A 115343-nucleotide genomic window follows, 5' to 3' on the forward strand; every position below is an offset into this window, starting at 1 on the left:
GCCGAAGGCGACAAGGTGCTGTACCTCTTCGATGGCGGGGCTCTCCCCGCGCAGCTTCAGGAACAGATCCGGTTGCAGCGTTCCGAGATCAAGGCGTATGCCTTCCACAGCATCGACGACGTCGATTCCCTGACCATTCCGCGCCTCGCGCGACGGGTCCGGGCAGCCGTGATCGCTCGCAGCGAGGGTCGGGTGGCCTACCTGGAGCACGGCCAGTATCCGGGGCAGTAGCGAGGGCCGAAGGTAGCTCCTGGATGCCCACCGGGCTACTCCATTACCTCGAGCTCATGGGGTGCCCGCATCCGAAACGCTCTGCGCGAGATCGGTCACTGTGTCCAGGATTCCCTGACCGAAGTCAGTCGGAGCCACGAGTACCCCGAAAACCACCGCCACGGTCAGGGTCATCGTCTGGTCGACCCGGCTCCTGGCGTGCACGTCTCGACGTACCAATACGACGAGAACGACAGCGAACAGAACTGCCAAGTTGATCGTCAGTCTCACCGGATCGGCCCTTCCCCCCAGGCAGGAACGTCCCAACTTTCCTGTGTAGCCAGGCCCCGGTGACGCCGCGACTCAGTCACGGATGGTTGGCTGGTAAGACGCTCATCTGGGGCCGGATCGGCTCGTCGATGGCGGGCGTGCTCCTCCAACGTCGTTCAGGAGGCCGCCGCACTGGGCCCTCCCTATGAGTTCCGGTCGCGTCGATGAGGACGTGCGGGGCCGTCTGTGGGCCGTCCGAGGGCGGCCCAGGACGACCGACAACGACCAACAACGGCAAGAGGGGCGCGACCGAAGTCGCGCCCCTCAGCCTTGTTCGCCCAGCTAGACCCAGGTATCGAGCCACATTCTGGAACGCCAGGAATCGATCGGGATCGCCTGGCCGGTATAGATCGGCCAGAAATAAATGAAATTCCAGAAGATCAGCAGGACCAGGACACCCGAGGCCGCGGCACCCACCACCCGGCGCCGCTCCGAGGACCCCGGCGGCCCCAGAATGGCCCCGATCAGCATCGCGAGCGCCAGACAGAGGAACGGCACGAAGACCACGGCGTAGAAGTAGAAGATCGTCCGTTCCTGGTACATGAACCACGGCAGATAGCCCGCCGCGACCCCGCACACGATCGCGCCCGCCCGCCAGTCCCTGCGGAAGAACCAGCGCCACAGGACATAGAGCAGCGCGAACGCCGCCGCCCACCAGAGCAGCGGCGTGCCGAGCGCGAGCACCTCGCGCGCGCACTTCTCCTTGGTGTCGGCGGGACAGCCGTCCTTGCCGGGCGCCGGGGACTCGTAGAAGTACGAGACGGGGCGGCCGTCGACGATCCAGCTCCACGGGTTGGACTGGTAGGTGTGCGGCGAGGACAGGCCGACGTGGAAGTCGTAGACCTTGTTCTCGTAGTGCCACAGGCTGCGCAGCCAGTCCGGCAGCCAGGTCCAGCCGCCGCCCTTGCCCGCGGTCGCCGCCCAGTCGCGGTAGTAGCCGCCGGTGCCGTCGCTCGGCGACAGGATCCAGCCCAGCCAGGACAGCAGGTACGTGCCCACCGCGACCGGCACCGTCGTCACGAACGCCGGCAGGACGTCCCGCCTGAACACCGCCGCGTACGGCCGCTGCGCCCCCGCCACGCGCCGCGCGCCCACGTCCCACAACACGGTCATCAGGCAGAAGAACACCATGATGTAGAGGCCGTTCCACTTCGTGGCGAAGGCCAGGCCGAGGCAGAGCCCGGCCGCCCAGCGCCACGGCCGCCACCCGATGCGCAGCGTCTCCGCCACGTACGCGTCGGGGCGCGCGATGCCGTCGGCGTCCACCGGCAGCGCCGCCGCGAGTCTCGCGCGCGCCTTGTCCCGGTCGACGAGGAAGCAGCCGAACGCCGCGAGCACGAAGAACATCAGGACCTGGTCGAGCAGCGCCGTGCGGCTCATCACGAAGTGCAGGCCGTCCACGGCGAGCAGCGCGCCCGCCAGGCAGCCGAGGAACGTCGAGCGGAAGAGCCGCCGCCCGATCCGGCACAGCATCAGCACCGACAGCGTGCCGAGCACCGCCGTCATGAACCGCCAGCCGAACGGATCGAGGCCGAACAGCCACTCCCCGACACCGATCACGTACTTGCCGACCGGCGGATGGACGACGTACGCCGGATCCGTGGGCAGCGCGACCCCGCTGCCCTGCTCGATGACCGCGTCGTTGACCTTGTCCGGCCAACTCAGTTCATAGCCCTTGTGGATGAGGGCCCAGGCGTCCTTGGCGTAGTACGTCTCGTCGAATATCACGGCCTTCGGGCTGCCGAGATTCCAGAACCGCAGCAGCCCCGCCACCAGCGCGACACCCAGCGGCCCGAGCCAGCCCGACCACCGCACCAGCGGCTCGGACAGCTGCCGGGGGACGCCGAGCGCCGCCCAGATCCGGTCACCGGGCCGGGCGTACGGCGGGTCGAGCCGCGTCCGCACATCGCCTCTGCGCTGCGCCGCGTGGCCGAAGCGGCGCAGCCTGTGCTGCCACGACGACGGCTGCTGCTCCTCGGCTGGCCGGCCCTGGCGGGTCTCCGGGGAAGACGCGGTACTGGTCACCGCGCCATCGTAGGGAACCAGACTGTGTCAGTCCCGCGCCCGGCCCCTGCGAGGATGGATCCGTGACAGGAAGCGCAGATTCACCCCTGAGTCCCGCCGCGGGCCCCGGCACCCTCGTCCTCGCGGGCACGCCCATCGGCGACGTCGCGGACGCCCCGCCCCGGCTCGCCGCCGAACTGGCCGGCGCCGACGTCGTGGCCGCCGAGGACACCCGCAGGCTGCGCCGGCTCACGCAGGCGCTCGGCGTGCAGGTGCGCGGCCGGGTCGTGTCGTACTTCGAGGGCAACGAGGCGGCGCGCACGCCGGAGCTGGTCGAGGCGCTCGCGGGCGGGGCGCGGGTGCTCCTGGTGACGGACGCGGGCATGCCGTCGGTGTCCGACCCCGGCTACCGCCTGGTGGCCGCCGCCGTCGAGCGCGACATCCGCGTCACGGCGGTGCCCGGGCCGTCCGCCGTCCTGACCGCCCTCGCGCTCTCCGGCCTGCCCGTGGACCGCTTCTGCTTCGAGGGCTTCCTGCCGCGCAAGGCGGGCGAGCGGCTCTCGCGGCTGCGCGAGGCGGCCGAGGAGCGGCGCACGCTCGTGTACTTCGAGTCGCCGCGCCGCCTGGACGACACCCTCGCCGCGATGGCCGAGGCCTTCGGCGACGAGCGCAGGGCGGCGGTGTGCCGGGAGCTGACGAAGACGTACGAAGAGGTCCGCCGCGGTTCGCTGAAGGAGCTCGCGGAGTGGGCGGCGCCCGGCGACGTGCGCGGCGAGATCACGGTCGTGGTCGCGGGCGCCCCGGACAAGGACCCCGGCGAGCTCGGGCCCGACGAACTGGTGCGCCGGGTGCGGGTGCGCGAGGAGGCGGGGGAGCGGCGCAAGGAGGCCATCGCGGCGGTCGCGGCCGAGGTGGGGCTGCCCAAGCGGGAGGTGTTCGACGCGGTGGTGGCCGCGAAGAACGCGGCGGGCGGGGCGTAGCCCGGAGCGTGCCGGCAGCGCCCGCGCATCTGCCCCGCGCGAAGAGGCGTGAAAGAGCCCATCCGCAGGCAAAGGACTATCGTGAAAAGCAAAGCGTGGGTCGCGCACCAGGCTGTTTTTCCATGGGACTGCCAAATCGGGTCCAACACTCGACAGGTCTGATGCGCTCGCTCCGGGAAAGGCGTCCACTGGGTGAAGGGACGCACCCGTCCCACGCTGCCGGACCGGGTCCGGAAAGATCCCGGACGGCGGTGCTTGTCCAGCGGACAAGAGGAGCTGGCATGAGTGAGATCGCAGACACCGGTCACCGCCCCACGGCCGCCAAGGTCGTCGAGGAGTCCTACGCCTTCGCCTGCATGCGCTGCGGGCACGGCTGGGAGCAGACGTACGAGATAGAGCACCACATCGACGCCAAGGGCCAGGAATTCGTGATGTACCTGGCGGACGGCCGCCACGTGCCGTCCCCGCTGACCCGGCCCACCTGCCTGAACTGCGGCGGGCACGTGGTGCGGATCATGCGGGCGGGCCAGGTGTCATCCGTGCGGTCGGCTCTGGAGTCCCTGTACCAACAGCAGCGCGCGCCGGGCCCGACCCAGTCCATCGCGGGGCCGCCGGTGGGGCCGAAGGGGCCGGACACCGCGGAAGGCGCCGAAGGCGCGGCGAGCGCGGACGCCGCGGGCGGCACGGACACCGCGGACGCCGCGGCTGACGCCGCCAAGCACACGCCCGCCCACCACTGGCACTGGCGCCTCTCGGACCTGCTGCACCCGTTCCACCGCAAGGCGGGCTGAGCCCTCGCGGGGTGCGCCCCAGTCCCGCCCCTTCCCGTAACCAGGGGGCTCCGCCCCCTGGACCCCCGTATCGCCGCTTCGCGGCTCGTCCTCAATCGCCGGACGGGCTGGATATGTGCCGGTGATTTCAGCCCCTCCGGCGTTTGAGGAGCGGGGGTCCGGGGGCGGAGCCCCCGGTTACGGGAAGGGGCGGGATTGGGGAGCCCCCGGCAGGGCTTCGTACGATCGACGTATGCCTGCCGACAAGAACGCCGCCCCACCGCTCCCCGCCCCCCTGCGGGTGCACGTCGCCGACTCCCACACCCACCTCGACATGCAGTCCGGCACAGTCGAGGAGGCGCTGGCGCAGGCCGCCGCGGTGGGCGTGACGACCGTCGTCCAGGTCGGCTGCGACGTAGCGGGCTCCCACTGGGCGGCCGACACCGCGGCCACCCACGCCCCCGTACACGCGACAGTGGCCCTGCACCCCAACGAGGCACCACGCATCGTGCACGGCGACCCCGACGGCTGGTCCCGCCAGGGCGCGCGCCCCGCCGGAGGCGAGAGCGCCCTCGACGAGGCGCTCGCCGAGATCGACGCCCTCGCCGCGCTGCCGCACGTCAAGGGCGTCGGCGAGACCGGCCTCGACTACTTCCGCACCGGCCCGGAGGGCAAGGCGGCCCAGGAGCGCTCGTTCCGCGCGCACATCGAGATCGCCAAGCGGCACGGCAAGGCCCTGGTGATCCACGATCGGGAGGCCCACGAAGATGTGCTACGCGTCCTGAAGGAGGAGGGCGCGCCCGAGCGCACCGTCTTCCACTGCTACTCCGGCGACGCCGAGATGGCCCAACTCTGCGCGGAACACGGCTACTTCATGTCCTTCGCGGGCAACGTCACCTTCAAGAACGCCCAGCCGCTGCGCGACGCGCTGGCCGTCGCGCCCCTCGAACTCGTCCTCGTCGAGACCGACGCGCCCTTCCTGACACCCGCCCCGTACCGCGGACGGCCCAACGCCCCCTATCTCATTCCGGTCACGTTGCGCGCCATGGCCGAGGTGCGCGGCATCGACGAGGACGCCATGGCCGCGGCGATCTCGTCGAACACGGCCCGCGCCTTTGATTACTGATCGATAACGACCGAAGCCTTCCCCGGCCTGACAGCTTGGGTCAGTGCAGCGACACAGAGTAGTCACGCTGCTTTGGAGAGTGACGGCGCCTCCGCTAGGTTCTGCAAGCCGATCGGCACGTGCGGATCTCCGCACGTGCCGATCGGCGCCTGGCTTGTCAGTGGTCACTTGTCGCTGGAGCGTCGTCGTGAGCAAACCGCAGTACGAGACGTATGAGCAGCAGCCGCAGTACGCGCCGCCGCGCGAGCCGCACGGTTCGTACGACGCGTACGAGCCCTACGACGCGCACGGCCCCGCGTACGGGTACGAGTACGGCGGCGACGGCGGGAGCACCGGAGGCCCCGGGGGCGGCCCCGCCACGCAGGTCTTCCCGTCCGGTGAATTCGGGGCGGCCGACGAGTTCGACGAGTACGGCCGGACCGAGGGCTTCGCCGGGAACAGTGTGCCGACGCAGGCGTACGGCGTGGGCGGGCCCGCCGCGGACGAGCTCCCGACGCGGGTGTTCACGCCCGACGCGTTCGGCGGGGGCGGGTTCGCGGAGGCCGAGGCCGAGTGGGGCGCGGAGCCGGAGAGGGAGCGGGAGCGGCTGCCGGAGTGGGAGCCGGGGGCGGGGTCCGGGGGTGCGGCGTCGCTGCCCCGGCAGGGGCGCGGGGCGGGTGCCGACGGGCGGGCCGACGGACGTGCCGATGGGCGGCGGGCCGATGGGCGGACCGAAGCGGGCGCTGACGGACGCACCGAAGCGGGCGCAGCCGGACGCACCGACGGGCGGGCCGGGGCGCGCCGCGCCGCGCGGCGCCGTCGGACCACCGGGCGGCGGCCCGACGGCCTGCGCCGACTCCTGCCGCAGGCCCTCGTCGTCGCCTTCCTCGCCGGCGGCACCTCCGCCTTCGTCGCCAACGACAAGGCCGTCCAGCTGAGCGTCGACGGCAGGTCCCGCACGCTGCACACCTTCGCCGACGACGTGGGTGAACTCCTCGCCGACGAGGGCGTGGACGTCGGCGCGCACGACCTCGTGGCGCCCACCGCCACCACCGCCCTCGCCAGCGGCGACGAGATCGCCGTCCGCTACGGGCGGCCCGTCCGCCTCACCCTCGACGGGCAGCCCCGCAAGGTGTGGACGACGGCCCGCACGGTGGACGGCGCGCTGCGCCAGCTCGGGGTGCGCGCCGAGGGTGCCTACCTCTCCACCTCGCGCGGCAGCCGCATCGCCCGCGAAGGGCTCGACCTCGACGTCCGCACCGAGCGCACCGTGACGATCATGGCCGACGGGCGGGCCCGCACCATCCGTACGAACGCGGCGACCGTCGGCGAGGCAGTCGAGGAGTCCGGGGTCACCCTGCGCGGCTCCGACACGACGTCCGTGCCGCCCGGCAGCTTCCCGCGCGACGGGCAGACCGTCACCGTCATGCGGATCTCCGGCCGCCAGGAGGTGCGGGAGGAGCCGATTCCGTACGAGGTGCGCAGGACCGAGGACGCCTCGCTGCCGCGCGGCACGGAGGTGGTGGCGCAGGCAGGGCGCGCGGGCGCGCGGCGGATCACGTACTCGGTGCGCACCGTCAACGGCGTGCGGCAGAAGCCGAAGCGGTTGCGGAGCGAGGTGGTGCGGGAGCCGCAGGCGCGGATCGTGAAGGTCGGTACGAAGGTGCAGCCGACGGCCGTCGCCGGGGCCGAGGGGCTCAACTGGGGGGCGCTTGCCGCCTGCGAGTCGGGGGGGCGGGCCAACGCCGTGGATCCCTCCGGTACGTACGGCGGGCTCTACCAGTTCGACACCCGGACCTGGCAGGCCCTCGGCGGTCGGGGGCGCCCCCAGGACGCCCCCGCCAACGAACAGACCCTCCGCGCCAAGAAGCTGTACGTCCAGCGCGGGGCTTCGCCGTGGCCCCACTGCGGCGGCCGCCTCTGACCTCCGGCCCGGTGGGGGGCCTTCCTGTCCCGCCGCTCCGCGGCGGACATCTCCCACCCGCCCGCCCGTTTCCACCACACATGCGGCGTCGGGCCGGCACCGGGGTCGCGGCGTGCGGGGGCTACGGGCGGGCCAGGCTTCCGGTGCCGGGGAGGGTTGTTCGGCGTCGACGGGGTGAGTGGGGGCCCGGTCGACGCCGGAGCCAATGGCTCCGGTCCGTTGCCTGCCCCGGGGCGCCCTGAGGTCGAGGCTCCGGTCCGTTGCCCGCCCCGGGGCGTCCTGAGGCCGACGGGCGGAGTATCAGCCCGTCCGGCGTTTGAGGACGAGGCCCGGAGGGCCGAAAAGGGGGAGAGGGGCGAAGCCCCATAAGGGGGGAAGCAGCTCCAAGGCGCCCACGCCAGCAAAGTGCGGCGCACCCAGGGCTACCCTGGGGCGGTGACCACCGAGCAAGGCGCCCTCCTGGGCCCCGCCGACATCCGCGACCTCGCCGCGACCCTCGGCGTACGCCCGACCAAGCAGCGCGGCCAGAACTTCGTCATCGACGCGAACACCGTCCGCCGCATCGTCCGCACCGCGGAGGTCGGCCCGGACGACGTCGTCGTGGAGGTCGGCCCGGGCCTCGGCTCGCTGACCCTGGCCCTCCTGGAGACCGCGTCCCACGTCACCGCCGTGGAGATCGACGACGTGCTCGCCGCGGCGCTCCCGTCGACGGTCGAGGCCCGCCTCCCCGCGAAGGCGGCCTCCTTCGACCTGGTCCACAGCGACGCCATGCTCGTCCGCGAACTCCCGGGCCCCGCCCCGACCGCCCTGGTCGCGAACCTCCCGTACAACGTCGCCGTACCGGTCCTGCTGCACATGCTGGACACCTTCCCCACCATCGAGCGCACGCTGGTGATGGTGCAGGCCGAGGTCGCCGACCGGCTCGCCGCCGACCCGGGCTCGAAGGTGTACGGCGTCCCGTCGGTGAAGGCGAACTGGTACGCCGAGGTCAAGCGCGCGGGCGCCATCGGCCGCAACGTCTTCTGGCCCGCCCCGAACGTCGACTCGGGCCTGGTGTCGCTGGTGCGCCGCGCCGAGCCCGTGAAGACCACCGCGTCCAAGCGGGAGGTGTTCGCGGTCGTCGACGCCGCGTTCGCCCAGCGCAGGAAGACGCTGCGCGCGGCCCTCGCGGGCTGGGCGGGCTCCGCCGCCGCGGCCGAGGCGGCCCTGGTCGCGGCGGGCGTCTCACCGCAGGCACGCGGCGAGTCCCTGACGGTGGAGGAGTTCGCGCGGATCGCGGAGAACAAGCTCACCGCCACCGACACCACCGCCGAAACCGAGGAACCCGGTAAGTGACCCCGCCCCCCGCCATCACCGTCCGCGTCCCCGCCAAGGTCAACGCCCAGCTCGCCGTCGGCGCCGCCCGCCCCGACGGCTTCCACGACCTCGCGAACGTCTTCCTGGCCGTCGGCCTGTACGACGAGGTCACCGTGACCCCCGCGGACGAGCTGCGCGTGACCTGCGAGGGGCCGGGCGCCGACCAGGTCCCCCTGGACCGCACGAACCTGGCGGCGCGCGCGGCCGAGGCGCTGGCCGCGCGGTACGGCCGCCGGGCCGACGTACACATCCACATCACCAAGGACATCCCCGTGGCGGGCGGCATGGCGGGCGGCAGCGCGGACGGTGCGGGCGCCCTGGTGGCGTGCGACGCGCTGTGGGGCACCGGCGCCTCCCGTGCCGAACTCCTCGACATCTGCGCCGAGTTGGGCAGCGACGTGCCGTTCAGCCTGGTCGGCGGCGCGGCGCTCGGCACCGGGCGGGGCGAGCAGCTGACCGGCCTGACCGTCGGCGGCACCTTCCACTGGGTGTTCGCCGTCGCCGACGGCGGCCTCTCCACCCCGGCCGTGTACGGGGAGTTCGACCGCCTCACCCCGGAGGCCCCCGCCCCCGAGGCGTCCGCAGCCCTGCTGGACGCCCTCCGCACCGGCGACGCCACCGCCCTCGCGGCCGCCCTCGCCAACGACCTCCAGCCCGCCGCGCTCTCCCTCTTCCCGGCGCTCGCCGACACCCTGAAGACGGGCACCGCGGCCGGCGCCCTGGCCGCCATCGTCTCCGGCTCCGGCCCCACCACCGCCTTCCTGGCGAAGGACCCGGAGTCCGCCCGGCACGTGGCCGAGGCCCTCCGCACCTCCGGCACCTGCCGCACCGCCCGCGTCGCCGCCTCCCCCGCCCCGGGCGCGACGGTGATCGATCCGCGCCCCTAGCGTCGGCGGCGTACCGCGCCCGCAGCGTCGGCGGCGTACCGCGCCCCCGGCACCGGCGGCGTACCCCCGCGCGACAGGCTCCCACCGCCGAAGGCTCCGGAGCCCGACTAGGCTGGACGATCGATCGCATTCCGTCGTCAGGAGAGAAATGGCCGTCAACCTGGTCAATGTCGAGGCAGTCAGCAAGGTGTACGGCACCCGCGCGCTGCTCGACGGTGTCTCACTCGGTGTGTCCGAGGGGGACAGGATCGGCGTGGTCGGGCGCAACGGTGACGGGAAGACGACCCTCATCCGCATGCTCGCCAAGCTGGAGGAGGCCGATTCGGGGCGCGTCACGCACAGCGGCGGCCTGCGGATCGGGGTGCTCACGCAGCACGACTCGCTGGACCCCGAGGCCACCGTGCGGCACGAGGTCATCGGTGACATGGCCGACCACGAGTGGGCGGGCAGCGCCAAGATCCGGGACGTACTCACGGGCCTGTTCGGCGGGCTCGCCCTGCCCGGCTTCGAGCACGGCCTCGACACCGTCATCGGGCCGCTCTCGGGCGGTGAGCGGCGGCGCATCGCGCTCGCGAAGCTGCTGATCGACGAGCAGGACCTCATCGTGCTCGACGAGCCCACCAACCACCTCGACGTGGAAGGGATTTCGTGGCTCGCGCGGCATCTGCGCGAGCGCCGCTCGGCCCTGGTCTGCGTCACCCACGACCGGTGGTTCCTGGACCAGGTGTGCACGCGGATGTGGGACGTACAGAAGGGCACGGTCTACGAGTACGAGGGCGGGTACTCCGACTACGTCTTCGCGCGCGCCGAGCGCGAGCGGATCGCCGCCACCGAGGAGACCAAGCGGCAGAACCTGGTCCGCAAGGAGCTCGCGTGGCTGCGCCGCGGCGCCCCGGCCCGCACCTCCAAGCCCCGCTTCCGCGTCGAGGCCGCCAACGCGCTGATCCAGGACGTGCCGCCGCCGCGGGACAGCAGCGAGCTGATGAAGTTCGCCACCACCCGGCTCGGCAAGACCGTCTTCGACCTGGAGGACGTGAGCGTCCAGGCCGGACCCAAGCTGCTGCTCAAGCACCTGACCTGGCAGCTCGGCCCCGGCGACCGCATCGGCCTGGTCGGTGTGAACGGCGCCGGCAAGACCTCCCTGCTGCGCGCCATGGCGGATGCCGCCCGCACGGACGGCGACAAGCAGCCCGCCGCCGGCCGCGTCGTCGTCGGCAAGACCGTCAAGCTGGCCTACCTCTCGCAGGAGGTCGCCGAGCTGGACCCGGCGCTCCGGGTCCTGGAGGCCGTGCAGCAGGTGCGCGAGCGGGTCGACCTCGGCAAGGGCCGGGAGATGACCGCGGGGCAGCTCTGCGAGACGTTCGGGTTCAGCAAGGAGAAGCAGTGGACGCCCGTCGGCGACCTGTCCGGCGGTGAGCGGCGGCGGCTGCAGCTGCTGCGCCTCCTCATGGACGAGCCGAACGTCCTCTTCCTCGACGAGCCCACCAACGACCTCGACATCGAGACGCTGACGCAGCTGGAGGACGTGCTCGACGGGTGGCCCGGCTCGATGGTGGTCATCTCGCACGACCGGTTCTTCGTCGAGCGCACCACCGACCGCGTGTTCGCGCTCCTGGGCGACGCGACGATGCGGATGCTGCCGCGCGGCATCGACGAGTATCTGGAGCGCAGGCAGCGCATGACCGAGGCCGCCGCCCCGGCCGCCCCCGCGCCCACTGCCGCCGCCCCGGCCGGGACGAAGAGCGTGTCCGCGGCCGACGCGCGTGCGGCGAAGAAGGAACTCCAGAAGATCGAGCGGCAGCTGGACAAGGTTTCCGAGAAGGAGACCAAGCTGCACGCACAGATCGCCGATAACGCCACAGACTTTGAAAAGGTGGCGAAACTGGACGCGGAGCTCCGGGAACTCGTCGGCGAGCGCGAGGAGTTGGAGATGCGCTGGCTGGAACTCGCGGAGGACGCGTGAGCATCCCGTAACAGACGCATCACAGGCCGGTCCTCCCTTGGGTACAGGGGCGGGACCGGCCCCTGTCATGGCTTGAATGGGGTGATAGAAAGGTCGGCCTGAGCACCACTTGGCGTGCCGAAAATCAGTGAAGGGGGAAGCGCTGATGACTCAGCCGCCCAACCAGCCGCCGCACGGCGGCTTCGGAGCTCCACAGGATCCACAGCAGCCCGGCCAGCCGCCGACTCCGCAGCCGGGGCAACCGCAGGCCCCGCAGCCCGGCTACGGCTACCCGCAGCAGCCGCCCGGCCAGCCTCAGCAGCCCGGCCCCTACGGCTACCCGCAGCAGCCGGGCCCGTACGGCCAGCCCGCGCAGCCGGGCCAGCCGGGTCCCTACGGCCAGCCCGCGCAGCCCGGCCAGCCAGGCCCCTACGGTCAGCCGCAGCAGCCGGGTCCGTACGGCCAGCCCACGCAGCCCGGCCAGGCGGGCCCCTACGGCCAGCAGCCGGGGTACGGCTATCCGCAGCAGGGTCAGCCCGGTGGTCCCGGCACCCCGCCCGGCGGCGGTGGCGGCGGCAAGAGCCCCTTCAAGGGCAAGCCCGCGGTGATCATCGGCGCGGCCGTGGCGGCCCTGCTCGTCGCGGGCGGCGCCGTCTTCGCGGTCACCAGCGGCGGTGACGACGACAAGAAGAAGTCCGACGCGAAGAACAAGGACCCCAAGTCCTCCGCCTCCGCCCCGGTCAACCCGGGCGACGGCAGCGGCGACGGCCACGAAGGCAAGGAGGACCTCAACGCGGGCCGCCAGCCGGACGAGGCCAAGGTGCTCTGGTACAAGGAGGCCCCCAAGGTCCCCGGCAAGGGCGCCGACGCCCCCGGCATGTGGGTCGAGGACGGCGTCGCGGCCAAGGCGGCGTACAAGGAAGTCCTCGGCTACAAGGTCGCGGACGGCAAGCCCGCCTGGCCCGCCATCGAGGTGCAGTACGACATCTGCGCCGCGTCCAAGCAGGTCAGCGAGGACGGCAAGATCGCCATCGCGTACAAGAGCGGCACGAAGAGCTCCGCCAAGTGCGACCAGCTCCAGGTCGTGGACCTGAAGACGGGCAAGAAGGGCTGGAAGAAGACGATCAAGGAGGAAGGTCTCTTCGACTCCACGCTCAGCCTCGAACTGAACATCACCGGCGACACGTTGATGGTCGGCCGCTCCCAGTCCGGCACCGCCTTCAGCATGAGCGACGGCGACCAGATGTTCGTGACCCGCAAGAAGGACGAGGGCACCTGCTTCCCGGCCGGGTTCACCGGCGGCGACCGCCTCCTGATGGCGATGTCGTGCGGCGCGAGCACGCCCACCGAGCACGACGAGATCGCCGAACTCGACCCCGAGACCGGCAAGATCAAGTGGACGAAGAAGTTCCCCAAGGGCTGGCGCCTCGAGCACGTCTACTCCACCAGCCCCACGGTCCTCTACGCCACCAACGAGGACAAGAAGCAGTGGAACATCACCACGCTGAAGTCCGGCAGCTCCGCCACCCGTTCCGAGGTCCAGGTCGACGAGGACTTCGCGCCGGAGTGCGGCTGGGGCGGCCTCGGGCGTGACCTGCAGGCCTGCGCCGGCGTCGCGGCCGACGAGAAGTACCTCTACCTGCCGACCAAGAAGACCACCGGCGCCAACGAGATCGTCGCGATCAGCCTCGCCACCGGCAAGGAGGCCTGGCGGGCGAAGTCCCCGCAGGACACCTCGATGCTGCCGCTGAAGACGCAGAACGGCGACCTGGTGGCGTACGTCGAGCCTTCGTACGACGGCGGCGGCCGGGTCGTGTCCATCGGGACCAGCGGCACGCACACGCCGAAGACCCTGCTGAAGCACCCGGAAGGGACGTCGCGGATCGAGAACGGCTTCTTCTCGAAGGCGATCGACTACGTGGACGGGCGCTTCTACATCTCCCAGACCAGGCTCTCCGGCACCGCTCAGGGGCGCGAGAAGCTGATGCTGGCCTACGGCAAGTAGCGCTCCCCACCCGCTTGATCACCCTCTTTCGTCCCCAAGGAAAGTTGTCATGACACAGCCGCCCCAGCCGCCCAACCAGCCCCCGCAGGGCGGTTTCGGCGCCCCTCAGGACCCCCCGCCCGGCGGGTTCGGCGCGCCTCAGGACCCCTCGCAGCAGGGCTACGGCTACCCGCAGGCGCCGCCGCCCGCCGCTCCCGCGGCCCCGCCCGCGGCCCCCCAGACGCCCCCGCCGCCCCCGCAGGGCCAGCCGAACTACGGCTACCCGCAGGCGCCGGGAGCCCCGGGGACCCCGCCGCCCGCGGCGCCCGGCACCCCGCCGCCCGCGTACGGCCAGCCGACGCAGCCGGCCTTCCCGGCCGCGGGCCAGCAGCAGCCCGGCTACGGCTACCCGGGGCAGCCCGGCCAGCAGCCGGGGTACGGCTACCCGGGCCAGCCGACCATGCCCATGCAGCCCCAGCCGGGCGGCGGCGGTGGCGGCAAGAAGCCCAACAAGCAGATGACGATCATCGTGGCGGCCGTCGCGGCCATCGCCCTGATCGTCGGCGGCGGTGTCTGGTACGCCTCGACGCAGAAGGACGACGACAAGAACAACAGCGCCAAGGGCGGCGACGGCAAGGGCGGCAAGGGCAAGGGCGGCGACAAGGACGGCCCGCCGGCCCCCGGCGGCCCCGCCAAGGAGAAGGTCCCGGGGAACACCAGCGCCAAGGTGGGCTTCCAGATCCCGGCGCCCGCGGTGCCCAAGGACGACATCTGGAGCGTCGCGGGCTCCTGGCTGACCGACGACACGTACGTGAAGAGCGGCTTCGTCGGCAAGGACAAGGACCACGCCCTCATCGCCTACGACCCGGCGTCCGGCAAGCAGAAGTGGACGATCCCGCTGGCCGGTGAGACCTGCGCGGTCTCCAAGGAGGTCACGAAGGAGGGCATCGCCGCGGTCGTCTACAAGGACGCCAAGTCCACCAAGGCGAACAAGTACCCCGACTGCAGCGAGGTCGCCGCGGTCGACCTGAAGTCCGGCAAGAAGCTGTGGTCGGAGAACGTCTCCACCAGCGGCTCGAAGGTGGAGTTCGAGGAGATCGCCATCTCCGGTGACACCATCGCCGCGGGCGCAGGCACCGGCGGCACGGGCGCCGCCTGGAACATGTCCGGCAAGCTCCTGTGGAAGCCGTCGGTCGGCGACACGTGCAAGGACGCCGGTTACGCGGGCGGCGACCAGCTCGTCGCGGTCCGCAAGTGCGGCGACTACGACGACGCGAAGCTCAAGATCCAGCTCCTCGACCCGAAGACGGGCAAGGAGAAGTGGTCCTACCCGCTGGCTCCCGGCATCGACAACGCCAAGATCATCTCGACCAACCCGGTCGTCTTCGGCCAGGACACCGAGGAGATCACGGCGAGCGGCGCCACCGACGTGTTCTCGCTGAGCAACAACGGCAAGCTGCGCGCCCGCATCAAGCTCGAGGACGGCAAGTACTCCCACGACTGCGAGGTCAACAAGTGGGCGAGCTGCAACGCCATCGTCGTCGGCAACGACAAGCTGTACGTGCCCACGCGCCAGCACGACGCGGGCGGTTCGGACTACGGCTTCACCAACGAGATCATCGCGTTCTCGCTGGCCACCGGCAAGACGACCGGTGACCGCGCCGACGCCGGCAAGGACGGCGAGATGTTCCCGCTGCGCATGGACGGCGGCAACGTCCTCGCGTACAAGGGCGGCGGCTACAACAAGGGCGCCAAGGTCGTCTCGCTCGACGGCGGGTCGATGAAGGAGACCACGCTCCTGGAGACGCCCGCGACCGAATCGGTCAGCAGCGCCATCAGCGGCATGGTCCCGAAGTCCAATGAACTGCTGTACACGAACGGCAACTTGTTCATGGGCAAGAAGCTGATCAGCAAGCCGTACTCCAAGGACGACAAGGAGTACATCGCGCTGGGCTTCACCACGCAGTGACCGGCCGCGCCGCGCAGGGTAAGCGCGGCGCGCCCACAGCGGTACCGGACGGCCCCGCACTCGCCCGATCGAGTGCGGGGCCGTTTCCGTCGTGTGAGGTTCACGCTCCGTACTCGCGTACACCCCATCGCTCTGAAAGGCAGTGATTGAGGCATTCCGGGCCGCTTCTGGACGGTAGGGGCAGCGCAACGTCGAACAAGCGTGTAGCTTCCGGGAGATGGAGGGCCGGGGCCCCCGATTCCGTGGGGGGATCATTGGGGAGTTCCGTGGGGGAATTCCGTGGGGGACTTTGGGGGGTTGCGCTGTGGGTGTGCGGCTCATGGTGGTCGACGACCACCGCTTGCTCGCCGAGGCACTCGCCTCGGCGCTGAAACTGCGCGGGCACCGGGTGCTCGCCGCGGCCGCGCCCGCCGCCGGTGCGGCGGAGCTGGTCATCAGCAGGGCGCCGGAGGTCTGCCTCCTCGGCACGGCCACGCCGGCGGAGCCGGGCATGTTCGACCCGGTGGTGCGGATCAAGCGGGAGCGGCCACAGGTGGCCGTGGTGGTGCTGGGGCCCGTCCCGTCGCCTCGTGGGATCGCGGCCGCGTTCGCCTCCGGCGCCTCCGGATATGTACGTCATGACGAGCGCATCGAAGGAGTCGAGCGCGCCATCATGAAGGCGCGCGCCGGTGAGGCCGCCGTCGCGCCCCAATTGCTTCAAGGCGCCTTCAGCGAGCTCCTCAACCCCGCCGCGCAGCCCGACGACGAGGGGCAGCGCCTCCTCCAGATGCTCACGCCGCGTGAGGTCGAGGTGCTGGTCCGGGTCGCCGACGGCGAGGACACCCGGCTGATCGCCGCCGGCATGGGCATCGCGCCCAGCACCGCGCGCACCCACGTCCAGCGCGTCCTCATGAAACTCGGTGTCGGCTCCCGCCTGGAGGCCGCCGCCCTCGCCGCCCGCACCGGCCTCCTCGACCGCGCGGAACGCCCGGCCCGGGGGCCGGACCACCACGTCAACAACTCGGACCCATCACCGGACGCGTAGCCCTCGTGGGACGCCCCAGGCCCGCCCCTTCCCGAAACTGGGGCTCCGCCCCAGACCCCGCTCCTCAAACGCCGGAGGGGCTAGAACTTACCGGCACGTTGTCAGCCCGTCCGGCGTTTGAGGACGAGGCCGTTCAGGCCGATACGGGGGTCCGGGGGCGGAGCCCCCGGCAGGGCTACAACCTCCGCGCCCCCGCCGAAGCCACCGCCGGAAACACCCGGGGAGCCGCGAACCCGGCGCCCGCGAAGGCCTCGTGGACGGTCTTTGTGAGGGCGTCCGCGTCCGCCGCCTCGGCGAGGACGATCGCGGAGCCTCCGAAACCGCCCCCGGTCATCCGGGCCCCGAGGGCCCCCGCGGCGCACGTGGCCTCCACCACGAGGTCCAACTCCGCGCAGGAGATGCGCAGATCGTCCCGCAGGGAGATGTGCCCCTCGGTGAGGACGGGCCCGATGCCGCGCACGTCCCCGGCGTCGAGGAGGGAGATGACCCGCTCGACGCGGTGGTCGTCGGACACGACGTGGCGGACGTAGCGGCGTACGCGGTCGTCGTCGGCGTCGGGCAACCGGTCCAGGGCGGAGGGCAGTTCGGCGAAGGGGACGTCGCGGAGGTGGGAGACGCCGAGGGCCCGCGCCCCGGCCTCGCACCCGGCCCGCCGCTCCGCGTACGCCCCGTCCCCCAGCGCGTGCTTGACCCGCGTGTCGACGACGAGCAGCACAAGCCCTTCCCCGGCGAGATCGAAGGGCACCTGCCGCACCGACAGATCACGGCAGTCGAGGTGCAGCACGTGCCCGGCCTCGCAGGCGGCGGACGCCATCTGGTCCATGACGCCGCACGGCACGCCCACGAAGGCGTTCTCGGCGCGCTGGGCGAGCAGCGCCAACTCGCGCCGGGTGAGCCCGAGTTCGTACAGCTCATCAAGAGCAATCGCGGTGACGACCTCCAGGGCCGCCGAAGACGAGAGGCCCGCCCCCGTCGGGACCGTCGACGCGAGGTGCACGTCCGCGCCGCCGACCGCGTGCCCCGCGTCCCGCAGCGCCCACGCCACGCCCGCCGGATACGCGGCCCAGCCCCCGTCGGACAGCGGCGTCAGGCCGTCCACGGGGAGCTCGACGACGGGGCCCTCCACGTCGGCGGAGTGCACGCGCAGGATGCCGTCGTCGCGCCGGGCGACGGCCGCGACCGCGGTGTGCGGCAGGGCGAGCGGCATCACGAAGCCTTCGTTGAAGTCCGTGTACTCGCCGATGAGGTTGACGCGGCCCGGCGCCGCCCAGACCCCGGCGGGCGCGTACCCGTACAGCGCGGTGAACGCGTCGGACACCTCGGCGGCGGACACGGTGAACTCCTCGGCGGCGGACATGAGTCGGGTTACCCCCTTTGCCGGGCGAACGCCCAGGCGTCGGCGACGATGCCCGCGAGATCCGCGCGGGACGGGTTCCAGCCGAGCCGCTCGCGGGCGGTGGCGGCGGAGGCCACGAGGACCGCCGGGTCGCCGCCGCGGCGCGCGGCCACGACCTCCGGGACGGGGTGACCGGTCACCTGGCGGACGGTCTCGATGACCTCGCGCACGGAGAAGCCGTTGCCGTTGCCCAGGTTGCAGATCAGGTGCTCGCCGGGGGCGGCGGCGTCGAGGGCGAGCAGGTGGGCCTCGGCGAGGTCGGCGACGTGGATGTAGTCGCGGACACAGGTGCCGTCGGGCGTCGGGTAGTCGTCGCCGAAGACGGAGATCGCCTCGCGCCTGCCCTGCGCGACCTGGAGGACGAGCGGGATCAGGTGCGACTCGGGGTCGTGCCGCTCCCCGCAACTGCCGTACGCGCCCGCCACGTTGAAGTAGCGAAGGGACACCGCACCCAGTCCGTGCGCGGCCGCCTCGCCGCCGATCATGTGGTCGACGGCGAGCTTGGACGCGCCGTAGGGGGAGGTGGGGGCCGTGGGGTCGGTCTCCGTGATGGGGGTGTTCACCGGTTCGCCGTACGTCGCCGCGGTGGAGGAGAACACCAGCTTGCGCACGCCCGCGTCGCGCATCGCGGCGAGCAGCGCCATCGTGCCGCCGACGTTGTTGTCCCAGTACTTCTCGGGCTTCACGACGGACTCGCCGACCTGCGAGAAGGCCGCGAAGTGCAGCACCGCGTCGTAGGAGGCGTCCAGCCATTTGGCGGCGTCGCGGATGTCGCCCTCGATGAACGCGGCGCCCGCGGGCACGCCCTCGCGGAAGCCCGTGGAGAGGTTGTCGAGGACCGTCACCTCGTGCCCGGCCTCGATCAGGTGCTGGGCGACGACGCTGCCGACATAGCCGGCGCCACCCGTGACCAGGTACTTCCCACTCATCAACTCGCTACCTCTCGCAGTCGCTGGGCCGCGGCCTCCGGCGGCACATCGTTGATGAACACACTCATGCCGGATTCGGAACCCGCGAGGAACTTCAGCTTGCCCGAAGTGCGGCGAATGGTGAAAAGCTCGAGGTGGAGCGCGAAGTCGTCGCGGTTGACACCCTCGTACTCGTCCAGCGCCGTGAACGGGGCCTGGTGCCAGGCCGCGATGTACGGCGTCGGCGGCTCACCGCCGCTCTCGCGTTCACTGTCGCCGAAGATCCGGTCGAAGCGCTGCAACAGTTCCAGGTAGACCTTGGGGAATTCTGTGCGGGCCGCTTCGTCCAGGCCCAGCAGGTCGGGGACCCGGCGCTTGGGGTAGAGGTGCACCTCGTAGGGCCAGTGCGCGGCGTACGGCACGAAGGCCACCCAGTGCTCGGCGTCCAGGACGACGCGCTCACCGGCGCGCTCCTCGGCGAGGACGTCGTCGAAGAGGTTGCGGCCGGTGGCGGCGCGGTGGCCGGCCAGGGAGTGCAGCATCAGGGCCGTGCGCGGGGTGACGAAGGGGTAGGCGTAGATCTGCCCGTGCGGGTGGCCGAGGGTCACGCCGATCTCCGCGCCGCGGTTCTCGAAGCAGAAGACCTGCGCCACGGACGGCAGGTGCGACAGCTCGGCGGTGCGGTCGGTCCAGGCCTCCAGGACGAGCCCGGCCTGCGCGTCGGTGAGGTCGGCGAAGGACGCCGTGTGGTCGGAGGTGAAGCAGACGACCTCGCACCGGCCCGCGTCGCCCGCCAGCGAGGGGAAGCGGTTCTCGAAGACCACGACGTCGTACGAGGAGTCGGGGATCTCGGTGCGGCGGCCGCCGGCGGAGGGGCACAGGGGGCACTCGTCGGCCGGGGGGTGGTAGGTGCGGCCCTGGCGGTGGGAGGCGATCGCCACGCTGTCGCCGAGGAGGGGGTCCCGGCGGACCTCGGAGGTGGTGGCGACGGGGTCGAGGGGTCTGCTGTCGGCCGCCGTGCGCACGGTGTCGTCGCGCACGTCGTAGTAGATGAGCTCACGACCGTCGGCGAGACGAGTCGAGGTCTTCTTCACGGATGGGGCTCCTCACACTGCCCGCCAACAGAACCGCACATAACAAACCACAAGCCAACAGCCTCGTCAATGCTCCGCACGTCGGCCGGGATACCGAACCACCATCCGGTCCCCGGGCCCACCTGGGCGGACCGCGGGATACCCATGGACTCGATCACAATCAAACAAAGAACATCAACAGAACTGTTCACTTACTGAAGCGTGAGGCGTAGGTTCCGGTCTGATCAGTTCGCGCGACGAAGCGAGTTCTCATGCAGTCCCCTCCTTCCCCGTCCTCGCAGACGCACATCACCCTCGCCGAGGGGCTCCGGCTGCCCACCAACGGGCTCGACTACGCGATCCTGGCGATCTACTTCGTGGTCGTCCTCGGCATCGGATTCGCCGCCCGGCGCTCCGTGAAGACCAGCCTCGACTTCTTCCTGTCCGGGCGTTCGCTGCCCGCCTGGGTCACCGGCCTCGCCTTCGTCGCCGCGAACCTCGGCGCCACCGAGATCCTCGGCATGGCGGCGACCGGCGCGCAGTACGGCGTCGCGGTCGTCCACTGGTACTGGATCGGCGCCATCCCGGCCATGGTCTTCCTCGGCCTGGTGATGATGCCCTTCTACTACCGCAGCAAGGTCCGCTCGGTCCCCGAGTTCCTGCTCCAGCGCTTCGACAAATCCGCCCACCTGCTCAGCTCGGCGCTGTTCGCCTTCGCCGCGGTGCTGATCGCGGGCGTGAACCTCTACGCCCTCGCGATCGTCGTGGAGGCGCTGCTCGGCTGGCCGCAGTGGGTGGCGATCGTCGTCGCCGGGTTCTTCGTGCTCGCGTACATCACCATCGGCGGCCTGTCATCGGCGATCTACAACGAGGTCCTGCAGTTCTTCGTGATCCTCGCCGCGCTCATACCGATCTGCGTCATCGGCATGAAGAAGGTCGGCGGCTGGGACGGGCTCAGCGGCTCGATCGAGAAGCAGCACGGCGACAACTTCATGACCGCCTGGGGCGGCACCGGCATCGGCGACCCCAACCCGCTCGGCGCCAACTGGCTCACCATCATCCTGGGCCTCGGCTTCGTGCTCTCCTTCGGCTACTGGACGACGAACTTCGCCGAGGTGCAGCGCGCCCTGTCCGCGAAGAACCTCTCCGCCGCGAAGCGCACGCCCCTCATCGCCGCCTTCCCCAAGATGCTCATCGTGTTCCTGGTGATGATCCCGGGCCTGGTCGCCGCCGTCCTGGTCCCGAAGATCGGCACCGCGGGATCGGACCTGACGTACAACGACGCCATCCCCTACCTGATGCAGGAACTGCTGCCCAACGGCGTCCTCGGCATCGCGGTGACCGGCCTGCTCGCGGCCTTCATGGCGGGCATGGCGGCGAACGTGTCGTCCTTCAACACCGTGTTCACGTACGACATCTGGGCCAAGTACGTCGTCAAGGACCGTGAGGACGGCTACTACTTGAAGTTCGGGCGGCTCATCACCGCGATCGGTGTGCTCGCCTCGATCGGCACGGCCTTCATCGCCTCGTCGTTCGAGAACATCATGAGCTACCTCCAGACGCTCTTCTCCTTCTTCAACGTCCCCATGTTCGTCGTCTTCATCATCGGCATGTTCTGGAAGCGGGCGTCGATGAAGTCCGGCATGTGGGGGCTGATCGCGGGCACCACCGCCGCGATGGTCAACTACTTCTGGATCTACAAGCAGGGCGTCATCGACATCCCCAGCGACCAGGGCGCCAACTTCGTCTCCGCGATCGTCGGCTTCGTCGCCGGTGCGGTGGTCATGGTGGCGGTCACCCTCTTCACCGCGCCCAAGCCGGCGGCCGAGCTGGCCGGTCTGGTGTACGGGACGGTGTCTCCCGGCACGGAGGAGGACGACGGGGCCGAGGCGGGCGACGACGCCTGGTACCGCCGGCCGGCGTTGCTCGGCTGGGGCGCGATCGTGCTGGCCGCCGCCTGCTACGTCCCGTACTCGTTCTGAGCCCTTATCGATCCGGCCCCCCTACGCGAAGCCTGAGGAATCATGTCCGACCTGCAGAAGGAAGTCTCCGAGCTGGAGCGGAAGTCCGCGACGGCCGCGCGGCTCTTCGACATCCGGCGCATCATCGGCGGCCTGTTCGTCGTCTACGGCGTCATCGTCACCATCGCCGGCCTCACCGCGTCCGACGCGGACCTGAAGAAGGCCGAGGACATCAACATCAACCTGTGGACCGGCCTGGGCATGCTGGCCCTGGGCTTGTTCTTCCTGGCGTGGCTGTGGCTGCGGCCGGCGGTGGCGCCGGAGCCTGAGCCCGAGGAGGAGTGAGGAGTAGGGCAGGGGAGCCCCCGGCAAGGCCCCGCCTCAGCGCAAGCGCTTTGTCAGCGTGAACTCCTTGACCCCCTCCGGGTAGTCGGGGATCACGCAGACGACGTCGTAGCCCTGCTGGCGGTAGAAGCCGGGGGCCTGGAAGTCCCAGGTCTCCAGGCGGGAGTTGCGGCAGCCACGCTCGACGCGGGCGACCCGCTCGCCCTCGGCGAGCAACCGTCCCCCGAGCCCCGCCCCCCGGCACTCCTCGGCGACCCACAGCCAACTCACGTGCAGCCACCGCGCCCAGGTGTACCCGCCGAGCCCGCCGACCAGTTCACCCCCGGCCCCCAACGCCCATACGCCGAGCGGCTCTTCCTGCTCCTCGGGCGTGCCGCGCAGCGCCCGCAGCACCGGTGAGGCGGCCGTGTTGGCGTCCACCAGCCGCTCCCGAAGCAGACGAAGCCGTTCTTTGTCGACTCCTGTCTCAATACGAAACATACGGCTCACCATAAACGCGCCGGTCAATCAGTTCTGCAAATCCACTTCCGCTCGCAGCCCCCGTCCGTACTCTGAAGGACAGCGCCGGTGGGGGCCGGCGCCGTTCAGGGGGCGAGACAGTCGGGTACGACGCCCGGCGTGGGGGTGGCAGTCACGGCACGGCGGCGGCCGTGCGGGCTGCGGTGGCCCCCAGCCGGGCGCCGTACCTGCCTCGGTCGCACTCCGACCTGTGGGGGTTTCTGTGGTTCGAATCCGAGTCCTGGTCGTCGACGACCACCGCATCTTCGCCGAGTCGCTCGCAGCGGCGCTCGCGGCCGAGCCCGACGTGGACGTGTCCGCCGCGGGCAGCGGCCCCGCGGCCCTGCGCTGCCTCGACCGCGCGGCAGCGGAAGGCCGCAGATACGACGTGCTGCTGGTCGACGCCGACCTGGGCGGTTCCGCGTCGGCCCTGCAGGGCGCCCGTCCCGCCGTGCCGGTGCACGACGGGCAGGCGGACGGGCTCGTGGACGGCATCTCCCTGGTCGCGGGCGTGCGTTCGGGCCAGCCCACGGTGCGCACGGTCGTGCTCGCGGAGAAGGACGACCCGCGCCGCGCGGCCCTCGCGCTGCAGGCAGGCGCGTCCGGCTGGGTGGCGAAGGACTGCTCGCTGTCGCGGCTGCTCACGGTCATCCGGGGCGTGCTTCGCGACGAGACGCATCTGCCGCCCGCCCTGCTCACCGGTGTTCTGCGCGAGCTGACCGCGGCACGCAAGCATCGTACGGAGAGTGAGCGGCTCGTGGAGTCCCTCACGCCGCGCGAGCGGGAAGTGCTGCGGTGCATGGTGGCCGGGCTCGGGCGCAAGGCGGTCGCCGAGCGGCTGTTCCTGTCCCCGCACACCGTCCGCACCCATATGCAGAACGTCCTCGGCAAACTCGGCGTGCACTCCACGCTCGCCGCCGTCGCGCTCGCCCGCAGAGCCGGCGTCGGCCCCGTCGACCTAGCCGGGGATGTTGTCGAACGGGGCGGTCAACTGGCGTAGCAGCGCCGCCAGTTCACTGCGCTGCGCGCGCGACAGCTCGCCGAGGATCGCCCGCTCCTGGTCAAGCAGTCCGGCGAGCGCCTGGTCGGCGCGGTCTCGGCCCTCGTCGGTGAGGCGGACCAGCACGCCCCGCCGGTCGCTGGGATCCGGCAACCGCTCGACCAGGCCCTTCTTCGCCAGGCGGTCGATGCGGTTGGTCATCGTGCCGGACGTGACCAGGGTCTGGGTGAGGAGCTGGCCCGGCGAGAGCTGATACGGCGCGCCCGCGCGCCGCAGCGACGTCAGCACGTCGAACTCCCAGGGCTCCAGCTCGTGCTCGGAGAACGCCAGCCGACGCGCGCGGTCGAGATGCCGCGCCAGCCTGCTCACGCGGCTCAGCACCTCGAGCGGTTCCACGTCGAGGTCAGGGCGCTCCCGACGCCATGCAGCGACCAGCCGGTCGACCTCGTCCTCCATGACGATCAGTGTAGGGGGTCTGTCGACATGAAGTCTCTTGACGTCGAGATACTTCGGGTTGAAGATGAACGGGACCCCTTCGGTACGCATCGGTACGCAGAGGAGCATCCATGCCGCCCACCGCGTCGCCCACCTGGGACCCGGACCAGTATCTGCGCCACTCCGGCCACCGCGCCCGCCCCTTCCGGGACCTGCTCGCCCAGGTGCCCGCGCTGCCCGCCGCCCCCGACGGCGGCCCGCCCCGCATCGCCGACCTGGGCTGCGGCCCCGGCAACGTCACCGTGCTGCTCGCCGAGCGCTGGCCCGGCGCGCACATCACCGGCTTCGACAACTCCCCGGAGATGCTGCGCGAGGCCGCGGCCGTCGCGGGGCCCACCGGGGGCGGCGGCCGCCTGGAGTTCGCGCACGCGGACGCCGGTACGTGGGCGCCCGCCCCGGAGACGTACGACCTGATCGTCTCCAACGCCACGCTCCAGTGGGTGCCCGGGCACGCCGACCGCATCCCCGGCTGGGTGGCGGCCCTGCGCCCCGGCGGGGTGCTCGCCGTCCAGATGCCCGCGAACTTCGGTGCGCCCAGCCACACCCTGATGCGGGAGCTGTGCGCGAGCGAGCGCTGGCGAGACCGGCTCGGCACGGTCCTTCGGCACGCCGACGCCGTGCTGCCGCCCACCGCCTACCTGGAACAGCTCACCGGCCTCGGCTGCGCGGCCGACGTCTGGGAGACCACGTACCAGCATCTGCTCACCGGCGCCGACCCGGTCCTCGACTGGGTCAAGGGAACCGGCCTGCGCCCCGTCCTCACGGCCCTCGCCGACGACCCCGCGGCGCGGGAGGAGTTCCTGGACGAGTACCGCGAGCTGCTGCGCGCGGCCTACCCGCCGGGGAAGCACGGCACGGTGTTCCCCTTCCGGCGACTGTTCGCGGTGGCCCGCAAGGGTGGTGGCGTCGCATGACGCTCGCGGCCGTCGACCATGTGCAGCTCGCCGCCCCGCCCGGCAGCGAGGACGCGCTGCGGGCGTACTACGTGGGCGTGCTCGGGATGACCGAGGTGCCGAAACCACCTGCGCTCGCGGCGCGCGGAGGCTGCTGGTTCGAGGCCGGTGACGTACGCCTCCATCTGGGCGTCGAGGCCGGCTTCCGAGCGGCCCGCAAGGCCCATCCCGGGCTGCGGGTCACCGGCATCGAGGCCTACGCGGCCCGGCTGGCGGCCCGGGGCGCCGAGGTCGTCTGGGACGCCGATCTCCCGGGCCACCGCCGCTTCTACTCCGAGGATCCGGTGGGCAACCGCCTGGAGTTCCTGGAGCCCGTGGGCGACACCTGACGATGTGCCGTAGCGGCGGGCGCGCCCGCCCGGCGCCGTCAGGACTTGCGGTGCCCTATCAGGCGCGGCTTCGGTTCCAGGCCGTCCAGGCCGTGCCAGGCCAGGTTGACCAGGTGGGCCGCCACCTCCGCCTTCTTCGGCTTGCGGACGTCCAGCCACCACTGGCCGGTCAGCGCGACGCTGCCCACCAGGGCCTGGGCGTAGAGGGGGGCCAGCTTCGGGTCGAAGCCGCGGGTCTTGAACTCCTGGCCGAGGATGTCCTCGACCTGGGTGGCGATGTCGGAGATGAGGGACGCGAAGGAGCCCGTGGACTGGGGGATGGGGGAGTCGCGGACCAGGATGCGGAAGCCGTCCGTGTACTCCTCGATGTAGTCGAGGAGGGCGAAGGCGGCCTGTTCGCAGAGCTCGCGGGGGTGGCCTGCAGTGAGGGAGCCGGTCACCATGCCGAGGAGCTGGCGCATCTCGCGGTCCACCACCACCGCGTACAGACCCTCCTTGCCGCCGAAGTGCTCGTACACCACCGGCTTGGAGACGCCGGCCTTCGCCGCGATCTCCTCGACCGAGGTGCCTTCGAAGCCCTTGGCGGCAAACAGGGTGCGGCCGATGTCCAGCAGCTGCTCGCGGCGCTCGGCGCCCGTCATCCGGGTCCGGCGGGCCCGCCGGGGCTTGTCGGTGTTCGAACTCGCGGGGCCCTGGGAGGCCCGCGCGGAGCGCGTCGTGCTCGGTGTGCTGGAGTCGGTCGCCACGGGTTCCATCATGCCGCGTCTGCGGCCTGGCGCTTGCCCGGGGCGCCCATCGATTCGTCGGCATCCGCCTCGTCGGCCGGCTTGCGGCGGGCGTCGATGCGGGTCTTCGAGGGCCACCGCACGTCATACGCCCAGCCGAGCTGTTCGAACCAGCGGATGATCCGCGCGGACGAGTCGAGCTGGCCGCGCATCACGCCGTGCCGCGCCGACGTCGGGTCGGCGTGGTGCAGGTTGTGCCAGGACTCGCCGCAGGACAGGACCGCCAGCCACCACACGTTCCCGGAGCGGTCGCGGGACTTGAAGGGGCGCTTGCCCACCGCGTGGCAGATCGAGTTGATGGACCACGTCACATGGTGCAGCAGCGCCACCCGGACGAGTGAGCCCCAGAAGAAGGCCGTGAACGCGCCCCACCACGACATCGTGACCAGGCCGCCCACCAGCGGCGGCAGCGCGAGGGACACCACCGTCCACAGGATGAACTGACGCGAGACGCGACGGATCGCCGGGTCCTTGATCAGGTCGGGGGCGTACTTGTCCTGCGGCGTCTGCTCCTCGTCGAACATCCAGCCGATGTGCGCCCACCACAGGCCCTTCATCAGGGCCGGGACCGTCTCGCCGAAGCGCCACGGCGAGTGCGGGTCGCCCTCGGCGTCGGAGAACTTGTGGTGCTTGCGGTGGTCGGCGACCCACCGCACCAGCGGGCCCTCCACGGCCAGCGACCCGGCGATCGCGAGGGCGATGCGCAGCGGCCGCTTCGCCTTGAAGGAGCCGTGCGTGAAGTAGCGGTGGAAGCCGATGGTGATGCCGTGGCAGCCCAGGTAGTACATGAAGACAAGGAGTCCGAGGTCCAGCCAGCTCACGCCCCAGCCCCAGGCCAGCGGCACCGCCGCCACCAGGGCAAGGAACGGGACGGTGATGAACAGCAGCAGCGTGATCTGCTCCAGCGAGCGCTTCTGCTCGCCGCCCAGGGTCGCGGACGGGACCGGGGTGTCCGCGGGCGACCCTTTGGGTTCGTCGATGACGTCGGGGCTTGTGGTCATAGAGGCTTCCCCTGAGGGCTCGAGGGTGACTGCGTGGGATTCGGAGGTGTCGGCGCGTGCCGGGCGGGAAGGCGCCGGACGGGCGAGTGCCCATGGAGGGGCCCGTGCATGCGCGTGGCTACGGGACCGTAGGTTACGGCCTCGTAAGTATCGCAGGGCGCTGTGTCGCGGCAAGAGGCCGCGAGTCGGCACGGACGCATCGACACCTATCCTTGGATCGGTCGGACAGCGCGGTCCGCTCTGTATCTCCCCCGGTACCACCGCCGGGACCCCTCCCAGACGTGCCCACCCGTCTTCCGCCCTCCCCGAAACGGCGGAATTCACTGCAAGGAGCCGCACCTGTGAGCAGTGCCGACGACCAGACCGCCAGCCCGGCCCCCGCGAGCACCAGGCCCGCGTCGGCCGGCACGAACAGCGAGCTGCGCGCCGACATCCGTCGCCTCGGCGACCTCCTCGGCGAGACCCTCGTACGCCAGGAGGGCCCCGAGCTCCTCGACCTGGTGGAGAAGGTGCGCCGCCTGACCCGCGAGGACGGCGAGGCCGCCGCCCGCCTCCTCGGCGGCACTGAACTGGAGACGGCCGCCAAGCTCGTGCGCGCCTTCTCCACGTACTTCCACCTCGCGAACGTCACCGAGCAGGTGCACCGCGGCCATGAGCTGCGCGCCAAGCGCGCCGCCGAGGGCGGCCTGCTCGCCCGGACGGCGGACCGGCTCAAGGACGCCGACCCCGAGCACCTGCGCCAGACCGTGCAGCACCTGAACGTGCGCCCCGTCTTCACGGCGCACCCCACGGAGGCCGCCCGCCGCTCCGTGCTCAACAAGCTGCGCCGCGTCGCCGAGCTCCTGGAGACCCCGGTCATCGAGGCCGACCGGCGCCGCCACGACACCCGACTGGCCGAGAACATCGACCTCGTCTGGCAGACGGACGAGCTCCGGGTGGTCCGCCCCGAGCCCGCCGACGAGGCCCGCAACGCCATCTACTACCTGGACGAGCTGCACGCCGGCGCCGTCGGCGACGTCCTGGAGGACCTCATCGCGGAGCTGGAGCGCGTCGGCGTCGAGCTGCCGCGGGAGGTCCGCCCGCTGACCTTCGGCACCTGGATCGGCGGCGACCGCGACGGCAACCCGAACGTGACGCCCGACGTCACCTGGGAAGTCCTGATCCTCCAGCACGAGCACGGCATCAACGACGCCCTGGAGATGATCGACGAGCTCCGCGGCTTCCTGTCCAACTCCATCCGCTACACCGGCGCCACCGAGGAGCTCCTCACCTCGCTCCAGTGCGACCTGGAGCGGCTGCCCGAGATCAGCCCCCGCTATAAGCGCCTCAACGCCGAGGAGCCCTACCGCCTCAAGGCCACCTGCATCCGGCAGAAGCTGGAGAACACCAAGCAGCGCCTGGCCAGGGGCACCGCGCACGAGCCGGGCCGCGACTATCTGGGCACGACCGAGCTGATCCACGACCTCACGCTCATCCAGACCTCGCTGCGCGCGCACAAGGGCGGCCTGTTCGCCGACGGCCGCATGAACCGCACGATCCGTACGCTCTCCGCGTTCGGCCTGCAGCTCGCCACCATGGACGTGCGCGAGCACGCCGACGCCCACCACCACGCGCTCGGCCAGCTCTTCGACCGGCTCGGCGAGGAGTCCTGGCGGTACGCGGACATGCCGCGCGAGTACCGGCAGAAGCTGCTCGCCAAGGAGCTGCGCTCGCGCCGCCCGCTGGCGCCCTCGCCCGCCCCGCTCGACGCGGCCGGCGAGAAGACGCTCGGCGTGTTCGGGACGGTGAAGAAGGCCCTCGACGTGTTCGGGCCCGAGGTCATCGAGTCGTACATCATCTCGATGTGCCAGGGCGCGGACGACGTGTTCGCCGCGGCCGTGCTCGCGCGCGAGGCCGGCCTGGTCGACCTGCACGCGGGCTGGGCGAAGATCGGCATCGTGCCGCTCCTGGAGACCACGGACGAGCTGCGCGCCGCCGACGTCATCCTGGACGAGATGCTGGCCGACCCGTCCTACCGGCGCCTGGTCGCGCTGCGCGGCGACGTCCAGGAGGTCATGCTCGGCTACTCCGACTCCTCCAAGTTCGGCGGCATCACCACCTCGCAGTGGGAGATCCACCGGGCGCAGCGCCGGCTGCGCGACGTCGCGCACCGGTACGGCGTACGCCTGCGGCTCTTCCACGGCCGCGGCGGCACCGTCGGCCGGGGCGGCGGCCCGTCCCACGACGCGATCCTCGCCCAGCCCTGGGGAACCCTGGAGGGCGAGATCAAGGTGACCGAGCAGGGCGAGGTCATCTCCGACAAGTACCTGGTGCCGTCCCTGGCCCGGGAGAACCTGGAACTGACGGTCGCCGCGACCCTCCAGGCCTCCGCCCTGCACACGGCGCCCCGCCAGTCCGACGAGGCGCTGTCCCGCTGGGACGCCGCGATGGACGTCGTCTCGGACGCCGCGCACTCCGCGTACCGCAGCCTTGTCGAGGACCCGGACCTGCCGACCTACTTCCTCGCCTCCACGCCGGTCGACCAGCTCGCCGAGCTGCACCTGGGCTCCCGGCCCTCCCGTCGCCCCGGCTCGGGCGTCTCGCTCGACGGCCTGCGCGCCATCCCATGGGTGTTCGGCTGGACGCAGTCGCGGCAGATCGTGCCCGGCTGGTTCGGCGTCGGCTCCGGCCTGAAGGCGCTGCGCGAGTCCGGTCTCGACACCGTCCTCGACGAGATGTACGAGCACTGGCACTTCTTCCGGAACTTCCTCTCCAACGTGGAGATGACGCTGGCCAAGACCGACCTGCGCATCGCCCGGCACTACGTGGACACGCTGGTGCCGGACGACCTGAAGCACGTCTTCGCCACCATCGAGGCCGAGCACGCGCTGACGGTCACCGAGGTCCTTCGCATCACCGGCGGCGAGCGGCTGCTCGACTCCAACCCGGTGCTCCAGCAGACCTTCTCGATCCGCGACGCCTACCTGGACCCGATCTCCTACCTCCAGGTCGCGCTGCTCAAGCGGCAGCGGGACGCGGCGGCCGCGGGCGAGGAGTCCGACCCGCTGCTCGCGCGGGCGCTGCTGCTCACGGTCAACGGTGTCGCGGCGGGGCTGCGCAACACCGGCTGACCGCCGCCCGGTTCACGCCCGAGGGCCCCGCACCTTTCGCAGGTGCGGGGCCCTCGGGCATGCATACGTACGTCAGAGCGTCAACGCCGCGAAGGACGCCGTCAGTTGGGCCCCGCCCGCGAGCGCGAGTCCGCCCGCGAAGCGGTTCAGGCGCAGGCCCCCGGCCACCACCACCGCGGCGAGCAGCAGCGCGCCGCCCAGCGGCAGCCACGCGTGCAGGAAGCCCGGGCCGCCGCTGCGGACCGCCTCGTGTGAGCCGGGCTTGACCACGACCGGGATGCGCTCGCCCTTGCGGGCCGCGACCGAGCGGTCGATGACGACGCGGTCGCGCGGCTTGCCGCCGGACGCGGGCGCGTACGGGCCGGTGCACTCCTCGCCGCCGCAGCGCGCGACGGACAGCATGCCCCGCTCCCGCCCGTCGTCGGGCACCATCACATACCGCGCCGTCCCCCACGACGCCCAGACGCCGGCGGTCAGGATCAGGGCCGCGACGAGTCCCGCCGCGGCCCGCAGTAGGTAGGCAGGCATGGCGGCGATCCTTGGGCAGGCCACCACGCTCCGTCAACAGCCGACGGGTCGAACGTCCCCGTACGCCAGAGTTGTCGTCCCGTACGCCACAAGCGTCCCGTACGTCAGGAGTTGTACGCGCTCTGCGCCCGCTCCAGGCCCTCGGTCACGAGGCACTCCACGGAGTCCGCGGCGCGGTCCACGAAGTAGTCGAGCTCCTTGCGCTCGGCGCCGGAGAAGTCCTTCAGGACGAAGTCGGCGACCTGCATGCGGCCCGGCGGGCGGCCGATGCCGAAGCGGATCCGGTGGTAGTCGGGGCCCATCGCCTTGGTCATCGACTTCAGGCCGTTGTGGCCGTTGTCGCCGCCGCCCAGCTTCAGGCGCAGCACGCCGTAGTCGATGTCCAGCTCGTCGTGGACGGCGACGATGTTCGCCGTCGGCACCTTGTAGAAGTCGCGCAGCGCGGTGACCGGGCCGCCCGACAGGTTCATGTACGACAGGGGCTTGGCGAGGACGACGCGGCGGCTGCCGGGGCCCATCGGGCCGACGCGGCCCTCGAGGACCTGGGCCTGCGTTTTGGCGGCCCGCTTGAAGCTGCCGCCGATCCGGTCGGCGAGCAGGTCGGCGACCATGAAGCCCACGTTGTGCCGGTTCATGGCGTAGCCGGGGCCGGGGTTGCCGAGACCCACGATCAGCCAGGGGGCGCTGGGGTCCGTCGTCATCTGCGTGTCTCCTTCATGGCGCGCATGGCTCCTTTTTCATGGCGCGCACGGCTCATTCATAGCCCAACCGCCGCCCGGCGCCTGGGCGCTGAGCGGCGGTCGGTGCTGCGAGCTGTGGGGATCAGGCCTCGGCGGCCTCTTCGCCCTCGCCCTCGGCGGCGGCTTCCTCGGCCTGCGCGGCCAGGACCTGCAGGACGACGGTGTCGTCCTCGACGGCCAGCTTGGTGCCGGCCGGCAGCGGGACGTCCTTGGCGAGGACGGAGTCGCCGGCGGTCAGGCCCTCGATGGAGACCGTGACGGACTCGGGGATGTGGGTGGCCTCGGCCTCGACCGGAAGCGCGTTGAGGACGTGCTCCAGGAGGTTGGCGCCCGGGGCGAGCTCGCCCTCGGTGTGGACGTAGATGTCCACGTTGACCTTCTCGCCGCGCTTCACGAGGAGCAGGTCGACGTGGGTCAGGATGCCCTGGCGCAGGACGTCGCGCTGCACGGCCTTCGGGATGGCGAGCTGGGTCGTGCCGTCGATGTCCAGGGAGATGAGGACGTTCGGCGTGCGCAGGGCCATGAGCAGGTCGTGGCCGGGAAGGGCGATGTGGACCGGGTCGGTGCCGTGGCCGTACAGGACGCCGGGGACCTTGTCCTCGCGGCGGATGCGGCGGGCGGCGCCCTTGCCGAACTCGGTGCGGGTCTCGGCGGTGAGCTTGACCTCAGACATGGTGCACTCCTCGTAGATAGGTGAACAGGTGCGTCACCCGGCCACGACTGGCCTGCTACGAAGAGCGCGTCGATAACGGACCGCCGCACACTGCGTTCGTACAAACGCGAGTGCGGCCTCCCTCGCCGAGCAACTTCGACAGTCTACTCGGAGCGGAGGCCGCACCCAAAAGGATCTTGCAGGTGCCCGGGAAGGGCCCGGGCGCCGCGGCTACGCGGGGCCGCCCTGCTCCTCGAACAGGCTGGTCACGGAGCCGTCCTCGAAGATCTCCCGGACCGCGTTGGCGATCGTCGGGGCGATCGAGAGGACCGTGATCTTGTCGAGCTCCAGCTCGTTCGGCGTGGGCAGCGTGTTGGTGAAGACGAACTCGCTGACCTTGGAGTTCTTCAGGCGGTCGGCGGCCGGGCCGGAGAGCACGCCGTGCGTGGCCGTCACGATGACGTCCTCGGCGCCGTGCGCGAAGAGCGCGTCGGCGGCGGCGCAGATGGTGCCACCGGTGTCGATCATGTCGTCGACGAGGACGCAGACGCGGCCCTCGACGTTGCCGACGACCTCGTGCACCGTGACCTGGTTGGCGACGTCCTTGTCGCGGCGCTTGTGCACGATCGCCAGCGGGGCGCCCAGGCGGTCGCACCAGCGGTCGGCGACGCGCACGCGGCCCGCGTCCGGCGAGACGACCGTGAGCTTGTCCTTGTCGACCTTCGTGCCCACGTAGTCCGCGAGGATCGGCAGCGCGAAGAGGTGGTCGACCGGGCCGTCGAAGAAGCCGACGATCTGGTCGGTGTGCAGGTCGACCGAGACGATGCGGTCGGCGCCCGCGGCCCCCAGGAGGTCCGCGATCAGGCGGGCCGAGATGGGCTCGCGGCCGCGGTGCTTCTTGTCCTGGCGGGCGTAGCCGTAGAAGGGCACGATCACGGTGATGCTCCGCGCGGAGGCCCGCTTCAGAGCGTCGATCATGATCAGCTGCTCCATGATCCACTTATTGATGGGAGCCGTGTGGCTCTGGATCAGGAAGCAGTCGGCGCCGCGCGCGGACTCCTGATAGCGCACATAGATCTCGCCGTTGGCGAAGTCGAAGGCCTTCGTCGGTACGACACCGATGCCCAGCTGATGTGCGACCTCCTCGGCCAGCTCGGGGTGGGCGCGGCCGGAGAAGAACATCATCTTCTTCTCGCCGGTCGTCTTGATCCCGCTCACAGCACAGTCTCCTCAGACGTGTTCCCTGGCCGCGAGGTCGCGCGAACCAGCCGGAAATTTCGTGCACCTATCAGGTTTCGTGCACCTATCACGGTACGCGGTGTCGGGCGCACCTGTTTCCGGTCAGCTTTCGCCGGCCGGAGTCTCGGGTGCGCGGGAGGCGGCCTCCGCGGCCTTCGCGGCGGCGCTTCCCGGGCGCTTGCGGGCCACCCAGCCCTCGATATTCCGCTGCTGGCCCCGGGCGACGGCCAGTGAACCGGCCGGCACGTCCTTGGTGATCACGGAGCCGGCGGCGGTGTAGGCGCCGTCGCCGATCGTGACAGGAGCCACAAACATGTTGTCCGAACCGGTCTTGCAGTGCGAGCCCACCGTGGTGTGGTGCTTGGCCTCGCCGTCGTAGTTCACGAAGACGCTCGCGGCGCCGATGTTCGTCTGCTCGCCGATGGTCGCGTCGCCCACGTAACTCAGGTGCGGGACCTTGGTGCCCGCGCCGATCGTCGCGTTCTTCATCTCCACGTACGTACCGGCCTTGGCCTTCACGCCGAGCCGGGTGCCCGGCCGCAGATACGCGTACGGGCCGACGTTCGCCTGCTCTCCCACCTCGGCGCCGTCCCCGACGGTGTTGTCGACGCGTGCGCCCGCGCCCACCGTGGTGTCCTTCAGGCGCGTGTTCGGGCCGACTTCGCAGCCCTCGCCCAGGTGCGTGCCGCCCTGGAGCTGGGTGCCCGGGTGCACCACGGCGTCGCGCTCCACGGTGACCGTGGCGTCGATCCAGGTGGAGGCGGGGTCGACGACGGTGACGCCGGCGAGCATCGCCTCGGTGAGCAGCCGGTCGTTCAGGACCCGGCGGGCGTCGGCGAGTTGGACGCGGTTGTTGATGCCGGCGATCTCGCGGTGGTCGTCGGCGACACAGGCGCCGACGCGGTGCCCGGCCTCGCGCAGGATGCCGAGGACGTCCGTCAGATACTCCTCGCCCTGGCTGTTGTCCGTGCGGACCTTGCCGAGCGCCTCGCTGAGGAGCTGCCCGTCGAAGGCGAACACTCCGGAGTTGATCTCGCGGATGGCGCGCTGCGCCTCGGTGGCGTCCTTGTGCTCGACGATCGCGGTCACGGCGCCGGACGCGCCGTCGCGCACGATGCGGCCGTACCCCGTCGCGTCGGGCACCTCGGCGGTCAGGACGGTCACGGCGTTGCCGTCGGCGGAGTGCGTGCCGGCGAGCCGGGCCAGCGTCGCGCCGGTCAGCAGCGGGGTGTCGCCGCAGACCACGACGACCGTGCCGTCGACGGCGCCGCCCAGCTCCTCCAGGCCGATGCGGACGGCGTGGCCGGTGCCGTTCTGCTCGGCCTGGTAGGCGGTGCGGACCTCGGGGTCGATCGCGGCGAGGTGCTCGCTGACGCGCTCGCTCTCGTGCCCGACGACGGCGACGAGCCGCTGCGGCGACAGCTCGCGGGCGGCGGCGAGGACGTGCCCGACGAGGGAACGGCCGCAGATCTCGTGCAGGACCTTCGGCAGGGCCGACTTCATACGGGTGCCCTCACCCGCTGCGAGGACGACGACGGCTGCCGGGCAATTGGCGCTCACGGGGATGCCCTTCGGCTTCGGATGCTTGGGGTGTGGACATCCGCAGGATACCGGGGCGTAGTGGGACGGACGCATGGCCTGTGGACAACCCCGGAACCGGCCTGTGGACAACCCCGGAACGCGGAGCGGGCCCCGACCGCGGAGGTCAGGGCCCGTTACGGCTCCCGGGGAAGGAATCGAACCCTCATTCAATGGACCAAAACCATTTGTCCTGCCATTAGACGACCCGGGAAGGGCCGCGCACCGGGCCCGGTGGATCACCGGCTCGGCGTGCGGCTAACACTATGCCGTACGGCCCGCCTCCGACGCGACGGTACCGAGGGGCACGGCGGCCCCGCCCTGCCCGACATCTTCGAGCCGGAAACTCACCGGATACGGGAGCGCCGGCGCCCGTACGCTGGAAGGCATGACCACGACGGGGGACAGCGACACGGCGGCCAGGACCGGGCCGTGGTGGTGGGAGCGGCGGCGCAGCGCCGTCCTGGACGTCGGCCTCGCGCTGGCGTCGGCGGCCGAGTGCGGCGCGGAGGGCGTCGAGTTCGCCGACGACGCCGGGATTCCGGCCGCCGTCGGCGTCGCCTTCGGGGTGCTCGCCGGGTCCACCCTCGTGCTGCGGCGCCGCTGGCCGATCGCGGTCGTGCTGGTCTCCGTCGCGATCACGCCCGCGCGCATGGGCGTCCTGATGGCCATCGTCGGCCTCTACACCCTCGCCGCCTCCGAGCTGCCGCGCCGCATCATCGGCGCCCTCGCGGGCATGTCCACGGCGGGCACGCTGATCGTCACGCTGGTCCGCGCCAACCAGGACATGGCCAACGGCGACCTGGCCATAGGCGAGGGGTACATACCGTTCGTCGCCATCACCACCTCGCTGGGCGTCACCGCCCCACCGGTCCTCCTCGGTCTGTACGTGGGCCAGCGGCGCCGCCTGATGGAGTCCCTGCGCGAGCGCGCCGACAGCCTGGAGCGCGAGCTCCAACTGCTCGCCGAGCGCGCCGAGGAGCGGGCGGAGTGGGCCCGCGGCGAGGAGCGCACCCGCATCGCCCGCGACATGCACGACGTGGTGGCGCACCGCGTGAGCCTGATGGTCGTGCACGCGGCGGCGCTGCAGGCCGTGGCCCGCAAGGACCCGGAGAAGGCCGTGAAGAACGCCGCCCTGGTCGGCGACATGGGCCGCCAGGCCCTGACCGAGCTGCGCCAGATGCTGGGCGTGCTGCGGGCCGACGAGGGCTCGTCGAAGCCCGCCCCCGCCGCCGCCCCGCTGGCCGCCGTCGGCGAGGCCGCCGCCCAGGCCGCCCGGGTCGCCTCGCCCGCCGAGCCCGCCGCCGAATCCGACCTCGCGGACGGCCCCTGCCTGGACGAGCTGGACGAGCTGGTGGACCAGTCGCGGGCCGCGGGCATGGCCGTGGACGTGTCCGTGGAGGGCGAGAAGCGGGCGTACGCGGCCGACGTGGAGGAGACCGCGTACCGCGTCGTGCAGGAGGCCCTCACCAACGTCCACAAGCACGCCGCGGGCGCGAAGACCTACGTCCGGCTCGCGCACCGCGCCGCCGAGATCGCCATGCAGGTCGAGAACGGCCCGCCCCCGGAGGCGGGCGGCGCCGACGCGGGCCTGCCCAGCGGGGGCAACGGCCTGGTCGGCATGAAGGAGCGGGTGACCGCCCTGGGCGGCGTGTTCGTGTCGGGGCCGACGGACGCGGGCGGCTTCAGGGTGTCGGCGGTGCTCCCGGCGGCCGCCGGTCAGTGACCTTCCTCATAGGGGAGATGGCCGAGCTCGTACGGGTACGTGGCTGATCGCGTACGGGCAGGCGGCTGACCTCGTACGGATACGTGGACGGGCCCGTGTACGCGTACGGACCCGTGGCCGGTCTCAGACCGCCGTCAGCCGCACCGGCTGTGTCCCCGCGACCAGCGTGGTGAGGGCCTGGTCGATGTGCTGGCCCAGATACCAGTCGCCGCTGTGGTCGAGGCTGTAGACGCGGCCCTCCACGTCCATGGCGAGCAGTGCCTGCGTCTCCGTCTCCTCGCCGAGCGGACTGACCTCGGTGCCGAGCGCGCGCCCCAGGTCGCCGAGGGTGCGGGCCATGTGGAGGCCGTACATCGGATCCAGGTGCAGGGTCGCCGGGGCGATCTGGCGGCCGGGACCCTGCGGCGTGATGTGCAGCCCGCCGAACTCCGCCCAGGCCTCCACGGCGGCCGGGAACACGGCGTGCTGGTGGCCCGCGGGCGAGGTGTGGCGGCGCAGGACGTCGGCCCAGATCTCGGCCTGCTTGATGTCCCAGCGGCCCGGCAGCCAGCCGGCGGTGCGCAGGGCGGCGTCGACGGGCACGGGGAAGCGGGTGGAGTTCTCGGTGTGCATGGCTCGGCCCTCGTGGTGCGGGTGCGGGTGCGGATGGCGGCGGCCGGCGCGCGGGGCGCCGGGGGTCGTCAGGCGGGCGGCCCGCGTCACGCGTCGGGCGCGGTCGGATCGACGACGCGGACGCCGAAGTGCGCGGTGAGGGCGGTGCACGAACGGCACGGGCGGGCGAAGGCGCCGTGCAGGGGGTCGCCGTCCTCGCGGATGCGGCGGGTGGTGAGCTTGGCGTGCTTGAGGGCCTTGCGGGCCTCGCCGTTGGTCATGGGTTTTCGTGCGGCCCGTTTCGACCGGTTCGCGTCGGCGGCGGCGAGGTGCCGGGAGATGAGGACGGCCTCCGCGCAGCGTCCCGTGAAGCGCTCGCGCTGGCCGCTGGTGAGGGTGTCGAGGAAGTCCTGTACGAGCGGGTGCAGATCCGGGGGATCCTCGCCGCGCCTCGGCGTGCTCGTCAGGGTGGTGCCGCGCACCGAGAGCGCGGCCGCCACGGTGGGCAGGATGCCGTCGCGCCGGTGGCGCAGGACGGGGGCGCCGGCGGGCGTGCTGCTCCAGCCGACCCGGGGGTCGCCCGGCTCGGCGGTGGCGGTGCGGCCGGCCCGCGCAGCGGCGGTCGGACCGGCTGTCGCGTGCGTGGTTCCCGCCGTCGCGCGCGTCGTTCCGTGGCCGGTCGCGGGTGTGCCGGCCGGGCCGGCCATGCCGGTTGGTGCCGTGTGCATGTGGTGTTTCCCTCCCCGTGCCCGCGGTGTCAGCCGCCGGTGCCACGCCCCCGCGTTGCGGGAACAGACTGCCAAATGGGGCGCGCGGTGCGGAAGCTGGGGCTCTGCGACACGCCTGGGTTTCGCCTCTGGGTGACGGGCCCGTGGCGGGTGGTCACGGAACCGGAGGCCCGGTGACCGGTGTCGTCCTTACGCATAGGCTGTCGCTGTCCGTGAACCTCACAGTGCCGCAGGGGGCAACCGCCATGACGACAGGTCGGCTCGGGGAGCAAGCCGCCCCACCGAACGCGGCCTATGCCGGGCAGGTCGTGCACTTCCCGGATCCGGTCCGCGCCGCCCGCCACCCCAGAGGCGTGCGGGTGGACGGCGACGGCTACCCGGACTTCTCGCCGTACGCCCGCGCCGCCGCCGAGATCGCCGAGCCGCCCGAGGGCTTCGGCGTGGACGAGCTGCGCCTCACGGACTACGTCTCGGCGAACGCGGCCCTCGCGGCCTCCGGCCACGAACTGTGGGACACCGTCCCCGCAGTCGCGACCCCGCACGGCTGGACCTGGCACCACGTACCGAACAGCCGCCGCCTCGACCTGGTCCCCGTCGAGGTCAAGGCGCTGCTCCGGCACCACGGCGGCATCGCCACCGCGCCCGTCGACCAGAACAAGCGCGGCACCCGCCCGCTGCAGGAGACGCGCCCCGCGCACCTGGCCCTGCCGAAGACGGCGGTGGCCGTCACCGAGGGGCAGATCGCGGGCGTCGAGGAGGACCTCGGCTACCGGCTGCCCGGCGCCTACCGCTCCTTCCTCAAGGCCGCGGGCGGCTGCGCCCCCGTCGGCACGGCCCTCGACGCGGAGCTCGGTCTCCTCATCGACCAGCCGTTCTTCACGGTCCGCGACGAGGCGGCCGTCAACGACCTCGTGTACGTCAACAAGTGCCTGCGCGACCACCTCACCAAGGACTACCTGGCGGTGGGCTTCGTGCAGGGCGGTCTGCTGGCCGTGAAGGTCAAGGGCGACCGGATCGGCTCGGTGTGGTTCTGCGCGTACGACGACGCGCGGGACGTGGACGCCTCCTGGGCGCCCGCCGAGCGGGTGCAGCGGCTGCTGCTGCCGTGCGGCGACGACTTCGACGCCTTCCTCTCCCGGCTCGCGGGCAATCCGCCCGAGCTGGAGACCGTGGCGAACCTGATGGTGGACGGCGGCTTCGCGCGCGCCGTCCCGGTGGGGGAGTGATCGACCGATGGTGACCTTCGCGCAGGCGCAGGAGCGCGCCGAGGAATGGATCAACGGTGACGTGCCCGGACCCGGGCACCGCGAGGTGCGGGTGCGGGAGTTCGAGCTCGGCTTCGTCGTATGGGCGGAGGACCGCGAGGGCGGTCCCCGCTCGGACGGCGGCCACCAGCGGCTCGTCATCGCCCGGGACAGCGGCGAGGCGACGCTGTGGCCCGCCCTGCCGGTCGGTGAGGTGATCCGGCGGTACGAGGAGGAGTACGGGGTGCCCGACGCGGCCCCCGAACCGGCTCCCGCCGCCGCGCCCCAGCGCATGGACCTGAACCAGACGTCGTTCCTGCTGAGCCCGCCGGAGTGGCTGCAGGAGGCGGCGGACAAGCTGGGCATCCCGGATCGTTCGGGCCGCTCGGCCCAGGGCGGGGAGGGCGCCGGTGCTGGGTCCGGTGCTGGCGCGGGCGCGGGTTCTGGCGTGGGCGCCGGGGCTGGGGCTGGTTCTGGTGCTGATGCCGGGGCTGACTTGGGCTTTGGTGCGGGTGCAGGTGCTGCTTCGGGTGGTGCCGGTGTCGGGGCCGACTGGGCTTCGGGGGGCGGGAGTTCGGCCCCGGCGGGGGCCGGCGCGGCGCCCGGGCCCGCCGGGGTGCCGGCGTCCGGGCCGTCCGCGGCTCCGGGGGGCCCTGCGGCGCCGGCCGCGCAGGGGACGCCCGCCGCGCCCGGTGGCGGTACGCCGTGGCCCGCGGCCGGCGCGTCCGGCGACGAGCAGGCCTCCGGTGCCGACGGGGCCGGGGCGGGTGCGCCCGCGGCCGCGACGCCGTGGGCCGGTACGGACACGAACACGGGCGCCGACGACGAGGACGTCGCGGTGCCGCTGCCCGCGACGGTGTTCTCGCCGCCGCTGGTCGCCCCCGGCCGGGAAGGTGACGACGAGGGGCCGCCCTCGGTGTCGCCGGAAGCCAAGACCGCGCTGATGTCGGGCGGCAGCCAGCTCCCGAAGACGGCCCTCGCGCCCGCCATCGACGACCCGCAGGCGGGGGCGCCGGGCGCGGGCCCGAACCCGCCTCCGCCGCCTGCGGGTTCGGCGGTGGGTGGTCCTGGTTTGCCGCCTCCGCCTGCTGGTTCGGGCGCCAGTGGCCCCGGCCTGCCGCCGCCTTCGGGTGCTCCGGTCGGCGGTTCCAACGTGCCTCCGCCGCCTGCGGGTTCGGGTGCCGGTGACCCCAATATGCCTCCGCCGCCCGCTGGTTCCGGCGTTGGTGGTCCTGGGTTGCCGCCGCCTTCGGGTGCTCCGGTGGGTGGTCCCCACATGCCTCCGCCGCCTGCGGGATCGGCGGCCGGTGGCCCCAATGTTCCTCCGCCGCCCGCCGGGTCGGGTGTTGGTGGCGCCAACGTGCCGCAGCCGCCCGCTGGTTCGGGAGCCGGTGGCCCCGGGCTGCCCCCGCTGCCCGACGGGTACGCGGCGGGTGGCACCGACCTGCCCCAGACTTCGGGTGGGCCGGGCACGCCTCCGCCCGCCGGTTCGTCCGGCGGCTCCTACGCGTCCCCGCCGCCCGCCGGTGCGGGCGCCCCCTCCGCGTACGGGTACCCGCAAGGTCCTGACGGCGCCGGTGCGCCCGGCGCCGCGGACATCGCGGACGCCGCGACCAGCAAGGCGCAGGGCCCGCCGCCCGGCGCCCCGGCGCCGCCCGGCGCCCCGGGTACGCCCGGTGCTCCCGCGGGCGGGTACGTGCCGACGCAGCTGATGTCGCCGCTCGGTCCTGAGGGTCAGGCTCCCGGCGCGGGCGACACGCCTCCGCCGGCCGGTGCGGCTGCCGATGCCGGTGCCGGTGCGCCTGGCGCGCCTGCGGCTCCCGGTACGCCCGGTGCCCCGGGTGCTCCTGGGGCGCCGCAGCCTCCGGGTGCCCCCGGTACCCCGGGCACGCCCCCCGGCGGTGTGCACCACGCGGCGACGATGCTGGCCGACCCGAGCCTGGGCGGCGGCGTGAAGCCCCCGGCCGCCCCGGGTGCACCGGGTGCCCCCGGCGCTCCCCAGCCTCCCGGCCCGCCCGGAGCCCCCGGAGCTCCTGGGGCGCCGCAGCCTCCGGGTGCCCCCGGTACCCCGGGCACGCCCCCGGGCGGTGTGCACCACGCGGCGACGATGCTGGCCGACCCGAGCCTGGGCGGCGGCGTGAAGCCCCCGGCCGCCCCGGGTGCACCGGGTGCCCCCGGTGCTCCCCAGCCTCCCGGCCCGCCCGGAGCCCCCGGCACCCCCGGAGCCCCACAGCCCCCCGGCGCACCTGGCGCACCCGGGGCTCCCGGCGCCCCGGGCGACGGCGTCCACCACGCCGCCACCATGCTCGCGGGCCCGGCCGTCGGCGGCCCCGGCGCACCCATGCCTCCGGGCGCGCCCGGAGCGCCCGGCGCACCCGGCGCTCCTGGTGCCCCCATGCCCCCCGGCGCCCCCGGAACCCCGGGCGCCCCCGGCATGCCCCCGCCCGCCCCGGGCATGGGCCCCGGCCCGGGCATGGCCCCCGCCCCAGGCCAGCCGTACGGCTACCCGCACCCCCCGGCCGGGCAGCCCACCGTCGGCCCCGGCTACCAGGCCGTGCTGCGCTACCGCGCGCCCGACGGCTCCGAGCAGCAGGTCATCCGGCGCTCGGCGCCGGGCACGCCGCACCCGGAGTGGCAGATCTTCCACGAGCTGCGCGGCATGAACATCCCGCCGGACCAGGTCCTGGAGCTGCACACCGAGCTGGAGTCCTGCGACCTGCCCGGCGCGTACTGCGCGCGCATGATCCGGGAGACCTGGCCGCAGGCGCGCATCACCTCGATCGCGTCGTACGGCAAGGACCACGCCTCGCGCCAGCAGGGCATGCAGCAACTGCTCGCGCACCAGGGCGAGCTGCACCAGGTCGCGGACGGCCCCGCGCGCCTCGCGCCGGTGCGCGCGCCGCTGCAGCAGGTGCCGCCCGCGCCCCCGCTGCCGCCGGAGGGCGTGGCCCAGGAGCTCGCGGGGGCGTTCGGCCCCGGCGTGTTCCGGTTCGACCAGCGGGCGGTGTCCCGCCAGGGCGTGCCGGAGGTCGTGGCGCACACGCTCGTCGTGGCGGGTCTGCCCGTCGACTTCGGCCCGTTCTTCTGGGCGCAGGCCCAGCCGGGACGGCCGGTGCCGACGCTCGCCGAGATGGCCCAGGAGCGGGGCGTGCAGCCCGCGTCGGACGCCGGTTCGTACCTGGTCATGGGCAGCGACTTCGGGCGCGCGATCTGCGTCCAGTACGGCACGGCGAACATCGTCGCCGTCCCCGTCGAGGCCGGCCCCGGCGGGGCCCCCGTGCCGCCGCAGTTCGTGAACACGGGCCTGCCCGAGTTCGCGCGCTGCCTGGGCCTGCTCGGCCGCATGTGGCGGCTGCGCTACGGCCTCAACCAGGAGCAGGCGGGCCGCTGGACCGTCGACTTCCAGACGCAGCTCGCCGCGCTCGACCCGGCCGCGCTCGCGTCGCCGGAGAGCTGGTGGTCGGTGCTGCTCGAGCAGATGTGGGACGGACTGCTGTAACGCGGAACATCCGGACGGAGGCGCCCGACCTGGGCTGACAGGTCGGGCGCCTCCGTCGTGCGCGCTCGCGTACGCGGCCCGCCGGATGCGTACGCGGTCGGCCCCGCGGGGCCCGATCAGGCCTTCGACGTACGCCGGAACGACAACCCGATTCCGACTTCTGCCGCCAATTGACGCATCCTTGACCGGATGGAGTGGGCGGAGTGTCGCGTTATGACCACTTCCGCTTGATCCATCAAGATGTGCGCCAATCGCGTTGTACGCGGTCGGCGTGACGGCGAGAGTCTGTGTGGGCGAAAGAGGGGATCAAGGATGAGCGGCAGCGGTGTGTCGGTGTCACCTCATGGCTTCGTCGCCGTGCGCGGGCGCGGTTACCGTCCCGGGCAGGTGGACGCGTACGCCGACGCGCTCTCCAGAGACCGCGACGCGGCGTGGGAACGGGCGGCCCGCCTCACCGTCCTCGCGAAGGAGATGGGCGCCGAGGCCGAGCGGATGCGCGAGGTCGTCGCGCAGCTGGCTCCGCAGACGTACGAGGAACTGGGGCAACGCGCGCAGTATCTGCTGGCGTTGACCGAGGAGGAGGCCGCGGCCCTGCGGGAGGAGGCCGCGGCCGCCGCGCGTGCGGCCGAGGAGTCCGCCGAGGCCGAGGCGGCGGCGCTGCGGGAGGCCGCGCGGGCGTACGCCGAGACGGTGTGCGGCGAGGCGGAGGAGCGGGCGCGGCAGCGGCTGCTCGCGGACCGCGCCACCGCCGACGAGGCGCGCGTCGCCGCCCGGACGGACGCGAAGGAGTGGCGCGGCGAGGCGCTGGCCGCGCTGCGCGAGATGCGGCAGCGGACCAGTGGGCTCCTCGCCGAGCTGGAGAAGGACCACACCGAGCGGTGGGAAGCCGCCGAGCGGGAGATCGCCGAGCGCGAGGCCGCGGCCGAGGCGCACGAGGCGTCCCTGGTCGAGGCCGCCGAGACCCGGCTCGCCGAGGCCGAGCGCGCCCATGCCCAGGCCCAGGAGGCCGCGCGGCACGGACAGGAGGACGCCTCGGCACGCGCCGCGGACATTCTCGCGCGGGCGCGGATGCGGGAGGAGCGCGTCGGGCGCGAGACGGAACGGATTCTGCGGGAGCACGGGGAGCGGTGGGACGAGGTGCGGGCGCACATGGATCATGTGCGGAGCAGTCTCGCTGCGCTGACTGGACGAGGGCACGAGGACGGGCCCGGTACCGTGCCTGGCCCCGCGGTCGGCGGCGAGTCCTGACGGTCTCGTCGCGGGCCGCGGGCCGGCGATCTCAGTCCCGCCGCTTCGCGGCGGATGTCTCCCACCCGCCCACCCGTTACTGGAACCGTGGGGTGGCCGTCAGGTCGGCCTTCTTGGACGGCACCATGACGGACAGGGTCACGAGTAAAGGGCGGGCGGGTGGGAAACCGCCCCGGAGCGGCGGAGAAGACGGCGCGGAAGGCTGGGGGCACTGTGGGACGCCGGGTGCCCACCCCCCCCCGGGCGGGGGCGCCGCGGGGTGCCGGGTACCCCGGTGTGGTCAAGCCGGGGCGGGCGGGTGGGAGACCCGCCCCGGAGCGGCGGAGAAGACGGCGCCGAAGGCTGGGGCACCCGCCGGGCGCCGCCCCCCCGGGCGAGGGCGCCGCGGGGCGCAGGGTGCTCCCACCCACCCCCCCCCCGGGCGGGGACACCGTGGGGCGCCGGGTGCCCCCACCCACCCCCCGGCCGGGGGTACCGCGGGGTGCTGGGCACCCCGGTGCGGTACAGCCGGGGCGGGTGGGTGGGAGACCACCCGAGCGGCGAGGCCCACGGCCACGAAGCTCACCGCACACGCGCCCCGCGAGCCCCCGCCAGGATGAACGGCTCCACAGCCTCGTACCGCCCCCGCTGCTCCCGCTGCACCGCCCGGCGCGAGCCGACCGTGCCGAGCCAGCCGAGGAGGAAGCCGAGCGGGATGGAGGCGAGGCCGGTCGTGGTGAAGGGGAACCAGTTGAAGTCGTGGTCGGGGAACGCGGCGCCGGGCGAGCCGGAGACCAGGTTCGTCCCCGTCATGAGCACGGCGCAGCCGACCGTGCCGCCGATGAGAGTCCACAGCAGCCCCGCCCGGGTGAACCGGCGCCAGAACAACGTATAGATGAGCGCGGGCGCGAGCACGGACGCGCCGAGGCAGAACGACAGCGTCACCAGCGGCTGCAGATTGCGGTCCTGGATGAGGACGGCGAGGGTGATGGCGAGGGCGCCCACGGCGAGCGCCGAGCCGCGCGCGAGCGTCATCTCCTTGCGGGGCGCGAGGTCACGGCGGCAGGCCGCGAACACGTCGTGGGCCAGGGAGTTGGCGCAGGCGAGGATCATCCCGGCCACGGACGCGAGCAGCGTCAGGAAGATGGCAGTGGCGACGGTCGTGAACAGCAGGGTCTCGGCCGTGGAGGCGTCGGCCCCGAACACCGCCCGGGCGCCCAGGAGATAGGCCGTGTTGCCCTGCGGATCGTGCCCGGCGACCGCGGCCCGCCCGAGCATCGCCGTCGTACCGAACCCGATGACGGTGATGATGACGACGAAGAGCGCGACGGAGGACACCGCCCAGGACAGGGAGCGCCTTATCTCCGGCGCGCTGCGCGCGGTGTACATGCGCATCGTGATGTGCGGCAGACACGCCCCGCCGAGGACCACGGTGAGCTCGGAGCTGATCATGTCGAGCCGGGGCGCGGCGCCCCCGTCGAACTGGAGCCCCGACTGGAGGTAGGCGGGCCCGAGTTCGCTGCGGTGCCGCGCGGCGAGCAGCAGCGCGCCCGGGTCCCAGTCGAAGCGGCTGAGGATGAGCGCGGCGACGACCGTGCCGGAGCCGAGCAGGATCACCATCTTGAGGATCTGGATGAGGGCCGTGCCCTTCATCCCGCCGATCGCCGCGTAGCTGATCATCAGCGCGCCGAGCGCGATCACGCAGCCGGTCTTCAGGCCGGGGCTGGAGAAGCCCAGTATGAAGGCCAGCAGATCGCCCGCGCCCGCCAGTTGGACGAGCATCAGCGGAAGCAGTGCGGCGAGCGTGGCCGCGCACGCGGTGATGCGGACCGCCCGCCCCGGCATCCGGCGGGCCAGCACGTCGCCCATCGTGAACTTCCCCGCGTTGCGCAGCGGTTCGGCCAGCAGGAACATCAGCAGCATCAGCGAGAGCGACGTACTCAGGGCAAGCACCACGCCGTCGTACCCGAGCAGCGCGATGACGCCCGTGGTGCCGAGGACGGACGCGGCGGAGATGTAGTCGCCCGCGATGGCCAGGCCGTTGCGCATCGGCGTGAGCCCGCCGTACCCGGTGTAGAACTCGCCGAGCCCGTCGCGGTCCGGGCCGGTCATCACGCACAGCAGCAGCGTCAGCGTGACCACGGCCGTGAAGGCGACCAGGGACATGCTCTGGGCGGCGTCATCCACGGCCCGCCTCCAGTTCCGCCAACTTGCGCAGCCGCGCCGCCAGTTGGTCCAGGCGTCGGCGCGCCGTGAACTCGTACAGCGCTATGGCGACGCACATCACCGGCAGTTGTACGAGACCGAGCAGCAGCCCCGTCGTCAGGCCGCCGGAGACCGTGCCGTTCATGAACGACGGCGCGCAGGCGGACAGCATCAGGAAGAGCGTGAAGTAGCCGAGCGCGGTGAGCGTGGCGACCCGGCGCTGCCGGCGGTAGGCGGTGCGCAGGACGCGGAGGTCGCGATGATGGCCGAGAGCGGGGTGGCGGGGCGCGGTGCGGGGCGGGGGAGGGGGTGTCGGGGGCGGAGCGACGGGCTGCCAGGGGTAGGTGACGTACGACGGGGACGAGTCGTGCGGAGGGTGGGTCATCCCGGTTCTCCTCTCCAAGCGCGGCTTCGGTCCGGTGCGGACCGCGAGGGAGCGAGGGCCGAGAACGCTACTGGCAGGTAGGGGGGCTGCGCGGGGTTTTCGCCATACTGGTCAGTCGGTATGGGGCTCCTCGGCCGGGGAATGCGTCAACTGCGGCTTTTGGGGCTGCTGTTGCTGCCGTGTTTCCTCGTTATTCGGCTCAGTGTTCGCCTGCTGAGGTTCCTCGTTCTCCTGCTGAGGCCCTTCCTGCTCCTGGATCACGGGAAAGCGCCGCGGCGCCACGAAGAGCAGCACCAGCAGGCACACCACGGCCGCGCACGCCGCCCCGACGTACACGGAGTCGACGGCCGCGTCCACCGCGCGCCGCAGCCGGTCCGCGTCCGCCACCGAGTCCGGGTCGTCCAGGGCCTTCGCCACCGAGTCCAGCGAGCCCGCCCCGCCCAGCTTCGCGCTCAGCACCCCGTTGGCCACCGCCCCGAACAGCGCGGCGCCGACGGTCTGCCCGATCTGGCGGCAGAACAGGACCGAGGCGGTCGTCGTGCCGCGCTCCGACCAGCCCACGGTCGACTGGACGCCCACGATCAGCGGCAGTTGGAAGAGCCCGAGCGCCGCGCCGAGCAGCAGCATCAGCAGAGCGGGCTGCCAGGCCGAGCCCGGGTAGGGCAGGAGGGGGAAGGCGAACAGGACGCAGGCCGCGGCGCCGATGCCGAGCATCGCCGTGTGACGGAAGCCGATGCGCCGGTAGACGTGCTGGCTGAGCGCCGCCGACACCGGCCAGCTCAGGGTCATCACGGAGAGCACGAAACCGGCGGCCATGGGCGCGAGTTGGAGCACCGACTGGGCGTACGTGGGCAGGAAGACCGTGGGCGCCACCATCACCAGGCCGAGCGAGCCGAGCGCCAGGTTCACGGCGGCGATGGGGCGCCGCCGCCACACCCAGCCGGGGATGATCGGGTCGGCCGCGCGCCGCTCGATGACCACGACCGCCGCGACGCACAGCAGTCCGCCCGCGAACAGCGCGAGTGACGGCGCGGACAGCCAGCCCCAGGCGACGCCGCCCTGCACGAGTGCGGTGAGCAGCACGCCTCCGGCGGCGAACACGGCGAGGGCGCCGGGCCAGTCGATACGTTTCCACGCGTCTGTACGTTCCCACGCCTCTGTGCGGGGTCCGGGCGCCGTCGTCGTGCGGCCGGGCTCGTGCAGGTGGCGCACGATCAGCCAGAGGGCGAGCGCGCCGATCGGCAGGTTGATCAGGAAGATCCAGCGCCAGTCCGTGTACGCGGTGATGAGGCCGCCGACCGCGGGGCCCGCGACCGCCGAAGTGGCCCACACCGTGGACAGCTTGGCCTGTATCTTCGGGCGCTCCTTGAGCGGGTACAGGTCGGCGGCGAGGGTCTGGACGGTGCCCTGCAGCGCGCCGCCGCCCAGGCCCTGGACGACGCGGAAGGCGATCAGCGCGCCCATGTTCCAGGCGAGCGCGCACAGCGCCGAGCCGAGCAGGAACAGGATGCTGCCGGCGATCAGGACGGGCTTGCGGCCGAAGGTGTCGGAGAGCTTGCCGTACACCGGCAGCGTGACCGTCGCGGCGAGCAGATAGCCGGAGAACAGCCAGGAGAAGACGGAGAAGCCGCCGAGCGTGCCGACGATCTGCGGCACGGCGGTGGACACGATGGTGGCGTCGAGGGCGGCGAGCGCCATGACGAGCATGAGCGCGGCGACGACGGCACCGCGCTTGTCCGTACGCGGCGCCGTACCCATGGCCGTACTCGGGCCGCTGCCCGGCTCCGTACTCGGCATCCCAAGGTTCCTTCCCCCTGCACCTGTTGCCTCGGGTCACCTTCTCACCGGGTGGGCCTCGTGGGGGAGGTGGAGGAACTCTCGGCTGGTGGGGCGGGGGGAGCGCGGGCGGGGTGGGGGGGGGGGGGGGGGGGGGGGGGGGGGGGGGGGGGGGGGGGGGGGGGGGGGGGGGGGGGGGGGGGGGGGGGGGGGGGGGGGGGGGGGGGGGGGGGGGGGGGGGGGGGGGGGGGGGTGGTAGGACGGGAGGAGGGTGGGGGTACGGGGGGGGAGAGGGGGGGGGGAGAGCGGGGTGGTACGAGTGGGTCCATGTAGAGTGTGGTATTACAAGGTTTAGCATACACAGGAAGGGGTTTAAAGGGGACGAAGTAGTAGTAAGTGGTGGGGTAGGATTATGTAGAAGGTAAGGAAGGTTGGGAGGGTAGAAAGAAAGTAGAAAGGTGTATTAGATGAAGGGTGACAATGTTTGTGTGGGAAAGATAATGGAAAGTGTAAAAATTAATTTAGTGTGATGGGAGTAGGGATGGGGGTAAAAGTATGAGATGATAAGTATGTGGTTAGGTAAGGGTATTAGGAGGGTAATAGAAATGATAGGGTAGTGAGTAGGAAGGAGAGAGAGGATAGAAATGGAAATTGAAGTTGGATAAGGAGGTGTAAAGAGGAGGAAGAGAGTAAATATGAGTAGGGTATGAGAAAGAGGATGGGATAGAGTGATGAAAAAGGAAGAAAGATTGGAATAAGGTGGATAGAAGAGAGGAAGTGTATAGGAAGAGGAATTGAGTGAGGGTATTAAGGTTGATAAAAGGTTGGTATTGTTGAGATAAATGAGAAAAGGTAAGATGAAGGATGAGGAATGAGGATTAGGAGGAGTAGAGATTAGAATGAGTGTTATGATAGAGAAGTGTATGTAAGGAAGATTGAAATAAGAGGAGGGAGGTAATGGAGGGTATAAGGAGGAAGAGATGTAGAGATTGATAAGAAGTAGTAGTGAGGGAAGAGGAATGATATGAGGGGAGGAGAAGGGGAAGAGGAGAAAGGGGAATGAAAGAAAAGTGTGATGAGGAAGTATAAGTTTTTATTTATTTTTGGTAACATTTACGTAAGTTTCATGGTACACAGCCACAAGGCGAAGTGGGATAGGAGAAGGAATGGAGAAGGTGACCGAGCTGGGCCAGACCATCGTGATGGTCACGCACGACCCGGTCGCCGCGTCGTATGCGGACCGGGTGCTGTATCTGGCCGACGGCCGCATCGTCGACGAGATGTACAACCCCACCGCGGACCAGGTCCTGGACCGCATGAAGCACTTCGACGCCCGGGGGCGCACGTCATGACCGTCCTGAAGACCTCGATGCGCAATTTCTTCGCGCACAAGGGACGCATGGCGCTCTCCGCCGTCGCCGTGGTCCTCTCGGTGGCGTTCGTCTGCGGCACGCTCGTGTTCTCCGACACGATGAACACCACCTTCGACAAGCTCTTCGCCGCGACGTCGTCCGACGTCACGCTCTCCCCGAAGAACGCGCCGGACCCGGGCGAGGACGGCCCGAAGACCGGCAAGCCCGAGTCCCTCCCCGCCTCCGCGATAGCCCAGGTGAAGAAGGCCGACGGCGTGAAGTCCGCCGAGGGCGCCGTCAGCAGCGACAGCGTCACGGTCGTCAACTCCAAGAACGACGACATCGGCGCGTCCAGCGGCGCCCCGACCATCGCGGGCAACTGGACGAAGAACGACCTGCGCGCCATGGAGATCACCTCCGGGCACGCCCCGCGCGGCCCCACCGAGGTGATGGTCGACGCCGACACCGCCGACAAGAAGAACCTGAAGATCGGTGACGAGCTCCGCACCATCGCCGCCACCGGTGACCTCACCGCCAAGATCTCCGGCATCGCCACCTTCAACGTGACCAACCCCGGCGCCACGATCGTCTACTTCGACACTCCGACCGCCCAGCGCGAACTGCTCGGCACCACCGGCCGGTTCACGCAGATCAACGTCACCGCGGCGAGCGGCGTCAGCGACACCCAGCTCAAGCAGAACGTGGCGACGACGCTCGGCGCGGGCGCCGCCGACTACAAGATCAGGACGCAGAAGGAGAGCGCGGACGACAACCGCAAGTCCGTCGGCAGCTTCCTGGACGTCATGAAGTACGCGATGCTCGGCTTCGCCGGGATCGCCTTCCTCGTCGGCATTTTCCTGATCATCAACACCTTCTCGATGCTGGTCGCCCAGCGCACGCGCGAGATCGGCCTGATGCGCGCCATCGGCTCCAGCCGCAAGCAGATCAACCGCTCGGTGCTCGTCGAGGCGCTGCTGCTCGGCGTCGTCGGCTCCGTCCTCGGCGTCGGCGCGGGCATCGGCCTCGCCGTCGGCCTGATGAAGCTGATGTCCGGCATGGGCATGGAGCTGTCCACCAAGGACCTGACCGTCGCCTGGACCACCCCCGCGGTGGGCCTGCTGCTCGGCATCCTCGTCACCGTCCTCGCCGCGTACCTGCCGGCGCGGCGTGCGGGCAAGGTCTCCCCGATGGCCGCCCTGCGCGAGACGGGCACTCCGACCGACGCCAAGTCGGGCGCCGTGCGCGCCGTCATCGGCCTGGCCCTCACCGGCGCCGGAGTCTTCGCGCTCTACACCGCCGGGCAGGCCGACAAGGCCAAGGACGGCTCCCTCTTCCTCGGCCTCGGCGTCGTCGCGACCCTCATCGGCTTCGTGGTCATCGGCCCGGTCCTCGCGTCCTTCGTGGTCCGCGTGATCAGCGCGGTGCTCCTGCGGATGTTCGGCCCCATCGGCCGCATGGCCGAGCGGAACGCCCTGCGCAACCCGCGCCGCACGGGCGCCACCGGCGCCGCCCTGATGATCGGCCTCGCCCTGGTCGCCTGCCTCTCCGTCGTCGGCTCCTCGATGGTCGCCTCGGCCACGGACGAGCTGGACAAGTCGGTGGGCGCGGACTTCATCGTGCAGGGCAAGCGCCCGGTCACCCACCAGGTCGAGGACCTCATGCGGAAGACCGAGAACGTCGACCACATCACGCGCTACAAGTTCCCGGACGCCGACATCACCACCCCGGACGGCAAGGTCACCAAGAACAAGGGCGTCAGCGCCGCCGACCCGACGTACGTCAAGGACATGCACCGCGAGACCCTCTCGGGGAAGCTGAGTGCCGCGTTCGGCAAGGACGCCATGTCGGTGGGCGAGGAGTTCGCCAAGAAGCACCGCCTGAAGCTCGACGACGAGCTGAAGGTCGACTTCGACGACGGCAGGACCGCCACGCTGAGGATCGCCGCGATCACCTCGGACGACACCGCCCTCGACAAGGGCGCGATGTTCACGAACATCACGACCGTCGAGCGCTATGTGCCCGCCGACAGGATGCCCCTCAGCACCATGGTGTTCGCCCAGGCGGCCTCCGGTAAGACGGACGCGGCGTACAAGGCCCTCAAGGCCGGCCTCGACGCCGACCCGACGTACAAGGTCCAGAACCAGGCCGACTTCAAGGAGGACCTGAAGAACCAGGTCGGCCAGATGCTGAACATGGTCTACGGCCTGCTCGGCCTCGCGATCATCGTGGCCATCCTGGGCGTGGTGAACACGCTGGCCCTCTCGGTGGTCGAGCGGACCCGTGAGATCGGCCTGATGCGGGCGATCGGCCTCTCCCGCCGCCAGCTGCGCCGCATGATCCGCATGGAGTCGGTGGTCATCGCCCTCTTCGGCGCCCTCCTCGGCCTCGGCCTCGGCATGGGCTGGGGCGCGACGGCCCAGAAACTCCTCGCCCTGGAGGGCCTGAAGGTCCTGGAGATCCCCTGGCCGACGATCATCGCGGTCTTCGTGGGCTCGGCGTTCGTGGGCCTGTTCGCGGCGCTGGTCCCGGCGTTCCGGGCGGGGCGGATGAACGTGCTGAACGCGATTGCTACTGAGTAGCCACTGCGCGCGGGGGAGGGCCGGGCCCGGGGGAACGTTCCCCCGGGCCCGGCCCTCGTCATAGGGGGCTGCGCCCCTCGCCCCGCCTCATCGGCCCTTCGGGCCTCGTCCTCAAACGCCGGACGGGCTGAAACCCAGCCGCACCGGCACACATTCAGCCCCTCCGGCGTTTGAGGAGCGGGAGTCTGGGGGCGGAGCCCCCAGTTTCGGGAAGGGGCGGGCTTGGGGAGCCCCCGGCAGGGCCCCACCCCGAGCCGACCACTGGGAAAGGTGGCCGACGCCCGGCCGACGTACCCTGGAGGCCCCCGGCCCGTGCGACGTGCCGGGCTGTTCGCGTTGTCCGCATCGTTCTCTGCCCCGGACTGGATGCCCCTTCATGAGCCTGCACGGACTGCTGGACGCCGTCGTCAAGGACGCGGCCCTCACCGAAGCGGTGAAGGCCGCGGCCGACGGCAACCGGCACCACATCGACCTGGTCGGCCCCCCGGCCGCCCGCCCCTTCGCCGTGGCGGCCCTCGCCCGCGAGGCGCGCCGCACCGTCCTCGCGGTGACGGCCACCGGCCGCGAGGCCGAGGACCTGGCAGCCGCGCTGCGGACGGTGCTGCCGCCCGAGGGGGTCGTGGAGTATCCGTCGTGGGAGACGCTGCCGCACGAGCGGCTGTCCCCGCGCTCGGACACCGTCGGCCGCCGCCTCGCGGTGCTTCGCCGCCTCGCGCACCCGCGCGCCGACGACCCCGAGACGGGCCCGGTCTCGGTGGTCGTGGCGCCGGTGCGCTCCGTGCTGCAGCCGCAGGTCAAGGGGCTCGGCGACCTGGAGCCCGTGGCCCTGCGCACGGGCGAGTCGGCCGACCTGGGCGAGACGGTCGAGGCCCTGGCCGCGGCGGCGTACGCGCGCGTGGAGCTGGTGGAGAAGCGCGGCGAGTTCGCCGTGCGCGGCGGCATCCTGGACGTCTTCCCGCCCACCGAGGAGCACCCCCTGCGGGTGGAGTTCTGGGGCGACGATGTCGAGGAGATCCGTTACTTCAAGGTCGCCGACCAGCGGTCCCTGGAGATCGCCGAGCACGGCCTGTGGGCGCCGCCGTGCCGCGAGCTGCTCCTCACCGCGGAGGTGCGCGGCCGGGCAGCGGCCCTCGCCGAGCAACACCCGGAGCTGGGCGAGCTGCTCGGCAAGATCGCCGAGGGCATCGCGGTCGAGGGCATGGAGTCCCTGGCCCCGGTCCTGGTGGACGACATGGAGCTGCTGCTGGATGTCCTCCCGGCCGGGGCCATGGCGTTGGTCTGCGACCCCGAGCGGGTGCGCACGCGCGCCGCGGACCTGGTGGCGACGAGCCAGGAGTTCCTCCAGGCCAGCTGGGCCGCGACGGCGATGTCCAGCGCGGTCGAAGACCGCTCCGGCAAGGGTGGTGGTGGGCGACGGGCGGGAGGGGAGGCGCCGATCGACGTGGGCGCGGCCTCGCTGTGGGGCATCGCGGACGTCCGCGACCGGGCCCGCGAGCTCGGCATGATGTGGTGGTCGGTCAGCCCGTTCGCCGCCGACGAGACCGTCGACGACGGCGACACGGACACCCTCAAGCTCGGCATGCACGCCCCGGAGACGTATCGGGGAGACACCGCGAAGGCCCTCGCCGACACCAAGGGCTGGCTCGCCGACGGCTGGCGCACGGTGTACGTCACGGAGGGCCACGGCCCGGCCGCCCGCACCGCCGAGGTGCTCGGCGGCGAAGGCATCGCGGCCCGCCTCGACGCCGACCTCACCGCCCTCACCCCGTCCGTGGTGCACGTGGCCTGCGGCTCGATCGACTACGGCTTCGTCGACGAGGCCCTGAAGCTCGCCGTCCTGACGGAGACCGACCTCACGGGCCAGAAGGCGGCGGGCAAGGACGGGCAGCGCATGCCCGCCCGGCGCCGCAAGACCATCGACCCGCTGACCCTCGAAGCCGGCGACTACATCGTGCACGAGCAGCACGGCGTCGGCCGCTACATCGAGATGGTGCAGCGCACGGTCCAGGGCGCGACCCGCGAGTATCTGGTCGTGGAGTACGCCCCCGCCAAGCGCGGCCAGCCCGGCGACCGGCTCTACATCCCCACCGACCAGCTGGAGCAGATCACCAAGTACGTGGGCGGCGAGGCCCCCACGCTGCACCGCCTCGGCGGCGCCGACTGGACGAAGACCAAGGCGCGGGCGAAGAAGGCGGTCAAGGAGATCGCCGCGGACCTGATCAAGCTGTACTCGGCCCGGATGGCGGCCCCCGGCCACACCTTCGGCCCCGACACCCCCTGGCAGCGCGAGCTGGAGGACGCCTTCCCGTATGTGGAGACCCCCGACCAGCTCACCACCATCGCCGAGGTCAAGGAGGACATGGAGAAGTCGGTCCCGATGGACCGCCTGATCTGCGGCGACGTGGGCTACGGCAAGACGGAGATCGCGGTCCGCGCGGCCTTCAAGGCGGTGCAGGACGGCAAGCAGGTCGCCGTCCTCGTCCCCACGACACTCCTCGTCCAGCAGCACTTCGGCACGTTCTCCGAGCGCTACTCGCAATTCCCGGTGAACGTCCGGGCGTTGAGCCGCTTCCAGTCGGACACCGAGGCGAAGGCGACCCTGGAGGGCCTCAAGGACGGCGCCGTCGACATCGTCATCGGCACCCACCGCCTGTTCTCGTCCGAGACCAAGTTCAAGGACCTGGGCCTGGTCATCGTCGACGAGGAGCAGCGGTTCGGCGTCGAGCACAAGGAGCAGCTGAAGAAGCTGCGCGCCAACGTCGACGTCCTCACCATGTCCGCGACGCCCATCCCCCGTACGCTCGAAATGGCCGTGACCGGCATCCGCGAGATGTCCACGATCACCACGCCCCCCGAGGAGCGGCACCCGGTCCTGACCTTCGTCGGGCCGTACGAGGAGAAGCAGATCGGCGCGGCCATCCGCCGCGAGCTGCTGCGCGAGGGCCAGGTCTTCTACATCCACAACCGCGTCGAGTCCATCGACCGGGCGGCTGCCCGGCTGCGCGACATCGTGCCCGAGGCGCGCATCGCGACCGCCCACGGCCAGATGTCCGAACAGGCCCTGGAGCAGGTGGTCGTGGACTTCTGGGAGAAGAAGTTCGACGTCCTCGTCTCCACGACGATCGTCGAGTCCGGCATCGACATCTCCAACGCCAACACGCTCATCGTGGAGCGCGGCGACAACTTCGGCCTGAGCCAGCTGCACCAGCTGCGCGGCCGCGTGGGCCGTGGGCGCGAGCGCGGTTACGCGTACTTCCTGTATCCGCCGGAGAAGCCGCTGACCGAGACCGCGCACGAGCGGCTCGCGACCATCGCCCAGCACACGGAGATGGGCGCGGGCATGTACGTGGCGATGAAGGACCTGGAGATCCGCGGGGCAGGCAACCTGCTCGGCGGCGAGCAGTCCGGCCACATCGCGGGCGTCGGCTTCGACCTCTACGTACGCATGGTGGGCGAGGCCGTCGCCGACTACCGCGCGTCCCTGGAAGGCGGCGTGGAGGAGGAGCCGCCGCTGGAGGTCAAGATCGAACTCCCGGTGGACGCGCACGTCCCGCACGACTACGCCCCCGGCGAGCGCCTGCGCCTGCAGGCCTACCGCTCGATCGCCTCCGCCACCACGGAGGACGACGTCAAGGCGGTGCGCGAGGAACTCACCGACCGCTACGGCAAGCTGCCCGAGCCGGTCGAGAACCTCCTGCTCGTCGCGGGCCTGCGCATGCTGTCGCGGGCGTGCGGCGTCGGCGAGATCGTGCTCCAGGGCAACAACATCCGCTTCGCTCCGGTGGACCTGCGCGAATCGCAGGAGCTGCGGCTCAAGCGGCTCTATCCCGGCACGGTCATCAAGGCGGCCGCGCACCAGGTTCTCGTACCGCGCCCGAAGACGGCGAAGGTCGGCGGCAAGCCGCTGGTCGGGCGGGAACTTCTGGGCTGGGTCGGGGAGTTCCTGGCTTCGGTGCTGGGGTCGTAGGCCCCGGCGCTCGGGCGCGGCCCCGGGTGGGCCGCTTCCTGGGCTCGGCTCCGGGTGGTGCCGCGTCCTGGGCGCGGCCCGCGTGGGGTCGCGCTGTCGAGTGACGGAGGTGTGGGGCGATGACGGGGACGGACGGGAACGAGGCGTCGGCGGGGGCCGTGTCGGGGGAGGCCGAGCCGGGCCGGGTGCGGCAGATGTGGCACCTGCTCGAGCCTCTGCACGCCGTGGTCTATTACGCGCCCGAGGCCCTCGACGAGGCCGCCGGGCTCGGCTTCGCGACGGGTGAGCGCTGGCCGAGCTACTTCGCCTGGCGGGCGGCGCCGCTCGGTGCCGCGGGGCGCGAGCGTGTGACGTCCGCGTTCTACAGCTTCAGCCCGCGAATGGTGGGGGAGTACGTCCCGGCGGCATGGAGCGTCGCGGCGCCCGCCGACGTGCTGGCCGCCCGGCTGCGCGGGATCGACCGCGCCTGGCGCGCGCTCTTCGGTGAGTCGGTTGACGGGCCGGACGTGGCGGAGGCGGCCCGGCTGGCGCGGCGCGCGGCGGAGGCGGTGAACAACGAAGGGCGCCCGCTCGCCGCCGCCAACGCCGAGCTGCCCTGGCCCGCGGAGCCGCATCTCGCGCTGTGGCAGGCGGCGACGGTCCTGCGGGAGCACCGGGGTGACGGCCACCTCGTGGCGCTCCTGGCGGCCGGGCTCGACCCCGTCGAGGCGCTGGTGTCCTTCGCGGCGATCGGCGCGGCACCGGAGGAGACGTTCGCGAGCCGCGGATGGACCGCCGAGGAGTGGGACGCGGCCCGGCAACGGCTCGTGGGGCGGGGGCTGTTGGACGCGGGCGGCACCGCCACGGAGGCGGGGCGTGCGCTGCGCGCCGAAGTCGAGCTCCGCACCGACGAGTTGGCGACGGCGCCGTGGCGGGCACTGGGCGCGGACGCGACGGCGCGCCTTGCGGACCTGCTGGGCCCGCTGTGGGTGACGGTCCTCGGGTCGGGACTGCTGCCGACGGAGGGGAACACGTTGGGGATCGGGAAGGTGTGAGGGGCGGGGGCCCGTCAGCGTGAGGGCTGCTCCCCGGGTGCCCGTCAGCGCGGTCGGCGCTCCGGCTTCCGGTCGTCGCGGTCCGGGGCGTCGTGGCCCTGGTCCCGGGTCTTCTGGACGCGGGCGGCGGACGTGTCGCCGGTCTTCTCGCCGACCTCCTGCTCCATGGCGTCGGCGACGTTCTCGGCCTTGGACCGGTCCTTGGCGCGGCCCTTCGACCTGTCCTTGGACCGGCCTTGGTTCCGGTTCTTGGGGTTGCCCTCGGCCTTGTCGTAGATGCCCATGGGGAGCTCCTGGGGGGGATCAGGGGTGGGGCGGGTCACGGCCGACGATACGTCGGGTTTGTGCTGCTTGCTCGCTGAAGGGCGGTATGGTCTGGACCACTTGGCCGCTACCGTGGGGCCGGTCCAGGGGAGGGAACGACTGTGAGGCTCGGGTCCATCGTGACGTGCGGCGGGACGAGGCGGCGGGCGGGCGCGGGCGCGGTGGTGGCGCTGCTCGTGCTCGGGGGCGGGCTCTCCGCCTGCAAGGGTGACGCCGACAGCGGCAAGGGCGACAAGGGCGGAGCCGTGGGCTCCGGTGCGCGGGGCGGGCCCGCGCTCGCCGCCGTGGACTCCCTCACCGTCAAGGGGCGCGCGCCCAAGACCGGTTACGACCGGGCGCGGTTCGGCAGCCCCTGGGCCGACACCGACTCGAACGGTTGCGGGACCCGCGACGACATACTCAAGCGGGACCTGGACGGCGTGAAGTTCCGGGACGGCGACTGCACGGTCGTGTCGGGCAGCCTCGCCCCCGATCCGTACACCGGCAAGGACGTGACGTTCACGCGCGGGCGCAGCCGCGTCGACATAGACCACGTCGTCGCGCTCTCCGACGCCTGGCAGAAGGGCGCCGGGAAGTGGCGCCCGAGCAAGCGCATCGCGCTGGCCAACGACCCGTTGAACCTCCTCGCCGTCGACGCGGGCCCCAACCGCGGCAAGGGCGACGGCGATACGGCGACGTGGCTGCCCGCGAACAAGTCCTACCGGTGCGCGTATGTGGCGCGGCAGGTCGCCGTGAAGAAGAAGTACGGGCTGTGGGTGACGGGCGCCGAACGGGACGCCATGCGGCGGGTGCTCTCGCGCTGCCCGCAGGAGAAGCTGCCGACGGGCGGCGCCCCGACCGAGGCGCCGGGGCGGTTCCGGGCGCGGTAGACCGGTTCCCGTGCCGCCCCCCGGCGGCTAGCGTGCGAGGCGTGGACCTGAAGATCACCACCCTCGCCGAACGGACCGGACTCGCCGACTCCATGTCGGCCATGGCCGACACCTGGGCCGAGTTCGTGCAGTACGACCCCGTCTCCTGGTCGCTGATGGGGCGGATCCCCGTGGAGTGGCCGGAGCACGTGCTCATCGCCACGGACGCCCGAGAGCGGGTGGTGGCGCGGGCGTTCAGCGTGCCGTTCGCGCTGCGGGCCGAAGGGCGCGGGGAGTTGCCCGACGGCGGCTGGGACCAGGTCATGCTGTGGGCGTTCTCGGACCTGAGGCGGGGCCGGGAGCCGGACACCGTCAGCGCCGTCGAGATCACGGTCGCCCCGGACGCGCAGGGCCACGGCGTGTCCGGCCGGATGCTCGCGGCCCTGCGCGAGAACGCGCGCGGGCGCGGCTTCGGCGAGCTCGTCGCGCCGGTGCGGCCGAACGCCAAGCACCTGGAACCGGCCACACCCATCGAGGAGTACGCGCGGCGCGTCCGGGACGACGGGCTGCCGTACGACCCGTGGCTGCGGGTCCACGTCCGCGCGGGCGGTGTCGTCGAGAAGGTGGCGCCGGTGTCGATGACGGTGTCGGCCACGCCGGCGCGGTGGCGGGAGTGGACCGGGCTGCCCTTCGACGAGGAGGGTCCCGTCGAGGTGCCCGGGGCGCTGGTGCCGGTGCACTGCGAGCCCGCGCGCGGGTACGCGGTGTATGTGGAGCCGAACGTGTGGGTGCGGCACGCGCTGTGACGCGCGCCGCACCGCCCGCGTGGGCGACTCAGCCCTCCAACTCGTCGAGGTCCAGCACGTCGCCGGTGGGCGGAGCCGTCTTCACCGGCTTGTCGTAGTCGGTGAACGTCAGCGTCTCGGACGGCTTGGTCTTGTTGACGATCTTCCGCAGGTACGGCTTGCCCTGGGTCGCGACGTAGATCGTGTACTGGTCCTTGCCGTCGCGCTCGTGCAGGGCGAGGGCCGGGGCGCCGTCGAGGGGCGTCACCTTGCCGCGTCGCGCGGCCGAGTCGACGTCCTTGAACTCCGCCAGGATGGTGTCGAGGTCGCAGAAGGCGGCCATGTCCTTCGCGTCGGACGACTTCGCGCTCGTCTTCGACCAGCGGTTCGCCATCGCCTGCACCGCCGCGCTGGTCTCGGCCTCCGGCTGCCCCTTGGTCTCGCTGCGGATGAACTCCGCGTCGGGCCGCATGTACACGGTCGTGCGGTTGACGATCAGGTCGAGCGAGCCCTCCCCGGCCACGCTCATCGAACCCGCGCACTCGCCGCGGGTGTTGAGCGCGATGTCCATGGTGACGACACCGCCCTCGCCGTCCGGGGCACTGCCCTTGATGGTGAGCGACTTGGCGGCGGTCGTCGCCGACACGGACTTGTCGACGATGTCCGGGCCGGACATGCCGGGGAACGGACCCTTCGGCTTGTCGTCGCGCTGCTCGCCGTTCTTCGCGGAGTTCCCGGGGGCGGAGTCCCCCTTGTCGGAGTCCCCCTTGTCACCGCCGCAGGCCGTCAGGGTGACGGCCGCCGTCGCGGTGAGACAGAGCGCGGCCAGGGTGCCGCGGCGCAGGCGTGGGCGCGAACGCTGATGCATGAGAGGTCCCCCCCCAAGGGATTTGTTCGGAGTACTCATCAGAGCAGGTTGCTGTGAACCGAGTCAACACGGCTAACGGTGACAGAATGGTTAACGGATGTGAAAGGGGTTCGTTGCGTATGTCTGGGTAAGCTCGGTGTCGCATGCCGTCGGGGGAAGGCGGCGTACGGGGAACGAGCGACACCGGACGACGAGGGGCGGGCCAGTGACGACCGACGGGCCTACGCAGCACACGACCGACGGGCCTACGCAGCACACGACGACCAACGGGCCTACGCGACAGGGGAACCGCACGCCGCACGCGCGGCGCACGACGGAGGGAAGCGGTGAGAAGCCGGACACCACCGAGGTCACCGCCGCCGGCATCGCCCGCCTCGCCGGCGTCGGCCGCGCCGCCGTCAGCAACTGGCGCCGCCGCCACGCCGACTTCCCCCGGCCCGTGGGCGGCACCGACACCAGCCCCTCCTTCGCGCTCGCCGAGGTCGAGCAGTGGCTGCGCGGCCAGGGCAAGCTCTCCGAAGTACCGCTGCGCGAACGCGTCTGGCAGCAGCTCGCCGGACACCCGGCGGGCCCCACCACCGCCCTGCTGCACGCCGGCTGCGCCCTGCTCCTCGTACACGACCGGCATCCGGACTGGCTGCGGGTGAGTGCCGTGTCGGACGAGCGGATGGCGCGGCTGCTCCCGGACGTGATCGAGGACGTGCTGACCCCGCGCTTCGGCCCGCCCTCCGGCACCCGCGCCGTCCGCGCCCTCGCCGCCCCCGAACTCCTGCCGTCCGCCCCCCTGTTGCGCGCCGCCGCCGAACTCGCCGCCGAACTGGGTGCGCACACCGCGTACGAGTTCCTGCTCGGCCGGCACCTGGACGCCAACCCCCGCCAGTACACCCTCACCCCGCAGGGCCCCGCCGACCTGATGGCCGCCCTCGCGGGCCCCCCGCACCCCGGCCGCGTCGTCCTCGACCCGGCCTGCGGCACCGGCGCCCTGCTCCGCGCCGCCGCGCCAGGCCCCGGCCGGGACACCGCCGACTGCCGCCTGTACGGCCAGGACAGCGCCCCCGACCTCGCCGCCCTCACCGCCCTGCGCCTGGCCCTCGGCTCCGACGCGACCGTGCGCACCGCCGCCGCCGACACCCTGCGCGCCGACGCGCACGCCGACTGCGCCGCCGACGCCGTCCTGTGCCACCCGCCGTTCAACGACCGCAACTGGGGCCACGACGAGCTGGCCTACGACCCGCGCTGGGAGTACGGCTTCCCGGCCCGCACCGAGTCCGAACTGGCCTGGGTGCAGCACGCGTTGGCGCGGCTGCGCGACGGCGGCACCGCCGTCCTGCTGATGCCGCCCGCCGCCGCGTCCCGCCGCTCCGGCCGCCGCGTCCGCGCCGACCTGCTGCGCCGCGGCGCCCTGCGCGCCGTGATCGCGCTGCCCGCCGGCGCCGCGCCCCCGTACCACCTGCCGCTGCACGTCTGGGTCCTGCGCAGGCCGGGACCCGATGCCCCGGCCGCCCCCGAAGCGCTGCTCGTCGAGGCGGTGCAGGCGGCCGACGGCAGGCACACCGACGGGCGGGACCGGCAGACCTGGCCGCCCGTGCAGGACGCCGTGCTCGACGTGTTCCGCCGGTTCGAGCGCGACGGCACCCTGGCGGAGGAGCCGGGCTTCGCGCTGTCCGTGCCGGTGCTCGAACTCCTCGACGACGAGGTCGACCTGGCGCCCGCGCGCCGCCTGCCGCCCCGGGTCGCGGGCGGCGGCGCCGAGGAACTGCGCGACGTACGCGCCCTGCTCGGCGACACCCTGCGCCTGGCCGCCGACCTCACCCCGCCGGAGGCCGCGCCCGGCCCGCCGGACGCCGCCCGCCGTCCGCTCACCACCGTCGGCGAACTCGCCCGCGCGGGCGCCCTGTCGATCCACACCGGCCACACCACGGGGGCCGCAGGGGTGCCCGTCCTCACCGAGCACGACGTCCTCGCCGGAACAGCCCCCTCCGCCACCGCTGCGCCCCACCAGGACCAGCCCCCCGAGGCGGGCGACGCCCCCGCTCCCGACGCCCCCGTCCTCACCGAGCCGGGCGACGTCGTCGTGCCCGTGCTCGGCGGCGGCATCGCCGCCCGCGTCGTCGACGGGACCACCGCGGGCGCCGCGCCCGGCCGTGGCCTGGTGCTGCTCCGCCCCGACCCGGCCGCCCTCGACTCCTGGTTCCTCGCCGGCTTCCTGCGCGGCACCGCCAACCACCGCCAGGCCAGCAGCTACGCCTCCACCTCCGCCCGGCTCGACGTACGCCGCCTCCAACTGCCGCGCCTGACGCCAGAACAACAGCGCCGGTACGGCGAGCGGTTCCGGGACCTCGCCGCCTTCGAGGACGCGCTGCGCCTCGCGGGCCGCCTCGGCGAACAGCTCGTGCGCGGCATGTACGACGGCCTGGCCGACGGGAGCGTGGCCCCCGAGTGAGCGGAGCAGCCGCCGGGGGAGAAGCGGCCGGAGGAGGAGCCGGAGAAGCGGCCGGAGGAGGAGCCGGAGAAGAAGCCGGAGGAGGAGCTGTCCCGTCCGCGTGACCAGTACGGCAACGGTTCGGTACAACCCGGGACCGGTTGCCGGAGTCGGCCTATACGCTCGATTCTGCATTCGTTCGTTCGTCGGCCGTACGTTTCCCCCGACGGCCCCGCGGGGCCCCGGGCACGTACGGCCGCGTCAGGTATCAGGAGCAGCCATGCACGGCCACGGCTACGCGCCGCCGCACCCACCGTCGCCTTCGGAGGGCTCGCAGGTGACGATGCGCGTGCTGTTCGTGGTGCTCGCCGTCCTCACCTGCGGCTTCCTCGCCTGGGCCGCGATGCTGCGGCTCGCGCTCGTGACCCGCAAGGCGCGCGACTGGGCGCTCTTCGCGGTCGTCGTCGCCCTGGACGCCACGGCCGTCGTCCTCATCGGGATCGACCCGGGGGACGACGAGTTCTCCGGGCCCGGCAACGCGGGCATGACGATCCTGGTCTCCACGGTCGTCCCCGTGATCGCGTACTACCTGACCATGGACATCCGCCACTTCGGGCGGCTCGCCCGGGCCCACGCCCCGTACCAGCAGGCGCAGTTCCCCGGCTACGTACAGCCGCAGCAGCACCCGCAGCCCCAGCCGCAGCAGCCGTCGTACGGCTACCCCTCCCAGGCACCGGCGCCCCACGTCACCCACACCCCGACCCCGGCCCCGCCCCCACACCTGCCCACCGCGCCCACGCACACCGGCCACACCCCGCCCCCGCCGTCCCGTCCCGCGCCCGCCCGCATCGACCAGGTCCGTGCCGAGCTCGACGAGCTCAGCGACTACCTGCGCAAGCAGGAAGGCGGCAACTGACGGTGGCGAGCGCGGCAGGGGGAACGGACCACCGTGTGATCGCCGGGCGCTATGAGCTGTCCACGCTCATCGGCCAGGGCGGCATGGGCCAGGTCTGGACGGCGTACGACCAGCGCTTGGACCGGCGCGTCGCGGTCAAGCTGCTCCGCCCCGACAAGGTCGCGGGCGCCGAGGCCGACGAGCTGCGCCGCCGCTTCCTGCGCGAGTGCCGGGTCACCGCGCAGGTCGACCACCCCGGCCTGGTCACGGTGCACGACGCGGGGAGCGACGGCGAGGACCTGTACCTCGTCATGCAGTACGTCGACGGGGCGGACCTCGGCGACCACCTCGCCGAGCACGACCCGTACCCCTGGCCGTGGGCGGTCGCCGTCGCCGCGCAGCTCTGCGCCGTGCTGTCCGCCGTGCACGCGGTGCCGATCGTGCACCGCGACCTCAAGCCGCGGAACATGATGGTCCGCCAGGACGGCACCGTCACCATCCTCGACCTCGGCATCGCCTCGGTCATGGACACCGACACCACCCGCCTCACCCACACCGGCTCCCCGATCGGCAGCCCCTCGTACATGGCGCCCGAGCAGGCCATGGGCGGCGCGGTCGGCCCGTACACGGACCTGTACGCGCTCGGCGTGCTGCTGCACGAACTCCTCAGCGGCGACGTGCCGTTCTCCGGCTCGACCGCGCTCGGCGTGCTGCACCGCCATCTGTACGAGCCGCCGCTGCCGGTGCGCAGGCTGCGCCCAGAGGTCCCCGAAGCCCTCGAATCCCTCGTCCTGCGCCTCCTCGCCAAGGACCCGCAGCACCGCCCCGCCAGCGCCCAGGACGTGTACGAGGAACTGGCACCGCTGCTTCCCGGCCGCTCCGTGCCGTCCGGCCGCCCCCTTGACCCGACCCGCCCCTTCCTGCGCCCGCACGCCCCCTGGCCCGACCGCGCCGCGACCCCGGCACCGGCCCCGCGGCCCGGGCCGCCGCGGTCCGCCCACGGCCAGGACGTCGCCGCCGCCGTCGACGAGGTCAAGCGGCTCCTCGGCGAGGGCCGCATCACGCAGGCCGTGGACATCCTCGGCGCGATCCTGCCGGCCGCCGCCGCCCAGCACGGCGAGCACTCACCCGTCGTCCGCACCCTGCGCAAGCAGTACGCGGCCACGCTCATGGACGACGGCCAGTACCGCCGAGCCCTGCCCGAGCTGCGCCGCCTCGCCGACCAGCGCGCTGCCGAGTCCGGCCACGCCGACCCCCAGTCCCTGCAGTTCCGCTACGAGGCCGCGCAGTGCCTGGAGCAGCTCGGCGAACCGGCGGCGGCCCTCGCCGAGTACCGCACGCTGCTCCCCTATTACGAGAACCAGTACGCGACCGCCGACATCCGCCAGCCCTTGGAGATCCGCCGCCGCATCGGCCAGCTCCTGCTCGCGCTCGGCGACCGCCCGGCCGCGCACGAGACGCTGGGGCGGCTCGTGCTGGACGCCGAGCGGGTGCACGGCGTCGGACACCCGTTCCCGGCGGAGATCCGGCGGACGCTGCAGTGGCTGGGGCAGGTGCGGGGCTAGACCGAGGCCGGCCCCGGCCGGGGAAAAGGCCGACAAGGCGGAATCCGCCCCCGCGCGGTGCCCCAACTCTTGCCGAATCGTTGGTCGAATGGGTGGCCGAGCCGACCACCACTGCCTACCATCGATCACCGCAAGACTTTGTGCAGCGAAGCACAATCTCTCCACCGGGAGGCCCACTTGCACCGCCGCAGCAGCCGCCGTCGCTCCGCGCTCGTCCTCACCGCCGCCGCCCTCGTCGCGGCCCCCCTCCTGACCGCCTGCGGCAACGAGGCGCATCCGGGCGCCGCAGCCGTCGTCGGCAAGCAGCGCATCACGGTCGCGCAACTGGAGAACAGGGTGAACGAGGTGCGCTCCGCGCAGCGGGCCGCCCTCCCGGACGACCGGCAGTACGAGCAGGTGGTCGCCAAGACCGGCGGCCTGACCCGCAGCACGCTGCACACGATGGTGCTCGACAAGGTCCTGCACCGGGCCGCGCGGGACGCCGGGGTGAGCGTCACGCGCAAGGAGATCCAGACCATGCGCGGCGGCCTGGAGGAACAGGCGAGCGGCAGGAAGGCGCTCGAGGCGCAGTGGCTGCAGCAGTACAGCGTCGCGCCCAAGCGCCTCGACGACAGCATCCGTACGGAGATCGAGGCGCAGAAGCTCGCGCGCAAGCTCGGCGCGGACATGAACGCGCGAGAGGGCCAGGACATCTTCTGGGGCGCCCTGTCCAAGGCCTCCAAGAAGCTCGACATCGACCTGAACCCGCGCTACGGCGCCTGGGACGTCAAGGCGAGCAAGCGCACGGACGTGAAGACGCCGTGGGTGCGCGAGGTGTCCGGCGGCGGGTCGGCGGGGGCGCAGGTCTAGGGGCCGTCGGCGGGAGGGACGGCCGTCGGCCGGGCGGTGTCAGTGGTGTGGGCTACGTTCGAGGTGTGAACGAGATCGAGACGTCCGAGACCGCCGAGACCGCCAAGGCTCCCGGAGCCCATGAGGGAGCCCGCGAGGGAGCCCACGAGGCCGCCGGGACCTCCGGGGACGGCGTCGGCCGCGTCATCCTGCTCACCACCAGCCACCGCGTCGCGCCCGGCCTGCTGTCCTGGGCGGCGTGGCAGGCGCTTGCCACCGCGGACGAGGTCGTGTGCGCCGACGCCACGCACCCGCAGCTCCCGTATCTGCGCGAGGCGGGCATCGCCGTCAAGCAGGCCTCGCCGAGCGCCGAGGAGCTGGTGCGCGCGTGCGCCGGCGGCCGCACGGTCCTGGTCGTCGCCACCGCCGAGGGCGACCGCCCCCTCACCGACGGCCTGGCCCGGCTCGCAGGATCGGGCCGCCTGCCGATGCCGGACCTGGAGCTGCTCCCGGGGTCGTACGACCTGCCGGGCGCCCGCCTCCTCGACCTCGTCCAGGTCATGGACCGCATCCGCGCCGAATGCCCCTGGTCCTCGCAGCAGACCCACAAGGGCCTCGCGAAGTACGCCATCGAGGAGGCGTACGAACTGGTCGAGGCCATCGAGGACGGCGACGCGGACGAGCTGCGCGAGGAGCTGGGCGACGTGCTGCTCCAGGTCGTCTTCCACGCGCGGATCGCGCAGGAGGCGGCCGAGGACGACGAGCGGTTCTCCGTCGACGACGTGGCCGCGGGCATCGTCGAGAAGCTCATCCACCGCCACCCGCACGTCTTCGGCGAGGACACGGCGGCCACCCCGGAAGAGGTCAAGGAGCACTGGCTGCGCACCAAGGCCGTGGAGAAGCAGCGCGCCTCCGTCACCGAAGGCATCCCCCTCGGCCAGCCCGCCCTCGCCCTCGCCACCAAGCTGGCCTCCCGCGTCCGCACGGCGGGCCTGGACGTCCCCCTGCCCGCGGGGCAGGGCGTCGGGTACGACCTCCTCGCCATGGCCATCCGCGCGGAGGCCGAGGGCGCGGACCCGGAGGCGGCGCTGCGGGCTGCTGCGCGGGCCTATCGGGACGCGGTGCGCGCGGCCGAGGCGCCCGACGCTTAGTACGGTTGCCTCCCGGGGTGTTCGGGGCTCGCTCGCGTCGCTGAACTCGACCCGGCCGAGCGGGAGTTACTGCCCGAGGAGGCGACGTTGTACTGCCCGAAGTGCCCGGCCCGACTGGCTGACGACGTCCGCTTCTGCACGGAGTGCGGGTACGACATCGGCGAGCCGGTGTGCACTCCGCCGCCACCCGCCGCGCCGACGCCCGTCGTACCGCCACAGACCCCGGCGCGGAACAGTGTCGTCGGCGGCTCCACGGGACCGGTGATCCAGGCAGGCACCATCGCGGGCGGCGTCACCATCCACACCACCCCCGCCCCCGGCCCGGCCCCGGCAGACAGCTGGCCCCGCATCGGCAAGCTGCGCCGCCTCTGGTTCGGCGTGCGCCCCACGAGCCGCTTCGGGGACGAGCCGAGCCTGCCGCCGTACGTGCGGCGGGACTGCGACGAAGAGCTGCACGCCCTCGTCGCCCGGGGCCTGCGCGAGGGCGGCCTGGTCGTCGTCACCGGCGGGCCGCTGTCCGGCAAGACGATGACGGCGGCCTGGGCGGCACTGTCCGCCGGGACCGAGGCCGACGCCGAGCCCCGGGTACACGCCCCGCACCCCGGCACGGACCTGCGGGACATCGCGGCCCAACTGGGCGCCCGCACCGACTCCTACATCCTCTGGCTCGACGACTTGGAGGGCCACCTCGGCCCCCAGGGCCTCACCGCGGCGCTCCTGTCCAGGCTCACCCAGGAGCGCGTCCTCGTCCTCGCCACGATGCGCGACAAGGCGTACGACGAGCACCGCTTCGGCGGCGGCCCGGCGGCGCGCGTCCTGAGCGGCGCCCACACCGTCGAGCTGAGCCGCCGCTGGAGCGACGCCGAACTGGCGCGGCTCGCGCAGGCCGACGACCCGCGCCTCACGGACGCCGCGCAATGGCGCGGCAGCCGCGGGGTGACCGAATACCTCGCCCTGGGGCCGGAGTTGTGGGACGAGTGGCGCAGGGCTCGGCGCCCCCAGGCACACCCGTGCGGCCACGTCCTGGTGCGCGCGGCCATCGACCTCGCTCGCTGCGGGCTGGAGCAGGACATTCCGCTGGACCTGCTGCGCGGGATCAGTGTGGCCCACGACTGGCACGAGGCTTCCGGTCCTTACGAGCACGGGGACGAGTCGTTCGAGGACGCCCTCGCCTGGGCCACCCGCCTGCGGTACGAGGCGACCGGGCTGCTCGTCCCCGGAGCCGAGGCGGACACATACCGGGCCTACGGCTCCCTCGTCGCGGACGCCATGCGGTCCGGTGAGCTCGGGGCCGTACCGGACTGGCTCTGGTTCGACGTGGCCGACTTGGCGAGTGAGTACGGGCTCCACCTCGCGCCCGTGCTCATCGAGTGCCGCGCCGCCGTCAAGCCCCGGATCGCCGCGGGCGACATCGACGCGTACGTCCTGCTCGGCTTCGTCACGGAGCGCGCGGGCAACGTGTCGGAGGCCGAGGCCTTGTACCGCAAGGCCGCCGACCGGGGCCACGCCCGGGCCTGCAATCAGCTCGGCCACATCCTCGCGGGCCGTGGCGCCACCGTGGAGGCGATCAAGTATCTGGAGACGGCCGCGGAGGAGGGCCGGGAGGACGCGTACGTCACCCTCGGCAAACTCCACCGCGACCGCGCCCGCCACTGGCTCACCAAGGGCGCCGAGGCCGACGACCCGCAGGCGGCCTTCCACCTGGCCGAGCTGGTGCTGCGGCCGGGCCGCGTGGACCGGGCCGTCCGCTGGTACCGCGCGGCTGCCAAGGCCGGACACCGCGACGCGAAGTTCGCCCTGAACGTCCTGCGGGTCGGGCTCACCGCCCGCCCCGAGTCCGAGGAGCCCCCCGAGCCCCCAGGGATGCGCTAGTCGGGCCGGGGGCCGGATACCGTCGACGGCATGCACGACCAGCCCGCCGCCTCCGCCTCCCCGGACCTCTTCACGTGGGAGTTCGCCACCAACCCCTACCCCGCCTACGCGTGGCTCCGCGAGCACGCCCCCGTACACCGGACCACCCTCCCCAGCGGGGTGGAGGCCTGGCTGGTCACCCGCTACACCGACGCCCGGCAGGCGCTCGCCGACCAGCGGCTCAGCAAGAACCCGGCGCACCACGACGAGCCCGCGCACGCCAAGGGCAAGACCGGCATCCCGGGCGAGCGCAAGGCCGAGCTGATGACGCATCTGCTCAACATCGACCCGCCGGACCACACCCGCCTGCGCCGCCTGGTGTCGAAGGCGTTCACGCCGCGCCGCGTGGCCGAGTTCGCGCCGCGCGTGCAGGAGCTGACGGACCAGCTCATCGACACGATTCTCGACAAGCCCAGTGTGGAGAAGGGCGAGGCCGACCTCATCCACGAGTTCGCCTTCCCGCTCCCCATCTACGCGATCTGCGACCTGCTCGGCGTCCCCCGAGAGGACCAGGACGACTTCCGGGACTGGGCGGGCATGATGATCCGGCACGGGGGAGGGCCCCGGGGCGGGGTGGCGCGGTCCGTGAAGAAGATGCGCGGCTACCTCGCCGAACTCATCCACCGCAAGCGGGCCGAGCCGGGCGACGACCTCATCTCCGGGCTCATCCGCGCCTCCGACCACGGCGAGCACCTCACCGAGAACGAGGCCGCCGCGATGGCCTTCATCCTCCTCTTCGCCGGTTTCGAGACGACGGTCAACCTCATCGGGAACGGTACGTACGCGCTGCTCACGCACCCCGAGCAGCGGGAGGAGCTGCAGCGGTCCCTGAGCGAGGGGCACACTGGGCTCCTGGAGACCGGCATCGAGGAACTGCTCCGCTTCGACGGCCCCGTCGAACTCGCCACCTGGCGCTTCGCCACCGAGCCGCTGCGTATCGGCGGCCAGGACATCGCCACCGGCGACCCCGTCCTCGTCGTCCTCGCCGCCGCCGACCGCGACCCCGACCGCTTCGAGCGGCCCGACCTCCTCGACCTCTCCCGGCGCGACAACCAGCACCTCGGATACGGCCACGGCATCCACTACTGCCTCGGCGCCCCGCTGGCCCGCCTGGAGGGCCAGACCGCCCTCGCGACCCTGCTGCGCAGGCTGCCCGACCTGCAACTCGCCGCCGCTCCGGAGGAGTTGCGGTGGCGCGGCGGGCTCATCATGCGCGGCCTGCGCACGCTGCCGGTGACGTTCACGCCGCCCGGCCGCTGACGGTGGGTCCGGTACGTGACTGACGTACCGTCACGGCTGTGACTTTCACGTGATCTGCGCTGCATCGACTTGTGACTGACGTTCGACTGCGGCTACGTTCACGACGGCTCGGCACCTCAGAGCACCACGTGCCGCAGCTGTTCTTGTCGTCGCTCGAAAGGCACGTGCATGCTCTCCGGCCAAGGCCGTCACCGCCGCCCCCGCCAAGCCCCGGCGATCGTCGTCGCGGCGGGCGTCACCGGTTCCGCCATCGCCATCCCGCTGCTCGGCGCCACGAGCGCGAGCGCCGCGGACGCCACCACGTGGGACAAGGTCGCGGAGTGCGAGAGCGGTGGCGCGTGGAGCGCCGACGAGGGCAACGGGTACTACGGCGGGCTGCAGTTCTCGCAGGAGACCTGGGAGGACTACGGCGGCCTCGGGTACGCGCCGAGCGCCGACCAGGCCAGCCGCTCCCAGCAGATAGCCGTCGCCGAGAAGGTCCTCGACGACCAGGGCCCGGACGCCTGGCCGAGCTGCGCGCCGGTCGCGGGCCTCACCCAGGACGGCGCGGCCGCGGACGTCGACCCGGGCCTGCCGCCCGCGCCGACGAAGCCCGCGGAGCCGTCGGACGAGACGAGCGAGAAGCCCACCGATTCCACCGGCTCCACCGACTCGGGTGACTCCGCCGACAGTGACAAGGGCGGCAAGGACGGCAAGAGCGGCGACGCGGACACCGACCGGGAGACCGGCAAGCACCGCAAGCCCGACAGCGGCGACAGCACCGGCACCGGCGGAAGCGCCGAAGACAGCAAGGACGGCAAGGCGGAGACGGAGAAGGGGAAGGAGGGGAAGGGCGAGCAGGGAGAGAAGGGGAACGCGTCCGAGGACGAGGACGGCAAGTCCGAGGGCCGTGACAGCACTTCGCCCGACTCCGAGTCCCCCGGCGCCTCCGACGGCTCCTCGGACCCGTCGGACGCGTCTGAGCGCCCCTCAGGCCGCCACCGCGGCTCCAGCGCGGACGAGGCGACGGAGGGCGACTCCGACTCGGGCTCCGCGGGACGGCACGCCTCTCGCGGTGCGGACCGCGACACGCGTGACGGCGAGCGCACCACGGACACCTACACGGTCCGCTCCGGTGACAACCTCTCCCGGATCGCCGACCGGCACGACCTTGACGGCGGCTGGTCCTCGCTCTACGCGGACAACAAGAAGACCGTCGGCTCCGACCCGGACCTCATCCTTCCCGGTCAGCGACTCGAGCTGAGCGAGAAGCAGGCCGCGGAGGCGGACCGGAAGTAGGCACGGCGGAGCGGAAGTTGACTGGCAGTTCGCGGTTAATGTCCGGTTTAAAGACGGTGAGAGGCAAGTGAGAGATGGGTCTCAGAAGCCCTGATCGTCTTTGTAATTCGGGTGATTGCGTGTCTACGGTCGTGACCGCTCGCCACAGCGGGCCCCGCCGGTCGGTACGCCGAATCCTGCCAACGGCCGGACGGGAACAGTCGTCGCTTCGAGCGCCGAAGGCAGGAGCGGGGGACCCAAGGTAAGCGCCGGGCCCGTCCGCCCCGCAGTGAGCAAGTGAGCCGCTGCGAGACGGACAGGAACGGCTAGGGGTTAAGTCGCACGCAAGCCGTGCGGCCGGGCACTCACCCGCCCGAACCCGACAGCTCACCTCGCAGGCGTCGGTGAGGGGATCACTCCATGCTGTTTTCCGGCAAGGGCAAGCACCGCCGTCCGTCCAAGGCCACCCGTGCCGCCACTGTCGTGGGCGTCACCGGCGTCGCCGTCGCCGCCCCGCTGATGGCGGCCGGCTCCGCGAGCGCCGCCACCGGCGCCGAGTGGGACGCCGTCGCCCAGTGCGAGTCCGGCGGCAACTGGTCCATCAACACCGGCAACGGCTACTACGGCGGCGTGCAGTTCTCCGCCTCCACCTGGGCCGCTTACGGCGGTACGAAGTACGCGCCCACCGCCGACAAGGCCTCCAAGGCCCAGCAGATCGAGATCGCCGAGAAGGTCCTCGCGGGCCAGGGCAAGGGTGCCTGGCCGAGCTGCGGCGTGGGCCTGTCGGGTGCCGCGTACAACGGCGGCGGCGCCGAGCAGCCGCAGCAGCAGAAGCCGCAGCAGCAGCCCCAGCAGCAGGCCAAGCCCCAGCAGCAGCCCCAGCAGCAGGCACAGCCGCAGGCCAAGCCGCAGCAGCAGCCGCAGCGGACCGCCCCGCAGACCGAGTCGAAGAAGACCGTCGAGACCCCGACCGGCAAGGTCGTGAAGAAGGGCGACGGCGAATACAAGGTCAAGTCCGGCGACACCCTCTCCAAGATCGCCGAGACGCACGACGTCAAGGGCGGCTGGCAGAAGGTCTACAAGCTGAACGGCGACATCATCGACGACGCCGACTTCATCTACCCGGGCCAGCAGCTGCACCTCAGCTGAAGCTGAGCCCCGGCCCCGCCTCGACAGGCAGGGCATCCCCGTCCCCACGGGTCCCCTCGCCCCGGTGCGCGTATCCCCCGTACGCACCGGGGCGAGGTGCTGTCCGCCTCCGGACCGCGCACCAAGACCGCCCTCGCGTCGCCCGGTCTGTACGCCATGGGCGAAGCTACCGGTCGGTAGAACCTGGGCTTCCGTCCTGATTCCCAGGGAATTGGCCCGCCCGTCGTCCCACGGGGCGGGCGGTCGGCTGGCCGAAGCTCCCGGGCCCGTTAGGCTCAGGAGACGCAGGGCCGATGAAGACCATGCAAGCCATGCGCAAGCCGCGCCCCCAGTGGCGCACGCCATGCGCCCCTAGCGTCACATCCCAGAAGGAGATGCTCGTGCCGTCCATCGACGTCGTCGTAGCCCGGGAAATCCTGGACTCCCGAGGCAACCCCACGGTCGAGGTCGAGGTCGGCCTCGACGACGGGTCCACCGGCCGCGCCGCGGTCCCGTCCGGCGCCTCCACCGGCGCCTTCGAGGCCATCGAACTGCGTGACGGAGACGCCAACCGCTACGGCGGCAAGGGCGTCGAGAAGGCCGTCCTCGCCGTCATCGAGCAGATCGGCCCGGAGCTCGTCGGCTACGACGCCACCGAGCAGCGCCTGATCGACCAGGCGATGTTCGACCTCGACGCCACCGACAACAAGGGCTCGCTCGGTGCCAACGCCATCCTCGGCGTCTCGCTGGCCGTCGCGCACGCCGCGTCCGAGGCCTCCGACCTGCCGCTGTTCCGCTACCTCGGCGGTCCGAACGCGCACCTGCTGCCGGTGCCGATGATGAACATCCTGAACGGCGGGTCCCACGCGGACTCCAACGTCGACATCCAGGAGTTCATGATCGCCCCGATCGGCGCGGAGTCCTTCTCCGAGGCGCTGCGCTGGGGTGCCGAGGTCTACCACACGCTGAAGAAGGTCCTGAAGACCAAGGGCCTGTCGACCGGTCTCGGCGACGAGGGCGGCTTCGCGCCGAACCTGGAGTCGAACCGCGCCGCCCTCGACCTCATCGTCGAGGCCATCAAGCAGGCCGGCTACGTCCCCGGCGAGCAGATCGCGCTCGCGCTCGACGTCGCCGCGTCCGAGTTCTACAAGGACGGCGCCTACGAGTTCGAGGGCAAGTCCCGCTCGGCCGCCGAGATGACCGAGTACTACGCCGAGCTCGTCGAGGCGTACCCGCTCGTCTCCATCGAGGACCCGCTGTTCGAGGACGACTGGGACGGCTGGAAGGTCATCACCGACAAGCTGGGCGACAAGGTCCAGATCGTCGGCGACGACCTGTTCGTCACCAACCCCGAGCGCCTGGCCCGCGGCATCGAGGAGGGCTCGGCCAACGCGCTCCTGGTGAAGGTCAATCAGATCGGCTCGCTGACCGAGACCCTGGACGCCGTCGAGCTGGCCCAGCGCAACGGCTTCAAGTGCATGATGTCGCACCGCTCCGGCGAGACCGAGGACGTCACCATCGCCGACCTCGCCGTCGCCGTGAACTGCGGCCAGATCAAGACCGGCGCCCCGGCCCGCTCGGACCGCGTCGCCAAGTACAACCAGCTGCTCCGCATCGAGGAGATCCTCGACGACGCGGCGGTGTACGCGGGGCGCTCCGCGTTTCCGCGGTTTCGCTCTGCGAACCAGTAAGCGCAGCGCTCTGCGAACCAGTAAGCACAGCAAGGGCTGAGCTGCTTGAAGGGCTGAGCTGCTTCCAGGGCTAAGCCCTAGCCAGTCGTACGTACGTCCCCGTACTCGGTCCCGTACCGTGTGCGGGGACGTACGCGCGTACTGGGGAGGCGAGACACATGGCCGGGAAAGTCCGGGACAAGGACCGGTTCTCCACGGCGACCCGGCTGCGGCTGCTCGGCGAGCAGACCGCCGAGCGCGTCTACCGCTCGCAGACCAAGCGCCAGGCGCGCCGCTCCCGGCTCACCGGCCGGGCCGCGCTCCTCGTGCTCGTCGTCTGCTCGCTGGTCGTGGCGCTCGCCTATCCGATGCGGCAGTACGTGTCGCAGCGCGCCGAGATCGCCGAGCAGCGGCAGAAGCAGGCCGAGCACCGCGAGAACGTGGAGCGGCTGCGCGACGAGAAGGCCCGCTGGCAGGACGACGCGTACGCCGAGCAGCGCATCCGGGACCGGCTGCACTATGTGATGCCGGGCGAGACCGGGTTCACCGTCGTCGACCCCGCGGCCGCCGACGACCACCGCAGGGACGAGGGCGCGGCCGACCGGCCCTGGTACGCGAACGTCTGGGACGGCGTCGACAAGGCGGACCGTCCCCGCCCCAACTGACCCACCCCCCCCGCACTGACCGAAAGACAGGCATGGAAACGCCCCCGCCCCAGACCGAGTCCACCGCGCCCACGGACGCCGACATCGCCGCGTTCCAGGAGCAGCTCGGGCGCCCGCCGCGCGGTCTGCGCGCCATCGCGCACCGCTGCCCCTGCGGCAACCCGGACGTGGTCGAGACGGCGCCCCGGCTGCCCGACGGCACGCCGTTCCCGACGACGTACTACCTGACGTGCCCGCGGGCCGCGTCCGCGATCGGGACGCTGGAGGCCAACGGCGTCATGAAGGAGATGACGGAGCGGCTGGCGACCGACCCCGAGCTGGCCGCCGCGTACCGGGCCGCGCACGAGGACTACATCGCGCGGCGCGACTCCATCGAGGTGCTCGAAGGGTTTCCCTCGGCGGGGGGCATGCCGGACCGCGTGAAGTGCCTGCACGTACTCGTGGCCCACTCGCTGGCCGCGGGGCCCGGGGTGAACCCGCTCGGGGACGAGGCCATCGCGATGCTCCCGGAGTGGTGGCTGAAGGGGCCTTGCGTGGGCGCAGAACGGGCCTGACATGCCCTGACCCGGCACCGGGGCTGACCTGGCCCGCCGCTCCGCGACGGGCATTCCCCACCCACCCGCCCTTACTACCTGCCCCACACATCTCCGTACCGTGTGAGCACCGGGGGGCGTTGGCCCCCGCCCCCCACCCCCGCTCCACCGTGTGGGCACCTGGGCCGCCCAGGGGGCGGCACGGGTGGGCACACCCCGTCCCACGGCGCGATGACGACAAGGAGAACCCCGATGACCCGCGTAGCAGCCATCGACTGCGGCACGAACTCGATCCGCCTGCTCGTGGCGGACGCCGACCCGCAGACCGGTGAGCTGGTCGAGCTGGACCGCCGGATGGAAATCGTCCGGCTCGGCCAAGGCGTCGACAAGACGGGAAGGCTCGCCCCCGAGGCCCTGGACCGCACCTTCGCGGCCTGCCGCGCCTACGCCGAGGTCATCAAGGAACTCGGCGCGGAGCGCACCCGCTTCGTCGCCACCTCCGCCTCCCGCGACGCGGAGAACCGCGACGACTTCGTACGCGGCGTCCTCGACATCCTCGGCGTCGAACCGGAGGTGATCAGCGGCGACCAGGAGGCCGAGTTCTCCTTCACGGGCGCGACGCAGGAACTCAAGGGCCGCGACGACATGCCCACGCCCTACCTCGTGGTCGACATCGGCGGCGGCTCCACGGAGTTCGTCGTCGGCGACGGCCAGGTGCGCGCCGCACGCTCCGTGGACGTCGGCTGCGTACGCATGACGGAGCGTCACCTCGTGCGCGACGGCGTCGTCACCGACCCGCCCACCGAGGCCCAGGTCGCCGCGATCCGCGCGGACATCGAGGCGGCGCTCGACCTCGCGGAGGAGACCGTCCCGCTGCGCGAGGCCCGCACCCTGGTGGGCCTCGCGGGCTCGGTCACCACGGTGGCCGGCATCGCGCTCGGCCTCGGCGCCTACGAATCGGCGGCGATCCACCACTCCCGCATCCCGTACGAGCGCGTGGCGGAGATCGTCGAGCGGCTCGTGCACTCCACGCACGCCGAGCGCGCCGCGATCCCGGTGATGCACCCGGGCCGCGTCGACGTCATCGCCGCGGGCGCCCTCGTACTGCTGGCCATCATGGAGCGCACCGGGGCCCACGAGGTCGTCGTCAGCGAGCACGACATCCTCGACGGCATCGGCTGGTCCATCGCCTGACCACTGCTGGGCTGTTGATCGCTTGAGCGTGCCGTGCGACGCTTGAGCGGCCGGAAGGGGCCTCTGAAGGCCCCCCGGCGACACCCCGTCGGGAAACTTCGTGAAGTTCTTCACAAGGAAAACGGCCCTGTTGAGCGAGGTTTTGAGGAGTTCGGGCCGCGGACGGGTGGCCGGGACCTCGCGGGGCGGGCGCCCTGATCGCTTCCGGGGTGTTGCCGGTGCGTGAATGGGCGTGTGGTCCACTCGCCTCCGGAGCCAGGAGCGGCAGCTCAAGAGGGGTTGACAACGACTCGCGGTACACAGTGGTTCCCCTGGGGCGCCATGACCTGTGTCACGCGGGCGGCGAAGTGTAGCAGAGGGCCTACCCATGCTTGTGAAGGGGCGCACGAGCGACCCCTCCGAAGGGGGTGGATACTCGATGGCATGAGCACCACGGAGCGTCCCAGGATCCTCGTAGTAGGCGGTGGGTACGTAGGCCTGTACGCAGCTCGACGCATTCTGAAGAAGATGCGCTACGGAGAGGCGACCGTCACGGTCGTCGACCCGCGCTCGTACATGACGTACCAGCCCTTCCTCCCCGAAGCCGCGGCCGGCAGCATTTCGCCTCGGCACGTCGTCGTCCCGCTGCGACGCGTGCTGCCCAAGGCGGAAGTCCTCACCGGCCGGGTCACGACCATCGACCAGGACCGCAAGGTCGCCACGATCGCGCCGCTCGTCGGCGAGGCGTACGAGCTGCCTTTCGACTACCTGGTCATCGCGATGGGCGCGGTCTCCCGCACCTTCCCGATCCCCGGCCTCGCCGAGCAGGGCATCGGCATGAAGGGCATCGAGGAGGCCATCGGCCTGCGCAACCACGTGCTCGAGCAGCTCGACAAGGCCGACTCCACGACGGACGAGGACGTCCGCCGCAAGGCGCTCACCTTCGTCTTCGTCGGCGGCGGCTTCGCCGGTGCCGAGACCATCGGTGAGGTCGAGGACATGGCCCGGGACGCGGCCAAGTACTACAAGAGCGTGAAGCGCGAGGACATGCGCTTCCTGCTCGTCGACGTCGCCGACAAGATCCTCCCCGAGGTCGGCCCGAAGCTCGGCGCCTACGGCAAGGAGCACCTGGAAGGCCGCGGCGTCGAGGTCTACCTGAAGACCGGCATGGACTCCTGCGTGGACGGCCACGTGGTGCTGAACAACGGCCTCGAGGTCGACTCCAACACGATCGTGTGGACCGCCGGCGTCAAGCCGAACCCGGCCCTCGCGCGCTTCGGCCTGCCGCTCGGCCCGCGCGGCCACGTGGACACCCAGACGACGCTCCAGGTGCAGGGCACCGACTACATCTGGGCCGCGGGCGACAACGCCCAGGTGCCGGACGTCGTCGGCCGCAAGGCCGGCAACGAGAACGCCTGGTGCCCGCCGAACGCCCAGCACGCGCTGCGGCAGGCGAAGGTCCTCGGCGACAACGTGATCTCCGGCATGCGGGGCTTCCCGCAGAAGGAGTACAGCCACGCCAACAAGGGTGCGGTCGCCGGTCTCGGCCTGCACAAGGGCGTCGCGATGATCGTCATGGGCAAGATGAAGATCAAGCTCAAGGGCCGTCTCGCCTGGTACATGCACCGCGCGTACCACGGCATGGCGATGCCGACGTTCAACCGCAAGATCCGCGTCTTCGCGGACTGGACGCTCGGCATGTTCCTCAAGCGCGAGGTCGTCTCGCTCGGCGCCATGGAGAGCCCCCGCGAGGAGTTCTACGAGGCCGCCAAGCCCGCGCCCAAGCCCGCCGCGGCGAAGGCGGAGCCGACCGCCGCTCCCGCCGAGAAGGCCAAGGCCTCCTGACGCCGTAAGGCGCGAACAGCGCGCGTACGCGGCGTACGCGAGCACGAGCAACGCCCGAAGGGGCCTCCCGCCATCCGTGGTGCGGGAGGCCCCTTTCGGGCGTTTCACGCGTTTCACGCGGCCTTCTCCGCGTTTCGCGCCCGAGCTAGATGCTGGCTACATGTATTTTGCATATTCGTAACGAGGCAACGGGACTGCGCGGGCCCGCCGTTGGTGTTTACGTGGTGTTGGACCGTTCCGTTCCGGGATCGCCTTGACGGAGGTGCGTCATGCAGGACGCCGCACTGCGGCTGAAGAACCTTGCCGAGCAGTTGGTGGGAACCGAACTGCCGGTTCGAATCCGTGCCTGGGACGGATCGGAAGCGGGGCCCCCGGGCGCCCCCACCCTCGTCGTCCGCCACCGCCGTGCCCTGCGCCGGCTGCTGTGGAAACCGGGGGAGCTGGGCCTCGCGCGGGCCTGGGTGTCGGGGGACATCGACGTCGACGGGGATCTGTACGAAGCCCTGGACCGCCTGGCCGAGTTCATCTGGGAGCGCGGCGAGGACGCCCGGAGCCTCACCGACAACCTGCGCGACCCGCAGGTCCGGGCCGCCGCCCGCGCCCTGTTCGCGCTCGCCGCCCCGTTCCTGCCGCCGCCCGTCCCGCGCGAGGAGATGCGCAGGCCGGGCCGGCTGCACCGGCACACCAGAGGCAGCGACAAGAAGGCCATCAGCCACCACTACGACGTCGGCAACGACTTCTACGAGCTGGTGCTCGGCCCGTCGATGGTCTACTCGTGCGCCTACTGGGAGTCCCCCGACTCCACCCTGGAGGACGCCCAGCGCGACAAGCTCGAACTCATCGCCCGCAAGCTCGACTTGAAGCCCGGCATGCGGCTCCTCGACGTCGGCTGCGGCTGGGGCTCCATGGCCGTCCACGCCGCCCGCGAGCACGGCGTGAGCGTCGTCGGCGTCACCCTCTCGCAGGAGCAGGCCGCGTACGCCAGGAAGCGCATCGCCCAGGAAGGCCTGACCGACCGCATAGAGATCCGCGTCCAGGACTACCGGGACGTGCGCGACGGCCCCTACGACGCGATCTCCTCCATCGGCATGGCCGAGCACGTCGGCGCCGAACGGTATCTGGAGTACGCCGCCGACCTGCACGCCCTCCTGAAGCCCGGCGGGCGCCTCCTCAACCACCAGATCGCCCGCCGCCCGCAGGCCGACGAGTCCGCGTACTCCGTGGACGAGTTCATCGACGCGTACGTCTTCCCTGACGGCGAGCTGGCCCCCCTGGGCACCACGGTGGGCCTCCTGGAACGCGCCGGCTTCGAGGTCCGCGACGTCGAGTCCATCCGCGAGCACTACGCCCTCACCCTGCGCCACTGGGTAGCCAACCTGGAGGCGAACTGGCCCCAAGGCGTCCACCTCACCAGCCCCGGCCGAGCCCGCATCTGGCGCCTCTACATGGCCGCCTCGGCCCTGGCCTTCGAACACAACCGCATAGGGGTCAACCAGGTCCTGGCGGTACGCACACCGGAGGACGGAAAGTCAGGCATGCCGCTGCGCGCGAGACAGTGGGGCGAGCCGGGGAAATAAGCCCGTCCGGCGTTTGAGGACGAGCCGCGAAGCGGCGACAAGGGGGGGCAAGGGGGCGAAGCCCCCATATACGGCAGCGGGGCCTCGGGGTGACAGTCACCCCGAGGCCCCGCTCAGCAAGCCGCAGGCGTCACTCGGACTTGATGGCCTGCAGGGGATTCAGCCGCGCCGCGGACCGGGCGGGCCAAACAGCGGCAAGGACACCGACCACCGCAGCGATGCCAAGGAAGACGGCGATCCGCCCCACCGGCACCTCCATGGAGTACGTGGTCACCGTCCCGGAAATGCTGTCGCCCGCGACCCACCCGAGGAAGAGGCCAAGGCCCACGCCGAGCACGGCGCCGAACAGCGAGATGACGACAGACTCCAGCCGCACCATCTGCTTGATCTTCGCGCGGTCGAGCCCGATCGCCCGCAGCATCCCGATCTCGTGCTTCCGCTCGAAGACGGACATCGCCAGGGTGTTGATGACACCGAGGACGGCGACGAGGATCGCCATGGCGAGCAGGCCGTACAGCATGTTCAGCATCAGGTTGATGGCGCCGCCGACCTCGTTGCTGATGTCGTCCTTGTCCTGGATCTTGATGGCGGGGTTGTCGCCGAGCGCCTTCACGATGGCGTCCTCGGCCTGACCGGACGTACCGCCCTTCATCTTCAGGAGCACCTGCTGGTCGGTGATCTTCGACAGGTGCGGGTCGACGACCGCGGTCGGCGTGAAGATGCCCTCGAGCATCTCGTTGGACTTGTAGACGCCCGCGACCTTGAGCTGGACGGTCTTGTCGTCGTCGAACTTCACCGGGACGGTGTCGCCGGGCTGCAGGCCCTTGTCGTCCGCGAGGTCCTTGTCGACGAGGGCCGCGTCGCCCTTGAGCCCGGCCAGGGAGCCGCTGGTGAAGTCCAGGCCGACGAGCTTGTCGAAGGACTTGGGGTCGACGCCGGTGATGCGGCTGTAACTGCCGTCGGCCTCGCCCCAGGCGTTGCGCAGGGCACTGCTCGCCTCGACCTCGGGCAGGTCGGCCAGCTTCTGGTGGACCTTGGGGGTCAGCTGCTGGAAGTTCGCCATGGAGACGGCGTAGTCGGCCTTCAGGGAGTCCGTCGCCATCTTGTTGATGGCGCTGCCCATGGAGACCGCGACGACGGTCATCGCCGTGATGAGGGTCAGGCCGATCATCAGGGCCGAGGCGGTGGAGGCCGTGCGGCGCGGGTTGCGGACCGAGTTGAGGCGGGCCAGCTTGCCGGTGACGCCGAAGGGCTTCAGGAGCGGGCCAGCGGCGGCGATGAACGGACGGGAGAGCAGCGGCGTGAGGACGATGACGCCGACGAGGATCACCCCGGCGCCCCCGGCCATCACGTAGTTGTCCTCCATGAACAGCATGACCACGCCGAGGGCCACGATCAGCGAGCCGATGGTGTTGCGTACGACGAGGCCGCGCACCGTCGGCGAGGCGTGCACGCTGTTCATCGCGGCGACCGGCGGGATCTTCGCGGCGCGGCGGCCGGGCAGCCAGGCGGCGAGCATCGTCACGACCACGCCGATGAGCAGCGCCGTGACGATCGTGGTCGGGCCGATGACGAGGGGGCCGTCGGGCAGCGAGGCGCCGCCGGCGTTCATCAGGGACTCCAGGCCCACGGCCACGCCGATGCCGAGCGCGAAGCCCGCGACGGCGGCGACCAGGCCGACGATGAACGCCTCGATGAGCACGGAGCGCGTGACCTGGCGGCGGGAGGCGCCGACGGCGCGCATCAGGGCCAGTTCCTTGGTGCGCTGGGCGACCAGCATCGTGAAGGTGTTGGCGATGATGAAGATGCCGACGAACAGGGCGATGCCGGCGAAGATCAGCAGCACCTGGCTCATGGAGCTGGTGTTCTGCTCGATCATGCGGTCCTGCTCGGCCTTGAGCGAGGCGCCGGTCTCGGCGTCGGTGTCCTTCGGCAGGATCTTCTCGACGGCGCTCTTCAGCGCGGTCTCGGAGGTGCCGGCGGCGGCCTTCACGTCGATCTCGTCGTACTCGGACTTGCCGAGGACCTTGCGCGCGGTGTCGTTGTCGAAGACGACCAGGCTGCCGCCCGCGATCACGCTGCCGTCGTCGGTGTCGAAGACGCCGCTGACCTTGGCCGTCTTCACCGGTCCGTCGGTGGAGTAGCGGACCGTGTCGCCCACCTTGTAGCCGGTGCGGTCGGCGGTGCGACTGTCCAGGGCGATGTCGCCGGCCGCCTTGGGGGCCGCGCCCTCGGTGAAGTCGTAGCGCGGGTCCTTGCCGTCCTTGCCCGGGTAGTAGTTGGAGCCGGTGGTGCCCCAGTCGCCGCCGACCAGCTTGCCGTCCTTGTCGGCGAGCGCGGTGAAGCCGGAGACGCTGCCGAGCGCCGACTGGGCGCCGGGCAGGTCCTTGGCCTTGGCGAGCAGCGAGTCCGTGAGCCGGGGCGGCTGCTTGGCCTCCTGGCCGTCGTCGTTGTCGCGGGAGCCGCCGTCCGGCTCGATGGCGACCGAGACGTGGTCGAAGCTCTTGGCCGACTTGTTCTTGTAAGCGGAACCGAAGGTATCGGTGAAGACCAGAGTGCCGGAGACGAACGCGACGCCGAGCATGACGGCAAGCACAGTCATCAACAGCCGGGCCTTGTGCGCGAGCACATTGCGCAGGGCAGTACGGAACATGGGTGAGAGTCCTGGTGAGGGTGGGCCGGTCAGTGGCGGGCCCGGGGCGGAAGACGGCGGCGCCTGAATGCGCACGGTGAGGGGAGCGCCCCGAAGGGGCGCGGGGAACTGCGCGACCAGCCACAACCGGCCCGCAGCCCCAGGCGAACGCTCAACCCCCGCGGCGACGAGGTGCGCCCGCACAGGGCCAAGCAGCTACTAGCTGGTCCGGCCCTTGGCGTCAAAGTGCTTCATGCGGTCGAGCACCCGCTCCGCGGACGGCTGCAGCATCTCGTCCACAACACGGCCGTCGGCCAAAAAGATCACGCGGTCCGCGTAGGAGGCGGCGACCGGGTCGTGGGTGACCATCACGACGGTCTGGCCAAGCTCCCGCACGGAGTTGCGAAGGAAGCCGAGAACCTCGGCACCGGAACGCGAGTCCAGGTTCCCGGTCGGCTCGTCACCGAAGATGATCTCGGGCTGGGAGGCCAGCGCGCGGGCCACGGCCACGCGCTGCTGCTGGCCGCCGGACAGCTCGGTCGGCCGGTGGGTGAGGCGCTCGGCCAGGCCCACCATGGAGATGACCTGCTCCAGCCACTGCTTGTCCGGCTTGCGGCCCGCGATGTCCATCGGGAGCGTGATGTTCTCCAGGGCGGTCAGCGTGGGCAGCAGGTTGAACGCCTGGAAGATGAAGCCGATCTTGTCCCGGCGGAGCTTGGTGAGCTGCTTGTCCTTGAGGGTGGACAGCTCGGTCTCACCGATGCGTACGGAGCCGCTGCTGAAGCTGTCAAGGCCGGCCACGCAGTGCATCAGCGTGGACTTGCCGGAGCCGGACGGGCCCATGATCGCGGTGAACGCGCCCTGCCCGAAGTCGACGGAGACACGGTCCAGCGCGACGACCTGCGTCTCGCCCTGGCCGTACACCTTGGACAGCTCCGTGGCGCGCGCGGCCACGCTGGTCGCGCGGGGGGCGGCGAAGGAAGTGGTGGTGGTCACGGGACGGTGCTCCTGTCGGGACGACGAGTGGGGATGTACTCCATCGTCGCGGCGGAACGGGCCCCTGGAGTCAGCCGCTGTTCCGGTTCCTGGGGGCGACTCGGGTCGGACTCGGAGGGGCCATGTCATACCTGGGGATGACGGGAGCCCCTGAGACGCGGCCCGGCGGGGTGCAGCGGAGAGAGCCCGGCCGGGCGCGGCGGCGACAGCTCGGCAGAGCCCGGCGGCGACGGCTCGCACGGCGCCAGCCGAAAGCGCTTCCCCCACACCGCACAGGACGGCTAAATTCCGTCAATTCCCTCACGTTCGCGGACCCCCGCCCACAAGGCCCGTGGCAAGTACCACCGGCGCGTACCAGGTGCTGATGCACCCTCAGACGTCAATAAAATAAGACAACGTCGGGCTGTCGTTCCGCTGTTCGGGGGATGCCTCCCGATAGGGTCGAAGCCTCGTTGCGGGGCCTACGCACCTGCCCGGATGGTGGAATGCAGACACGGCGAGCTTAAACCTCGCTGCCCCTTTGCGGGCGTACCGGTTCAAGTCCGGTTCCGGGCACCTCCACCGCCATCGTGCTCGTCGGAACGGCCCGCGACCGGGAAGCCGGTCGCGGGCCGTTCCGTGCAGGAAGCGCGTGCCGATCCCCGCGCCACCTGATGTCCTGTCAACTCGACTCGGGCTCTGCGCTCTTGATGATCGCGAAGGGTGCGCCCGCGGGGTCGAGCAGCATGGCCAGGCGGCCGATGCCCGGGGCCTCGGTGGGCGGGATGATCATGGTCCCGCCGGCCGCGGTGGCCCGGGCGAGGGTGGCGTCGCAGTCGGCCACCTCGAAATACGGGTGCCACTCCGGGGTCGAGCCCGCGTCCAGGTTCTCCTGCGGGAGCTGCATGAGCCCGCCGTGGCTGTTCTCCTCGGTGCCGCCCGCCGGGGTCAGGACGGTGTACGTGACGTCCGGGCCCATCTCCATGTCGGTCGTCTGCCAGGAGAACACCGCGCGGTAGAAGTCCTTGGCGCCGGCGGCGTCCGTGGTGTACAGCTCCGCCCAGGTCAGGGAGTTGGGGGCGCTGACGAGGTCCACGCCCTTGGTCTCGCCCGGCTGCCAGACGGCGAAGTCCGCGCCCGCCGGGTCGGTGAACTGGCCCATGCGGCCGAAGCTGAACACGTCGTCCGGGGGCATCCGGACCGTGCCGCCCGCCTGCTCGACGGCCTTGGCGGTGGCGTCCGCGTCCGGCGTGTGGAAGTACAGCGTCCAGGCGGGGGACGCGCCCTCCTCGGTCAGCGCGCCGAGCCCGGCGATCGTGTTGTCGTCCTGCAGGAAGAAGCCGTACCCGCCGCCCTCCGGTCCTGCCGACTGGAAATGCCAGCCGAAAACAGCGGAGTAGAAGGAGACCGCGGCGTCGGTGTCCGGGACGCCGAGGTCCAGCCAGTTCGGGGCGCCGGGGACGAAGTCGGTGGAAAGCATGATCCTGCCCTTCGCAGCGTTTTCCTGGGCACTTCTCAGCATGGCAGCCACCACTGACAACCGCGCCGCGAACCGGGGAGCCGCCGGACCCCCGCTCCTCAAACGCCGGAGGGGCTGCATTTCCACCATTGACACCTTTCCCGCCCCGCCCGACACTCCCGTGATGCGTACCACCGTCGCGATCATTGGTGCCGGGCCCGCCGGCCTGCTGCTGGCCCGGCTGCTCGACGACGCCGGTGTCGAATCCGTCGTCCTGGAGAGCCGCGACCGCGCCTACGTAGAGCGGCGCCAGCGCGCCGGGATCCTGGAGCAGGGCACGGCGGACACGCTGCGGGCGGCCGGCGCGGGCGACCGCATGGACCGCGAGGGACTGCCGCACACCGGCATCGAGCTGCGCTTCGACCGCCGCAGGCACCGCGTCGACTTCCCCTCGCTCACCGGCGGCCGCTCGGTCCTCGTCTACGCCCAGACCGAGGTGTGCAAGGACCTCATCGCCCTGCGCTTACGCACGGGCGGCCCGCTGCTCTTCGGCGCCGAGGCGCTGGCCGTGGAGGACGCGGACACGCACCACCCGCGCGTGCGCTACCGCCACGAGGGCCGCGAGCGGGTGATCGAGTGCGCGTACGTCGCCGGGTGCGACGGTTTCTGGGGCGCGTCCCGCAGGGCGGTGCCGCCCGCGCTCTCCCGGACGTACGAACGTACGTACCCCTTCGCCTGGCTCGGCGTCCTCGCCGACGTGCCGCCCTCCCACGACGAGCTGGTGTACGCCCGCCACGACCGCGGCTTCGCCCTGCTGAGCCAGCGGTCCCCGGCCGTCTCCCGCCTCTACCTCCAGGTCCCGGAGCACACCGACACCGCCGACTGGAGCGAGACGGACATCTGGGACGAGCTGGAGCGCCGCACCGAGACGGACGACGGCTGGCGGCTGGAGCGCGGCCCGGTCACGGCCGCGTCCGTCACCCCGATGCGCTCCTACGTCCACGAGCCCATGCGGCACGGCCGCCTCTTCCTCGCCGGCGACGCCGCCCACATCGTGCCGCCCACCGGCGCCAAGGGCCTCAACCTGGCCGTCGGCGACGTCGTCACCCTCGCCCGCGCCCTCGTCGCCCACCACGGCACGGGCGACCCGGCGGGCCTCGACGCGTACTCCGCCGCCTGCCTGCGCCGCGTCTGGCAGGCCGAGCGCTTCTCGTACGCGATGACGGCCATGCTGCACCGCCACCCCGACGCGACCCCCTTCGACGACCGCCTCCAGCTCGCCCAGCTCGACCGGATAGCCACCACCCGCTCGGCCGAGGCCGACCTCGCCGAGGCCTACACGGGTCTCTCGGTCGACTGACGTCGCCCGACCAGCCGCGCCCCGGGAACACCGGACTCCGTCTCGAGCGTTCTCCCGTCGCAGAGAGGGAAAGATCCTCCCCAAGCACTAGGCACATCCTTTTGCCTACGCATTACTCTTGAACCCAAAGCCACGCACGGTGGCCATGGAGGAGTGAGATGAGGAGCAGTAACCCGGTCTTCTCGCGACGGGGGTTCAGCCGCGACAACGGCTATGCGGGCTTCAACGCGCAGCCGCAGGCCGGGGGAGCCGCCGCAGTCGGGACGCAGGCCAATCCATACGCGGGCGCGGGCCAGCAGGCCCCCACCAACCCGTACGCCAACAACCCGTATGCCCAGCCGGGCCTCCAGGGCGCCCCGCCCCAGGCCCCGGTGACCACCGGCCGCATGACGATGGACGACGTCGTCATGCGTACGGCCACCACGCTCGGCGTCCTCGTCGTCACGGCCGCGCTCGCCTGGGCGCTGCTCCCGGTGGACGACGCCAACATCAGCAGGTCGTACGGCATCGCGATCGGCGCCGGCATCCTCGGGATGATCCTGGGCTTCGTGCAGGCCTTCAAGCGCAAGGCCTCGCCGCCCCTGATCCTCACGTATGCCGCGCTGCAGGGTGTCTTCCTCGGCGTCGTCTCCAGCGTCGTCGACAACCGCATCGCGAGCGGCGCGGCCATGCAGGCCGTGCTCGGCACGATGGCCGTCTTCCTCGGCGTCCTGGTGGCGTACAAGGCCGGATGGATCCGCGTCAACCGCCGCTTCTTCGGCTTCGTGATGGCGGCGGCCCTCGGCTTCATCCTGCTGATGGGTGTGAACCTGCTGTTCGCGGCCTTCGGCGGCGGTGACGGCCTCGGCTTCCGCAGCGGTGGCCTCGGCATCATGTTCGGCATCATCGGCATCCTGCTCGGCGCGTGCTTCCTGGCCCTGGACTTCAAGCAGGTCGAGGACGGCATCGCGTACGGCGCCCCGCGCGAGGAGGCCTGGCTCGCCGCCTTCGGCCTCACGATGACGCTGGTGTGGATCTACCTGGAGTTCCTGCGGCTGATCGCCATCCTGCAGGGCAACGACTGACGGCCGTCCCCGGGGCGGCCGACGTCCTGAACTGAACAAACGGCTCATGGCCGAAGGGCCCGCGGAATGATTCCGCGGGCCCTTCGTCGTTGCGTGGGTCTGTCTGCCGGGGGAACGGGGGTCGGGGTCAGAAATACTTGCGCGCGGCGCGGCGGAGGTCGTACTCGTGGATGATCGCCTTGGCGTGGCCGTACGCGAGGTTGTGTTCGCCGCGGAGCCAGCTCACCTTCTCCTCGAAGCGGAAGAGAGAGGGGCCCTCGTCGACGGTGCGGAGCCAGTCGGAGACTTCACGACCTGTGCAGTGGGGGATTCGGGCAAGCAGATTGCGGTGGGTCTCCTCGGAGAAGACTTGGGACATCGGCGCCTCCGGACGCGTTCGATGTGGTCCGTCCTTCACGCCACCGTGCCTGAGCGTTCCGGTATTGGCAACAGTCCCGGCTCGGCGCGTAGGGTCGCACAGTGCTCGATACGACGCCTTTGATCACGGCAGTTGACCGTTTCGCCGACCGGCTGCGGGCCGCGCCGCAGTCCCGTCTGCAACGCGGGGCGGCGGCCGAAGCGCTGGAGCTCGCCCGCGAGTTGGCGGCGCGCGCGCAGGTGCGGGAGTCCCCCCGGGCGGAGCCCCGGGTGATGCCGGACGCGGGCATGTTCGCGGCCGCCGACCAGGTCACCGTCGCGGGGCGGGACCTGGCCGTGGTGCTCCACGACGAGAGCGAACTCGCGGAAGCGGTGCGCCTGGTGGAGGAGGCGGTGGGTCGGGCCGGGGTGTGACCGGTGGGCCGCCTGCCGTGCGCGGCCCTCGGGTGCCGGTGCGGGTCAGACCGAAGCGATGACGCGGTCCGCGAGGATGTAGACGTTTTCCGTACCGCACGCGAACGTCAGGGCGTACGCGCCCGAGACGCCGGAGCCGCCGAGAAGCACTGGGGCCTGGCCGTCGCGCAGGGCGGCGGCGAGGAGCTCCGCGGTCTCGCGGTGGCCCGGGGTCATGCAGAGCGTCGTGCCGTCCGTGAAGACGTAGACGTCCAGGGTGCCGAGCGGGCCCGGGCGGACGTCGGCGAGCGCCGTGCGGGCGTCGGCGAGCTCCTCCAGGCAGGCCACAGTGCGCTCGTGGTCGCTGTGCGCGGGGGTCTGGACGGGGACGAAGTCGGGGTGCGAGGGGTGGCGGCGGCGGGCCGCGGCCAGCTCGGGGGAGTCTCCGGCGAACTCGTCGGCCGCGGCGGCGGGGTCGGCGAAGGGCTCGACGACCGGCTCCAGGCTCTCGGACTCCAGGCCTGCCAGGTCGGCCTGGCGCGGCAGGAAAAGCTCGTCCGCGATGCTCTCGGGCAGCCCGCTCAAGAGCGAGGGGGTGTCCGCGATGTCGCGCGCCTCCTGGGCGGCCCAGAACGCGCGCGCCTCGGCCAGCTCGCGCTCGCGCTCCTCGGCGAGGGCGTCGGCGACGGCCGCGCGTATCTCCTCGGTGTCCACCGCGGTACGGGCGGCGGGCACGGCGGCGCGACCGCCCGCCGCGCCGCGGCTCTCGGCCAGCTCGGTGCGCAGCTCGGTGATCTGCTGCCGCAGGCCCCGCACGGAGCGCAGGGCGGCGGTCCCCACGGCCGTGGCAGCGGCCGCGGAGAGCAGCAAGGCAAGATGCATGGCGCTCACTGACGTACTCCCGGTTTCAAGTCGACCCCCGACTTCCTACATCAGCTTGAAGCCTGCACCATCCTGCTGTCAGTGCATTACGTCACGAAATGGACAGGACTTTCGGCCCGGTGTTTATCCGTGGATCCATGCTGACCTGGGCATATGCGCCTCCCCCAGGAGATTGGTCACATCCTGGGGGAGATTGGGTCACGAACGTGTGGAGGGGCGTGCGCGGCCGCTGTGTCCCGACGCGTGAGACGGGCGGCCACCCAGGGTGCCGACTCTGTCAGCTGAGGTGCTCGATGACCATCGCCATGCCCTGACCGCCGCCGACGCACATGGTCTCCAGGCCGAACTGCTTGTCGTGGAACTGGAGGCTGTTGATCAGTGTGCCGGTGATGCGGGCGCCCGTCATGCCGAAGGGGTGGCCGACGGCGATCGCGCCGCCGTTGACGTTCAGCTTGTCGAGGGGGATGTCCAGGTCGCGGTACGAGGGGATCACCTGGGCGGCGAAGGCCTCGTTGATCTCGACCAGGTCGATGTCGCCGATGCCGAGGCCGGCCCGCTTGAGGGCCTGCTTGCTGGCCTCGACCGGGCCGTAGCCCATGATCTCGGGGGAGAGGGCGGAGACGCCGGTCGACACGATCCGGGCGAGCGGGGTCAGGCCGAGCTCGCGGGCCTTCGTGTCGCTCATGATCACCAGGGCGGCGGCGCCGTCGTTCAGCGGACAGCAGTTGCCCGCCGTGACCAGCCCGTCGGGGCGGAAGACGGGCTTGAGACCGGCCACGCCCTCCATCGTGACGCCCGCGCGCGGCCCGTCGTCCTTGCTGACGACGGTGCCGTCGGGGGTCGTGACGGGCGTGATCTCGCGCTCCCAGAAGCCGTTCTTGAGGGCTTCCTCGGCGAGGTTCTGGGACCGCACGCCGAACTCGTCCATGTCCTGGCGGGTGATGCCCTTGAGGCGGGCGAGGTTCTCGGCGGTCTGACCCATCGCGATGTACGCGTCCGGGACCAGTCCGTCCTCGCGGGGGTCGTGCCAGTCGGTGCCGGTCTCCTGGGCGCGGGCCTCGGTGCGGGCCTCCGCGTCGGCGAAGAGGGGGTTGTGGGTGTCGGGGAGGCCGTCGCTCGACCCCTTCGCGAACCGCGACACCGTCTCGACGCCGGCCGAGATGAAGACGTCGCCCTCGCCCGCCTTGATGGCGTGCAGGGCCATGCGGGAGGTCTGCAGCGAGGAGGAGCAGTAGCGGGTGACGGTACAGCCCGGGAGGTGGTCCATCCCCATCTGTACGGCGACGATCCGGCCCAGGTTGTGCCCCTGCTCGCCGCCGGGCAGGCCGCAGCCCAGCATCAGGTCGTCGATGTCCTTCGGGTCGAGCGCCGGGATCTTGGCCAGGGCGGCCTGGATGATCGTGGCGGTCAGGTCGTCCGGGCGCAGCTCCTTCAGGGAGCCCTTGCCGGCACGGCCGATGGGGGAGCGGGCGGCGGAGACGATCACGGCTTCGGGCATCACGGGCTCCTACTGGCGGGGGCGCCCTTAACAGGGCAGGGCTCACTGGGAAGTTACCTGCCCGTAGGGCTGTGGGCACCCGGTAGGGAGTGTGACCCCGGCCGCATTTCTAAGCGAGCGCTCACCGGGGGCTCTGCCCCCGGACCCCCGCTCCTCAAACGCCGGAGGGGCTGGATTTCCCCGCCCACCCGCCCCATCACGCCCGAAGGGCGAAAAGGGCGGGCGGGTGGCCCATCACGCCCGAAGGGCGAAAAGGGCGGGCGGGTGGGAGAAAGCCCGTCCGGCGATTGAGGACGAGCCGCGGAGCGGCGATCGGCGGCGGCCTGTCCTACCTGGAGGGGACGTCCCGCTACGGGGCCGGGGACGGCGTCGGGGCCGGGGCCTGGATGCGGCGGCGGCGCCTGCGCTTGAGGAGGGCCCACGGTCCCCGAGGCCCCGTAGGCATGGCGCCAGTGACCTCCGTGCCGCCCTCCGAGGCCGCCTGGGCCGCCGCCCGGGCCACGGGCAGGAAGCCCTCGCGGCGGGACACGTCGGGCCGCTCCTCCTCCGGCCACAGGCCGAGCGCCGCGCACAGCGTGGGCAGCACGGCCATCGCCGCGGTGGCGTACCCCTCCGCCGAGGGGTGGTAGTTGTCGGGGCCGAACAGCTCGCGCGGGTTCGCCGCGAATTCGGGGCCCAGGAGGTCGCCCAGCGACACCGTACGACCCCCCTGCTCCACCACGCCGATCGTCTGCGCGGCCGCGAGCTGCCGCGAGACCCGGCGGGCCAGCCACCGCAGCGGCTGGTAGACGGGCTCGATGGTGCCCAGGTCGGGACACGTCCCCACCACCACCTCCGCCCCGGCCGTGCGCAGCCTGCGCACCGCCGCCGAGAGCAGCCGCACCGAGCGCGTCGGCGGCATCCGGTGCGTGACGTCGTTCGCCCCGATCATCACCACGCACACGTCGGGCACCCAGCCCGTCTCGTCGGACAGGACCAGCGACACCTGCCGCTCCAGATCGTCCGACTGCGCCCCCGGCTGCGCCACCACCCGCACGTCCACCGGCCGCTCCGCCACCGCCGCGAGGCCGGACGCGAGCAGCGCGGCCGGCGTCTGCTGGGCCCGCCGCACGCCCTGCCCGGCCGCCGTGGAGTCGCCGAGCACCGCGAACCGCAGCGGCTCGCGGCAGTCGGAGCGCTCGGCGAACGCCGCCCCGTAACGCCCCTGCGCCCGTGGCGGCGCCCCGTACCCGCCATTGCCCACCGACCGCTTGGCCAGCTGCACCTCGGCGAGGACGAGCCCCACCGTGGCCGCGCCGAGCAGCCCGATGCCTCCGCCGCCGTACGCCGCGCCCGCGGCGATCCGCCGCGCCACCCTCGCCCTCGACACCCCGTGGTCACCTCAGCAAAGTCGTGCCGGTAAGTCGTGCCGTAAAACGACCTGAGCCGTACCACCGCCGCACACCCGGCCGCACGCCCCGTACACCCACTCATTGCCCCGTCAGGCAGGTCGGCCAATCGCAACGGGAGGTGAACCGGTGAGATGGCGCCGTAGTCTGACGGCACCCATATATCCCGTACGGCGTCCCTTCGCGGGACATCCACGACATCGCGGCCCGGACACCCCGGAAAAAACGGAGACAACGGTGCATTTCCACGACTCGATGATCAGCCTCGTCGGCAACACCCCGCTGGTGCGGCTCAACAACGTGACCAAGGGCCTAGAGGCCACGGTCCTTGCCAAGGTCGAGTACTTCAACCCCGGCGGCTCCGTGAAGGACCGCATCGCGCTGCGCATGATCGAGGCGGCGGAGGCGAGCGGCGAGCTGCGTCCCGGCGGCACCATCGTGGAGCCGACGAGCGGCAACACGGGCGTCGGCCTCGCGATCGTCGCCCAGCAGAAGGGCTACAAGTGCGTCTTCGTGTGCCCGGACAAGGTCAGCACCGACAAGATCAATGTGCTGCGCGCGTACGGCGCCGAGGTGGTCGTCTGCCCGACCGCCGTCGACCCCGAGCACCCGGACTCGTACTACAACGTCTCCGACCGCCTCGTACGGGAGATCCCCGACGCGTGGAAGCCGGACCAGTACTCCAACCCCAACAACCCCCTCTCGCACTATCACTCCACCGGCCCCGAGCTGTGGGAGCAGACGGACGGGAAGATCACCCACTTCGTGACCGGCATCGGCACCGGCGGCACGATCTCCGGCACCGGCAAGTACCTGAAGGAGGTCTCCGAGGGCCGGGTCAAGGTCGTCGGGGCCGACCCCGAGGGGTCCGTGTACTCCGGCGGGTCCGGGCGGCCCTACCTCGTCGAGGGCGTCGGTGAGGACTTCTGGCCGACGGCCTACGACCGGAACATCACCGACGACATCGTCGCCGTGTCCGACAAGGACTCCTTCCAGATGACCCGACGCCTCGCCAAGGAGGAGGGGCTGCTCGTCGGCGGCTCCTGCGGCATGGCGGTCGTCGCCGCGCTGCGGGTCGCGGAGGGCCTCGGCCCGGACGACGTGGTGGTCGTCCTGCTGCCCGACAGCGGGCGCGGCTACATGAGCAAGATCTTCAGCGACGAGTGGATGAACGACTACGGCTTCCTGGAGGAGGCCGGCGACCAGCCGCGCGTCGGCGACGTGCTGCGCCGCAAGGAGGGCGGGGAGCTGCCCTCGCTCGTCCACATGCACCCCGAGGAGACCGTCGGCGAGGCCATCGAGGTCCTTCGTGAGTACGGCGTCTCGCAGATGCCGATCGTCAAGCCCGGGGCCGGCCACCCGGACGTGATGGCCGCCGAGGTCATCGGCTCGGTCGTGGAGCGCGAGCTGCTCGACGCGCTGTTCACGCAGCGGGCCTCGCTCGGGGACCCGCTGGAGAAGCACATGTCGGACCCGCTGCCGCAGGTCGGCTCCGGGGAGCCCGTCGGCGACCTGATGTCCGTGCTCGGCGGCGCCGACGCGGCGATCGTGCTCGTCGAGGGCAAGCCGACCGGGGTGGTGAGCCGGCAGGACCTGCTCGCGTTCCTCGCGGAGCAGCAGGGCGGGAACCCGCCGGCGGGGCGGTAGTTCGGGTCGGTGGTTCGCCCTAGCCTCGCCGGTTCGCCGGTTCGTCGGTTCGTCGGTTCGTCGGTTCGCCGGTTCGCCGGTTCGTCGGTCGCCGTAGGCCGGTGGCTGGCCACTGGCGTCGGTAACTGGCGGTCGCGTGGGGGAACTTCGCGGAAGTGGTACGAAGGCGACACGTCCGCGCAGCACCCGCTTAACACGTGTCCGGCACCTTGGGGGGTGTCGGCGTCAGGACTTCCGGAGCGGCTCCCGGACCTCCACCGACGCCCTGGACGCGGGTGCCCGGCCCTGACCCGGCCCGCGTCCCTCGCGGGGACCGCCGTCGTCCCGCCCTCCGGTTCACCGGGGGTGCGGCGGTCCCCGCGCTACGCGCGCCCTCTATCCGACCTCGGCCCACGTCCGTCCCCCGGTGGGGGTGGCCGCCGTATCGCGCTGCCGCGCTCGTCCTCAAACGCCGGACGGGCTTTCTCCCCACCCGCCCGCCCTTTTCCGGCTCGTGCCGTCCTCGGGTGCCGCCGTATCGCGCTGCCGCGCTCGTCCTCAATCGCCGGACGGGCTTTCTCCCACCCGCCCGCCCTTTTTCGGCTCGCGCCGTTCTGGGGCGCCGCCGGGCGGGCTGTTTTCTGTCTGGAAGGGCGGGTGGGTGGGGGAAAAAGCCCGTCCGGCGATTGAGGACGAGGGCCGGAGGGCCGAAAAGGCGGGGAGAGGGGCGCAGCCCCCTAGTCCTCCCAGTCGGACTTGCGGTTGCGGGGGCGGAGGGCCGAGAGGATGCCGGTGCCGCGGGCCGAGTGGACGGCGTTGACGCCCACGATGCCGAACCACGTGACGAACAGGCCGGAAAGCCCCGCGTTGACCACGCCGATCGCGGACAGCGGGATCGCGAGGATCAGGGAGACGATGCCGAAGCCGAAGCGCTCGCCCCACGAGTCGACGCCACTGCTGCCGGGGCTGCGCGCGCCACGCGCCACGATCATCTGCTGCTCGGCCATGTGCCGGCGCATGCGGCGGTCGATCGTGCTGTCGAGCCGCTGCTCGACCTTCTCCAGGAAGGAGTCGACCAAGGCGGACTCATACTCTTCGCCGAGGTCCTTGCGCGCGTGCAAGGCGGCGTCGAGTTCCTTCTTGAGTTCGGCGTCACGAGGGGCTTCCATAGCCCATACGGTACGCAAACGCCCGCACCCCTGACAGGGGGCTAGCCCCCCTTTCCGGACTGGGCCAGACCCCAGGAGCCCAGGTCAGCGCAGTACGCGCACCCGCCCCGAGTCGAGGTCGAAGCGGGCGGCCACCACGGCGGCGGGCCGGAACGCGGCGTCCGCGCGCAGCGCGTCCCGCACTCGCCCGGCGTGCACGCCCACCGTGCGGTCGACCCAGTCGCCGGGCTCGTCCCGGCAGGCCCACGCGGACGGGCCGATGCCCTCGACCAGCCGCGCCAGGTGCCCGGGCACCTGCTTGCCGGTCTTCAGCTGCTCTATCGTCGCCCCGACGGCCCCGCACCGCTCGTGCCCGAGGACGAGGACGAGCGGGATGTGCAGTTCGGCGACCCCGTACTGGATCGAGCCCAGCACCGCCTCGTCCAGGACCTCGCCCGCCGTGCGTATGCACAGCAGGTCGCCGAGCCCCTGGTCGAAGACCAGCTCCGGCGGGACCCGCGAGTCGACGCAGGAGAGGACGACCGCGAACGGGTGCTGTTCGTGGGCGAGTTCGATCCGTCGCGCGCGGTCCTCGTGCGGGTGCCGGGAGCGGGTCCTCGCCCAGCGGCGGTTGCCTTCGAGGAGGGCGGCGAGGGCTTCCTCGCCGGTGGTGGGGCGGCGGGCGGCTGCCGGGCGGGTGGCCGTTGCGGGCGCCGCCGAGGCCACGGCCGTGGCGGACGTCAGCACGGTGACGGCCGTCGCCGTCAGGAAGGCTCTGCGGTTGGCGGGTGACGGTGATCTGTCCGGGGCGGTGGCGGGCATGACGGGTCCTCCGGCGTCCGAAAGCGCGCCCGCTCGTGCGGGGCGGTTCAACGTACGTACGGACCGAGAGGTTCCAAGTCCCCTTGGGTGGACCTTGGTTGATCCTGTGTCAGGTCATGGGGTGCTGGATACCGCTTCTTGAGCCGGTCCCGCCGCCACGTACACCGTCTCCTCCGGAATGTGCGCCGTGTTCCGCCGCGCCACCGCCCAGTAGAGCAGCGCGGGCACCGCGAGCCCCACGATCCAGGAGATGTCCGCGCCGCCGAGGGAGTCCACGAGGGGGCCGGTGTAGAAGTGCGTGACGAGGAAGGGGAGTTGGGCGAGGAGCCCGATCACGTACACGGTGAGGGCGTCCCAGCGCCACGCGCCGTAGCGGCCGTGGGGGTCGGAGAGCGCCGGGATGTCGTACCGCTCCTTGGAGATCAGGTAGTAGTCGACGAGGTTGATCGCCGACCACGGCGTGAAGAAGGTCAGAAGGAAGAGCAGGAAGTCCTTGAAGGACGTCAGGAAGCTGTCCTTGCCGAGCAGCGCGACCGTCGTTCCCGCGATCATGATGAGGGTGATGTACGCGGCGCGCCCGCGCGGGGACAGGGTCTTCTGGCCGCGGAAGCCGCTCACGCTCGTCACCATCGACATGAAACCGCCGTACGTGTTCAGCACGTTGATGGTCAGCTTGCCGAGCGCGATCACGAAGTAGAGGAAGGACGCGACCAGGCCGGTGCCGCCGAGCCCGACCACGTACCCCACCTGGTTGCCCATGAACGCCCCGCCCGCGCTCGCCGCGACAAGCACCCCGAACGTCATCGACCACTGCGCGCCGAGCGCCGACCCGGACAGCGTCCACCAGAACGTGGCCCGCCCCGACGTCGTACGCGGCAGATAGCGCGAGTAGTCCGCCACGTACGGGCCGAAGGCGAGCTGCCAGGAGGCGGAGAGGGAGACCGCCAGCAGGAACATCGGCAGGTCGAAGTGCGCGTCGTCCAGGAGCGTGGACAGCTCCACGCGGTCCAGGAGACGGATGCCCAGGTAGACGAACGCCAGCGCGCAGATCACGCTCGCCACCCGGCCGAGCGCGTGGATGACGCGGTAGCCGACCGCCGCCATCACGGCCGTGATGGCCGCGAACAGCACGATGCCGGTGGTGTCGTCGGTGTGCGTCAGCTCGGCCGTGGCCTGGCCCGCGAGCACGCTGCCGCTCGCGAAGAAGCCCACGTACATGAGGATCACGAGCAGCAGGGGGACGACGGCGCCGCGCACCCCGAACTGCGCCCGGGACTGGATCATCTGGGGCAGTCCGAGCTTGGGGCCCTGCGCCGAGTGCAGCGCCATGACCGCGCCGCCGAGGACGTTGCCGAGCACCAGGCCGACGATCGACCACACGACGTCGCCGCCGAACACGACCGCGAGGGCGCCCGTGACGACGGCCGTGATCTGCAGGTTCGCGCCCAGCCACAGCGTGAACTGGCTGAACGCGGTGCCGTGCCGCTCCGCGTCGGGGACGACGTCGATGGAGCGGCGCTCCACGAGGGACTCTGCCATGCCCGTGACCCCTTAGTTCTTGCCCGGTTAGTTCTTGCCCGGCTGTATATCGTCATGCAGAGTTCTCGTCACCTGAATAGGTTGTCAATGCTCCGGCGTAAATCACTGGCAACGAGTGCCCGACGGGCGGGATCGACGGTCCGATTTGAGGAGGAAATGCGCGTGATGCCGTCTCATATCGCGGACGCAACGGCCGGCGGGATGTCCCCGGCCGACCTCCCCGTGGTCGTCCTCGACGGGCTCGGCCTGCCCGTCGCCGATGTCGTACGCCTCGCCGATTCCGCCGCGCGGCCCGTCCCCGGCACCGACGCCATGAAGCGCGCCGAGGAGTCCTGGAACGCGGCCCGCCGGATCGCCTCCTGGGGCCGGGTCTACGGCCGCTCCACCGGCGTCGGCGCCAACCGCACCGAGGACGTGCCCACCGAGGCCGCCGCCGACCACGGCCTCAGGCTGCTGCGCTCCCACGCGGGCGCCATCGGCGCCGAACTGCCCGCCCGCGAGGTCCGCGCGATGCTCGCGGTCCGCGCCAACCAGCTCCTCGCGGGCGGCGCCGGACTGCGCCCGAGCGTCGTGACGGCGCTGTGCGAGGCGCTGGAGACCGGGGCGTACCCGAAGGTGAACGAGTTCGGGTCGGTCGGGACGGGCGACATCGCGGCCCTCTCCCAGATGGGCCTGGCCCTCGCGGGCGAACACCCCTGGCAGGGCGCGGCTCCCCGCCCCCAGCCCCTGGACAACAACGACGCGCTCGCCCTGATCAGCAGCAACGCGCTCACCCTCGGCCAGTCCGCCCTCGCCCTGCACGAGCTGCGCGGGCTGCTCGGCGCGACCCAGGTGGTGGCCGGGCTCTCCCTCCTCGCGGTGGACGGTTCGTACGAGGCGTACGCGCTGCCCGTCCACGAGGCGCGGCGGCACCCCGGCTCGTACGCCGTCGCCGCGCGCATGCGCCGCCTGCTGGGCGCCGCCGACCGCCCGACGCCGCCGCTCGGCCGGATCCAGGACCCGTACGGATTCCGCTGTGTCCCGCAGATCCACGGGCCCGCACACGACGCCGCCGACGCGCTGGAGAACGTCCTGACCGTCGAGATCAACGCGGCCGCCGAGAACCCCCTGATCTCGCCCGAGGACATGGCGGCGTACCACCACGGCGGCTTCTATATGGCCCAACTCGCCCTGGCCCTCGACCACTTCAGGCTCGCGGTGACACAGGCGGCCCGCCTGTCCAGCTCCCGCCTGTCAACGCTCAACGAACCGGCGTTCACCCGCCTGCGCCCCTTCCTGGCCGACGCGGAACCGGCCTCGTCCGGGGTGATGATCCTGGAGTACGCGGCGGGCGCGGCGCTCGGCGACCTGCGGGCGTTCTCGGCCCCCGCCTCGCTCGGCCACGCCGTCCTCTCCCGCGGCGTCGAGGAGCAGGCGAGCTTCGCCTCCCTCGCGGCACGCCAGTCGCTGCGGGCGTGCGGCGCGTACCGGCTCGTGGCGGGGTGTGAACTGGTCGCCGCCGTACGGGCGTTGAGGCAGCGGGAGCTGCGTCTGGACGCCTCGCTCCCGGTGGCGTGGGCGTACGAACTCGCCGCCTCCGTCCTGGAGCAGGACACCGTGGACCGTCCGCTGACGGATGATGTGACGGCGGCGGCCGCCCTGCTCGACCGGTTCACGGAGCTGTGGGAACAGCTGGGCGTGGGGGACGGGGGAGCGGACGAGGGGATCACGTGGACAGGGTGGACAGGGCGGAGAGGTACGGCATGAGTGACAGTCCCGCGGCGCGGCTTCAGGTGCTCTTCGAGGGGCACCGGCTGACGCCCACCCAGCGGCGCATCGCCCACTGCATGGTGCGGCGGGCCGCCGACGCGCCCTTTCTCTCCAGCGTCGAGCTCGCCGAACTCGCCGGCGTCAGCCAGCCGTCCGTGACCCGCTTCGCGGTCGCGCTCGGCTTCGACGGCTATCCCGCGCTGCGGCGGCATCTGCGGGAGGTGGCGCCCGCGGAGGCCGGGGCGGCGGCCGATCTCAACGAGTACCAGCAGGCCGTGCAGGCCGAGATCGAGAACCTGCGGCACCTCGCCGAACTCCTCGCCGACCCCGCGCCGGTCGAGCGCGCGGGCCGGATCCTCGCCGCCTCCCGGCCGCTGCCCGTGCTCGGCCTTCGCGCCGCGGCCTCCCAGGCGTACGGCTTCTCCTACTTCGCCGCGAAGGTGCACCCCGACGTGCGTCTCCTCGACGAGGGCGGGTCCATGCTGACCGATCGTGTCGACGCGGCGGTGCGGGCCGGGGCGACGGCGCTGCTCTGCTTCGCGCTGCCCCGCCATCCCCGCGAGGTCGTCGACGCCCTCGCCTACGCCCGCACCACCGGCCTCACCGTCGTCACCGTCGCCGACTCCGCCTTCGCCCCCGTCGCCGCCCACTCCGACCTCCTCCTCCCCGCCGCCGTCGGCACCGGCCTCGCCTTCGACACGGCGTGCGCGCCGATGCTGCTCGGGCGGGTGCTGTTGGAAGCCATGTGCGACGGGCTGCCGGACGCGCAGGCACGGTTGGAGGAGTTCGATGTGGGGGCGGCGGAGCGGGGGTTGTTCGTGGAGTGAAGTTTCCCCGACCCCGCCCCTTCCCGTAACCAGGGGGCTGCCGCCCCCTGGACCCCCGCTATCGCCGCTTCGCGGCTCGTCCTCAAGCGCCGGACGGGCTGGATATAGCCCCTCCGGCGTTTGAGGAGCGGGGGTCTGGGGGCGGAGCCCCCAGTTTCGGGAAGGGGTGGGATTGGGGAGCGCCCCGCAAGGCCCCCGCACCGGCCCTAGTCCTCCTCCCGCACCCGCAGCACCACCTTGTTCACCCCCCACAACCCGATCCCGATCGCCAGCAGCACCCCCGCGCGGATGTAGACGTCCGCCGGGCGGTCCGCGAGGGGGCTGGCCAGGATGAGGGCCGTGATCGCGCCGAGGACCGGGAGGGCGGTGGGGGTGCGGAAGTGGGCGTGGTCGACGGGGTCGCGGCGCAGGACCAGGACCGCGACGTTGACGACCGCGAAGACGCACAGGAGCAGGAACGCCGTGGTGTCGCCGAGGCCCTCGATCTCACCGGTGGAGACCAGGCCGACGGCGAGCAGGGAGACGAAGACGATGCCCACGATCGGCGTGCGGCGGCGCGGCAGGACGCGGCTCATCGCCCGGGGCAGGATGCGTTCGTTGGCCATGCCGTAGCAGAGCCGCGACGCCATCATGATGTTGATGAGGGCTGAGTTCGTGACCGCGAACAGGGCGATCAGGGCGAAGAGTTTGTGCGGGAAGTCGACGCCCCCGGCCTTGACGACCTCCAGGAGGGGGCCGCTGGAGCCCGACAGGGTCTTGTAGTCGACCATGAGGGACGAGACCAGGGCCACGAGGACGTAGATGGTGCCGGTGACGGCGACGCCGATGAAGATCGCCTTGGGGAACGTACGCGTCGGATCCTTCGTCTCCTCGGCCATGTTCACCGAGTCCTCGAACCCGACGAAGGCGAAGAAGCCGAGGGCTGTCGCCCCGAGGACGCCGGTGAGCAGGGCGTACCCGGTGCCGTTCGCCTCGAAGTCGGTGAGCCGGGCCGGCTCCCCGTCCCCGCTCAGCACCGCCCACGCGCCGATCGAGAGGATGATCAGCAGGCCGGTCAGTTCGACCAGGGTCAGCACGACGTTGGTCTTCACGGACTCCGAGACACCGCGCAGGTTCAGCGCCGCGAGGGCCAGGATGAACGCGATCGCCACCAGCGTCGGCGGCAGCGCGTCGCCGGTCAGCTCGCTCAGATAGTCACCGCTGAAGGCCCGGGCCGCCGCGCTCGCCGACGACAGGCCGGAGGCCATCACCATGAACGCGATGATGAAGGTGAGGAAGGGGACCTTGAACGCCTTCTGCGCGTAGAGGGCCGCGCCCGCCGCCTTCGGGTACTTGCCGACGAGTTCGACGTACGACGCCGCCGTCAGGATCGCCACGACGAACCCGATCGCGAACGGCAGCCACAGCGCGCCGCCGACCTTTCCCGCGACCTTGCCGGTGGTGGCGTAGATGCCGGTGCCGAGGATGTCGCCGATCACGAAGAGGATGAGGAGTTTCGGGCCGAGCACGCGCTTCAGGCCAGGTTCTTCGGCAGCTGGTGGCGCGGTGGTTCCGTTCGTTCCTGACGTCGTCACAGGAGCCTCCCCCGAGTGTGACGGTGGGCCGTTTCCGGCTGGGAAGGATCTTCTGCCCGCCGAAGGGCCCGCCGAAGCGGGAGTTGAGGAAGCTCAGAGGTCGCGCAACCCATCCCGCAAGCCCCCTCCGGACTCGGCCACGATCTCCTCGACGCGCTGCGGCGCCCGCACGACCGAGAACCGCACCGCTCCGTCGGCCTTGACTGCCTCGTCCGGCCCGGCTGCCTCGTCCGCGTCGCGCGGATCCGTCGCGAAGCCGTAGATCCCGGGCCTGGCCAGGCTGTTGTACGAGTAGTGGTGGGCGAAGTAGTACGCGCCGGTGTCGAGCACCGCCACGTAGTCGCCCTGTTCGAGGGGCGGCAGCTTCCGGTCCCGGGCGAGCAGGTCGCCCGCGAAGCAGGCCGGGCCCGCGATGTCCTGGCCGGTGGCGGGGCCGGACTTGGGGCGCCCCTTCGCGTCGTACGCGACGATCCGCAGGGGCCAGGCCTCGGGCGCGTACACCGTGCGCGTCGCCACCTGCACCCCCGCGTGCGTCAGCGCGATGGCGCGCCCGCCCGCCGACTTCACGTACTCCACCCGGGCCAGCAGCGTGCCGTGCTTGGCGAGCAGCGAGCGGCCGAACTCCGTGACCAGGCCGTAGCGCCCGTCGAGCAGTCCGGGCACCTCGCGGCGCAGCAGGCGCGCGTACGCGGCGTGCGTCGGGTTCTCCTCGTCCGAGGCGAAGTTGACGGGAAGACCGCCGCCGATGTCGATCGTGTCGATCTGGCGGCGGCCCGCGCGCGCGTTGATCTCCTCGGCGAGTTCGTACGTCGCCCTGACGCCGCCCGCGAGCAGGTCGAGCGGCATGCCCTGGGAGCCGGAGTGCGCGTGCAGCCGGGTCAGCCAGGGGCGGTCGAGGTACGCGCGGACGACCCATTCGCGCGCGCCTTCGTCCAGCAGCGGAACGCCGAACTTGGACGTGGCGGTGGCGGTGGAAAGTGCCTCGATGGCGCCGCCCCCGACCTGCGGGTTCACCCGGATCCCGAGCGGGGAGCGGGACGGCGCGGACTGGACGAGGGCGTCGATGCGGGCCAGTTCCTGCGGGTTGTCGGCGTTGACGGCGATGCCGAGGGCGAGGGCCTCGCGCAGTTCGGCCGGGGTCTTGGCGGGGGAGTCGAGGACGGTGTGCGCGGGCGGTATCCCGGCGGCGCGCGCGAGGGCCAGCTCGCCCGGGCTCGCCACCTCCGCGCCGACCCCGGCGTCGTGCAGCAGCCGCAGCACCGGCACCAGCGGGGTCGCCTTCACAGCGAAGGCGTGCAGGACGGGGGTTCCGGGCGCGGTGACCTCGTCGAACGCGGCGCGCAGGGCAGCGGCGCCGGCGCGGATCCCGGCCACGTCGAGAAGCCCGGCGAGCGGCACGTCGGGGCCGACGAGGCACTGCTCGACGGCGGCGCGGACGGCTTGGTCGCGGCGGTCACTGGCGGGGGCGCCTTGGGGCAGCACCTGTGTGTCCTGGTCCATGTCGTCGTCGAGGCCCATGTGATCCAGACAATCACCCGTGCGCCGCCCCCGCCGCCGTACGACGCTATTGACTAGGTCTATTCATCGCCGCAGGATGTGAATATCACTGTCACAGCGTCGCGAGGAGGCACCCGCCATGTCAGGACCCCGCCCCGTTCGAGCACCGCGCGGTACGGAACTGAGCGCCCTGGGATGGCAGCAGGAGGCCGCCCTCCGGATGCTCCAGAACAACCTGGACCCCGAGGTCGCCGAGCACCCCGACAAGCTCGTCGTCTACGGCGGCACCGGCAAGGCGGCCCGCGACTGGCGCTCCTTCGACGCGATGGTGCGCACGCTGAAGACGCTCAAGCAGGACGAGACGATGCTCGTCCAGTCCGGCCGCCCCGTCGGCGTCATGCAGACCCACGAGTGGGCGCCGCGCGTGCTCATCGCCAACTCCAACCTGGTCGGCGACTGGGCGAACTGGGAGGAGTTCCGCCGCCTGGAGGCGCTCGGCCTCACCATGTACGGCCAGATGACGGCCGGTTCGTGGATCTACATCGGTACGCAGGGGATCCTGCAGGGCACGTACGAGACGTTCGCCGCCGTCGCCGCGAAGAAGTTCAACGGGACGCTGGCCGGAACCATCACCCTCACCGCCGGACTCGGCGGCATGGGCGGCGCCCAGCCGCTCGCCGTGACGATGAACGACGGCGTCGCGATCTGCATCGACTGCGACCCGCGCGCCATCGAGCGCCGCATCGAGCACAAGTACCTGGACGTGAAGGCCGACTCCCTGGAGCACGCCCTCCAGCTCGCCGTCGAGGCCCGCGATCAGCGGAAGCCGCTCTCCATCGGCCTCCTCGGCAACGCGGCCGACCTGCTCCCGCGCATGCTCGCCGAGAGCGCGCCCATCGACATCGTCACGGACCAGACGTCCGCCCACGACCCGCTGTCGTACCTGCCGACCGGCGTCGACTTCGACGAGATGCAGTCGTACGCGACGAAGGACCCGGCGGGCTTCACCACCCGCGCGCGTGAGTCCATGGCCCGGCACGTCGAGGCCATGGTCGGCTTCATGGACGCCGGCGCGGAGGTCTTCGACTACGGCAACTCCATCCGCGGCGAGGCCCAACTGGCCGGATACGAGAGGTCGTTCGCGTTCCCGGGCTTCGTGCCGGCGTACATCCGGCCGTTGTTCTGCGAGGGCAAGGGCCCCTTCCGCTGGGCGGCGCTGTCCGGCGAGGCCTCCGACATCCACAAGACGGACAAGGCGATCCTCGACCTCTTCCCGGAGAACGAGTCGCTGCACCGCTGGATCAAGATGGCGGGCGAGCGCGTCCACTTCCAGGGCCTCCCGGCCCGCATCTGCTGGCTCGGCTACGGCGAGCGGGACAAGGCGGGCGAGCGCTTCAACGACATGGTGGCGAGCGGGGAGCTGCAGGCCCCCCTGGCCATCGGCCGCGACCACCTCGACTGCGGCTCCGTCGCCTCGCCGTACCGCGAGACCGAGGCGATGCTCGACGGCTCCGACGCCATCGCCGACTGGCCGCTGCTGAACGCCATGGTCAACGTCGCGTCCGGCGCTTCCTGGGTCTCCCTGCACCACGGCGGCGGCGTGGGCATGGGCCGCTCCATCCACGCGGGCCAGGTCAGCGTGGCCGACGGCACGAAGCTCGGCGGCGAGAAGATTCGCCGGGTGCTCACCAATGACCCCGGGATGGGGGTCATCCGGCACGTCGACGCCGGGTACGAGTCCGCGGAGGCCGTGGCCGGCGACCTGGGCGTACGCGTTCCCATGCGGGAGGGCGAGTGACCGCCGATCGGCCTGCGGCCTCGTCCTCAAACGCCGGACGGGCTTTTTCCCACCCGCCCGCCCTTGCTACCCGCCGGAACAGCCAGCCCGGCGACGCTCCAGCCCGCCCCGGCAACGTTTCGGCCCGCCCTGGCGACGTTCCAGCCCGTCCGGCGATTGAGGACGAGCCGCGAAGCGGCGATACGGGGGTCCAGGGGGCGGAGCCCCCTGGTACGGGAAGGGGCGGGCTTGGGGAGCCCCCGGCAGGGCCCACCTTCCAGCAGATGTGGAACGACCTCCGCCCCATCGGCCGCGACCCCGAGTCGAACGGCTACCGCCGCTCCGCCTGGACAGGCGCCGACGCAGACTGCCGCACCTGGTTCCAGGAACAAGCGGAAACCCGAGGCCTGACGTACGAGACGGACCGCAACGGCAACCAGTGGGCGTGGCTCGGCGACCCGGCCGCCGGGGACGCCGTGGTCACCGGCTCCCACCTGGACTCCGTCCCCGACGGAGGCGCCTTCGACGGCCCTCTGGGCGTCGTGTCGTCCTTCGCGGCGCTGGACGAACTCCGCGCCAGAGGAGCGAAGTTCACCAGACCCCTCGCCATCACGAACTTCGGCGACGAGGAGGGCGCCCGCTTCGGCCTGGCCTGCGTAGGCTCCCGCCTCACCGCGGGCAAGCTGACTCGCGAAGCGGCGTACGAGCTGCGCGACGCGGACGGAGTCAGCCTGCCGGAGGCGATGGAGGCGGCGGGCTACGACCCGTCGACGATCGGCCCGGACCCCGAACGCCTCGCCCGCGTGGGCGCGTTCGTGGAGCTGCACGTGGAACAGGGCCGGGCCCTGGACCTGTCCGGCGACCCCGTGGGCATCGCCAGCGCCATCTGGCCGCACGGCCGCTGGCGCTTCGACTTCCGCGGCGAGGCCAACCACGCGGGCACCACCCGCCTGGTGGACCGCAGGGACCCGATGCTGTCGTACGCCGAGACGGTCCTGGCCGCCCGCCGCGAGGCCGAACTCGCGGGCGCGGTCGCCACCTTCGGCAAGATCGCGGTCGAGCCGAACGGCGTGAACGCCATCCCGTCCCTGGTCCGCGGCTGGCTGGACTCGCGCGCCGCCGACCAGGACACCCTCGACACGGTGGTGACCGCGATCGAGAAGGCGGCCCACGACTACGCCGACCGGCACGGCATCGACCTCGCCGTCGTCCGGGAGTCCTTCACGCCGGTCGTGGAGTTCCAGCACGCGCTGCGCGACGAACTGGGCGCGGTCCTGCGCGAGCGCACCGGCCGGGACGTCCCCGTCCTCGGCACCGGCGCCGGGCACGACGCGGGCATTTTGTCCGAGTCGGTCCCCACCGCCATGCTGTTCGTACGCAACCCGACCGGCGTCTCGCACTCGCCCGCCGAGCACGCCACCGAGGACGACTGCCTGGCCGGGGTGCGCGCACTGGCCGACGTACTGGAGGGTCTCGCGTGCCGCTGACGCACACGTACTGGGCGGAACACGCCTGGCTGGAGCGGAACGTCGAGCCCGGCGTGGCGCTCGACGTCGGCGCGGACGGCCGGATCGCCGCCGTCCGCACGGGAGTCGACGCCGCGCCGCCCGGCGCGACCGTCCTGCGCGGCCTGACGCTGCCCGGCCTCGCCAACACCCACTCGCACGCCTTCCACCGCGCCCTGCGTTCCACCGTCCAGGTCGGCAGCGGCACGTTCTGGACGTGGCGGGAGGTCATGTACTCCGTGGCGGACCGCCTCACCCCGGAGACGTACCACGCCCTCGCGCGGGCGGTGTACGCGGAGATGGCGCTGGCCGGCGTGACGGCCGTGGGCGAGTTCCACTACCTGCACCACGCGCCCGGTGGGACGCCTTACGCCGACCCGAACGCGATGGGCGAGGCCCTGATCGCCGCGGCGGCCGACGCGGGCATCCGCATCACGCTCCTCGACACGGCGTACGTCGCCTCGGGGCTGCGCGGCCCGGCGGAGGGCGAGCCGCCGAACCGCCACCAGCTCCGCTTCTCCGACGGCACGACGGAGAAATGGGCCGAGCGGGTTTCGGCCCTCAAGGAGGGTGACCGCGAGCACGTGCGCATCGGCGCGGCCATCCACTCCGTACGGGCCGTGCCCGCGCGGCAGTTGGGCACCGTCGCCGAGTGGGCCGCCTCGCACGACGCGCCGCTGCACGTCCACCTCTCCGAGCAGACCGCCGAGAACGACGCCTGCCTCGCCGTGCACGGGTGCACGCCGACGCGGCTGCTCGCCGACCACGGCGTGCTCGGCGCGCGCACCACCGGCGTCCACAACACCCACCTCACGGACTCCGACATCGCGCTCCTCGGCGGCTCCGGCACCGGCACCTGCATGTGCCCGACCACCGAACGCGACCTCGCCGACGGCATCGGCCCCGCCCCCGCCCTCCAGCGGGCCGGCAGCCCGCTGTCCCTCGGCAGCGACAGCCACGCCGTCATCGACCTCTTCGAAGAGGCCCGCGCGATGGAGCTGAACGAACGCCTCCGTACGCGCACCCGCGGCCATTGGACGGCCGCCTCGCTCCTGCGCGCCGCCTCCGCCGACGGTCACGCCGCCCTCGGCTGGGCCGACGCCGGTTCCCTCGAAACCGGCGCCCTCGCCGACTTCACCACCGTCGCCCTCGACTCCGTCCGCACCGCCGGGGCGGTGCCGCGGCTCGCGGCGGAGGTGGCGGTGTTCGCCGCCTCCGCGGTGGATGTCCGGCACACGGTGGTGGGCGGCCGCCACGTGGTCCGCGACGGCGCCCACACGTTGATCCCGGACGTGCCGTCGGCATTGGCAGAGGCGGTGGGCACGCTGCGCTGAGCATTCCCAACCCCGCCCCTTCCCGTAACCAGGGGGCTCCGCCCCCTGGACCCCCCCCGTATCGCCGCTCCGCGGCTCGTCCTCAATCGCCGGACGGGCTGAGAATGTGCGGCTGAGTTCCAGCCCCTCCGGCGTTTGAGGAGCGGGGGTCTGGGGGCGGAGCCCCCAGTTTCGGGAAGGGGCGGGATTGGGGAAACCGCCGGAGGCATCCCCACCCACCCACGGACAGGATCATGACCACGACCACCGTCATCACCAACATCTCCAGCCTCGTCACCAACGACCCCGCCCTCGGCGAGGGACCCCTCGGCCTCGTCGAGAACGCCGCCGTAGTCCTGGACGGCGAAACCGTCGCGTGGGTGGGCCCCGCCGCCAAGGCCCCCGCGGCGGACGAGACGCACGACGCGGAGGGCCGCGCGGCCATCCCCGGCTTCGTGGACTCCCACTCCCACCTCCTCTTCGCAGGCGACCGCACCAAGGAGTTCAACGCCCGCATGGAGGGCCGCCCGTACGAGGCGGGCGGCATCCGCACCACGGTGGCGGCGACCCGCGCCGCCACGGACGCGGACCTGGAGGCGAACCTCACCCGCTACCTCCGCGAGGCCCTGCGCCAGGGCACGACGACGTTCGAGACGAAGTCGGGGTACGGCCTGACGACCGAGGACGAGGCCCGCGCCCTGCGCATCGCGGCCCGCCACACGGACGAGGTGACGTTCATGGGCGCGCACATCGTGTCGCCGGACTACGCCGAGGACCCGGCGGCGTACGTCGCACTCGTCACCGGCGAGATGCTGGAGGCGTGCGCCCCGCACGCCCGGTGGGTCGACGTGTTCTGCGAGAAGGGGGCGTTCGACGGCGACCAGGCGCGGGCGATCCTGAGCGCCGGGAAGGCGAAGGGCCTGCACCCGCGCGTACACGCCAACCAGCTCAGCTACGGCCCCGGCGTGCAGCTAGCCGTGGAGCTGGACGCGGCGAGCGCGGACCACTGCACGCACCTGACGGACGCGGACGTCGACGCCCTGGCGAACAGCGGGACGGTGGCGACGCTCCTCCCCGGCGCGGAGTTCTCCACCCGCGCCGAGTGGCCCGACGCCCGCCGCCTCCTCGACGCGGGCGCCACGGTCGCCCTCTCCACGGACTGCAACCCGGGTTCGTCCTTCACCTCGTCGGTGCCCTTCTGCATCGCCCTGGCCGTACGGGACATGGGGATGACCCCGGACGAGGCCCTCTGGTCGGCCACGGCGGGCGGCGCGGCAGCCCTGCGCCGCACGGACATCGGCCACCTCACCCCGGGCACCCGCGCCGACCTGACCCTCCTGGACGCCCCGAGCCACGTCCACCTGGCGTACCGGCCGGGAGTCCCGCTGGTCAGCGAGGTGTGGCGGGGCGGGGCGCTGGTGGGCTGACCCTATGCTCCCGGCGATTCCACCGGGAGCCCACGCTCGGCGGCGGCCGCGGCCAGGCGCTTGTCGTACGTGACGAACGCGGTCAGCGCATGCTCCAGATACTCCGCGCTCGCCAAGTGAATCGCGTCGAGGCTGCGCAGATGGCGAGTGGGGAACATCCCGGCCGCACGCAGCACGGGGTCGGCGCAGGAGTCGAGGTAGATCACCGGTCCTCTTCCTCGCGCATCTGCAGCAGCACCTCGGAGAGCTTCGACGGTACTCCCGGACGAGCGGGCAGCGGTTCCCAGTCACCGAGCCCGCGAGCGGAGGAGGCATTGTCGGCGTCGACCGTTCCCGTGCGGATGAGGTCCCCCAGCACTCGCTGCTCCGGGTCAGGAGGGCCGAGCACCGCGATCAGACGGCCGTTGCGAGTGATCTCCACCCGCTCACCGGCGGCTACGCGGTCGACGAGCTCGCTGGCATGCTGCTGGAGCTGGCGGATGGGGACGCGTGTGGTCATACAGCCACGCTACGAGCGCTGTGCGTCGACTGCCAGGAATGTGCATCAGGACCACCCTCCACACGGATATCGGCCGCCTCACCCCGGGCGTCCGCATCCACTGACGGCCCTTGCGGGGCAGGCCAGTTCGGGGACTGAGCGATTCGGGGAGCAACACACCACGGCCAGGGACAGGAACGACGGCCGTTCCAGGTAATAGCCGTGGGACACGTCCCCGCCCAGCCCCAGCCGTTCGGCGGCGGAGTCGACGAGCATCGCGAGGCACGCACGATCTCGGTCGGCTTCGGAGCCGAACCGAGGCGCGTACTCGGCCAGCCGCTCCCCGAGCCAGACTGCGGCTTCCTTGGGTTCCTCCCACGTACCTCGAATCAGCTTCTCCGGCTTGACCAGCCAGTACGCCGTTTCCAGGGGTGGCAGGTCGACGACGGGGAACTCCGCGCTCACCTCCCGGTGGCGTTGGATCAGCTGGGGACGGCTGCCGTCCGAGGGCGGATGCGGGGGCGGAGGCCGACGCAGGGCCTCGTCGTCGAAGCGTTGCTTCGGGCCGGTCCACAGGTAGCCGTGGTGGTGCAACTGTCGTCCCCTTCGGGGAGTGCAGAGCGATGGAGTCCGGCCGGTCCCCGCCTCGTGGAGGGATCGGAGCCCGGCCGGAGGCACATGAGGGGTCAGGCGGAGAGCCCGAACCTCGCCGGGTCGATACCGGCCGCCTTCAGCTCGGCCGTGGTGAAGCGCAGCGGCGTGACGTCGGGCCGCTTGCTGTCACCCACCGCCCAAGCGCCATCGCCGATCTTGGCGAGGGTTACGCACGATTCGCCGTCCGGGTGCGTGTTGCCTCCGCACGCCTTGCTGAACACGGTGGCCTCGGAGAGGGGGAGGCCGTACAGGTCGGTTCCGGGCATGGTTCACCTTCCGTTGTGGGATTAAGCGGATCGGTGGACTCAGAATCGGCCGGGGCTGTCCTTCGGAACCACGGTCACGCCGGGGCAGGGGCCGAAGCGCTGCCCCGTAGCAGTTCGTGGAGAGCCGATCTCGCGTCACCCAGGGCATCAGCCAAGTTGTCGCGCAGGAGCTCCGCCTCCGAGGGCAGCAGCACCATTTCTGTGTCCGCCACATGCCGACCGTTCTTCGTCAGCCACATCGGAACTCTGATGTTCCTGGCCTCGTCTTTGTATGCCGGGCGGCTGGGGATGGGGTCCATCCGCCAACCCTTCGGCGGGAGCGGGTCACTTGGGCTTCTCTGATCGGTCGGCATGGGGAAATTCTCGACCGCTCAGTACGGAGACTCCAGCATTATTCGTGTTGTGCGGTAGAAGATCAAGAACGGCAGGCGGTGGCCCATTCTCCGAGTAGCGCCCGGGCTTCTTCGTCGAACAAGGCATGACGCTCGTACAGGCCGAACACTTCAAGGTGTTCCGCGATATCCCTGGCGTCCTGGAACACTATGCGCCCTGTGAACGTCTCGACGGTGACCAGTCGTTGGTTGTAGATCGTGAAAGTGTTCATCGGGCCGCGCCCAACAACCGTTCCCGGGGGGATGATGCCGATACGTACGTGAGGGAGACGAGACATGGAGATGAGGCGGTCGATCTGTACGGCCATCGCCGAATGCGGGACCACGGCCCATCTCGCGGCCTGTTCCGTCAACAGGAACGTAAACCGTTTCGCGGTGTCGTAGAGGATCGCTTGCCGCTCCAGCTTTCTGGCCACCGTCTTGGAGGTGTCCACCGGCGAGTGGCCCAGGCTGGCCCTGATGTACTCGGGCGTGGCCAGGAGCCCGGTCACCATCGCCGGTAGGAAGTAGCGGAGTGTCGTGGCTTCCGCTTCAAGGCCGGCCAGCTCTGCTTGCCGCTTTTCCAATCCTCTTCGCCACGATGCACGCTTACCCTGCCACTCCGTATGGGCGAGCCGGGCGAGAGCGGCCACTTCCGCCACGAGTTCCGGGGGCGCTTCAAGAGCTCTGAGGATCAACTCGACATCGACGAGCCCCGGTGTGATGCGGCCTGTTTCAATATTGCTGAGCTTGGTTTGGGACATGTTGCAGCGCTGAGCGAGCCAGACCTGCGTACGGCCGGCCCGCTTGCGCATGGCACGGAGTGTTTCCGCCAGATCAGCCTTTGACTGGCCCAGCTGCCCGGGGTCAAACGTCAAGGCCCTTCACGTACTCCTCGAAGGGCACGGCGTGCTCCAGGGCTATGCGCTTCCACTCCCGGTAAGGGGCTGGATCACCCTCGTACGCCTCGCGATTGATCTGGGTACCGTCCGGCCGGAAATTCAGATGGGCGATGCGGGATTCGTCGAACATCCACCAGTCGCGCCCTGAGAGCGGCAAGCCGTAGTTCTCCCGTGTCACGTCCAGGACTCGAATGTCCTCGCCCGCCGAGATGTTGCCGGGGATGCCCCACGCGAATTGGTATCGCTGGTAGTCGGTCAGCGGTCGGCGGACGATGCGCACGCGGCCGATGCGCCTGCCGGACTCGACGTACCCGCGCACTCGTTCATGCCAGCGGTTGTTGTGGTCGGGGGGCTTGGCCTCGCCCCGCAGGAAGCGGGCAACGTTCTCTTGCTCTGTGGGCATGGTGTACGTCGGCTGGGCCTCGAACCGCCAGGCTTCCCGCTCGAAGGCGTCGAAGAACCTACGCCAGTCCTCACCACCCAAGAGCACGGACAGCCTCCCTCAGAACGTCCTCGGGGATCTCCACCAGGCCTTCTCCGGTGGGCGGGACGAAAGCGTCGGACAGGCCTCCCTGGACAACGAAGGAACCGCTCTTGGTCCGGTAGACGTTCGGGCAATCGTCGTCGTCACAATCGGGTCCGCTGACACTGCCGGTAAGGCGGGTCAGTTCCTCACGCGCCATCGTCGCCTCCTTTGGCACAGGGCTGCTCCCTGCCGCCACGAGGACGGTAGGGCGGCCGAAGGAGCCTGGTCTACGGCGCAACGCCGATATTCGCGTTGTCGGGTAGACGATCTGAATGTGCTTCCTCAGAAGGACAGCTCACCCTTCGCGACAGCGGTGACGAAGGGCGTCCACGCGATCGCGGGGATCAGGAGGGCGGGCCCGTCCGTGACCTTGGAGTCCCGGAGGGGGACGACGCCGGGGAGGCCGTCGGCTATCTCGACGCAGTCGCCACCGGTGCCGTTGCTGTAGTTGCTCTTGCGCCAGACGGCCGTGCTCAAGTCAATCTCGTGGCTTGCCATTTCGGTAATCCTCAGCCGCATCCTCGATCATGACCAGGGACGCCTCAGGCGGCAGTGCGGCGGCCCTGAGCAGATCGTACGACCCTCGGTACTGCTTCACGAGCGGTGGGTAGTCAATGAGTTGGCCGCTGTGGAGGCACTCTGTGTACACCACTGGAGGGGCATCCGGGAAGGTCATGACCTTGGCCATGCCCATCATGAGCGGGTGTGCGGCGGTCGTTTCCGGAACGATCTGCAAAATTGAACCGGTGGTCTTGACCACCTCGGCAATGTGCTCCAGCAGTTCGGCCATCTGCTCTGGTGGGAGTGCTCGGCGGCGGATCACTGACTCATCCAGGATCGCCCAGTACTCCGGAGGCTGCTCCCGCTGGAAGAGCTCGGCCCGTTCGATCCGGGCGTCCACCTTCTTCTCGACCTCATCGCCCGAGGCCCGGGGCATTGCCGCCCGTACGATCGCGCGTGCGTATGCCGGGGTTTGCAGCAACCCGGGCACGATCATCGGTGCCCACTCCTCGATGGACTCCGCATACCGCTCCATCTCCGCGACATCCGCGAAGTACTCGGCGTGACCGCCCTGCCGGGCCTTGCGCGCGTCTTCACAACGACGTTGGAAAAAGCCGTCCGTCTGAAGCTTCGCGTCGACGTGCTGGGCCAGATCGAACGGCATGCGTCGCTCGCCGCGCTCGATCTGGCTGAGGAAGGGGATACCGCGGTAGCTGCCTTCAGCCAGGCGTTCGAGGGTGAGGCCCGCCGCCTCCCTTTTGAAGCGCAACTCCGCGCCGTAGAAGGCCGGAACGCTCGCCGACGCGTCGGGATCCTTACGAGGGGGCACAACTCACCACCGCCATTTACCAGTTGCCGTGCGCAACCCAAACCTCTGTCACGTTACGTCGCCCGACGCCACTGTGTGATCAATTCATCACAGAGCGCACGGAAGGTGTACCCCATGCACGACCCAGGCCCAGGCCCAGGCCCAGACCCAGGCCCAGACCCCGCCCCCGACTTCGAACTCGCCCTGCTCGCCGTCCCCAAAGCGGTCCCCGAACTCCGCCGTACCCTGAGCCGCCATCCGTACGGCGGCCCCCACCCCGACGTACAACTCTGCGTCAGCGAACTGCTCAGCAACGTGATCCGCCACCTCGGCGAGGGCACCCCGGTGACCGTCCGCGTCACCGGGGAGCCCGGCGGCGGCCGGATCCGCGTGGCCGTCACCGATCCCGACCCGCGCGTCTGGCCCGTGCTCCGCGAGGCGGCGGGGGACGACGAGACGGGGCGCGGCCTGGCGCTCCTTGACGCGGTCTCGCTGCGCTGGGGCGTGGACCAGGGGGCCGACAGCAAGACAGTCTGGTGCGAGCTGAGGGGAGAGCGGCACCGTCCCGCGAGTGCCATCCTTGCCCCATGAAGACCATCGGCCTCATCGGCGGCATGAGCTGGGAGTCCAGCGCCGAGTACTACCGGCTGCTCAACGAACTCGTGCGGGAGCGGCTCGGTGGGCTGCACTCCGCGCGGTGCGTCCTGCACTCCGTGGACTTCGCGGAGATCGAGCGGCTGCAGGTCGCGGGGGAGTGGGAGCGGGCCGGGGACGTGCTCGCCGGTGCCGCCAAGGGACTTGAGGCGGCCGGTGCGGAGCTCGTGCTGATCTGCACCAACACCATGCACAAGGTCGCGGGGCAGGTGGAGAGCGCCCTGTCCGTGCCGCTGCTGCACCTCGGAGACGCCACCGCGGAGGCCGTGCGGGCGGCGGGGGTGCGGCGCGTCGGGCTGCTCGGCACCGCGTTCACGATGGAGCAGGACTTCTATCGGGACCGGCTGGCGGGGCATGGGCTTGAGGTCCTCGTGCCGGACGAGGCGGGGCGGGACGTCGTCCATCGCGTGATCTATGAGGAGTTGTGTCTCGGTGTCGTACGCGAGGAGTCCCGTGCCGCCTACCAGGAGGTCATCGCCGAGCTCGTGCGGCGCGGCGCGCAGGGTGTGATTCTCGGCTGCACGGAGATCGAGTTGCTCATCAAGTCCGAGCACAGCCCGGTGCCGGTCTTCCCGACGACCCGGCTGCACGCGGAGGCGGCGGTCGAGGCGGCCCTGGCCCGGCCCGCCTGACGAAACGACTGTGGGGCCCGCCTCCTCAACAGGCGGACCCCACAAGGCCGTTCAGCGCCAGCACAGCGCAGCGCCGTGTCACTCCTCTACCGTCAGCCCCTTGCGGAGCCTGACAAGCGTCCGCGAAAGCAGCCGCGACACGTGCATCTGCGAGATGCCCAGCTCCTCGCCGATCTCCGACTGCGTCATGTTCGCGACGAAGCGCAGCGAGAGGATCTTCCGGTCCCGGGACGGGAGTTCGGCGATCAGCGGCTTGAGGGACTCGACGTACTCGATGCCCTCCAGGCCGTGGTCCTCATAGCCGATGCGGTCGGCGAGGGCGCCCTCGGAGTCGTCCTCCTCGGGCTGGGCGTCGAGCGAGCTCGCGGTGTAGGCGTTGGACGCCGCCATGCCCTCGACGACCTCGTCGTTCGAGATGCCGAGGCGCTCGGCGAGTTCGGCCACTGTCGGCGCGCGGTCGAACTTCTGGGCCAGCTCGTCGCCCGCCTTGGCCAGGTCGAGGCGGAGCTCCTGGAGCCTGCGCGGGACGCGCACCGACCACGACGTGTCGCGGAAGAAGCGCTTGATCTCACCGACGATGGTCGGCATCGCGAAGGTGGGGAACTCGACGCCGCGGCTGAGCTCGAAGCGGTCGATCGCCTTGAT

96 protein-coding genes, 2 tRNA genes, 1 pseudogene and 1 riboswitch (2 of these 100 running past the window's edge) are annotated in these 115343 nt (G+C 71.6%); of the genes and pseudogenes, 55 read left to right on the forward strand and 44 right to left on the reverse strand.

All coding sequences use genetic code 11. The features are described from left to right. Positions 1-231 carry the 3' portion of an NUDIX domain-containing protein gene (locus tag AC0KTA_RS22075; RefSeq protein ID WP_481056517.1) on the forward strand. The gene continues 219 nt to the left of window position 1, outside the view, so the window shows 231 of its 450 coding nt (coding positions 220-450); its start codon lies beyond the left edge, outside the window; the stop codon is at positions 229-231. A gap of 54 nt (positions 232-285) precedes the next feature. Here the strand turns inward: AC0KTA_RS22075 and AC0KTA_RS22080 are convergent, their stop codons facing one another. Further along, complete coding sequence (locus tag AC0KTA_RS22080; protein WP_481049951.1) at positions 286-501, reverse strand: hypothetical protein; 216 nt, start codon at positions 499-501, stop codon at positions 286-288. A 321-nt stretch (positions 502-822) separates the two neighbouring features. Further along, positions 823-2565, reverse strand: a complete 1743-nt coding sequence (locus AC0KTA_RS22085) for a dolichyl-phosphate-mannose--protein mannosyltransferase (protein ID WP_481049952.1) — start codon at positions 2563-2565, stop codon at positions 823-825. A gap of 62 nt (positions 2566-2627) precedes the next feature. On the opposite strand from AC0KTA_RS22085, the gene rsmI reads away from it, so the two are divergent. The 10 genes from rsmI (at position 2628) to AC0KTA_RS22135 (ending at position 16485) form a co-directional block, all read left to right on the forward strand. After that, on the forward strand, positions 2628-3524 hold the full coding sequence (gene rsmI, locus AC0KTA_RS22090; RefSeq protein ID WP_481049953.1) for a 16S rRNA (cytidine(1402)-2'-O)-methyltransferase: 897 nt from the start codon (positions 2628-2630) through the stop codon (positions 3522-3524). Positions 3525-3805: 281 nt separating this feature from the next. Next, positions 3806-4315, forward strand: a complete 510-nt coding sequence (locus tag AC0KTA_RS22095) for a hypothetical protein (protein WP_481049954.1) — start codon at positions 3806-3808, stop codon at positions 4313-4315. Between the two features lie 232 nt (positions 4316-4547). Beyond that, positions 4548-5420: a TatD family hydrolase gene (locus AC0KTA_RS22100; protein WP_481049955.1), complete on the forward strand. Its 873-nt coding sequence runs from the start codon at positions 4548-4550 to the stop codon at positions 5418-5420. 187 nt (positions 5421-5607) lie between these two features. Next, positions 5608-7323, forward strand: a complete 1716-nt coding sequence (locus tag AC0KTA_RS22105) for a ubiquitin-like domain-containing protein (RefSeq protein ID WP_481049956.1) — start codon at positions 5608-5610, stop codon at positions 7321-7323. 435 nt (positions 7324-7758) lie between these two features. After that, positions 7759-8658: a 16S rRNA (adenine(1518)-N(6)/adenine(1519)-N(6))-dimethyltransferase RsmA gene (gene rsmA, locus AC0KTA_RS22110; RefSeq protein WP_481049957.1), complete on the forward strand. Its 900-nt coding sequence runs from the start codon at positions 7759-7761 to the stop codon at positions 8656-8658. Further along, positions 8655-9566 carry a 4-(cytidine 5'-diphospho)-2-C-methyl-D-erythritol kinase gene (locus tag AC0KTA_RS22115; protein WP_481049958.1) on the forward strand — a complete coding sequence of 304 codons (912 nt, stop codon included), beginning with the start codon at positions 8655-8657 and terminating at the stop codon, positions 9564-9566. Before rsmA ends, AC0KTA_RS22115 begins: the two co-directional genes overlap by 4 nt. A 148-nt stretch (positions 9567-9714) precedes the next feature. Continuing rightward, entirely contained in the window at positions 9715-11529 is a 1815-nt protein-coding gene (locus AC0KTA_RS22120; RefSeq protein WP_481049959.1) for an ABC-F family ATP-binding cassette domain-containing protein, read from the forward strand. A gap of 145 nt (positions 11530-11674) precedes the next feature. Next, a complete protein-coding gene (locus AC0KTA_RS22125; protein WP_481049960.1) occupies positions 11675-13513 on the forward strand; it encodes a collagen-like triple helix repeat-containing protein in 1839 nt (612 codons plus the stop codon). Positions 13514-13562: 49 nt separating this feature from the next. Further along, entirely contained in the window at positions 13563-15461 is a 1899-nt protein-coding gene (locus AC0KTA_RS22130; protein ID WP_481049961.1) for an outer membrane protein assembly factor BamB family protein, read from the forward strand. Positions 15462-15780: 319 nt separating this feature from the next. Further along, a complete protein-coding gene (locus tag AC0KTA_RS22135; protein ID WP_481049962.1) occupies positions 15781-16485 on the forward strand; it encodes a helix-turn-helix transcriptional regulator in 705 nt (234 codons plus the stop codon). 175 nt (positions 16486-16660) lie between these two features. Here AC0KTA_RS22135 and galK read toward each other — a convergent pair whose 3' ends face one another. From galK to galT, 3 genes are read right to left on the reverse strand one after another with little or no spacing between them, the layout of a single operon-like run. Further along, positions 16661-17842, reverse strand: coding sequence for a galactokinase (gene galK, locus AC0KTA_RS22140; protein WP_481049963.1), 1182 nt, complete (start codon positions 17840-17842; stop codon positions 16661-16663). Positions 17843-17850: 8 nt separating this feature from the next. Continuing rightward, positions 17851-18810, reverse strand: a complete 960-nt coding sequence (gene galE, locus AC0KTA_RS22145; protein ID WP_481049964.1) for a UDP-glucose 4-epimerase GalE — start codon at positions 18808-18810, stop codon at positions 17851-17853. Next, positions 18810-19883, reverse strand: coding sequence for a galactose-1-phosphate uridylyltransferase (galT, locus tag AC0KTA_RS22150; RefSeq protein WP_481049965.1), 1074 nt, complete (start codon positions 19881-19883; stop codon positions 18810-18812). The genes galE and galT overlap by 1 nt, the downstream gene beginning before the upstream one ends. Before the next feature lie 251 nt (positions 19884-20134). Here galT and AC0KTA_RS22155 point away from each other — a divergent pair, with 251 nt between their 5' ends. Continuing rightward, a complete protein-coding gene (locus AC0KTA_RS22155) occupies positions 20135-21844 on the forward strand; it encodes a sodium:solute symporter family protein (protein WP_481049966.1) in 1710 nt (569 codons plus the stop codon). A gap of 42 nt (positions 21845-21886) precedes the next feature. Further along, the gene (locus AC0KTA_RS22160; RefSeq protein WP_481049967.1) at positions 21887-22168 is read left to right on the forward strand and encodes a hypothetical protein; all 282 of its coding nucleotides are present in this window, start codon (positions 21887-21889) and stop codon (positions 22166-22168) included. Positions 22169-22204: 36 nt separating this feature from the next. Here AC0KTA_RS22160 and AC0KTA_RS22165 read toward each other — a convergent pair whose 3' ends face one another. Continuing rightward, positions 22205-22660, reverse strand: a complete 456-nt coding sequence (locus AC0KTA_RS22165; RefSeq protein WP_481049968.1) for a GNAT family N-acetyltransferase — start codon at positions 22658-22660, stop codon at positions 22205-22207. A 229-nt stretch (positions 22661-22889) separates the two neighbouring features. Between AC0KTA_RS22165 and AC0KTA_RS22170 the strand changes: the two genes are divergently transcribed. After that, positions 22890-23666: a LuxR C-terminal-related transcriptional regulator gene (locus tag AC0KTA_RS22170; RefSeq protein WP_481049969.1), complete on the forward strand. Its 777-nt coding sequence runs from the start codon at positions 22890-22892 to the stop codon at positions 23664-23666. On the opposite strand, the gene tamR is transcribed toward AC0KTA_RS22170, so the two are convergent. Further along, a complete protein-coding gene (tamR, locus tag AC0KTA_RS22175; RefSeq protein WP_481049970.1) occupies positions 23625-24122 on the reverse strand; it encodes a MarR family transcriptional regulator TamR in 498 nt (165 codons plus the stop codon). The genes AC0KTA_RS22170 and tamR overlap by 42 nt on opposite strands. Before the next feature lie 110 nt (positions 24123-24232). Between tamR and AC0KTA_RS22180 the strand changes: the two genes are divergently transcribed. Further along, positions 24233-25075, forward strand: coding sequence for a trans-aconitate 2-methyltransferase (locus tag AC0KTA_RS22180; RefSeq protein ID WP_481049971.1), 843 nt, complete (start codon positions 24233-24235; stop codon positions 25073-25075). Beyond that, on the forward strand, positions 25072-25443 hold the full coding sequence (locus AC0KTA_RS22185) for a VOC family protein (protein ID WP_481049972.1): 372 nt from the start codon (positions 25072-25074) through the stop codon (positions 25441-25443). Before AC0KTA_RS22180 ends, AC0KTA_RS22185 begins: the two co-directional genes overlap by 4 nt. Positions 25444-25481: 38 nt before the next feature. On the opposite strand, the gene AC0KTA_RS22190 is transcribed toward AC0KTA_RS22185, so the two are convergent. Both AC0KTA_RS22190 and AC0KTA_RS22195 read right to left on the reverse strand, forming a co-directional pair. Next, positions 25482-26201 carry a TetR/AcrR family transcriptional regulator gene (locus AC0KTA_RS22190; RefSeq protein ID WP_481049973.1) on the reverse strand — a complete coding sequence of 240 codons (720 nt, stop codon included), beginning with the start codon at positions 26199-26201 and terminating at the stop codon, positions 25482-25484. Beyond that, positions 26198-27229 (reverse strand): acyl-CoA desaturase, encoded by a 1032-nt coding sequence (locus tag AC0KTA_RS22195; protein WP_481049974.1) that lies wholly within the window; start codon positions 27227-27229, stop codon positions 26198-26200. Before AC0KTA_RS22195 ends, AC0KTA_RS22190 begins: the two co-directional genes overlap by 4 nt. 341 nt (positions 27230-27570) lie before the next feature. Here AC0KTA_RS22195 and ppc point away from each other — a divergent pair, with 341 nt between their 5' ends. Further along, positions 27571-30339, forward strand: a complete 2769-nt coding sequence (gene ppc / locus AC0KTA_RS22200) for a phosphoenolpyruvate carboxylase (protein WP_481049975.1) — start codon at positions 27571-27573, stop codon at positions 30337-30339. Positions 30340-30411: 72 nt separating this feature from the next. Here ppc and AC0KTA_RS22205 read toward each other — a convergent pair whose 3' ends face one another. From AC0KTA_RS22205 to AC0KTA_RS22230, 6 genes are all read right to left on the reverse strand, one after another. Further along, positions 30412-30867 (reverse strand): hypothetical protein, encoded by a 456-nt coding sequence (locus AC0KTA_RS22205; protein ID WP_481049976.1) that lies wholly within the window; start codon positions 30865-30867, stop codon positions 30412-30414. A gap of 104 nt (positions 30868-30971) precedes the next feature. Continuing rightward, entirely contained in the window at positions 30972-31568 is a 597-nt protein-coding gene (pth, locus tag AC0KTA_RS22210) for an aminoacyl-tRNA hydrolase (RefSeq protein ID WP_481049977.1), read from the reverse strand. A 121-nt stretch (positions 31569-31689) separates the two neighbouring features. Further along, positions 31690-32280, reverse strand: coding sequence for a 50S ribosomal protein L25/general stress protein Ctc (locus tag AC0KTA_RS22215; protein ID WP_481049978.1), 591 nt, complete (start codon positions 32278-32280; stop codon positions 31690-31692). A gap of 210 nt (positions 32281-32490) precedes the next feature. Next, complete coding sequence (locus AC0KTA_RS22220; RefSeq protein WP_481049979.1) at positions 32491-33477, reverse strand: ribose-phosphate diphosphokinase; 987 nt, start codon at positions 33475-33477, stop codon at positions 32491-32493. A gap of 123 nt (positions 33478-33600) precedes the next feature. Then, positions 33601-35058, reverse strand: coding sequence for a bifunctional UDP-N-acetylglucosamine diphosphorylase/glucosamine-1-phosphate N-acetyltransferase GlmU (glmU, locus tag AC0KTA_RS22225; protein ID WP_481049980.1), 1458 nt, complete (start codon positions 35056-35058; stop codon positions 33601-33603). Positions 35059-35219: 161 nt separating this feature from the next. Next, positions 35220-35290, reverse strand: a tRNA-Gln gene (locus AC0KTA_RS22230). A gap of 174 nt (positions 35291-35464) precedes the next feature. On the opposite strand from AC0KTA_RS22230, the gene AC0KTA_RS22235 reads away from it, so the two are divergent. Beyond that, positions 35465-36802, forward strand: a complete 1338-nt coding sequence (locus tag AC0KTA_RS22235; RefSeq protein WP_481049981.1) for a sensor histidine kinase — start codon at positions 35465-35467, stop codon at positions 36800-36802. Positions 36803-36925: 123 nt separating this feature from the next. On the opposite strand, the gene AC0KTA_RS22240 is transcribed toward AC0KTA_RS22235, so the two are convergent. Together AC0KTA_RS22240 and AC0KTA_RS22245 are read right to left on the reverse strand one after the other, a co-directional pair. Beyond that, the gene (locus tag AC0KTA_RS22240) at positions 36926-37414 is read right to left on the reverse strand and encodes an SUKH-3 domain-containing protein (RefSeq protein ID WP_481049982.1); all 489 of its coding nucleotides are present in this window, start codon (positions 37412-37414) and stop codon (positions 36926-36928) included. An 86-nt stretch (positions 37415-37500) separates the two neighbouring features. Then, positions 37501-38121 (reverse strand): YwqJ-related putative deaminase, encoded by a 621-nt coding sequence (locus tag AC0KTA_RS22245; protein WP_481049983.1) that lies wholly within the window; start codon positions 38119-38121, stop codon positions 37501-37503. Positions 38122-38366: 245 nt separating this feature from the next. Here AC0KTA_RS22245 and AC0KTA_RS22250 point away from each other — a divergent pair, with 245 nt between their 5' ends. From AC0KTA_RS22250 to AC0KTA_RS22260, 3 genes are all read left to right on the forward strand, one after another. Further along, positions 38367-39347 carry an SMI1/KNR4 family protein gene (locus AC0KTA_RS22250; protein WP_481049984.1) on the forward strand — a complete coding sequence of 327 codons (981 nt, stop codon included), beginning with the start codon at positions 38367-38369 and terminating at the stop codon, positions 39345-39347. A 7-nt stretch (positions 39348-39354) separates the two neighbouring features. Then, complete coding sequence (locus AC0KTA_RS22255) at positions 39355-42864, forward strand: SUKH-4 family immunity protein (RefSeq protein WP_481049985.1); 3510 nt, start codon at positions 39355-39357, stop codon at positions 42862-42864. 312 nt (positions 42865-43176) lie between these two features. Further along, positions 43177-44112: a cellulose-binding protein gene (locus AC0KTA_RS22260; RefSeq protein ID WP_481049986.1), complete on the forward strand. Its 936-nt coding sequence runs from the start codon at positions 43177-43179 to the stop codon at positions 44110-44112. Positions 44113-44673: 561 nt separating this feature from the next. Here AC0KTA_RS22260 and AC0KTA_RS22265 read toward each other — a convergent pair. The 3 genes from AC0KTA_RS22265 to AC0KTA_RS22275 form a co-directional block, all read right to left on the reverse strand. Then, the gene (locus AC0KTA_RS22265) at positions 44674-46257 is read right to left on the reverse strand and encodes a sodium/solute symporter (protein WP_481056518.1); all 1584 of its coding nucleotides are present in this window, start codon (positions 46255-46257) and stop codon (positions 44674-44676) included. 13 nt (positions 46258-46270) lie between these two features. After that, entirely contained in the window at positions 46271-46681 is a 411-nt protein-coding gene (locus AC0KTA_RS22270) for a DUF485 domain-containing protein (RefSeq protein ID WP_481049987.1), read from the reverse strand. 111 nt (positions 46682-46792) lie between these two features. After that, positions 46793-48478, reverse strand: a complete 1686-nt coding sequence (locus AC0KTA_RS22275; RefSeq protein WP_481049988.1) for an MFS transporter — start codon at positions 48476-48478, stop codon at positions 46793-46795. Positions 48479-49632: 1154 nt separating this feature from the next. Here AC0KTA_RS22275 and AC0KTA_RS22280 point away from each other — a divergent pair. The 4 genes and pseudogenes from AC0KTA_RS22280 to AC0KTA_RS22295 form a co-directional block, all read left to right on the forward strand. Further along, positions 49633-49809 (forward strand): annotated as a pseudogene (locus AC0KTA_RS22280) (ABC transporter ATP-binding protein); the annotation flags it as partial. Continuing rightward, complete coding sequence (locus AC0KTA_RS22285; protein ID WP_481049989.1) at positions 49806-52388, forward strand: ABC transporter permease; 2583 nt, start codon at positions 49806-49808, stop codon at positions 52386-52388. The pseudogene AC0KTA_RS22280 and the gene AC0KTA_RS22285, both read left to right, overlap by 4 nt. A gap of 376 nt (positions 52389-52764) precedes the next feature. Further along, positions 52765-56355, forward strand: a complete 3591-nt coding sequence (mfd, locus tag AC0KTA_RS22290; protein ID WP_481049990.1) for a transcription-repair coupling factor — start codon at positions 52765-52767, stop codon at positions 56353-56355. A 119-nt stretch (positions 56356-56474) separates the two neighbouring features. Further along, entirely contained in the window at positions 56475-57389 is a 915-nt protein-coding gene (locus AC0KTA_RS22295; RefSeq protein WP_481049991.1) for an SCO6745 family protein, read from the forward strand. 44 nt (positions 57390-57433) lie between these two features. On the opposite strand, the gene AC0KTA_RS22300 is transcribed toward AC0KTA_RS22295, so the two are convergent. After that, complete coding sequence (locus AC0KTA_RS22300) at positions 57434-57673, reverse strand: hypothetical protein (RefSeq protein ID WP_481049992.1); 240 nt, start codon at positions 57671-57673, stop codon at positions 57434-57436. A gap of 141 nt (positions 57674-57814) precedes the next feature. Between AC0KTA_RS22300 and AC0KTA_RS22305 the strand changes: the two genes are divergently transcribed. Both AC0KTA_RS22305 and AC0KTA_RS22310 read left to right on the forward strand, forming a co-directional pair. After that, positions 57815-58582, forward strand: coding sequence for an HNH endonuclease family protein (locus AC0KTA_RS22305; protein ID WP_481049993.1), 768 nt, complete (start codon positions 57815-57817; stop codon positions 58580-58582). A 41-nt stretch (positions 58583-58623) separates the two neighbouring features. Continuing rightward, complete coding sequence (locus AC0KTA_RS22310) at positions 58624-59367, forward strand: N-acetyltransferase (protein WP_481049994.1); 744 nt, start codon at positions 58624-58626, stop codon at positions 59365-59367. 28 nt (positions 59368-59395) lie between these two features. On the opposite strand, the gene AC0KTA_RS22315 is transcribed toward AC0KTA_RS22310, so the two are convergent. Further along, positions 59396-60214, reverse strand: a complete 819-nt coding sequence (locus AC0KTA_RS22315; RefSeq protein ID WP_481049995.1) for a hypothetical protein — start codon at positions 60212-60214, stop codon at positions 59396-59398. A 364-nt stretch (positions 60215-60578) separates the two neighbouring features. On the opposite strand from AC0KTA_RS22315, the gene AC0KTA_RS22320 reads away from it, so the two are divergent. From AC0KTA_RS22320 to AC0KTA_RS22390, 15 genes are all read left to right on the forward strand, one after another. Continuing rightward, the gene (locus AC0KTA_RS22320) at positions 60579-62657 is read left to right on the forward strand and encodes an N-6 DNA methylase (RefSeq protein ID WP_481056519.1); all 2079 of its coding nucleotides are present in this window, start codon (positions 60579-60581) and stop codon (positions 62655-62657) included. Positions 62658-62916: 259 nt separating this feature from the next. Beyond that, positions 62917-63552 (forward strand): hypothetical protein, encoded by a 636-nt coding sequence (locus AC0KTA_RS22325; protein WP_481049996.1) that lies wholly within the window; start codon positions 62917-62919, stop codon positions 63550-63552. 35 nt (positions 63553-63587) lie between these two features. Then, positions 63588-65096 carry a serine/threonine-protein kinase gene (locus tag AC0KTA_RS22330; RefSeq protein WP_481049997.1) on the forward strand — a complete coding sequence of 503 codons (1509 nt, stop codon included), beginning with the start codon at positions 63588-63590 and terminating at the stop codon, positions 65094-65096. 177 nt (positions 65097-65273) lie between these two features. Then, the gene (locus AC0KTA_RS22335) at positions 65274-65945 is read left to right on the forward strand and encodes a SurA N-terminal domain-containing protein (RefSeq protein ID WP_481049998.1); all 672 of its coding nucleotides are present in this window, start codon (positions 65274-65276) and stop codon (positions 65943-65945) included. A 65-nt stretch (positions 65946-66010) separates the two neighbouring features. Then, positions 66011-67075 carry a nucleoside triphosphate pyrophosphohydrolase gene (locus AC0KTA_RS22340; protein ID WP_481049999.1) on the forward strand — a complete coding sequence of 355 codons (1065 nt, stop codon included), beginning with the start codon at positions 66011-66013 and terminating at the stop codon, positions 67073-67075. A gap of 87 nt (positions 67076-67162) precedes the next feature. Next, a complete protein-coding gene (locus AC0KTA_RS22345) occupies positions 67163-68947 on the forward strand; it encodes a sel1 repeat family protein (RefSeq protein ID WP_481050000.1) in 1785 nt (594 codons plus the stop codon). Between the two features lie 30 nt (positions 68948-68977). After that, positions 68978-70246 (forward strand): cytochrome P450 family protein, encoded by a 1269-nt coding sequence (locus AC0KTA_RS22350; protein WP_481050001.1) that lies wholly within the window; start codon positions 68978-68980, stop codon positions 70244-70246. A gap of 168 nt (positions 70247-70414) precedes the next feature. Beyond that, positions 70415-71524 carry a LysM peptidoglycan-binding domain-containing protein gene (locus tag AC0KTA_RS22355; protein WP_481050002.1) on the forward strand — a complete coding sequence of 370 codons (1110 nt, stop codon included), beginning with the start codon at positions 70415-70417 and terminating at the stop codon, positions 71522-71524. Positions 71525-71727: 203 nt separating this feature from the next. Further along, positions 71728-71919, forward strand: a riboswitch (cyclic di-AMP (ydaO/yuaA leader). A gap of 4 nt (positions 71920-71923) precedes the next feature. Then, positions 71924-72652, forward strand: coding sequence for a transglycosylase family protein (locus AC0KTA_RS22360; RefSeq protein ID WP_481050003.1), 729 nt, complete (start codon positions 71924-71926; stop codon positions 72650-72652). Between the two features lie 374 nt (positions 72653-73026). Next, positions 73027-74322, forward strand: a complete 1296-nt coding sequence (gene eno / locus AC0KTA_RS22365) for a phosphopyruvate hydratase (RefSeq protein ID WP_481056520.1) — start codon at positions 73027-73029, stop codon at positions 74320-74322. A gap of 158 nt (positions 74323-74480) precedes the next feature. Beyond that, a complete protein-coding gene (locus AC0KTA_RS22370) occupies positions 74481-74966 on the forward strand; it encodes an FtsB family cell division protein (protein WP_481050004.1) in 486 nt (161 codons plus the stop codon). A 32-nt stretch (positions 74967-74998) separates the two neighbouring features. Next, positions 74999-75520, forward strand: coding sequence for a DUF501 domain-containing protein (locus tag AC0KTA_RS22375; protein ID WP_481050005.1), 522 nt, complete (start codon positions 74999-75001; stop codon positions 75518-75520). 231 nt (positions 75521-75751) lie between these two features. Next, on the forward strand, positions 75752-76693 hold the full coding sequence (locus tag AC0KTA_RS22380; protein WP_481050006.1) for a Ppx/GppA phosphatase family protein: 942 nt from the start codon (positions 75752-75754) through the stop codon (positions 76691-76693). 423 nt (positions 76694-77116) lie between these two features. Then, a complete protein-coding gene (locus tag AC0KTA_RS22385) occupies positions 77117-78517 on the forward strand; it encodes an NAD(P)/FAD-dependent oxidoreductase (RefSeq protein WP_481050007.1) in 1401 nt (466 codons plus the stop codon). 269 nt (positions 78518-78786) lie between these two features. Beyond that, entirely contained in the window at positions 78787-80094 is a 1308-nt protein-coding gene (locus AC0KTA_RS22390; RefSeq protein ID WP_481050008.1) for a class I SAM-dependent methyltransferase, read from the forward strand. Between the two features lie 130 nt (positions 80095-80224). On the opposite strand, the gene AC0KTA_RS22395 is transcribed toward AC0KTA_RS22390, so the two are convergent. Both AC0KTA_RS22395 and AC0KTA_RS22400 read right to left on the reverse strand, forming a co-directional pair. Then, the gene (locus AC0KTA_RS22395) at positions 80225-82747 is read right to left on the reverse strand and encodes an ABC transporter permease (protein WP_481050009.1); all 2523 of its coding nucleotides are present in this window, start codon (positions 82745-82747) and stop codon (positions 80225-80227) included. A 198-nt stretch (positions 82748-82945) separates the two neighbouring features. Continuing rightward, complete coding sequence (locus AC0KTA_RS22400; RefSeq protein ID WP_481050010.1) at positions 82946-83722, reverse strand: ABC transporter ATP-binding protein; 777 nt, start codon at positions 83720-83722, stop codon at positions 82946-82948. 471 nt (positions 83723-84193) lie between these two features. Between AC0KTA_RS22400 and AC0KTA_RS22405 the strand changes: the two genes are divergently transcribed. Then, positions 84194-84277: transfer RNA gene (locus tag AC0KTA_RS22405), tRNA-Leu, on the forward strand. Positions 84278-84383: 106 nt separating this feature from the next. On the opposite strand, the gene AC0KTA_RS22410 is transcribed toward AC0KTA_RS22405, so the two are convergent. Continuing rightward, positions 84384-85181, reverse strand: coding sequence for a VOC family protein (locus AC0KTA_RS22410; RefSeq protein ID WP_481050011.1), 798 nt, complete (start codon positions 85179-85181; stop codon positions 84384-84386). A gap of 163 nt (positions 85182-85344) precedes the next feature. On the opposite strand from AC0KTA_RS22410, the gene AC0KTA_RS22415 reads away from it, so the two are divergent. Both AC0KTA_RS22415 and AC0KTA_RS22420 read left to right on the forward strand, forming a co-directional pair. Next, positions 85345-86520, forward strand: a complete 1176-nt coding sequence (locus tag AC0KTA_RS22415) for a 4-hydroxybenzoate 3-monooxygenase (protein WP_481050012.1) — start codon at positions 85345-85347, stop codon at positions 86518-86520. A gap of 158 nt (positions 86521-86678) precedes the next feature. Continuing rightward, on the forward strand, positions 86679-87584 hold the full coding sequence (locus tag AC0KTA_RS22420) for a Bax inhibitor-1/YccA family protein (RefSeq protein ID WP_481050013.1): 906 nt from the start codon (positions 86679-86681) through the stop codon (positions 87582-87584). 127 nt (positions 87585-87711) lie between these two features. Here the strand turns inward: AC0KTA_RS22420 and AC0KTA_RS22425 are convergent, their stop codons facing one another. Then, on the reverse strand, positions 87712-87942 hold the full coding sequence (locus tag AC0KTA_RS22425) for a DUF4287 domain-containing protein (RefSeq protein ID WP_016643352.1): 231 nt from the start codon (positions 87940-87942) through the stop codon (positions 87712-87714). Positions 87943-88043: 101 nt separating this feature from the next. Between AC0KTA_RS22425 and AC0KTA_RS22430 the strand changes: the two genes are divergently transcribed. Beyond that, on the forward strand, positions 88044-88355 hold the full coding sequence (locus AC0KTA_RS22430) for a hypothetical protein (protein WP_481050014.1): 312 nt from the start codon (positions 88044-88046) through the stop codon (positions 88353-88355). Between the two features lie 45 nt (positions 88356-88400). Here the strand turns inward: AC0KTA_RS22430 and AC0KTA_RS22435 are convergent, their stop codons facing one another. From AC0KTA_RS22435 to AC0KTA_RS22445, 3 genes are all read right to left on the reverse strand, one after another. Continuing rightward, complete coding sequence (locus AC0KTA_RS22435; protein ID WP_481050015.1) at positions 88401-89225, reverse strand: hypothetical protein; 825 nt, start codon at positions 89223-89225, stop codon at positions 88401-88403. A gap of 268 nt (positions 89226-89493) precedes the next feature. Continuing rightward, a complete protein-coding gene (locus tag AC0KTA_RS22440) occupies positions 89494-90714 on the reverse strand; it encodes an acetyl-CoA C-acetyltransferase (protein WP_481050016.1) in 1221 nt (406 codons plus the stop codon). A 349-nt stretch (positions 90715-91063) separates the two neighbouring features. Next, positions 91064-92083 carry an SGNH/GDSL hydrolase family protein gene (locus tag AC0KTA_RS22445; protein WP_481050017.1) on the reverse strand — a complete coding sequence of 340 codons (1020 nt, stop codon included), beginning with the start codon at positions 92081-92083 and terminating at the stop codon, positions 91064-91066. A 256-nt stretch (positions 92084-92339) separates the two neighbouring features. Here AC0KTA_RS22445 and AC0KTA_RS22450 point away from each other — a divergent pair, with 256 nt between their 5' ends. Continuing rightward, complete coding sequence (locus tag AC0KTA_RS22450; protein ID WP_481050018.1) at positions 92340-93749, forward strand: cystathionine beta-synthase; 1410 nt, start codon at positions 92340-92342, stop codon at positions 93747-93749. A gap of 716 nt (positions 93750-94465) precedes the next feature. On the opposite strand, the gene AC0KTA_RS22455 is transcribed toward AC0KTA_RS22450, so the two are convergent. From AC0KTA_RS22455 to AC0KTA_RS22465, 3 genes are all read right to left on the reverse strand, one after another. Then, a complete protein-coding gene (locus AC0KTA_RS22455) occupies positions 94466-94897 on the reverse strand; it encodes a hypothetical protein (RefSeq protein WP_481050019.1) in 432 nt (143 codons plus the stop codon). A gap of 84 nt (positions 94898-94981) precedes the next feature. Continuing rightward, complete coding sequence (locus tag AC0KTA_RS22460; RefSeq protein ID WP_481050020.1) at positions 94982-95698, reverse strand: carbonic anhydrase; 717 nt, start codon at positions 95696-95698, stop codon at positions 94982-94984. A 114-nt stretch (positions 95699-95812) separates the two neighbouring features. Next, positions 95813-97237, reverse strand: a complete 1425-nt coding sequence (locus tag AC0KTA_RS22465) for a purine-cytosine permease family protein (RefSeq protein ID WP_481050021.1) — start codon at positions 97235-97237, stop codon at positions 95813-95815. 165 nt (positions 97238-97402) lie between these two features. Between AC0KTA_RS22465 and AC0KTA_RS22470 the strand changes: the two genes are divergently transcribed. Further along, the gene (locus tag AC0KTA_RS22470) at positions 97403-98983 is read left to right on the forward strand and encodes an aromatic amino acid ammonia-lyase (RefSeq protein WP_481056521.1); all 1581 of its coding nucleotides are present in this window, start codon (positions 97403-97405) and stop codon (positions 98981-98983) included. Continuing rightward, entirely contained in the window at positions 98980-99813 is an 834-nt protein-coding gene (locus tag AC0KTA_RS22475) for a MurR/RpiR family transcriptional regulator (RefSeq protein WP_481050022.1), read from the forward strand. The genes AC0KTA_RS22470 and AC0KTA_RS22475 overlap by 4 nt, the downstream gene beginning before the upstream one ends. Positions 99814-100019: 206 nt before the next feature. Here the strand turns inward: AC0KTA_RS22475 and AC0KTA_RS22480 are convergent, their stop codons facing one another. Beyond that, a complete protein-coding gene (locus AC0KTA_RS22480; protein ID WP_481050023.1) occupies positions 100020-101387 on the reverse strand; it encodes an APC family permease in 1368 nt (455 codons plus the stop codon). Positions 101388-101480: 93 nt separating this feature from the next. Beyond that, the gene (locus AC0KTA_RS22485) at positions 101481-102905 is read right to left on the reverse strand and encodes a type III PLP-dependent enzyme domain-containing protein (RefSeq protein WP_481050024.1); all 1425 of its coding nucleotides are present in this window, start codon (positions 102903-102905) and stop codon (positions 101481-101483) included. A 118-nt stretch (positions 102906-103023) separates the two neighbouring features. On the opposite strand from AC0KTA_RS22485, the gene hutU reads away from it, so the two are divergent. From hutU to hutI, 4 genes are all read left to right on the forward strand, one after another. Next, positions 103024-104682, forward strand: a complete 1659-nt coding sequence (gene hutU / locus AC0KTA_RS22490; protein ID WP_481050025.1) for a urocanate hydratase — start codon at positions 103024-103026, stop codon at positions 104680-104682. A 263-nt stretch (positions 104683-104945) separates the two neighbouring features. Further along, positions 104946-106148, forward strand: coding sequence for an allantoate amidohydrolase (locus tag AC0KTA_RS22495; protein ID WP_481050026.1), 1203 nt, complete (start codon positions 104946-104948; stop codon positions 106146-106148). After that, the gene (locus AC0KTA_RS22500; protein WP_481056522.1) at positions 106145-107500 is read left to right on the forward strand and encodes a formimidoylglutamate deiminase; all 1356 of its coding nucleotides are present in this window, start codon (positions 106145-106147) and stop codon (positions 107498-107500) included. The genes AC0KTA_RS22495 and AC0KTA_RS22500 overlap by 4 nt, the downstream gene beginning before the upstream one ends. Positions 107501-107733: 233 nt before the next feature. After that, a complete protein-coding gene (hutI, locus tag AC0KTA_RS22505; protein ID WP_481050027.1) occupies positions 107734-108906 on the forward strand; it encodes an imidazolonepropionase in 1173 nt (390 codons plus the stop codon). Positions 108907-108908: 2 nt separating this feature from the next. Here the strand turns inward: hutI and AC0KTA_RS22510 are convergent, their stop codons facing one another. From AC0KTA_RS22510 to AC0KTA_RS22550, 9 genes are all read right to left on the reverse strand, one after another. Further along, positions 108909-109112, reverse strand: a complete 204-nt coding sequence (locus tag AC0KTA_RS22510; protein ID WP_481050028.1) for a PIN domain-containing protein — start codon at positions 109110-109112, stop codon at positions 108909-108911. Further along, the gene (locus AC0KTA_RS22515; protein WP_481050029.1) at positions 109109-109405 is read right to left on the reverse strand and encodes a type II toxin-antitoxin system Phd/YefM family antitoxin; all 297 of its coding nucleotides are present in this window, start codon (positions 109403-109405) and stop codon (positions 109109-109111) included. Before AC0KTA_RS22515 ends, AC0KTA_RS22510 begins: the two co-directional genes overlap by 4 nt. 78 nt (positions 109406-109483) lie before the next feature. Beyond that, positions 109484-109978: a hypothetical protein gene (locus tag AC0KTA_RS22520; protein ID WP_481050030.1), complete on the reverse strand. Its 495-nt coding sequence runs from the start codon at positions 109976-109978 to the stop codon at positions 109484-109486. 92 nt (positions 109979-110070) lie between these two features. Continuing rightward, positions 110071-110304, reverse strand: coding sequence for a DUF397 domain-containing protein (locus AC0KTA_RS22525; protein WP_481050031.1), 234 nt, complete (start codon positions 110302-110304; stop codon positions 110071-110073). Between the two features lie 415 nt (positions 110305-110719). Then, positions 110720-111553 (reverse strand): helix-turn-helix domain-containing protein, encoded by an 834-nt coding sequence (locus AC0KTA_RS22530; protein ID WP_481050032.1) that lies wholly within the window; start codon positions 111551-111553, stop codon positions 110720-110722. After that, entirely contained in the window at positions 111543-112067 is a 525-nt protein-coding gene (locus tag AC0KTA_RS22535) for a DUF6879 family protein (protein ID WP_481050033.1), read from the reverse strand. Before AC0KTA_RS22535 ends, AC0KTA_RS22530 begins: the two co-directional genes overlap by 11 nt. Then, positions 112051-112260: a hypothetical protein gene (locus AC0KTA_RS22540; protein ID WP_481050034.1), complete on the reverse strand. Its 210-nt coding sequence runs from the start codon at positions 112258-112260 to the stop codon at positions 112051-112053. Before AC0KTA_RS22540 ends, AC0KTA_RS22535 begins: the two co-directional genes overlap by 17 nt. Positions 112261-112385: 125 nt before the next feature. Then, on the reverse strand, positions 112386-112601 hold the full coding sequence (locus tag AC0KTA_RS22545; RefSeq protein ID WP_481050035.1) for a DUF397 domain-containing protein: 216 nt from the start codon (positions 112599-112601) through the stop codon (positions 112386-112388). Beyond that, entirely contained in the window at positions 112582-113433 is an 852-nt protein-coding gene (locus AC0KTA_RS22550; RefSeq protein WP_481050036.1) for a helix-turn-helix domain-containing protein, read from the reverse strand. Before AC0KTA_RS22550 ends, AC0KTA_RS22545 begins: the two co-directional genes overlap by 20 nt. Before the next feature lie 114 nt (positions 113434-113547). Here AC0KTA_RS22550 and AC0KTA_RS22555 point away from each other — a divergent pair, with 114 nt between their 5' ends. Then, positions 113548-114003, forward strand: a complete 456-nt coding sequence (locus tag AC0KTA_RS22555; RefSeq protein ID WP_481050037.1) for an ATP-binding protein — start codon at positions 113548-113550, stop codon at positions 114001-114003. Continuing rightward, the gene (locus AC0KTA_RS22560) at positions 114000-114698 is read left to right on the forward strand and encodes an aspartate/glutamate racemase family protein (RefSeq protein WP_481050038.1); all 699 of its coding nucleotides are present in this window, start codon (positions 114000-114002) and stop codon (positions 114696-114698) included. Before AC0KTA_RS22555 ends, AC0KTA_RS22560 begins: the two co-directional genes overlap by 4 nt. 78 nt (positions 114699-114776) lie before the next feature. On the opposite strand, the gene AC0KTA_RS22565 is transcribed toward AC0KTA_RS22560, so the two are convergent. Then, positions 114777-115343, reverse strand: partial view of an RNA polymerase sigma factor SigF gene (locus AC0KTA_RS22565; RefSeq protein ID WP_481056523.1) — the 3' portion only. It continues 402 nt past the right edge of the window; only the last 567 of its 969 coding nucleotides appear in the window; its start codon lies beyond the right edge, outside the window — the gene reads right to left on this strand; it ends in the stop codon at positions 114777-114779.

The organism is Streptomyces sp. Y309 (genome assembly GCF_056712025.1).

Bases quoted from the DNA above. Each gene is read 5' to 3' on its own strand.
- AC0KTA_RS22095 (WP_481049954.1), top strand. From the start codon at position 3,806: ATGAGTGAGATCGCAGACACCGGTCACCGCCCCACGGCCGCCAAGGTC.
- AC0KTA_RS22100 (WP_481049955.1), top strand. From the start codon at position 4,548: ATGCCTGCCGACAAGAACGCCGCCCCACCGCTCCCCGCCCCCCTGCGG.
- AC0KTA_RS22120 (WP_481049959.1), top strand. From the start codon at position 9,715: ATGGCCGTCAACCTGGTCAATGTCGAGGCAGTCAGCAAGGTGTACGGC.
- AC0KTA_RS22125 (WP_481049960.1), top strand. From the start codon at position 11,675: ATGACTCAGCCGCCCAACCAGCCGCCGCACGGCGGCTTCGGAGCTCCA.
- AC0KTA_RS22130 (WP_481049961.1), top strand. From the start codon at position 13,563: ATGACACAGCCGCCCCAGCCGCCCAACCAGCCCCCGCAGGGCGGTTTC.
- AC0KTA_RS22135 (WP_481049962.1), top strand. From the start codon at position 15,781: ATGGTGGTCGACGACCACCGCTTGCTCGCCGAGGCACTCGCCTCGGCG.
- galK (WP_481049963.1), bottom strand. From the start codon at position 17,842: ATGTCCGCCGCCGAGGAGTTCACCGTGTCCGCCGCCGAGGTGTCCGAC.
- galE (WP_481049964.1), bottom strand. From the start codon at position 18,810: ATGAGTGGGAAGTACCTGGTCACGGGTGGCGCCGGCTATGTCGGCAGC.
- AC0KTA_RS22155 (WP_481049966.1), top strand. From the start codon at position 20,135: ATGCAGTCCCCTCCTTCCCCGTCCTCGCAGACGCACATCACCCTCGCC.
- AC0KTA_RS22160 (WP_481049967.1), top strand. From the start codon at position 21,887: ATGTCCGACCTGCAGAAGGAAGTCTCCGAGCTGGAGCGGAAGTCCGCG.
- AC0KTA_RS22165 (WP_481049968.1), bottom strand. From the start codon at position 22,660: ATGGTGAGCCGTATGTTTCGTATTGAGACAGGAGTCGACAAAGAACGG.
- tamR (WP_481049970.1), bottom strand. From the start codon at position 24,122: ATGGAGGACGAGGTCGACCGGCTGGTCGCTGCATGGCGTCGGGAGCGC.
- AC0KTA_RS22180 (WP_481049971.1), top strand. From the start codon at position 24,233: ATGCCGCCCACCGCGTCGCCCACCTGGGACCCGGACCAGTATCTGCGC.
- AC0KTA_RS22185 (WP_481049972.1), top strand. From the start codon at position 25,072: ATGACGCTCGCGGCCGTCGACCATGTGCAGCTCGCCGCCCCGCCCGGC.
- AC0KTA_RS22190 (WP_481049973.1), bottom strand. From the start codon at position 26,201: ATGATGGAACCCGTGGCGACCGACTCCAGCACACCGAGCACGACGCGC.
- AC0KTA_RS22195 (WP_481049974.1), bottom strand. From the start codon at position 27,229: ATGACCACAAGCCCCGACGTCATCGACGAACCCAAAGGGTCGCCCGCG.
- AC0KTA_RS22205 (WP_481049976.1), bottom strand. From the start codon at position 30,867: ATGCCTGCCTACCTACTGCGGGCCGCGGCGGGACTCGTCGCGGCCCTG.
- pth (WP_481049977.1), bottom strand. From the start codon at position 31,568: ATGACGACGGACCCCAGCGCCCCCTGGCTGATCGTGGGTCTCGGCAAC.
- AC0KTA_RS22215 (WP_481049978.1), bottom strand. From the start codon at position 32,280: ATGTCTGAGGTCAAGCTCACCGCCGAGACCCGCACCGAGTTCGGCAAG.
- AC0KTA_RS22235 (WP_481049981.1), top strand. From the start codon at position 35,465: ATGACCACGACGGGGGACAGCGACACGGCGGCCAGGACCGGGCCGTGG.
- AC0KTA_RS22240 (WP_481049982.1), bottom strand. From the start codon at position 37,414: ATGCACACCGAGAACTCCACCCGCTTCCCCGTGCCCGTCGACGCCGCC.
- AC0KTA_RS22245 (WP_481049983.1), bottom strand. From the start codon at position 38,121: ATGCACACGGCACCAACCGGCATGGCCGGCCCGGCCGGCACACCCGCG.
- AC0KTA_RS22250 (WP_481049984.1), top strand. From the start codon at position 38,367: ATGACGACAGGTCGGCTCGGGGAGCAAGCCGCCCCACCGAACGCGGCC.
- AC0KTA_RS22255 (WP_481049985.1), top strand. From the start codon at position 39,355: ATGGTGACCTTCGCGCAGGCGCAGGAGCGCGCCGAGGAATGGATCAAC.
- AC0KTA_RS22260 (WP_481049986.1), top strand. From the start codon at position 43,177: ATGAGCGGCAGCGGTGTGTCGGTGTCACCTCATGGCTTCGTCGCCGTG.
- AC0KTA_RS22265 (WP_481056518.1), bottom strand. From the start codon at position 46,257: ATGTCCCTGGTCGCCTTCACGGCCGTGGTCACGCTGACGCTGCTGCTG.
- AC0KTA_RS22270 (WP_481049987.1), bottom strand. From the start codon at position 46,681: ATGACCCACCCTCCGCACGACTCGTCCCCGTCGTACGTCACCTACCCC.
- AC0KTA_RS22275 (WP_481049988.1), bottom strand. From the start codon at position 48,478: ATGCCGAGTACGGAGCCGGGCAGCGGCCCGAGTACGGCCATGGGTACG.
- AC0KTA_RS22285 (WP_481049989.1), top strand. From the start codon at position 49,806: ATGACCGTCCTGAAGACCTCGATGCGCAATTTCTTCGCGCACAAGGGA.
- mfd (WP_481049990.1), top strand. From the start codon at position 52,765: ATGAGCCTGCACGGACTGCTGGACGCCGTCGTCAAGGACGCGGCCCTC.
- AC0KTA_RS22295 (WP_481049991.1), top strand. From the start codon at position 56,475: ATGACGGGGACGGACGGGAACGAGGCGTCGGCGGGGGCCGTGTCGGGG.
- AC0KTA_RS22300 (WP_481049992.1), bottom strand. From the start codon at position 57,673: ATGGGCATCTACGACAAGGCCGAGGGCAACCCCAAGAACCGGAACCAA.
- AC0KTA_RS22315 (WP_481049995.1), bottom strand. From the start codon at position 60,214: ATGCATCAGCGTTCGCGCCCACGCCTGCGCCGCGGCACCCTGGCCGCG.
- AC0KTA_RS22325 (WP_481049996.1), top strand. From the start codon at position 62,917: ATGCACGGCCACGGCTACGCGCCGCCGCACCCACCGTCGCCTTCGGAG.
- AC0KTA_RS22350 (WP_481050001.1), top strand. From the start codon at position 68,978: ATGCACGACCAGCCCGCCGCCTCCGCCTCCCCGGACCTCTTCACGTGG.
- AC0KTA_RS22355 (WP_481050002.1), top strand. From the start codon at position 70,415: ATGCTCTCCGGCCAAGGCCGTCACCGCCGCCCCCGCCAAGCCCCGGCG.
- AC0KTA_RS22360 (WP_481050003.1), top strand. From the start codon at position 71,924: ATGCTGTTTTCCGGCAAGGGCAAGCACCGCCGTCCGTCCAAGGCCACC.
- eno (WP_481056520.1), top strand. From the start codon at position 73,027: ATGCTCGTGCCGTCCATCGACGTCGTCGTAGCCCGGGAAATCCTGGAC.
- AC0KTA_RS22370 (WP_481050004.1), top strand. From the start codon at position 74,481: ATGGCCGGGAAAGTCCGGGACAAGGACCGGTTCTCCACGGCGACCCGG.
- AC0KTA_RS22375 (WP_481050005.1), top strand. From the start codon at position 74,999: ATGGAAACGCCCCCGCCCCAGACCGAGTCCACCGCGCCCACGGACGCC.
- AC0KTA_RS22380 (WP_481050006.1), top strand. From the start codon at position 75,752: ATGACCCGCGTAGCAGCCATCGACTGCGGCACGAACTCGATCCGCCTG.
- AC0KTA_RS22385 (WP_481050007.1), top strand. From the start codon at position 77,117: ATGAGCACCACGGAGCGTCCCAGGATCCTCGTAGTAGGCGGTGGGTAC.
- AC0KTA_RS22390 (WP_481050008.1), top strand. From the start codon at position 78,787: ATGCAGGACGCCGCACTGCGGCTGAAGAACCTTGCCGAGCAGTTGGTG.
- AC0KTA_RS22395 (WP_481050009.1), bottom strand. From the start codon at position 82,747: ATGTTCCGTACTGCCCTGCGCAATGTGCTCGCGCACAAGGCCCGGCTG.
- AC0KTA_RS22410 (WP_481050011.1), bottom strand. From the start codon at position 85,181: ATGCTTTCCACCGACTTCGTCCCCGGCGCCCCGAACTGGCTGGACCTC.
- AC0KTA_RS22415 (WP_481050012.1), top strand. From the start codon at position 85,345: ATGCGTACCACCGTCGCGATCATTGGTGCCGGGCCCGCCGGCCTGCTG.
- AC0KTA_RS22420 (WP_481050013.1), top strand. From the start codon at position 86,679: ATGAGGAGCAGTAACCCGGTCTTCTCGCGACGGGGGTTCAGCCGCGAC.
- AC0KTA_RS22425 (WP_016643352.1), bottom strand. From the start codon at position 87,942: ATGTCCCAAGTCTTCTCCGAGGAGACCCACCGCAATCTGCTTGCCCGA.
- AC0KTA_RS22440 (WP_481050016.1), bottom strand. From the start codon at position 90,714: ATGCCCGAAGCCGTGATCGTCTCCGCCGCCCGCTCCCCCATCGGCCGT.
- AC0KTA_RS22455 (WP_481050019.1), bottom strand. From the start codon at position 94,897: ATGGAAGCCCCTCGTGACGCCGAACTCAAGAAGGAACTCGACGCCGCC.
- AC0KTA_RS22460 (WP_481050020.1), bottom strand. From the start codon at position 95,698: ATGCCCGCCACCGCCCCGGACAGATCACCGTCACCCGCCAACCGCAGA.
- AC0KTA_RS22465 (WP_481050021.1), bottom strand. From the start codon at position 97,237: ATGGCAGAGTCCCTCGTGGAGCGCCGCTCCATCGACGTCGTCCCCGAC.
- AC0KTA_RS22470 (WP_481056521.1), top strand. From the start codon at position 97,403: ATGCCGTCTCATATCGCGGACGCAACGGCCGGCGGGATGTCCCCGGCC.
- AC0KTA_RS22475 (WP_481050022.1), top strand. From the start codon at position 98,980: ATGAGTGACAGTCCCGCGGCGCGGCTTCAGGTGCTCTTCGAGGGGCAC.
- AC0KTA_RS22485 (WP_481050024.1), bottom strand. From the start codon at position 102,905: ATGGGCCTCGACGACGACATGGACCAGGACACACAGGTGCTGCCCCAA.
- hutU (WP_481050025.1), top strand. From the start codon at position 103,024: ATGTCAGGACCCCGCCCCGTTCGAGCACCGCGCGGTACGGAACTGAGC.
- AC0KTA_RS22495 (WP_481050026.1), top strand. From the start codon at position 104,946: ATGTGGAACGACCTCCGCCCCATCGGCCGCGACCCCGAGTCGAACGGC.
- hutI (WP_481050027.1), top strand. From the start codon at position 107,734: ATGACCACGACCACCGTCATCACCAACATCTCCAGCCTCGTCACCAAC.
- AC0KTA_RS22515 (WP_481050029.1), bottom strand. From the start codon at position 109,405: ATGACCACACGCGTCCCCATCCGCCAGCTCCAGCAGCATGCCAGCGAG.
- AC0KTA_RS22525 (WP_481050031.1), bottom strand. From the start codon at position 110,304: ATGCCCGGAACCGACCTGTACGGCCTCCCCCTCTCCGAGGCCACCGTG.
- AC0KTA_RS22540 (WP_481050034.1), bottom strand. From the start codon at position 112,260: ATGGCGCGTGAGGAACTGACCCGCCTTACCGGCAGTGTCAGCGGACCC.
- AC0KTA_RS22545 (WP_481050035.1), bottom strand. From the start codon at position 112,601: ATGGCAAGCCACGAGATTGACTTGAGCACGGCCGTCTGGCGCAAGAGC.
- AC0KTA_RS22555 (WP_481050037.1), top strand. From the start codon at position 113,548: ATGCACGACCCAGGCCCAGGCCCAGGCCCAGACCCAGGCCCAGACCCC.
- AC0KTA_RS22560 (WP_481050038.1), top strand. From the start codon at position 114,000: ATGAAGACCATCGGCCTCATCGGCGGCATGAGCTGGGAGTCCAGCGCC.